Annotated in this window: 91 protein-coding genes, 2 tRNA genes and 1 rRNA gene; 57 read left to right on the forward strand and 37 right to left on the reverse strand. The window is 35.1% G+C overall.

Annotation, left to right across the window (positions count from 1 at the left end):
* Positions 1–102 precede the first annotated feature (102 nt).
* From rrf to EZ428_RS23045, 3 genes are all read left to right on the forward strand, one after another.
* Positions 103–214, forward strand: a 5S ribosomal RNA gene (gene rrf, locus EZ428_RS23035).
* Between the two features lie 636 nt (positions 215–850).
* On the forward strand, positions 851–1,258 hold the full coding sequence (locus tag EZ428_RS23040) for a hypothetical protein (RefSeq protein WP_131555705.1): 408 nt from the start codon (positions 851–853) through the stop codon (positions 1,256–1,258).
* Positions 1,259–1,282: 24 nt separating this feature from the next.
* Positions 1,283–2,815 (forward strand): LruC domain-containing protein, encoded by a 1,533-nt coding sequence (locus tag EZ428_RS23045; RefSeq protein ID WP_131555706.1) that lies wholly within the window; start codon positions 1,283–1,285, stop codon positions 2,813–2,815.
* Positions 2,816–3,000: 185 nt separating this feature from the next.
* Here the strand turns inward: EZ428_RS23045 and EZ428_RS23050 are convergent, their stop codons facing one another.
* Both EZ428_RS23050 and EZ428_RS23060 read right to left on the reverse strand, forming a co-directional pair.
* Positions 3,001–4,293, reverse strand: a complete 1,293-nt coding sequence (locus EZ428_RS23050; RefSeq protein ID WP_131555707.1) for a sensor histidine kinase — start codon at positions 4,291–4,293, stop codon at positions 3,001–3,003.
* A 461-nt stretch (positions 4,294–4,754) separates the two neighbouring features.
* Positions 4,755–4,828 (reverse strand) — tRNA-Met (locus tag EZ428_RS23060).
* Positions 4,829–4,979: 151 nt separating this feature from the next.
* Here EZ428_RS23060 and EZ428_RS23065 point away from each other — a divergent pair.
* From EZ428_RS23065 to EZ428_RS23075, 3 genes are all read left to right on the forward strand, one after another.
* Entirely contained in the window at positions 4,980–5,360 is a 381-nt protein-coding gene (locus EZ428_RS23065; RefSeq protein ID WP_131555708.1) for an START-like domain-containing protein, read from the forward strand.
* Positions 5,361–5,390: 30 nt separating this feature from the next.
* Entirely contained in the window at positions 5,391–6,833 is a 1,443-nt protein-coding gene (locus EZ428_RS23070; RefSeq protein WP_131555709.1) for an LptF/LptG family permease, read from the forward strand.
* Between the two features lie 470 nt (positions 6,834–7,303).
* Positions 7,304–8,512, forward strand: coding sequence for a bifunctional 3,4-dihydroxy-2-butanone-4-phosphate synthase/GTP cyclohydrolase II (locus EZ428_RS23075; RefSeq protein WP_131555710.1), 1,209 nt, complete (start codon positions 7,304–7,306; stop codon positions 8,510–8,512).
* 245 nt (positions 8,513–8,757) lie between these two features.
* On the opposite strand, the gene EZ428_RS23080 is transcribed toward EZ428_RS23075, so the two are convergent.
* Positions 8,758–13,107: a translocation/assembly module TamB domain-containing protein gene (locus EZ428_RS23080; protein WP_225871147.1), complete on the reverse strand. Its 4,350-nt coding sequence runs from the start codon at positions 13,105–13,107 to the stop codon at positions 8,758–8,760.
* 128 nt (positions 13,108–13,235) lie between these two features.
* Here EZ428_RS23080 and tsaD point away from each other — a divergent pair, with 128 nt between their 5' ends.
* Together tsaD and EZ428_RS23090 are read left to right on the forward strand one after the other, a co-directional pair.
* Positions 13,236–14,237 carry a tRNA (adenosine(37)-N6)-threonylcarbamoyltransferase complex transferase subunit TsaD gene (tsaD, locus tag EZ428_RS23085; protein ID WP_131555711.1) on the forward strand — a complete coding sequence of 334 codons (1,002 nt, stop codon included), beginning with the start codon at positions 13,236–13,238 and terminating at the stop codon, positions 14,235–14,237.
* An 11-nt stretch (positions 14,238–14,248) separates the two neighbouring features.
* Positions 14,249–14,464, forward strand: coding sequence for a hypothetical protein (locus tag EZ428_RS23090; RefSeq protein ID WP_131555712.1), 216 nt, complete (start codon positions 14,249–14,251; stop codon positions 14,462–14,464).
* A gap of 80 nt (positions 14,465–14,544) precedes the next feature.
* Here the strand turns inward: EZ428_RS23090 and recA are convergent, their stop codons facing one another.
* The 3 genes from recA to EZ428_RS23105 all read right to left on the reverse strand — a co-directional run bounded on the left by recA (position 14,545) and on the right by EZ428_RS23105 (position 17,387).
* Positions 14,545–15,558 carry a recombinase RecA gene (gene recA / locus EZ428_RS23095; RefSeq protein ID WP_131555713.1) on the reverse strand — a complete coding sequence of 338 codons (1,014 nt, stop codon included), beginning with the start codon at positions 15,556–15,558 and terminating at the stop codon, positions 14,545–14,547.
* Positions 15,559–15,669: 111 nt separating this feature from the next.
* A complete protein-coding gene (nth, locus tag EZ428_RS23100) occupies positions 15,670–16,350 on the reverse strand; it encodes an endonuclease III (RefSeq protein ID WP_131555714.1) in 681 nt (226 codons plus the stop codon).
* Between the two features lie 77 nt (positions 16,351–16,427).
* The gene (locus EZ428_RS23105; RefSeq protein ID WP_131555715.1) at positions 16,428–17,387 is read right to left on the reverse strand and encodes a helix-turn-helix domain-containing protein; all 960 of its coding nucleotides are present in this window, start codon (positions 17,385–17,387) and stop codon (positions 16,428–16,430) included.
* A 206-nt stretch (positions 17,388–17,593) separates the two neighbouring features.
* Here EZ428_RS23105 and EZ428_RS23110 point away from each other — a divergent pair, with 206 nt between their 5' ends.
* The 5 genes from EZ428_RS23110 to EZ428_RS23130 all read left to right on the forward strand — a co-directional run bounded on the left by EZ428_RS23110 (position 17,594) and on the right by EZ428_RS23130 (position 20,525).
* Positions 17,594–18,172, forward strand: a complete 579-nt coding sequence (locus tag EZ428_RS23110; RefSeq protein ID WP_131555716.1) for a hypothetical protein — start codon at positions 17,594–17,596, stop codon at positions 18,170–18,172.
* 30 nt (positions 18,173–18,202) lie between these two features.
* Positions 18,203–18,808 (forward strand): hypothetical protein, encoded by a 606-nt coding sequence (locus EZ428_RS23115; RefSeq protein ID WP_131555717.1) that lies wholly within the window; start codon positions 18,203–18,205, stop codon positions 18,806–18,808.
* 166 nt (positions 18,809–18,974) lie between these two features.
* Positions 18,975–19,472 (forward strand): hypothetical protein, encoded by a 498-nt coding sequence (locus tag EZ428_RS23120; protein ID WP_131555718.1) that lies wholly within the window; start codon positions 18,975–18,977, stop codon positions 19,470–19,472.
* Between the two features lie 30 nt (positions 19,473–19,502).
* A complete protein-coding gene (locus EZ428_RS23125; protein ID WP_131555719.1) occupies positions 19,503–19,976 on the forward strand; it encodes a hypothetical protein in 474 nt (157 codons plus the stop codon).
* 6 nt (positions 19,977–19,982) lie between these two features.
* On the forward strand, positions 19,983–20,525 hold the full coding sequence (locus EZ428_RS23130) for a hypothetical protein (protein WP_131555720.1): 543 nt from the start codon (positions 19,983–19,985) through the stop codon (positions 20,523–20,525).
* Between the two features lie 8 nt (positions 20,526–20,533).
* On the opposite strand, the gene EZ428_RS23135 is transcribed toward EZ428_RS23130, so the two are convergent.
* Positions 20,534–21,715, reverse strand: a complete 1,182-nt coding sequence (locus tag EZ428_RS23135; RefSeq protein ID WP_131555721.1) for an MFS transporter — start codon at positions 21,713–21,715, stop codon at positions 20,534–20,536.
* Between the two features lie 270 nt (positions 21,716–21,985).
* Here EZ428_RS23135 and EZ428_RS23140 point away from each other — a divergent pair, with 270 nt between their 5' ends.
* The gene (locus EZ428_RS23140; RefSeq protein WP_131555722.1) at positions 21,986–22,492 is read left to right on the forward strand and encodes a DUF6252 family protein; all 507 of its coding nucleotides are present in this window, start codon (positions 21,986–21,988) and stop codon (positions 22,490–22,492) included.
* A gap of 24 nt (positions 22,493–22,516) precedes the next feature.
* On the forward strand, positions 22,517–25,831 hold the full coding sequence (locus EZ428_RS23145) for a T9SS type A sorting domain-containing protein (protein ID WP_131555723.1): 3,315 nt from the start codon (positions 22,517–22,519) through the stop codon (positions 25,829–25,831).
* A gap of 54 nt (positions 25,832–25,885) precedes the next feature.
* Here the strand turns inward: EZ428_RS23145 and EZ428_RS23150 are convergent, their stop codons facing one another.
* Together EZ428_RS23150 and EZ428_RS23155 are read right to left on the reverse strand one after the other, a co-directional pair.
* Complete coding sequence (locus tag EZ428_RS23150; protein ID WP_131555724.1) at positions 25,886–26,077, reverse strand: hypothetical protein; 192 nt, start codon at positions 26,075–26,077, stop codon at positions 25,886–25,888.
* A gap of 367 nt (positions 26,078–26,444) precedes the next feature.
* Entirely contained in the window at positions 26,445–27,032 is a 588-nt protein-coding gene (locus EZ428_RS23155; protein ID WP_131555725.1) for an RNA polymerase sigma factor, read from the reverse strand.
* A gap of 263 nt (positions 27,033–27,295) precedes the next feature.
* On the opposite strand from EZ428_RS23155, the gene uvrA reads away from it, so the two are divergent.
* The 5 genes from uvrA to EZ428_RS23180 all read left to right on the forward strand — a co-directional run bounded on the left by uvrA (position 27,296) and on the right by EZ428_RS23180 (position 34,227).
* On the forward strand, positions 27,296–30,097 hold the full coding sequence (gene uvrA / locus EZ428_RS23160; protein ID WP_131555726.1) for an excinuclease ABC subunit UvrA: 2,802 nt from the start codon (positions 27,296–27,298) through the stop codon (positions 30,095–30,097).
* A 14-nt stretch (positions 30,098–30,111) separates the two neighbouring features.
* Entirely contained in the window at positions 30,112–30,777 is a 666-nt protein-coding gene (locus EZ428_RS23165) for a LysE family transporter (RefSeq protein ID WP_131555727.1), read from the forward strand.
* Between the two features lie 394 nt (positions 30,778–31,171).
* Positions 31,172–32,791, forward strand: coding sequence for a sensor histidine kinase (locus EZ428_RS23170; RefSeq protein WP_225871149.1), 1,620 nt, complete (start codon positions 31,172–31,174; stop codon positions 32,789–32,791).
* Entirely contained in the window at positions 32,792–33,535 is a 744-nt protein-coding gene (locus EZ428_RS23175; RefSeq protein ID WP_131555728.1) for a LytR/AlgR family response regulator transcription factor, read from the forward strand.
* Positions 33,536–33,660: 125 nt separating this feature from the next.
* Positions 33,661–34,227, forward strand: coding sequence for a LytR/AlgR family response regulator transcription factor (locus tag EZ428_RS23180; protein WP_131555729.1), 567 nt, complete (start codon positions 33,661–33,663; stop codon positions 34,225–34,227).
* A gap of 103 nt (positions 34,228–34,330) precedes the next feature.
* On the opposite strand, the gene EZ428_RS23185 is transcribed toward EZ428_RS23180, so the two are convergent.
* Entirely contained in the window at positions 34,331–34,936 is a 606-nt protein-coding gene (locus EZ428_RS23185) for a YdeI/OmpD-associated family protein (RefSeq protein WP_131555730.1), read from the reverse strand.
* Between the two features lie 688 nt (positions 34,937–35,624).
* On the opposite strand from EZ428_RS23185, the gene EZ428_RS23190 reads away from it, so the two are divergent.
* Complete coding sequence (locus EZ428_RS23190; protein WP_131555731.1) at positions 35,625–36,059, forward strand: hypothetical protein; 435 nt, start codon at positions 35,625–35,627, stop codon at positions 36,057–36,059.
* Positions 36,060–36,278: 219 nt separating this feature from the next.
* Here the strand turns inward: EZ428_RS23190 and EZ428_RS23195 are convergent, their stop codons facing one another.
* The 8 genes from EZ428_RS23195 to EZ428_RS23230 are packed head-to-tail and all read right to left on the reverse strand — an operon-like array spanning position 36,279 to position 43,478.
* On the reverse strand, positions 36,279–38,492 hold the full coding sequence (locus EZ428_RS23195) for a cation:proton antiporter domain-containing protein (RefSeq protein ID WP_131555732.1): 2,214 nt from the start codon (positions 38,490–38,492) through the stop codon (positions 36,279–36,281).
* Positions 38,493–38,540: 48 nt separating this feature from the next.
* Entirely contained in the window at positions 38,541–38,879 is a 339-nt protein-coding gene (locus EZ428_RS23200) for a hypothetical protein (protein WP_131555733.1), read from the reverse strand.
* Positions 38,880–38,932: 53 nt separating this feature from the next.
* Positions 38,933–39,925 (reverse strand): bifunctional riboflavin kinase/FAD synthetase, encoded by a 993-nt coding sequence (locus tag EZ428_RS23205; RefSeq protein WP_131555734.1) that lies wholly within the window; start codon positions 39,923–39,925, stop codon positions 38,933–38,935.
* Between the two features lie 10 nt (positions 39,926–39,935).
* Positions 39,936–40,796, reverse strand: coding sequence for a YitT family protein (locus tag EZ428_RS23210; RefSeq protein WP_131555735.1), 861 nt, complete (start codon positions 40,794–40,796; stop codon positions 39,936–39,938).
* A 9-nt stretch (positions 40,797–40,805) separates the two neighbouring features.
* Positions 40,806–41,543 (reverse strand): tRNA pseudouridine(55) synthase TruB, encoded by a 738-nt coding sequence (gene truB / locus EZ428_RS23215; protein ID WP_394343160.1) that lies wholly within the window; start codon positions 41,541–41,543, stop codon positions 40,806–40,808.
* Between the two features lie 31 nt (positions 41,544–41,574).
* Complete coding sequence (locus EZ428_RS23220; protein WP_131555737.1) at positions 41,575–42,369, reverse strand: undecaprenyl-diphosphate phosphatase; 795 nt, start codon at positions 42,367–42,369, stop codon at positions 41,575–41,577.
* 3 nt (positions 42,370–42,372) lie between these two features.
* Positions 42,373–42,600, reverse strand: a complete 228-nt coding sequence (locus tag EZ428_RS23225) for a DUF3098 domain-containing protein (protein ID WP_131555738.1) — start codon at positions 42,598–42,600, stop codon at positions 42,373–42,375.
* Entirely contained in the window at positions 42,600–43,478 is an 879-nt protein-coding gene (locus EZ428_RS23230; RefSeq protein ID WP_131555789.1) for a cell division protein FtsX, read from the reverse strand. The genes EZ428_RS23225 and EZ428_RS23230 overlap by 1 nt, the downstream gene beginning before the upstream one ends.
* A 218-nt stretch (positions 43,479–43,696) precedes the next feature.
* On the opposite strand from EZ428_RS23230, the gene EZ428_RS23235 reads away from it, so the two are divergent.
* From EZ428_RS23235 to EZ428_RS23265, 7 genes are all read left to right on the forward strand, one after another.
* Entirely contained in the window at positions 43,697–44,110 is a 414-nt protein-coding gene (locus EZ428_RS23235; RefSeq protein WP_131555739.1) for a hypothetical protein, read from the forward strand.
* 130 nt (positions 44,111–44,240) lie between these two features.
* Positions 44,241–47,222 carry a leucine--tRNA ligase gene (locus tag EZ428_RS23240; RefSeq protein WP_131555740.1) on the forward strand — a complete coding sequence of 994 codons (2,982 nt, stop codon included), beginning with the start codon at positions 44,241–44,243 and terminating at the stop codon, positions 47,220–47,222.
* Between the two features lie 234 nt (positions 47,223–47,456).
* A complete protein-coding gene (locus EZ428_RS23245) occupies positions 47,457–47,972 on the forward strand; it encodes an RNA polymerase sigma factor (RefSeq protein ID WP_131555741.1) in 516 nt (171 codons plus the stop codon).
* Positions 47,973–47,976: 4 nt separating this feature from the next.
* Positions 47,977–48,624 carry a hypothetical protein gene (locus EZ428_RS23250; protein ID WP_131555742.1) on the forward strand — a complete coding sequence of 216 codons (648 nt, stop codon included), beginning with the start codon at positions 47,977–47,979 and terminating at the stop codon, positions 48,622–48,624.
* A 234-nt stretch (positions 48,625–48,858) separates the two neighbouring features.
* Positions 48,859–51,270, forward strand: coding sequence for a TonB-dependent receptor domain-containing protein (locus EZ428_RS23255; protein ID WP_131555743.1), 2,412 nt, complete (start codon positions 48,859–48,861; stop codon positions 51,268–51,270).
* A 440-nt stretch (positions 51,271–51,710) separates the two neighbouring features.
* Positions 51,711–52,322 carry a hypothetical protein gene (locus tag EZ428_RS23260; RefSeq protein ID WP_131555744.1) on the forward strand — a complete coding sequence of 204 codons (612 nt, stop codon included), beginning with the start codon at positions 51,711–51,713 and terminating at the stop codon, positions 52,320–52,322.
* Positions 52,315–52,560, forward strand: a complete 246-nt coding sequence (locus EZ428_RS23265; protein ID WP_131555745.1) for a redox-active disulfide protein 2 — start codon at positions 52,315–52,317, stop codon at positions 52,558–52,560. Before EZ428_RS23260 ends, EZ428_RS23265 begins: the two co-directional genes overlap by 8 nt.
* A 265-nt stretch (positions 52,561–52,825) precedes the next feature.
* Here the strand turns inward: EZ428_RS23265 and EZ428_RS23270 are convergent, their stop codons facing one another.
* Positions 52,826–54,457: an ABC transporter substrate-binding protein gene (locus tag EZ428_RS23270; RefSeq protein WP_131555746.1), complete on the reverse strand. Its 1,632-nt coding sequence runs from the start codon at positions 54,455–54,457 to the stop codon at positions 52,826–52,828.
* Between the two features lie 45 nt (positions 54,458–54,502).
* On the opposite strand from EZ428_RS23270, the gene EZ428_RS23275 reads away from it, so the two are divergent.
* Complete coding sequence (locus EZ428_RS23275) at positions 54,503–54,958, forward strand: hypothetical protein (RefSeq protein WP_131555747.1); 456 nt, start codon at positions 54,503–54,505, stop codon at positions 54,956–54,958.
* 68 nt (positions 54,959–55,026) lie between these two features.
* On the opposite strand, the gene EZ428_RS23280 is transcribed toward EZ428_RS23275, so the two are convergent.
* A complete protein-coding gene (locus tag EZ428_RS23280; RefSeq protein WP_131555748.1) occupies positions 55,027–55,548 on the reverse strand; it encodes an NADPH-dependent FMN reductase in 522 nt (173 codons plus the stop codon).
* A 179-nt stretch (positions 55,549–55,727) separates the two neighbouring features.
* On the opposite strand from EZ428_RS23280, the gene EZ428_RS23285 reads away from it, so the two are divergent.
* The 6 genes from EZ428_RS23285 (at position 55,728) to EZ428_RS23310 (ending at position 62,151) form a co-directional block, all read left to right on the forward strand.
* The gene (locus EZ428_RS23285; RefSeq protein ID WP_131555749.1) at positions 55,728–56,531 is read left to right on the forward strand and encodes a ParA family protein; all 804 of its coding nucleotides are present in this window, start codon (positions 55,728–55,730) and stop codon (positions 56,529–56,531) included.
* Between the two features lie 9 nt (positions 56,532–56,540).
* Entirely contained in the window at positions 56,541–57,440 is a 900-nt protein-coding gene (locus EZ428_RS23290; RefSeq protein ID WP_131555750.1) for a ParB/RepB/Spo0J family partition protein, read from the forward strand.
* Positions 57,440–58,111 carry a DUF5683 domain-containing protein gene (locus tag EZ428_RS23295; protein WP_131555751.1) on the forward strand — a complete coding sequence of 224 codons (672 nt, stop codon included), beginning with the start codon at positions 57,440–57,442 and terminating at the stop codon, positions 58,109–58,111. The genes EZ428_RS23290 and EZ428_RS23295 overlap by 1 nt, the downstream gene beginning before the upstream one ends.
* Complete coding sequence (dapB, locus tag EZ428_RS23300; RefSeq protein ID WP_131555752.1) at positions 58,108–58,848, forward strand: 4-hydroxy-tetrahydrodipicolinate reductase; 741 nt, start codon at positions 58,108–58,110, stop codon at positions 58,846–58,848. The genes EZ428_RS23295 and dapB overlap by 4 nt, the downstream gene beginning before the upstream one ends.
* Positions 58,849–58,913: 65 nt before the next feature.
* Positions 58,914–60,113, forward strand: coding sequence for a signal peptidase I (lepB, locus tag EZ428_RS23305; protein WP_131555753.1), 1,200 nt, complete (start codon positions 58,914–58,916; stop codon positions 60,111–60,113).
* Positions 60,114–60,291: 178 nt separating this feature from the next.
* Positions 60,292–62,151, forward strand: a complete 1,860-nt coding sequence (locus EZ428_RS23310; RefSeq protein ID WP_165501856.1) for a mucoidy inhibitor MuiA family protein — start codon at positions 60,292–60,294, stop codon at positions 62,149–62,151.
* An 87-nt stretch (positions 62,152–62,238) separates the two neighbouring features.
* Here EZ428_RS23310 and EZ428_RS23315 read toward each other — a convergent pair whose 3' ends face one another.
* The 8 genes from EZ428_RS23315 to EZ428_RS23350 all read right to left on the reverse strand — a co-directional run bounded on the left by EZ428_RS23315 (position 62,239) and on the right by EZ428_RS23350 (position 68,684).
* On the reverse strand, positions 62,239–63,327 hold the full coding sequence (locus tag EZ428_RS23315; RefSeq protein ID WP_131555755.1) for an Ldh family oxidoreductase: 1,089 nt from the start codon (positions 63,325–63,327) through the stop codon (positions 62,239–62,241).
* Positions 63,328–63,405: 78 nt separating this feature from the next.
* Positions 63,406–64,992 carry a bacillithiol biosynthesis cysteine-adding enzyme BshC gene (bshC, locus tag EZ428_RS23320; protein WP_131555756.1) on the reverse strand — a complete coding sequence of 529 codons (1,587 nt, stop codon included), beginning with the start codon at positions 64,990–64,992 and terminating at the stop codon, positions 63,406–63,408.
* A 47-nt stretch (positions 64,993–65,039) separates the two neighbouring features.
* Complete coding sequence (gene rimO, locus EZ428_RS23325; protein WP_205945803.1) at positions 65,040–66,371, reverse strand: 30S ribosomal protein S12 methylthiotransferase RimO; 1,332 nt, start codon at positions 66,369–66,371, stop codon at positions 65,040–65,042.
* A 1-nt stretch (position 66,372) separates the two neighbouring features.
* Positions 66,373–67,335 (reverse strand): signal recognition particle-docking protein FtsY, encoded by a 963-nt coding sequence (ftsY, locus tag EZ428_RS23330; protein ID WP_131555757.1) that lies wholly within the window; start codon positions 67,333–67,335, stop codon positions 66,373–66,375.
* A 72-nt stretch (positions 67,336–67,407) separates the two neighbouring features.
* Positions 67,408–67,569 (reverse strand): DUF4295 domain-containing protein, encoded by a 162-nt coding sequence (locus tag EZ428_RS23335; RefSeq protein ID WP_131555758.1) that lies wholly within the window; start codon positions 67,567–67,569, stop codon positions 67,408–67,410.
* 69 nt (positions 67,570–67,638) lie between these two features.
* Positions 67,639–67,821: a 50S ribosomal protein L33 gene (gene rpmG, locus EZ428_RS23340; RefSeq protein ID WP_008242799.1), complete on the reverse strand. Its 183-nt coding sequence runs from the start codon at positions 67,819–67,821 to the stop codon at positions 67,639–67,641.
* A 40-nt stretch (positions 67,822–67,861) separates the two neighbouring features.
* On the reverse strand, positions 67,862–68,095 hold the full coding sequence (gene rpmB / locus EZ428_RS23345; protein ID WP_131555759.1) for a 50S ribosomal protein L28: 234 nt from the start codon (positions 68,093–68,095) through the stop codon (positions 67,862–67,864).
* 91 nt (positions 68,096–68,186) lie between these two features.
* Positions 68,187–68,684: a hypothetical protein gene (locus tag EZ428_RS23350; protein ID WP_131555760.1), complete on the reverse strand. Its 498-nt coding sequence runs from the start codon at positions 68,682–68,684 to the stop codon at positions 68,187–68,189.
* 171 nt (positions 68,685–68,855) lie between these two features.
* Between EZ428_RS23350 and acs the strand changes: the two genes are divergently transcribed.
* On the forward strand, positions 68,856–70,754 hold the full coding sequence (gene acs / locus EZ428_RS23355; protein ID WP_131555761.1) for an acetate--CoA ligase: 1,899 nt from the start codon (positions 68,856–68,858) through the stop codon (positions 70,752–70,754).
* 178 nt (positions 70,755–70,932) lie between these two features.
* Here acs and EZ428_RS23360 read toward each other — a convergent pair whose 3' ends face one another.
* Positions 70,933–71,595: a hypothetical protein gene (locus EZ428_RS23360; RefSeq protein WP_131555762.1), complete on the reverse strand. Its 663-nt coding sequence runs from the start codon at positions 71,593–71,595 to the stop codon at positions 70,933–70,935.
* Positions 71,596–71,716: 121 nt separating this feature from the next.
* Here EZ428_RS23360 and EZ428_RS23365 point away from each other — a divergent pair, with 121 nt between their 5' ends.
* Both EZ428_RS23365 and EZ428_RS23370 read left to right on the forward strand, forming a co-directional pair.
* Positions 71,717–71,902, forward strand: coding sequence for a CsbD family protein (locus EZ428_RS23365; RefSeq protein ID WP_131555763.1), 186 nt, complete (start codon positions 71,717–71,719; stop codon positions 71,900–71,902).
* A gap of 61 nt (positions 71,903–71,963) precedes the next feature.
* Positions 71,964–73,016, forward strand: coding sequence for a glycoside hydrolase family 130 protein (locus EZ428_RS23370; RefSeq protein ID WP_131555764.1), 1,053 nt, complete (start codon positions 71,964–71,966; stop codon positions 73,014–73,016).
* Here EZ428_RS23370 and EZ428_RS23375 read toward each other — a convergent pair.
* The 4 genes from EZ428_RS23375 to EZ428_RS23390 form a co-directional block, all read right to left on the reverse strand.
* Positions 73,013–73,303 (reverse strand): hypothetical protein, encoded by a 291-nt coding sequence (locus tag EZ428_RS23375; RefSeq protein ID WP_165501857.1) that lies wholly within the window; start codon positions 73,301–73,303, stop codon positions 73,013–73,015. The genes EZ428_RS23370 and EZ428_RS23375 overlap by 4 nt on opposite strands.
* Positions 73,278–75,395, reverse strand: a complete 2,118-nt coding sequence (locus EZ428_RS23380) for a hypothetical protein (protein ID WP_131555766.1) — start codon at positions 75,393–75,395, stop codon at positions 73,278–73,280. Before EZ428_RS23380 ends, EZ428_RS23375 begins: the two co-directional genes overlap by 26 nt.
* A gap of 29 nt (positions 75,396–75,424) precedes the next feature.
* A complete protein-coding gene (locus EZ428_RS23385) occupies positions 75,425–77,818 on the reverse strand; it encodes a hypothetical protein (protein WP_131555767.1) in 2,394 nt (797 codons plus the stop codon).
* A 281-nt stretch (positions 77,819–78,099) separates the two neighbouring features.
* The gene (locus EZ428_RS23390; protein WP_131555768.1) at positions 78,100–81,033 is read right to left on the reverse strand and encodes a M16 family metallopeptidase; all 2,934 of its coding nucleotides are present in this window, start codon (positions 81,031–81,033) and stop codon (positions 78,100–78,102) included.
* Positions 81,034–81,353: 320 nt separating this feature from the next.
* On the opposite strand from EZ428_RS23390, the gene surE reads away from it, so the two are divergent.
* From surE to EZ428_RS23455, 14 genes are all read left to right on the forward strand, one after another.
* The gene (gene surE, locus EZ428_RS23395) at positions 81,354–82,193 is read left to right on the forward strand and encodes a 5'/3'-nucleotidase SurE (RefSeq protein ID WP_131555769.1); all 840 of its coding nucleotides are present in this window, start codon (positions 81,354–81,356) and stop codon (positions 82,191–82,193) included.
* Between the two features lie 5 nt (positions 82,194–82,198).
* Positions 82,199–82,468: a stationary phase survival protein SurE gene (locus tag EZ428_RS23400; protein ID WP_225871151.1), complete on the forward strand. Its 270-nt coding sequence runs from the start codon at positions 82,199–82,201 to the stop codon at positions 82,466–82,468.
* A gap of 107 nt (positions 82,469–82,575) precedes the next feature.
* On the forward strand, positions 82,576–83,694 hold the full coding sequence (gene lpxB / locus EZ428_RS23405; RefSeq protein ID WP_131555771.1) for a lipid-A-disaccharide synthase: 1,119 nt from the start codon (positions 82,576–82,578) through the stop codon (positions 83,692–83,694).
* A 6-nt stretch (positions 83,695–83,700) separates the two neighbouring features.
* Positions 83,701–84,705 (forward strand): LacI family DNA-binding transcriptional regulator, encoded by a 1,005-nt coding sequence (locus EZ428_RS23410; protein WP_131555772.1) that lies wholly within the window; start codon positions 83,701–83,703, stop codon positions 84,703–84,705.
* Between the two features lie 23 nt (positions 84,706–84,728).
* Positions 84,729–85,823 (forward strand): formylglycine-generating enzyme family protein, encoded by a 1,095-nt coding sequence (locus EZ428_RS23415; protein WP_131555773.1) that lies wholly within the window; start codon positions 84,729–84,731, stop codon positions 85,821–85,823.
* Positions 85,824–86,258: 435 nt separating this feature from the next.
* Complete coding sequence (locus tag EZ428_RS24300; RefSeq protein ID WP_262711807.1) at positions 86,259–86,390, forward strand: hypothetical protein; 132 nt, start codon at positions 86,259–86,261, stop codon at positions 86,388–86,390.
* Between the two features lie 10 nt (positions 86,391–86,400).
* On the forward strand, positions 86,401–86,961 hold the full coding sequence (locus EZ428_RS23420) for a discoidin domain-containing protein (RefSeq protein WP_131555774.1): 561 nt from the start codon (positions 86,401–86,403) through the stop codon (positions 86,959–86,961).
* Between the two features lie 88 nt (positions 86,962–87,049).
* Entirely contained in the window at positions 87,050–90,253 is a 3,204-nt protein-coding gene (locus tag EZ428_RS23425; RefSeq protein ID WP_131555775.1) for a SusC/RagA family TonB-linked outer membrane protein, read from the forward strand.
* A gap of 10 nt (positions 90,254–90,263) precedes the next feature.
* Complete coding sequence (locus tag EZ428_RS23430) at positions 90,264–92,096, forward strand: RagB/SusD family nutrient uptake outer membrane protein (protein WP_131555776.1); 1,833 nt, start codon at positions 90,264–90,266, stop codon at positions 92,094–92,096.
* 67 nt (positions 92,097–92,163) lie between these two features.
* Entirely contained in the window at positions 92,164–93,138 is a 975-nt protein-coding gene (locus tag EZ428_RS23435) for a hypothetical protein (protein WP_131555777.1), read from the forward strand.
* Positions 93,139–93,193: 55 nt separating this feature from the next.
* Positions 93,194–94,192: a basic secretory protein-like protein gene (locus EZ428_RS23440; RefSeq protein ID WP_131555778.1), complete on the forward strand. Its 999-nt coding sequence runs from the start codon at positions 93,194–93,196 to the stop codon at positions 94,190–94,192.
* Between the two features lie 113 nt (positions 94,193–94,305).
* A complete protein-coding gene (locus tag EZ428_RS23445; RefSeq protein ID WP_205945804.1) occupies positions 94,306–95,262 on the forward strand; it encodes an ROK family protein in 957 nt (318 codons plus the stop codon).
* Positions 95,263–95,279: 17 nt separating this feature from the next.
* The gene (locus EZ428_RS23450; RefSeq protein ID WP_131555779.1) at positions 95,280–95,948 is read left to right on the forward strand and encodes a basic secretory protein-like protein; all 669 of its coding nucleotides are present in this window, start codon (positions 95,280–95,282) and stop codon (positions 95,946–95,948) included.
* A 73-nt stretch (positions 95,949–96,021) separates the two neighbouring features.
* On the forward strand, positions 96,022–98,316 hold the full coding sequence (locus EZ428_RS23455; RefSeq protein WP_205945806.1) for a GH92 family glycosyl hydrolase: 2,295 nt from the start codon (positions 96,022–96,024) through the stop codon (positions 98,314–98,316).
* A 48-nt stretch (positions 98,317–98,364) separates the two neighbouring features.
* Here EZ428_RS23455 and EZ428_RS23460 read toward each other — a convergent pair whose 3' ends face one another.
* From EZ428_RS23460 to EZ428_RS23470, 3 genes are all read right to left on the reverse strand, one after another.
* Positions 98,365–98,751 (reverse strand): response regulator, encoded by a 387-nt coding sequence (locus EZ428_RS23460; protein ID WP_131555780.1) that lies wholly within the window; start codon positions 98,749–98,751, stop codon positions 98,365–98,367.
* Between the two features lie 137 nt (positions 98,752–98,888).
* Positions 98,889–99,530, reverse strand: coding sequence for a response regulator (locus tag EZ428_RS23465; RefSeq protein WP_131555781.1), 642 nt, complete (start codon positions 99,528–99,530; stop codon positions 98,889–98,891).
* Entirely contained in the window at positions 99,527–101,782 is a 2,256-nt protein-coding gene (locus tag EZ428_RS23470; RefSeq protein ID WP_131555782.1) for a tetratricopeptide repeat-containing sensor histidine kinase, read from the reverse strand. Before EZ428_RS23470 ends, EZ428_RS23465 begins: the two co-directional genes overlap by 4 nt.
* 152 nt (positions 101,783–101,934) lie before the next feature.
* Between EZ428_RS23470 and EZ428_RS23475 the strand changes: the two genes are divergently transcribed.
* Positions 101,935–102,008, forward strand: a tRNA-Ala gene (locus tag EZ428_RS23475).
* Between the two features lie 95 nt (positions 102,009–102,103).
* Positions 102,104–103,300, forward strand: coding sequence for a tyrosine-type recombinase/integrase (locus EZ428_RS23480; protein WP_131555783.1), 1,197 nt, complete (start codon positions 102,104–102,106; stop codon positions 103,298–103,300).
* A gap of 3 nt (positions 103,301–103,303) precedes the next feature.
* Here EZ428_RS23480 and EZ428_RS23485 read toward each other — a convergent pair whose 3' ends face one another.
* Positions 103,304–103,624: a hypothetical protein gene (locus tag EZ428_RS23485; protein WP_131555784.1), complete on the reverse strand. Its 321-nt coding sequence runs from the start codon at positions 103,622–103,624 to the stop codon at positions 103,304–103,306.
* Between the two features lie 519 nt (positions 103,625–104,143).
* Between EZ428_RS23485 and EZ428_RS23490 the strand changes: the two genes are divergently transcribed.
* The 3 genes from EZ428_RS23490 to EZ428_RS23500 form a co-directional block, all read left to right on the forward strand.
* On the forward strand, positions 104,144–104,683 hold the full coding sequence (locus EZ428_RS23490) for a BfmA/BtgA family mobilization protein (RefSeq protein WP_131555785.1): 540 nt from the start codon (positions 104,144–104,146) through the stop codon (positions 104,681–104,683).
* Between the two features lie 3 nt (positions 104,684–104,686).
* Entirely contained in the window at positions 104,687–105,622 is a 936-nt protein-coding gene (locus EZ428_RS23495) for a DUF5712 family protein (RefSeq protein WP_131555786.1), read from the forward strand.
* Between the two features lie 20 nt (positions 105,623–105,642).
* Positions 105,643–106,484, forward strand: an 842-nt coding sequence (locus EZ428_RS23500) for a YWFCY domain-containing protein (RefSeq protein ID WP_205945808.1), incomplete at its 3' end; no start/stop codon positions are given.

The following is a 106,484-nucleotide window of genomic DNA, read 5'->3' on the forward strand; positions in this document are numbered from 1 at the left end:
ACCCGAGGCTTTCAAGAGCAACACGTTGTTTGCTCTTCAAAATTGACTTCTTTCAATAATATGTCATTCTGGGAATGGACCATGTCCGCCCATTAAAGATATTCAGGTGCCTATATCGGCGGTGTCCACCTCTTCCCATTCCGAACAGAGAAGTTAAGCCCGCCAGAGCCGATGGTACTGCAGTAACATGTGGGAGAGTAGGTCGGTGCCAGATCCTAAAGATTGCCCCGTCACGAAAGTGGCGGGGCATTTCTGTTTTATGGGCATCTTTCCTTTTGCACCCTGCCTATGCTGGACAGGTCATATGTTTTTAGATAGCTGTACAATGTTGCCACCTAGACAAGGTGGGGGCCGACACCCGGCGTGGCCAGTGAACAGGTAACAGGACTGGCTTGCATAGCTTATTCAATAAGTGTATTATCCATCGGATCAAACCTTGGTCAAGCAAAAAAGTATTTACGCTGCTGTTGGGTTGTAGAAAACAAAGGCAGTGCAAAACATGAAATTTGCAAACCGCGACCTTAATTTTTATTAATTCCTTGATGTTTTTAGGCCTCTCAGAGCTTATCGATCTATCAAGCATTAAACCATAAACTATTGATTTACTTCAACATAAAGTAAATTAAAAAGGCTTTATTCAGTTAATTTAATCTATCTTTGCAACATTCCACTTAACAAATACACCTTTGGTTATTCCTCGATCAAATTTTGAGAGTTAACTCCACCATTGTATTCTTGGCTAACACTAATTTATTAAAAAATACATGGCTCCTTTGCCTATGTGGCAAGAATTACTGTGACTTCTTTACTAATACACTTATTTCTCACCCTTCTTTTTTAGAACAACTACATGGTAAAAAAACTACTTTACATCACTATTGCTGCTACACTAAGCATTGCATCCTGCAAAAAGAATAGTGTAACACCCGTTACAGCTATAAAAAGCACCAATGAAATTACAGCTCCAAAAGGGTTTAGCTGGGAAAATTCCAGAAGTATAAATCTTAATATCAGTATCTCTCAAACAAAATTTCCCGGTAAGCTTTATGTTGTAGCTATCTATACATCAGACCCTAGCACAGGCGGCACCCTCATTTCTAAAGGTTCCCTAAATGCTGTAACTAAGTTTAAAAGCAATCTTTATTTATCAAACCAAGTTAAGGAACTTTACATTGTTTGCATCAGTCCAGACCTTAAAGTAATCCATAAAACAGTTGTAATAGGCATTACAGATCAAGACATTGTTTTCGGTACATAAGTTCATCCTTAACTAAAAAATATCATGAAGTATATAGCTATTTTAGCATTCACTACACTATTGCATTTGGCATCCTTTACAATAACACTTGCCCAAAGCGCACCTTCTTTTGGTGCATCACAAAGCTTTGCGGTATTGGGCGCATCAACCGTAACCTCAACTGGTCCAACGGTAATAACAGGTAATGTTGGCGTTAGTCCAGGTACAGCAGTTACAGGCTTTCCGCCAGCAACCATCAAAGAAGGTGCTATTTTCGGTGGGGCCACTAGTTTAGCTGGGCCTGCACATGACGATGCTGTCGAGATCTTTAAAAATCTATCTAGTCAATCTGTGCCTACAGGAAATGACCTTACAGGTAAAGTACTAGGCAAAACTTCCGGAGCAACTACCCTTAAGCCAGGTGTATACAGTTTTAGTTCTTCTGCACAATTAAATGATACACTTACCCTTGATGATGAGGGAGATCCAAATGCCGTTTTTATTTTCAAAATCGGCTCTACCCTTACCACGGCTAGCTACTCAAAGGTAGTAATGAAAAGTGGGGGCAAGGGGCCAAATGTTTTTTGGCAAATAGGTTCCTCTGCAACAATTGGTACTTACACCACTTTTTTAGGAAATATTATTGCTTCGGCAAGCATTACCATGACTACTGGCGCTACTACTACAGGTAGGTTATTTGCCATTAATGCTGCCGTAACTATGGATAACAATACAGCTTTTGCAAGCTCACTAGAGGCTAAGGATAAAGATAAAGATGGCATCCCCGATCTTTTGGATGATTACCCAGATGATGCCAACAAGGCCTTTAATAATTATTCATCAATAACTGGTGGGTCTACAGTTGCTTTTGAAGACCTATGGCCATCTAAAGGAGATTTTGACATGAACGATTTAGTAATGAGCTACAATTATACCATTGTAACCAACGCTAATAACATAGTAGTACAAGTGTTAGGGAACTTCACATTGAGAGCTGCTGGCGGCACGCTTAGTAATGGATTTGCGGTAGAGTTTCCAATACCCCGAGCTAGTGTTAGAAGCCTAGAAGGAGCCACCTTAGAAGCTGGACAAACAAATGCAGTTGTTGTTTTATTTACAGATATGCAAAAAGAAATGCCTAATGGAAATACAGAACCCGGTAAGCCGCAAAGCAACCCTAAATCTTACAACATTAAATTCGATGTACTAAAAGGCCCATTATTTGAGGACTTTGGTACCGATTACAATCCCTTTATCTTCTATATGTCTGCTACATCCAGACGTGAAGTTCATTTGATGGATAAGCCGCCAAGCCAATTAGCAGATCAAACGTTGTTTGGTCAAAGTAATGATGATACCGACGTAGCTGCTGGAAGATTTTATGTAACAAAAACGGGTTTACCTTACGCAATTAGTATTCCTACATCAAGTTTCCAATATCCGATCGAAAATAAAGATGTCACGCAAACTTATCTTCACTTTGCAGAATGGGCAAACTCAGGCGGGAAATTATTTATAGATTGGTTTAGCAATACCGATAATTCATATAGAAACCCACTACTGATCTATACAAAATAGTAAATAATCAAAAGACATATCCTTATTAGTCATCGCCTATTTGTATAGCATATAGGCGATGATTGATATTGAAGCTCAGCTGTATTGCCAACTCAACTGGCAATCGTAGTGCTTCACTGTTTAGTTCTAATCATATCGCATTAAGATACCCAATCGAGTTGGGTATCTTAATGCGATATGATGCTTTACCCCTTTGGCAACCCCACATAAAAAACCGTCCCTTTACCCTCTACACTTTCAAACCAAATATCCCCATGTTGCAACCCAACATAAGTTTGCGCTAACCTTAAACCCAATCCAACACCCTTTTCATGATTAGTACCATAAGTACCCTTACTTTTAAGCGAAAATATAAACGGTTTCTCGCTCTCCTTAACACCTATTCCATTATCACTAACAATAATCAAACACTGTTCAGGTCTTTCCTCAAACCTAATCGTTATAGCCCCATGCTCGTGCGAAAACTTAATTGCATTATTTAATAAGTTCCGCACTATCAATTGCAACATATCAGGATCCGCAACAACAGCCAAATCTTTATTAACCTCATAATTAAGGCTAATACCCTTTTCGGTAGCTAAATTATTTTGTAAACCAATGGTATGGTTTAGCGTATCATGCAAGTTTATGTTAGCAAGATTAATAAGTACACCATCCATCTGGTCTTTAGACCATAGCAAAATGTTCTCAAGCATTTCAGAAGTCTGCCGAGTAGAAATCAGCAATCCCTTTTTAACCCTGGCCTTTTCATCATCACTAAGCTCCAGTTCATTAAGCAAAGTGAGGTAATTCTCTATAGAAGCCAATGGTGCCTTTAAATCATGCGCCACAATAGAAAAAAGCTTGTTCTTGGTCTCATTGCTTTCCTGTAAGGCAATCAACCTATCTTCTGCCAGGCCTTTCTCCTTGTTGTAACTATTCTTCATGAAAACAGTAATCACCGTCATCATGAAAATGATTTCGAAAAATGTTTGCGCCAAATCTAATAGTTTATGCCTTTCATTTTCATACAAAGGCTTAACCCACTCCGGGTGCATATATTCTAATGTTAAAAGAACTATTAAAAGTAAAATATTCAATGGTATCCAAACCCAAAACTGTTTCCTGCTGCAAACAATCGTTAGTAAAAAGATAATTAAAATAAAAGTAAATAGATTTACCCCACTAGATCCTGCAGCTTCAAAATAGGTGCCTGCACAAAGTAAATTAAAGGAGAGTGCACAAATGCCTACAGCAAGGGCCAATTTACCTTTATACCTAGATAGGTAATAACACAGAAACAATACCCCAATTAAAGGAAACATCAAAAAACCAAACTCAACCAATCCTAAACAAAAGTTCACAATTGCATTTACCGAAGCAGTAAAAACAGCAAATATGGTTACCGCATTAAAAATTCTACACTCTAAAGAATAGGCTACTTCGCTACCAATAAGGTTTTTCCAGAAAGATGAAAACGTTTCTTTAAATGAATTCAAAATCAGATAGATGTTTTAACAAATATATGAATATATGTGCTTGCAATCTAGAAACGCAGAAAATGAACGAAATTTATTTCAAATAGGAGTAAGATTGTTTTTGGAGTGATTGAGCGGAATGTAAAAGGATTCTATTTATCAATGCTATATTTTATTAGTCAGTTAGTTCCGTTAAATCCAACTTCCATTACTGTTTATGGGGTAAGCTCCAACTTTTATAAAGTAAGCCCCACCGTTCATAAAGTACCCCACTACTTAAGTAGCGGGAACGAGAGTTGAACTCGTGACCTTCCCGATTGCATCGGGACGCCCTAACCAACTGAGCTATCCAACAAAAAAAAACTTCAGGAACTTAACCTTAAAGCTTTTTTTAGTAGTAGTATGAACTCTTGACCTTTCCAATAGCTATTGGGAGCTACCCTTTAAACAAAAAAAGCCCATCTTTCGATGGGCTTTTACCGTAGCGGGAACGAGAGTTGAACTCGTGACCTCAGGGTTATGAATCCTGCGCTCTAACCAACTGAGCTACCCCGCCATTCTTTATTATTATACTTTGCAATAATTATTATATATTACAATAATTATTAGTTTTTTTTAAAGAGTTGCAAATATAGAATAAATTACTTTTCTTTAGAAATAATAAGTAAAAAAAAGTCCATTATTTTTAAGAATATAGGTGTTATAGGATGTCAGAAAAGAAAAAATTTACATTAGAATATGAGTTGAGATCATCTCCCCGTATATTATTCAGTTTTATTAGCGAACCAAACGGCTTGTCTCAATGGTTTGCAGACGATGTGATTTTTAGAGATCAGGTTTACACTTTTACTTGGGACGATGAAGTCCAAAAAGCAAAAATGCTAAGCATTAAAGAAAACAAGTTGGTTAAATTCAAGTGGTTAGACGATGAGCCACATTGCTATTTCGAAATGGAGATAGTACAAGACGAATTAACCAACGATGTAGCCTTGGCCATTACCGATTTTGCCACAGATGAGACACGCACAGAAAAAACACAAATTTGGGATAATCAAATCACTTACCTCCTTAGTGTAATTGGTGCCTAAATTTTCGTCGGCTTTGTCTATCTTTGTATATTGAAAAAGATACATCTATTACTGATAAAGGCATTCATTAGACCATTTTTCGTCACATTTTTTATTGTGATGTTTATTCTATTGATGTTTTTCTTGTTTAAATACATAGACGATTTAATAGGAAAAGGATTTGAATGGTATACCATTGCCGAGGTCATGGTATACGCATCAGCATCAAACGTTTCAATGGCCTTGCCCTTAGCCATACTACTGTCCTCTATCATGACCTTTGGTAGTTTGGGCGAAAACTATGAATTGGTTGCCATTAAGTCTGCCGGCGTGTCCCTGCAAAAGGCAATGCAGCCACTCTTTGTGCTCATTATTTGTATATCCATAGCCTCTTTTTTCTTTTCAGACTACATGTTGCCCAAGGCCAACCTAAAATATGGCTCCCTGCTTTTTGACATGCGGAATAAAAAACTATCCTTTTTAATTAAACCAGGAGTTTTTAACAATAGCATACCAGGCTACGGAATGAGGATAGAACGCAAGGGAGAAGGTGCGGTAGATTCATTATATGGTGTTCTAATTTACGACCATACCGGCGGAAACGGCATATCAAAAATCGTGATGGCCGAAAAAGGCAAGATGTCTAAAACTAAAGACGGCAAGTTTCTGATCCTACAACTCATCAATGGGGTGAGGTACGAAGAGTCTAATGGAAGTAGCAGTAATTCATTTAATCCAAGGCAGGCTTTTACCCGTATGCGCTTTAAGCAAACTGAGGTTAAGTTTGATTTTTCTAGTTTTGGTTCAGGTTTCAATCGTACAGAAGAAAATAGTTTCATGAACAACGCCCAAATGCTAAACCGAAAAGGGCTTACAAAAAGAGAAGATTCCTTAATAAAAAGTTTAGATACCCTAAATAAAGTAACCAAGGTCAATGCAAGTGCTTATTACAAGCAGAATAACTATTTAAAAGGCTACACAAAAGTTAAGGCAAAACCTAAGGTTATTAATGGTTCTGTTTTAACCGTTATAGAAAAAAATAACAGGGTGCAAGCCCTACAAAATGCCTTTGATCAATCCGAAACCATTAAGCAAACACTTAATAACAGGTTGTTAGATCATGATTTTAAGGTAAAGGAAATCATTAAGGCGAAAATAGAATACCAAAGAAAGTACACGCTAGCCGTATCTTGTTTACTGCTTTTCTTTATTGGGGCACCTTTGGGAGCAATTATTAGAAAAGGCGGCTTAGGCTTGCCAGTGGTAATTGCCATCGTGTTCTTTTTAATTTATCACATTATTTCTACCGTAGCAGAAAAATCTGCAAAAGAAGGCTCACTAGACCCAACCTTCGGCATGTGGACGGCCATTGTTATCCTCACGCCATTAGGTGTCTTTTTAACCTATAAGGCAACAGTAGATTCTGCCTTGTTTGATGTAGACTACTATAAACAGCTAATAGTTGGCCTGTTTAAGCGTAAAAAGAAAGATTAGAAAAAGAAGGGTTCTGCCTTCCATCGCACTTGTAGCCCCGCTTTCGGCTTTAGTCTTTCGCTTTCAGCTCAAGAGCTATCGCCATCAATCGGGTTTAATTAACAAAGGCAATTGGTTCTTTGGGCAATTAGCAACCCGACATATTAGCACAGCTTTTTGCTCTATAGCCCTGATTGAAGCGGCATCCTTTTGTGTTGTCATCCTGACGCGTGCCGATTTTATATCGGTAGCTTGTCTAAGGAAATACAAAAGATTTAGCGGAAAGCAGGAACAAACATTAATCAAAACTTCAAAACTGCGCTCCCAATCGATATAATCTTTCTGCATTAGTCTTTATGCTCTTCTAACAAAAATCAAAACTTTATTCCTTACTTATCAATGATATTTTATGCCAAATTATTGTTGGTAAAGGTTGTAACTTTGTGTCGACTTATAATAAGGAACCTTAAGCCTTATTTACCAAATACAAAATGGAAATTAAATTAAATACAATAGACGAAGCATTAGAAGATATTAAAGCTGGTAAAATAATTATTGTGGTTGATGATGAAGATCGCGAAAATGAAGGCGACTTTATTACTGCAGCAAGAAACGTAACGCCAGAAGTAATTAATTTCATGTCTAAGTATGGCAGAGGTTTAATCTGCGCTCCGCTAATAGAAGACCTATGCATCGATTTAAAGCTCGATTTAATGGTGCAAAATAATACCGTTCTACACCAAACCCCTTTTACCGTTTCAGTAGATTTAATTGGACAAGGTTGTACAACAGGAATTTCTACACATGATAGAGCCAAAACTGTACAGGCATTAATTAATCCAGATACCAAACCAGAAGATTTAGGCAGACCCGGACATATTTTCCCTTTAAAGGCAAAACGTGAAGGTGTATTGCGCAGAACGGGGCATACCGAAGCAACTATAGATATTGCTCGTTTGGCAGGTTTTGAGCCAGCTGGCGTATTGGTAGAGATCATGAACGACGATGGGACAATGGCTCGTTTGCCAGAGTTAATGGTTATTGCGCAACAGCACCAACTTAAGATAATTTCTATTAAAGATTTAATTGCTTACCGTTTAGCGGCAGAGAGTTTAATTAGAGAAGAAGTTGCAGTTAATTTGCCAACGCAATGGGGCGATTTTAAAATGACAGCTTACACTCAATTAAGCAATGGAGCTACACATTTAGCCATTACCAAAGGCGAATGGAAAGAAGGTGAGCCAATATTAGCTAGGATACACAGTTCATGTGTTACTGGAGATATTTTTGGTTCTTGTCGCTGCGATTGTGGGCCACAATTACACAAGGCACTTCAGATGTTAGAGCAAGAAGGAAAAGGCATTGTGGTTTACATGAACCAAGAGGGTAGAGGGATTGGTTTAGTAAATAAACTTCGTTCATATAACTTACAAGACGCTGGTTTTGATACCGTAGAAGCAAATATAGAATTAGGCTTTAAAGGCGATGAACGTGATTACGGTGTTGGTGCTCAGATTTTAAGAGCGCAAGGCGTTACTAAAATGAAGTTAATGTCTAACAATCCCACTAAAAGAGCTGGCTTAATTGGCTATGGACTAGAGATTGTAGAGAACATTCCAATCGAAATAGAAAGCAACAAACATAACGAGTCTTATTTAATTACCAAGCGTGATAAAATGGGACACCAGATCATGAAGTAATACTTTGTTTGGATATGTATTAAAGGACGGTAAGAATTTAGGATTTAAATCTTACCATCCTTTAATCCAGTAAATCCTAATCCAGACTAATTTACATTACCTATTCTACTCAGATAAGATTGAATTATAGATCCGGTCATCCTTTAATCCTGTAAATCCTGATCCAGACTACCTTTATATTACTTATTCTACTCATTTAGGATTGAATTATAGATCCTGTCATCCTTTAATCCTGTAAATCCTGATTACCTTTTGGGATTATTCTTTTTACTCTCATTCAAGATAGCTTCCTTATTCACTTTTTCCTTAGCTTCTGCTTCTTTCTTCTTCTGCTCCCTTCTATATTTTCCTGTTATTTTTTTAATAAACTCACCAAAAGTGTCAAATTGTTGGGTGTAGATTAAACCTAGAGAGGTTACGTTAGCATTTGGACTAACCCCTGGATTTTGGAAAATACTCTGTTGTGTAGGAGGTTTGTTGGCTAACTTACCCACTAATGTTCCATCCTTTTTGATCAAAGCTAAAATCTCTACCTCTCTACCAACATTGTTAGAAAAACCTAAAGAATAATCTGTAGTACTTTTGTTTCTATCTACAATCCCTGCATTAATTACTATCCTATCATTTAGTATTTTAAAGGTTGCACTTCCTTCAGTTGGCGATTGAATATTGATATCTACAAAGTTGAGGTTAAGCGAAGAAAGTACATTGTTAATTTGATTAAAAATTAACTCAGTTGCAGTACTGGTTCCTACAGACCCTAATTGCTGGCCTAAATTTTCTTTACCTGTTCCAGGGGCAAATCGACGCTGTATAATTAAACTTAAAGCTTGCGTATTTAGGTTGTTACCATCGTTAAAGTAAGATTGAAACTCTTCTTTTTTTGCAGGGTTGGCAGGGAAGAAGATATCTAATTTAATATCTGGTTGTAATAGTAAACCTGTTAAGCCCATTTCTACTTCTGTTTGTACCCTTTCGTCTGAGGCTGATGATTGGTCTCTGTTTGCAGCCGTATATAAATCGGCAGTGCTTGCCCTTAATGCGTAAATAGCCTTTAGGTTAATTTGTGCAGTAGTTGGGTTTCCCGTCCATCTAATCGTTCCACCTTGTCTAATCTCCAAACGTTTATTAATTACCTCCTGAGCAGTGAAATCGAAAATCCCAGTCTCAATTATATAATCGCCCTTCATCTCAAAATCGCCGCCACTATTAATGTTTAACTCTAGCTCTGCATTTCCTTTTCCACTTAGTTTTCCTAAAATGGTATAAATATTTGCGGTGCTGTTAGGGTCAACCCTTAGTTTGAAATTCATTTTTAAGCCATCAAAACTGGTCTTCTTTTTAACAACTTGTGCAGTATCCTTACTTACAAAAGTGATAAAATCCCTATCAGATACTGTTTCAGAGCTGTTTAAAGGCAAGTTAAATACAGTTCCTTTTTCTGTTTTGGCATCAATGTTAATGAACATGTTATTGGTAGGGCCTTTAAAAGAGAAATTGCCAGTTGCATAAGCTTTGCCATAATACACAGAGTTGTCCTTTGATGTAGTGTTCAACGCCATAAAGTTAGTAGCGGTTAAGTCAACTTGTATGTTTGGATCATCTATGTTGTTTAAATCTACAGTCCCATTAGCCGTTGCCTTATTCCCATCCACATCCTCAAGCTCTAAATCATCAATGGCTATCACACTATTCTCAACAGTTACTCTATCATTTAAAGTATAAGCAGTCTTTAAGTAGTTAACAGTCAATTCCCCTTTGTTAAAAGAAACTTCTCCATTAATTCCTGGCTTTTCAAACTTCCCTTTCACGGTTAGGTCTGCAGATATATTACCTTTCAAATTGGAAACTAGTTTCTTAACAAATGGCTCTAAAATGGTCAATTTAGTATCATCCATTTTTACATTAAGGTCAATGGACTTTTCTTTTAAATCTAAACCTCCAGTTATTTTGAAGGTCTCTCTACCATCGGCCAATATTTGGGTATAAACATTTGCAACATTCCTAGTTTGATCATAAGACGATGTATCCGTTAAACTACCGATATAGATATTGTTTAAAGTTAAAGAATCGATCCTTAAGCTATCAGATATTTTTGGCGACTGCATTACATCATACAGTCTGGTTTTACCATTTATATTTCCAGAAAGTTTAACGCCCAAAGTTTTAACAAAGGGATTTAATGTTTTGAGGTTAAAGTTTTCAAATCCAACAACCAATAAATCCTTAGGATCATTTGATAAAATTCCATCTACTTTTAATAACTGTTTGTTGTTGCTCAATGAGAAATTATTGATTTCGGTTTTACCATTATTAAAGTTGATACGAACCTTTTCTTGGATGCTCCAATCTTCGCTGTTTATCTTTAAGTTAGAAGGAAGTATACTGATTTTTGCCGTAGTGTCTGATGCAAATTCCACAAGTCCGTTTAAATCCAGCTGATTTGCATCATCAGCATTTGATAATTTAACGTTTAATGAAAGACTGTCATTTCTTAAAACATTGGTTAAGTTGACATTCTTGATGTATAAACTATCATTTAAGTCTACTCTATCTGCCGTAATAATGGCTTGCAACTGTTTGTCTGTTGTGTTTTCATCAATAATGATGTTATTGGCGATGATTCCTTTGTAGGTTAACTTGTTAATAAAGCCATTTAGGGTTGCCTTATTATTCCTCGAATCAAATGACCCAACAAGAATTGCTTGCTCATCTATCTCTAACCCTGGTACTAAAAGTTCTGCTATAGGCTCAAACCTCTTGATTTTTAAGTTGAAATCAAATATCTGCGTTTTGTAATTTACAATCTCTGCTTTTAAGGAAGGGATATAGGTTTTTGCAATTGCCTTATAATAAGACACAATGGTGTTTAAGTCATATTGTCCTTTTATACTAGCGTCAAAAACATCTGATTTTATGGTCAAACTCCTATCAATACCTAATCCATTGGCAGTAAGTTGTACCGAGTCTATATTGTAAACTCCTTTTTTATTGTTAAGTGTTATTTTTTGGATGGAAAGATTTCCTTGGATATTGTCTAGGTTGTCTCCAGAGAAATTAGTGCTAAATTCAGCATCAATCATTAAAGAATCTTTGTACAGTTTTAATTTCTTAAGTTTTGCCTTTTTAATGCTTGCCTTAAAGTTAAATACAGGAAGTGCTGGATTTAGGTTAACGCCCCCATCAAAATCCAGTTGTACATTTTTATCATTGATGCTTAAGTTTCCATCAAAATATTTTTTGTCGAACGTTCCGTTGATTTTAACATTTTGATACCTATATCCATTAAAATCTATATAAGATACATTTCCTTTCAGCTCCTCTGTAAGCGATTTAACCTCAATTCCTTTTCCTTTTACATATAGCTCAGACGTTATTCTTCCTAAGGTTTTTTCGTTTAATAACTCTCCTAACTTAAAGTCATAAGTTTTAACATTCCCAGTATAAGAAGGAATACCCTTCTTATCTATTTTCATGTTCACATCAGACTTGAATCGTCCAAGCTTAGTCTTAAATTCACCATAGGCGATAAAATCATTTTGGAAACCAGAAAACGTTCCATTAAAGTTTACGTTTCCAAATTTATTTACAATTACTGGAATGGATTTTATTTTCTTTCCTGCTATATCGGTTAAGATTTCGTCTAAGTCTTTTTTATTGGTGCCAGCCATCTCAATTTTCATATCCATGAAAGTTTGTTCAAAGTCTGGCAGTCCTTTCAGTGTAAAGTCACCTTTAATATAAGTTGCTTTTCCGGTTTTAATAGAAAGTTTTTTAGCCTTTAAGTCCCTAACATAACCTGTAATTTTGCCATCAATATCGATGTCCAATTTCATCTTTTTTAACGCAGGTGTAAAGTAGGCAATGTCTGATGAAGAAATATGGCTATCCTTAAAATTAGCATTCATTCTAACTTTGTCAACAAAGTTGTTGAAATCCCTAAACCTTTCAAACTTCATTTGGAAATAATCCATTAACCTAGTTCGGTCGGTTACTAATAATAAGTTTTGTAATTCAATGGCATTAGTATCTATTGAAGCTAGTGTGCTAAGATTCTTTAAATTGAAGCCGCTTTTTTCTTTAAAGGTTAAGTTTTTAATATTGGCTTGAATAACGTGTTCCTTAGTATTTAAGCCCTCGAAAATCCCATTCAACTTGGTTAAGCTAATGTCATCAAAATTTATCCCATTGATAGTGGTGTCTTTCTTTAGGTTTTTGTATTTAAAGGCAATGTTGTTTAATATAATTCTATCAAATAGAAACTGGAATTTTTTTCTTTTAGGTCGATTTCTTGGAGCAGGACTATCAAAATAATCTATAATGAAATCTAAATTTGAAGAACCATCTTTATGGTCTTTTAAAAAAAAGGAGCCGTTATTAACTTGTACCGTATTTACATCAAGTATTCTTTCCTTTAAGGATAACTTATTTAAATCGACCAAAAACTTAGGGAAATTAGCAAGTGTATCTTTCTGCTGGTCTAAGACAACTAGGTTTTCTAGTACAACAGATTTAAATGGTTTAACATATAAACCACCAATAGTTATGGTCGTTTTTAATTCTTTAGATAAATAGGCAGCTGCTTTTTTTGCCACATAAGTCTGCACTGGCTTAAATTGTAACGAAAAAGTAAGTATCGCAAGCAACAATATAATTGATGCAACAACCCAAAGCAGTATTTTTAATAGTTTTTTAATAGTTTTGTAGCTTAATAATCATAAACGTGCCTGTCATACTTGCTATCGAATCATCATGCGATGAAACTTCTGTTGCTGTTTGTAACAACGGCAAAATTACTGCCAATGTTATTGCAAACCAAACAATTCATGAAAATTATGGGGGTGTAATACCAGAATTAGCATCAAGGGTTCATCAACAAAATATAGTGCCTGCTGTTCAACAAGCTTTGGCAATTGCTAAAGTTAACAAAAATGAGCTAAACGCAGTTGCATTTACGCGTGGTCCGGGTTTATTAGGTGCGTTATTGGTAGGTGTATCGTTTGCTAAATCCTTTGCGCTTGCTTTAGATTTGCCATTAATTGCTGTTAATCATATGCAGGCTCATATTTTGGCGCATTTTATTGATGAGCCAACACCTAAATTTCCATTTTTATGCCTTACGGTTTCTGGCGGTCATACCCAGATTGTGTTGGTTAAAGACTACTTCGACATGGAAATAGTTGGCGAGACATTAGATGATGCCGCAGGAGAAGCTTTTGATAAGACAGCTAAAATCTTAAGCCTTCCTTACCCTGGTGGTCCTTTGATAGATAAGTATGCGCAACAAGGAAATCCACTGGCATTTAAATTTCCTGAGCCACAAATACAAGGATTGAATTATAGCTTTAGTGGTTTTAAAACTGCAATTTTGTACTTTATAAGAGACAGACAAAAAGAAAACCCACAATTTATTGAGCAAAACCTAGCTGATATTTGTGCGTCAGTTCAATATAGTATTGTGAATATTTTATTAAACAAGCTCAAAAAAGCAGCTAAACAGTATGATATAAAAGAAATTGCAATTGCTGGGGGTGTTTCTGCAAATTCAGGTTTGAGGAATGCACTAACAGAAATGAAAGAAAGTTTAGGTTGGAATGTATATATTCCAGCCTTTCAATATTGTACTGATAATGCTGGTATGATTGCCATTGCAGGTTATCAGAAGTTTTTAGTTGGAGAGTTTGTTGGACAAGATATTTCGCCAATGGCGAGAATGAATTTTTAAATTATAGTATTATGGGAGCGAATAGTTTTATATTTTTTGGGTTATTATTAATTCCTTTAATTGTCTTTTTAGTATGGATGATTAAACAGGATAAAAAAAGAAACTATTTAGGATTAGTTCTTTTAGTGGTCGGGATTATTATTGCAACTTATACCATCATCACATTAGATAAAAAGTTCTTGAAGAACAACGCTGATGCAGCACCAAAATCTTCAAGTTTTAGATAAAAAAAGAACGCTGTTGCTATAATGTTTTAGCAACAGCGTTCTCAATAGTATTTCTTTGTATCTAAATAAAGGATTTTTAGCTATATCTTTTCTTCTAATTTATCTCCTGTTACTTCAGCTCTAATTTTAGCTTCTATTTCTTCAGATAATTCTGGATTATCTAATAATAGTGTTTTAACAGCATCTCTTCCCTGGCCTAGTTTAGTTTCTCCATAAGAGAACCAAGAACCAGCTTTTTTAATGATGTTAAAATCAACACCTAAGTCAATAATTTCTCCAGTTTTAGAAATGCCTTCTCCAAACATGATATCAAATTCAGCAATTCGGAAAGGTGGTGCAACTTTATTTTTAACGATTTTAACTTTAACCCTATTTCCTGATACTTCATCAGAATCTTTAATCTGTGAAGTTCTGCGAATATCTAAACGTACAGATGCATAAAATTTCAATGCATTACCACCAGTGGTAGTTTCTGGGTTGCCGAACATTACACCAATTTTTTCACGTAATTGGTTAATGAAGATACAGCAACAGCCAGTCTTTGAAATTGTTCCTGTTAGTTTACGTAAGGCCTGGCTCATTAAACGAGCATGTAAGCCCATTTTGCTATCACCCATTTCGCCTTCAATCTCCGCCTTTGGTACCAATGCAGCAACCGAGTCAATCACGATTACATCAATAGCCCCAGAACGAATCAAGTTGTCTGCAATTTCTAAAGCTTGTTCTCCATTATCTGGTTGAGCGATAAAAAGGTTATCTACATCTACACCTAACTTTTTAGCATAACCCTTATCAAATGCATGCTCTGCATCAATAAATGCAGCAATACCGCCTTTTTTCTGTGCTTCTGCAATAATGTGAGTGGCCAAGGTTGTTTTACCAGAAGATTCTGGCCCGTATATTTCTATCACACGTCCTTTTGGAACACCGCCAATACCTAAGGCGATATCTAAACTAATTGAACCAGTAGAAATTGAATCGATGGCTTCAATTGGAGCATCGCCTAATTTCATCACGGAACCTTTACCGTATGATTTTTCTAATTTATCTAATGTTAATTGTAGTGCTTTTAATTTTTCTGCGTTTGGGTTCATGTCCTTCATCTTCTAAATAAATAAATGTATGTATCGGCTAATAATCTAATCTTGTAATGCTAATAACTTTAGCAAACATATTAATTTTAATTTGATTAATGCAAATAATATTTAAACTATTTCAATAAAATTATCAACATCACTAATTTCTTTAGTTTTATGAAGCTTTTCAAAGTACTTACACATATAGGTTATTTCACAAATGCTGCATTTCGGACTTCTCGCCACACAAACATACCTGCCATGCAGAATTAACCAATGATGAGCCATGGCAATGGTATGCTCAGGTAAATTTTTAACTAAATCTTTTTCTACTGCTAAAGGTGTTTTTCCAGTGGTTAACCCAATTCTATTGGCAACCCTAAATACGTGAGTGTCTACCGCCATTGCCGGAGCATCATAAATAACAGATGCAATAACATTAGCAGTTTTGCGGCCAACACCTGGCATTTTCTGTAATTGGTCTATGTCTGATGGTACTTGGTTATTAAATTCGTTTACCAGCATATTTGCCATTCCCACTAAATGCTTAGCCTTGTTATTAGGATAACTAACACTTCTTATGTAATCAAAAACGATGTCTGGTGTAACTTCTGCCAACGCAGTAGCATTTGGGAAACGCTTAAAAAGAGCTGGAGTTACTTGGTTGATTCTTTTATCGGTACATTGTGCAGAAAGAATAACCGCTACCAGTAATTGATAGGGATTGTTATAGTGTAATTCAGTTTCGGCATTAGGTTGTTTAGCCGCAAAGTGCTTTACAAAAAGTTGATATCGTTCTTTTTTTAGCATAGACAAATATAGTGTTGAGTATTGAGATTTGCGTATTGAGTAAAACGAACAACGAAAGACGAGCAACGAAAAATGCCCTAAGGTATATTTATCTCCCTTATTAAGTTATCACATTCTGCGAATGAATTGTAAAGAAATTTGTTTCGATGTTTTTCGCCCTGCCCACTAAATGAAACCGACTTTTTAATTAAGCCTTGCATCCAGTGTTTTGTTTGTTCGCAATAAGATTGGTCATCGGTCTTTAAATAATTGAAGGTATTAAATCTATTATAACAAGACATACTTCCTTTGTGGTCTACTAAATAAGATATACTTCCTAACACATCGCAGTTATACCAATTAAAGCTGTGATCTGGGTCGATGGTTTTTTTACTGCTAATGGCATACATATTCATGTCTGTTAAACAATACCTAACCTGTTCTATAATTTGGATGGCTAATCCTTTGTCGATATAACCTGCTTCAAATGCATACCTAATTTGTTCAATTGTGCCATGCACAGTGTCTTTTGCCCATATTTCGGTGCAAGGGATCTCTAGGTAAATTTGATTTAACTCTTTTGAAAGAGATATAATTTGTTCATCAAATGAGCTTGGGTCAAACTTCGTTTCAGAATTCATTGCGCTGTCTGACCAAAAGAACAGCTTAAAACAAGTAAGCTCTGGGTATTTGAAAAAATGAAATAAGGGAATGTCATCGGTTGTAATGGTGATGTGCTTTTTAGTCCCACTTTGAATTTGCTTTAGGTTTTTTAATAAGTCTTGCAAGTACAGCAGCATATTTGGTGTTTCCTGGTCAACGCTTAAATAATCAAATGTTACTGTTGGCAGCTGCTCTGGTTTATAAAGAAAGGGAACGCCGAAGTGGTCAGAAAGCTTTACTATCTGATTGATATTTAATAAACTACTGCCCTTAATTTTTTTATAAGCCTCATTAATGCTAATTGACAACACTTCAGCTATGCTTTGAGCCAGGTTTTGGTATGTTGGCAAAGCTGTTTTAATCTGCTCAAAGTAATTTGCTTGAAAATTAACCATTATTAATATTCCTAAAAATTAAGTAAACGTAAATTAACATCTTTACAAGTTAATTTAGTCTAATATACAATCTTTAGAATTAATAAATGAATAATATTGTTATTTAATTGTTCTTTAAGATTAAGCTATTTGTTTTTTGTGTCTTTAAGGATTAATTCTTCAATTTTCTACTCAATACTTTTGGTTATCAATTTAAATCAAGAGTCATGAAAACTAAAATATTAATCATCAGCGTAATTGCGATACTATTATCTGAATCTTCATTTTCACAGAAGCCGGATTTTTCGGGCTTCAATAATCTTTATTTAGGTTTTGAATTAGGTAAATCAAAAAGCTACGATAATTATGTGAATGTTGGAATTTGGGCGCAATACGACCATAATTATCTAAAAATTGCTATTAGCGATGCCAGAGACAACAGAAGTGAAGAGCAAAAATTGTTGAAGGGAGAAGATGATGAAAGCCATATCACTACACCAGGTTTAACGGACTTTGGATTAATTTATGGTAAAACTTACACGCTATTAAAACGCCACCAATTTCAATTCGGAACAGGTGTTTCAGTTGTTGCTAAAACTATCCCAGATGAAGAGTTTAATCGTGCCAAACAGCCTTATTATTTACCCCGGTTTAATGAAGAAATAGCCATCGGCTTACCTGCTGAATTAAGGTATAGTTTTCAATTTAACAAAGGGATTGGCATAAATGCTTCGTGGAGAGGAAATGCAAACGGAGTTAAAAGCTATGGAAATTTTTCATTTGGGGCTTCAATAGGTATGTTCTAAAAAGAAATCAATTTTTTAAAATATAATGATATGAAAACTAACACAGTAAAATACCAGGCATATTTTGTTTTGATTTTAGCAGTAGCTGTGCTCACAGGTTGTGCCTCATTTTCTAATACGAGAGTTTGGCGAGCTTCAAAGAAGTTAACCGAAAATAATTTGAGTGAACTTACAGGTACTTATTCTTTTTCCCCAGATTATGGTTACGATAAAAAAGGAAACCAAGAAGATGTCATCAATGATAAGAAGAAGGATTATTTCTATCAATACTTAACCAATAAAGCAATTAGCATTGATACTGTGTCTAGATATTTTATTTCACTTACTTACTTAAAAGAAAACAGTATAGCTATCTCAATCAAAAAAGAAAGACTGATGATTGATAGTTTGATTTTGTCAGGAAGGTTGCAATCAAGGGGGTTGCTGAAAGTTGGAAAGACAGAAGTTAAGGTTCATGGAATACCTTACCTACTGGGAGGTACCCAAAGTAAAAAAACTAGAATTGGTGTAGCGAAGGATGGTGGCCTAATATTGAATCACGCAGTTGATAATTCTGGTGCGTTTTTATTATTAATTGGGGCTGGAAGAGGTTTTGATGTTGCCTATCATTTTAAAAGAATCAATCCTAAAAGCTAGAATTAGCACCTAGGTAATTATAAATATGTATCAATATTGCTCACAGATCATTTAAATTATTATGGTTATGTATCAACTCAACTCTCCATGCGTTAAGCACTACCTTCAAAGCATAGTGCTTATAGCTGCACTTCTATTTTCTAGTTGTGTTTCGTTTCAAAAAGGAATGGAAAATCCAAGTCCATTAACAAAAAGTAACGTTGTCTCTTTAAACGGGAAATACAGCATTAATGCATCAAATGAAGAAGAGAAAACCAGAAAGTACTGGATGTACAATAATTTTTTACAGGAATTAGATCGAAAATTATTAGCAGACACCTTCAAAATTGACTCTGCCAAAACTTACGCTGTTAGATTAGAGGTTCTAGCAAATGATAAACTAAAAATTGATTATATCGAAAATGGTGAAACCATAAGAGAAAGAATACTTAATGCAAAACTGAAAAAAGATGGCTATCTCTATCTTAAAAACAAAAATGTAGGGCTTGTGCTGGTGCCATATGTTGCTGGTGCAATAGATATTAAGAAAACACGATTATCTAAAACAGAAGATGGCGAACTCATTTTTGATGTAGCAAATCATCGTTCGGGGGCATTTATGATTATTGCCTTTTTAGATGGTAGAACTTGGAAATACCGCAAGATTTATCCAAAAGTAATTTAATCCGCTTGTCTACTCACCTAAAAATAAATTATGAAAATCATTCTTACAATATTAATGTGCCTGTTTATTAAACATGCTTGCAGTGCGCAATTGAAGCCAAAATATAATATTAAGGTAATCGAAAAAAATAAGCATCGTGTACGCGGTGTCTTTTATGTCATTACTGATCATGAACTTATCTTGTTAAAGCACAACACTGATACCATTAAACTAAGGTTTGCTAATGTAAAAGACATTTACATTAGTAAGCGAGGGGTGGTTTTGCCATTTATATTAATCGGGGCAGGTGCTTTCGTGGTCATTGCAGCAGAATCTACCAATGCTTTAACGCAGGCTGCCAATATTGTAGGAGGTATACCAATTGGAGTGGCTCTAGGTTCTTTAGTCGGACAATTATTTGCTAACAAGCGGTTTTATAGAGGACTGGAAGTGTCTGATTTTCCAAATATTAGGACTGATCTTGAAAAATATACTCAAAAAATTTATCAACCTTTAACTAATTAACTAAAGATGAAATGCATTCTTATAATTACCTTGAGTTTATTAATGGCTAATAACTGCATTGCACAGCAATTTTCCTTAGGATTGGAAGCTGGATTAGGAACTAAATCTGGTATATATGGCCAGTCTTATGTTGCTTTACAAAATGAGGCTTATTATTTTAAAATTAAAAATTCCAGGGTTGGTGAAATTGGACTTTTTGGTGATAGACCAAGCCCAAAACTATTTGATTATGCTTTAATGGTTGGTAAAAATTTTAATGTGGGTAGCGTTCATAATTTTCAGCTTGGTGCAGGACTTGCATTTACGGGTAAGGTAACTCAAGGAAAATACATAAGAAGTGGCGGGCAAGAAAATAGTGGTATTCTTTTGTTTGGATATAGCGTGTATGAAAAGATTCAGAAAAACACAATTGGCTTGCCAATAGAAGCAAAATATAACTTGAAATTGGGCAATATCATAGCGATAAGCTTATCGGCCAATGCAAATTTAAATGCGATACAAAGTTTTGCAGGATTGTCTGTAGGTACTTTTTTAGGGAATGTAAGATAGCCTGGTTTTTAGTTTAAACAAACTTCTGCCTTTGTTTTAATCTTTGCAGGATGATGGCTTTTAATCAGCCAAAACGCAAACATCGCACCAATCAATGCCATTAATGCACCCACTAAAGCTGGCCAGGTATAATCAAACCCATAAACCAAAGGTAGTCCGCCGAAGAAAGCACCCAATGCATTTCCAATATTAAAGCTAGCTTGACTAGCAGAGGCAGCCAACATTTCTGACCCCTTTGCGGAAGTAATCATTAACATTTGTATTGGCGCTGCTAAGGCAAAAGAAACCGCTCCGGTTATAAATGTCATTATTAAGGCTAATACAGGGTTAAATGACACGTAATGGACGATTATTAACGTTATTACCATGGTTAACAATAAAGCGACTGAAGCTTTGGCGGGAGAAAATTTATCTGCTAAATAACCACCAATGAAATTGCCGCAAAGCATACCGAGTCCGGCTAACATGATAATGTAAGTAACACTATTTGCAGAAAAACCAGCAACATCTGTCATTAATGGAGCAATGTAGCTATACCATGTAAATAAACCGCCTGTTCCAATAGAAATCATGATGATGATTAACCAAGCTTCTTGCTTTTTGAAGAAACCAAGCTCAGCCTTTAAATCTCTGTTTTTGTTGGCTGGCAAAGCCGGAAGCCATTGTTTAAGGCTAATCAACGTAATGATGCCAACTATGGCTACAACAGCGAATGAGAACCGCCAAGAAAAATTATGACCGATAAAAGTACCTAACGGAACGCCCAAAACATTTGCAATGGTTAAACCCGCAAACATCATAGATACTGCTTGTGCCGCCTTACCCTTTTCTGCAATGCGACTTGCCACTACAGAACCCACGCCGAAAAATGCACCATGTGGTAAGCCAGATAATAAACGAGCTATGAATAATAAACTAAAGTTAGGTGCAAATGCAGATAGTGCATTAAATACCGTAAACATGATCATTAAAGCAATCAATATCTTTTTGGGTGGAAATTTGCCCGCTGCCATTACTAATAATGGAGCGCCAATGACTACGCCAAGCGCATAAGCAGAGATTAAATAGCCAGCTTGAGGAATGCTTACATTTAAATCTTTTGCAATATCTGGCAACAGACCCATCATTACAAACTCTGTAATACCGATACCTAAACCGCCTAATGTGAGTGGAAGTAAACTCTTTTTCATAACCTCTTAGTGTTAAAATTACACTAAGCAAAAATAAGTGTTTAAATCAAAGGGAAAGTCAGAATGTGGTAATAATGATAATTTATTATTGATTGAGACAGTTAGGTTATAAATATTTTCATCCCGAAAAACTACCGCTTCGACCTGAGAATATACCCTTCCGTATAGAAAACACTAACTATAAATTTAATTAAGTATGTTTAAAGCAGTAGAACGCCTGTTATGACAAAGGCAAAAAAGACAAAAGGGATTTAACAAAATAATAACAGGATGAAAAAGAGACCAATCTTTTTATTGAGCTTGGCCTGTGTTTTTTTGAGCTTTGCAATATTGCCTATTTCTTGTAAAAAGAAAACCATTGGCGCACTAGAACCAGCCTTACCAGCAGAAACCCAGACAGGGGCAAGAACTTTTGGTTGCTTGGTTAATGGAGAAATATGGATACCCACTGGTATATCAATGATTCCAGCAATTACTACGAGTATACAATTTGATATATTAAGTTTGAAAACCAACAAGGGTGTTGAAGCTGTTAATTTTTCGGTCACAAATATGCAAACGGTTGGCAGTTATGATTTAATAACCAATAGTAATTTTGTAAGGTACATATATGATACCAATATATATAAATGCACAGATGGCACTTTAGTAATTACAAAGTACGATAAGATTAATAGAATAATTTCAGGGCACTTTTTTTTTGTTGGAAAGGATAGTGCTACTGGAAAAACAATAAAGATAACAGAAGGTAGATTTGATGTGCCTTTTACTAATTAATTCTTAACTATAACTCTTCTCGAAATGAAAAAACTACTCTTCTTATTGTTGTGCTTACTACTAGGAGCAAAGCTACAGGCACAGGAAACGCCAAATGATTTTTCGGATAGAATTAAAAGTATCTTTCAGCACGTAGACAAAACACCTGTTTACACGGGCATTTTGTTAGATGTCGGCGTTAATTTTAGTAACTTAAATAATTTTACTGGAACCATATTGGTTGATAGTAACTATGTGAGTTTAAAGGAGTGGCGAAGTATTTATGGCTCGTTGCTTTCTTCCCAATTTAGCAATACCGTTAGTTTTACATCTTTTGGTTCTTTTAATACTGCCCTAAACGCACTAACTTATGATTCGCTTGCCACTCCATTTGTTTATTTACATTACAATTATCAGGAGCTGCGTGACGATGCCATTACAGCAGGACTGATGTACGAAACTGGAGACCAGCTGTATGATGTAAACACTCGAACTCAAAGCCCTTATCTTACTAAAACAGCATTTGCAATAGCTCCACAAAAAGAATATTTTAATGCACTTGGGGGTTATGTAAGTTTCACACTACCAAGTACATTAATGTTTGGCAATACCACCAAAACCATTAGTCAGATTAAAATAGATTTAGGCGATGGTAATGGTTTGCAAATAAAATCCATAAACACACCATTTAGTACAAGCTATACTACTACAGGTTACAAAACTATTAATTACGAAGTTACTTTTACCGATAACAGCACTCTGATTTCGCACAGTAGAATTTATGTAGAGGTAACAGCTGAAGAGGAATCACCTGGCGGTGGCTCAATTTCTAAGGCTTACCATGCTAGAACAGGGCATACTATTGAGATCAATACGCCATCTGGATTAAAAAAGGCTTTTTTGCAGATTAGACTGAGTAATAACCATCTTAATGACAACATTATTAAGCCTTTAATTGTGGTGGAGGGTATTGATTTTTGGAAGATTACAACACCCAATACACCTAATGAAGATTTTACTGTTGATAGATTTTTAACAAATAGTCTTGACCAGATATTATACCCAAGTAATACATTTTTGAACAATGATATTGATTTACTTGGCTATGATATTGTTTTTGTGAATTTTGATGATGCCACTGATGCTCTAGAAACAAATTCGGCTCTTGTACAGGCCGCTATACAATGGGTTAATGGTAACAAAACAGGTAGTGCAGATAATGTAATTTTAGGTTTGAGTATGGGTGGTGTAATCGCAAGACATGCCCTTCGTAGCCTAGAAACTAACAGCATTGCCCATCACACCAGTTTATACATTAGCATGGATAGTCCTCATCAAGGAGCTAACTTTCCTTTAGGTTTGCAAGCTTTGGTCAAACATATTAATAAAGCAGAGTTCAGTTTGTTTTGGGGGGCAATCCCATTAATTAAACTGGTAGATATGTATCCAGAGTTAAAAGTTGCTAAAGATATACTTAATGCACCAGCGTCGAAACAGTTACTGTATTATAGAATAGGAGATGCAGCTAATTTAGCAGTAGATAATACCGAACATGATACTTTTTATAGTGCCTACCATTCTTTGGGTATGCCATCGAGTAGAAATATTGCGATTAGCAATGGGTCAGAATGCGGAACCTTACAGCCCTTTGCACCATATACTACATTATTTGAGGTTAAAGAAGAAAAGCGTTTAAAGATACCGTTTTTGGCTAATTTAATAGACTTTTTTACAGCTCCTTACCAAGTGGTAGGTGGATTGTTAACTAACAGACCTCTAATCGGATTTGGTTCCATATTGGGTCCATTGTCTACAAAAACAAGTTTTGTTACAGAAATTAGGGCAAAATCCTTGCCTAACCAAACTAATCAACAGGTTTATAAAGGCTTTGTTGGAATCAAGCGTAAGATATTAGGTTTGTTTAATGTAAACTCAGCTATTACAGATAGATCCGCAAATGCTGGAAGTTATATGCTTCCATTGGACAACGGAGTTGGCGGGGAGGCAAGCTTTAGTAACGGATCTTCTGTAGGTGTGCCTTCTGGCTTGGCAGATGTTGTTTTAGTTCCCAGCTTCAATTATGTCCCCTCGGTAAGTTCACTAGACATTGGTAATGGAGCAACTACTATTTCCACTTCGCAACTTTATACAGGTTACAGCAGAAATATCCCTACAACCAGCCCAAATAATTCGCCATTCGATAATTTTGTTACTTCAGTTGTGGGTAACGAAGATCATGTAACTTTCACATCTCGCAATGGCGATTTTTTATTAAAAGAATTGGCAGGCACAACTACAGGTTTCGTCAGTTGTGGTGTTTTTTGTAATCCAACTAGCTCATTTAATATTACTGGTCCTGTTATTTCAGGGGCTAATACTACTTATTCAATTACAGGCGTGCCCTCTGGAACAACAATTAATTGGGAGGTGGGTGGAGGGTATACAATTGTAGGTTCTTCAAATAGTACAACAGTTGGAATTGCAACTCCTACATATACTAATCAGTTTGCAGTATTGGCAGCGATATTACGTAGTCCTTGTGGTGAATTTGCCGTCAGAAAAACATTAGTGCCACCATTAATTACAATTAGCCAAAATAATAATACGGGTGCTTGTGGCGAGGCTACGGCCGAGATCAATGTCCCTTCTGGCGCAAACTTTCATTGGACAGCAGATGGAGATATAAATATCAATGGTCTTGGTCAGTCTGTTTACACGAGCTCTAACAGTGTGAATATAACTGGATTGGGCGGTACAGTTTATTGTACTTTTATGAGCTATAATAATCAGGTGGTTACATATACAGCACATAATCCTTATCAAGTTTCCATTAGTATAGGTGCAAACCCTATGATAGGAAGCGATCCACTAACAGCAATGATCCAAAGCGTAGGTTATTCGTACAATGCAATAAGATGGTATTTAGATGGTAATTTAATTGCAAGTGGAGTAGAATCTTTTTATGATAGCGGTAATCCTCCATGCGGTAATCATACCATATCAGTAGAAGTTGATTTGCCTTGTGGCGCAACGGTAACAGCTGGTTCAATAGAAGTTGAGCGATATTGCAGTGGTATGCGAAGTATGGTTGTTTATCCAAACCCTGCAGTTGGTAGTAGCTTGTTTGTAGCTCCTGATGAAACCAAAATGGCAAAAATATCTACTGCTGAAAAAAGTAAAATGAAGGAATATGAGGTTTGGCTTTATGATGTAAAGGGTAAGCTAAGGAAGAATACTAAAAGCAGAAACTATAAAGTAGAGCTAGACACAAGAGGTTTACCATCAGACACCTATTTTCTGCACATGAGAATGGATGGAGAAAAAGAGACAATTAAAAAACAGGTAATTATTCGTAATTAATAGAACTAAAAATCCCGCTAGCCAAGGGTTAGCGGGATTTTTGGTTTTGTAATTTTACTTCTTTTTTGAATAAGCTAAAATCTTGTCGATGGTTTCATCTGAGGGATTTTTTACTAACTCATCTAGCTGGGGTTTAATGCTGTTGTAAAACATCAAATCCTGCTGTTCGGCCACATCAATAGTTTTTTCTATTTGCTGTGGGTTGGGGAAGTTTACAATGTGATTTGGAGTAGCCGTTTTTGTCATACGCAATCGAATAATTATTTAGTTTTTTAAAATTAAACGTAATTACATATACTTTATTTCGTTAAAGAAATAATTATTTCATTTTTTCGAAATTTAATTTCCTAAACCCTAATTCTGCCTTTTAAATGAGGTTTTTAGGTAAGTTTCTTTATTCGATTTGCAAGGCAAAAGGAGATGGCAGCATTAGTTGGGGTTCTTTAAGTCCGTTTTGCTCGGCTTAGGGAAAGCCTGCCCGAGGAGAGGCCCCAAAGGAGTGCCTTTGGTACGGGACTGCTTTAGCCAATTGCCAAAACAATGGTTTTTAAAAAATATTGCCACAGATTAACAGATTATTAAATTCTAATCTGTTAATCTGTGGCTAACTTATTTAAGAATTCTTTGTACTTACTTCTTTAACCTTCATCATTTTGCGCAAATTGCTCAACGCATAACGCATTCGGCCTAGGGCTGTATTAATACTTACATCTGTTAAGTCTGCAATTTCTTTAAAACTTAAATCTGCATAATGACGCATGATTAAAACTTCTTTTTGTTCATCTGGTAAAAGATGGATCATGGCTCTTAAATCTATGTGGGTTTGTTCGCGCAACATTCTTTCTTCTGCACTTTCTTCTAATATTTGCAAAAGGTTAAGTACATCGGTGCCGTCCGCACTGGTAATAACCGGGGTCCGTTTTTCCTTACGGAAATAATCGATAACCAAATTGTGCGCAATACGCATTACCCAAGGTAAAAACTTACCTTCCTCGTTATAGCGACCACTGCGCAACGTGTTGATAACTTTGATGAAGGCATCTTGAAAAATGTCTTCGGCCAGGTATTGGTCTTTAACCAATAAATAAATGGAGGTGTATATTTTGGATTTATGTCTTCTCAGTAATTCTTCTAATACAGATTCTTCTCCGCTCAGATATAACTTCACTAAATCCTGATCACTATTCTGTTGTAATTTCATAGGAGTGCGTATAAAAACTATTCTCTTTTTTATTAAATAATAAATAAGTAGCTGTTTTAATCGATAGCTTTTCTCCTTGTTTTTAAGATGTTGGTTTCTAACTTGTGTGAGTTATCAATACAAAAGACGTATTTTTTTTTAATAATACAACAATAAATATGTTAAATTTTGTAAAATTTTGCAAAACGCATCTAATATGGGGCTTGGTTAAAACCAATTTCGTAATTTTGGGTAATCAAAAAAGCATAGCTAAGAGGCGGTAAATGAGTAAAGAAATAGAGAAAGATCCACACAAGCACATCATTATAAAAGGAGCAAGGGTACACAATCTTAAAAACATTGATGTAGCCATTCCAAAGAACAAATTGGTCGTAATTACTGGGATGTCTGGCTCTGGTAAGTCGTCTTTAGCATTTGATACTTTATATGCAGAAGGTCAGCGTCGTTACGTAGAAAGCCTCTCTTCTTATGCCCGCCAGTTCATGGGCAGGATGAACAAACCTGATGTAGATTATATCAAAGGTATTGCGCCAGCTATCGCAATTGAGCAAAAGGTAATTACTTCAAATCCACGTTCTACCGTTGGTACAAGTACCGAGATTTACGACTACTTAAAGTTACTTTTCTCTAGAATTGGAATTACTTATTCGCCCATTTCTGGTGCCGTGGTTAAAAAAGATACCGTAACCACAGTAGTCGATTTTATTATTGCTTTAGGAAACGATGCTGTAGTTACTATCTTCTGTCCATTACATCCACATAACAATCGTTCTGTAAAAGAAGAACTAGCGGTGCTTTTGCAAAAAGGATTTTTAAGGGTTTATTTTAAGAATAAAATAGCCAAGATTGAAGATTTATTAGAAGACGAAGCGATTAAGGATATTGAGCTAACGGATACGGAAACCATCAGGATTTTGATTGACCGTATTGTTGTTAACGATGAAGAAGAAACTTTAAGTCGCATTGCGGATTCTGTACAAACTGCATTTTTTGAAGGTAAAGGAGATTGTTTTGTAGAGCATGAAAGCAAGCAAACCTTTTTCTGCGACCGTTTTGAATTAGATGGTGTAAAGTTTGAAGAGCCAACACCGAATTTCTTTAGCTTTAATAACCCTTATGGTGCATGTAAACGCTGCGAAGGTTATGGCAACGTAATTGGCATTGATGAGGATTTGGTTATTCCTGATAAAAGCAAAAGCTTATATGACAATGCCATTGCCCCTTGGCGTGGCGAAAAAATGGGCGAATGGTTAAAGAAGTTTATCAAAAATGCTGATAAATTCGATTTTCCCATTCATCGCTCTTATAGCGAATTAACAGAAGCGCAACAACGCTTAATTTGGACGGGCAATAAATATTTCGCTGGCTTAGATGATTTCTTTAAGGAATTAGAAGAACAAACCTATAAAATTCAATATCGTGTCATGCTTTCGCGTTATCGCGGAAAAACAGTTTGTCCTGATTGTAAGGGAACACGTTTACGTAAAGATGCCTCTTATGTAAAAATTAATGGAAAATCTATTTTAGATATGGTTTTAATGCCATTGTCTACCATACTTCCATTTTTTGAAAAACTAGAATTATCAGAAACTGAAGTTAAAATCTCTAAACGATTATTAGCAGAAGTAACTAGTAGAGTTTTGTATTTAAATAATGTGGGTTTAGGTTATTTAACCCTAAATCGATTATCAAATACCTTATCTGGAGGAGAAAGTCAACGTATTAACCTGGCAACATCTTTAGGCAGTAGTTTAGTTGGGTCTGTATATGTTTTAGACGAGCCAAGTATTGGTTTGCACCCAAGAGACACACATAAGTTAATTGAAGTTTTAACATCACTTAGAAATGTTGGTAATACTGTTTTAGTAGTAGAACACGAAGAAGAAATGATGAAAGCTGCCGACCATATTATTGATATTGGTCCGGAGGCTGGTACACATGGTGGAAACCTAGTTTTCAGTGGTACTTATGATGAAATCATTAAAGACAATAACTCTTTAACTGGTAGGTATTTAGCTGGCAAAGAAGAAATTTCAATTCCTGCAAAAAGAAGAAATTGGAAAGACCACATTTTAATTAAAGGCGCTAGAGAGAACAACCTAAAAAACATCGATGTTAAATTCCCTTTAGGAGTTTTTACTTGTGTAAGTGGTGTTTCTGGCTCTGGAAAAACGAGTTTGGTTAAAAAAATCTTATATCCTGCTTTGCAGAAAGCCATAGGTAATTATGCTGGCGAGCAAACCGGAAGCTACGATGGGATTTATGGTAACATAGATTTGGTTAGCCAAGTAGAAATGGTAGATCAAAACCCTATTGGTCGTTCTTCTCGTTCAAATCCAGTAACTTATGTAAAAGCTTGGGATGATATTAGAGCATTGTTTTCGGCATTGCCAGCGGCAAAAGCAAGTGGATTAAAACCTGCAGCATTTTCATTTAACGTAGAAGGTGGCAGGTGTGATACTTGTCAAGGTGAGGGCGAAGTTAAAATAGAAATGCAGTTCATGGCAGATATCTATCTGCCTTGTGAAACTTGTGCAGGAAGAAGATTTAAGCAGCAGGTTTTAGATGTTACCTATCAGGATAAAAACGTTGCCGATATTTTAGATTTAACGATTGAAGAAGCGGTTGAGTTTTTTGCGAAAGAACCTAAAATCTTACAAAAGTTAAACCCGCTTTTAGATGTTGGTTTAGGCTATGTTCACTTAGGTCAATCGTCAAATACCTTATCGGGAGGCGAAGCCCAACGTATCAAGTTAGCATCTTTCTTAATCAAGGGGAACAATGCACATAAAACAATGTTCATTTTTGATGAACCTACAACAGGATTACACTTTCACGATATTAAAAAGCTATTAAAAGCATTAAATACATTGATAGAGCAAGGCAATACCATTTTGGTTATTGAACATAATATGGACATGATTAAATGTGCAGATTGGGTAATTGATATTGGTCCAGAAGGAGGAGACAAGGGCGGTCATGTTGTTTTTGAAGGCAAGCCAGAAGATTTGCTAAAAGCAAAAGACTCTTATACCGGTCAATTTTTAAAAGCACATCTGAAATAGTATCTTAGCAAAATATGCTCTTTTTAACCTTAATTATAGGCATCCTTTTAAATGCCATGGGTTATATTCCGCCAGGCAATATAAACCTAACTGTGGCACAGCTTACCATTAACAAAGGCATGCGCCAAGCATTGTACTTTATACTTTCATTTTCTATTGTAGAGGTTTTTTTCACTTTCGGGATGATGCGTTTTGCCCGTTGGGTTTCGAGTGATGTAAACCTGAATGAAAATGTAAGCGAAGTAAGGCTGGGCACTTATGTAGATTTATTCATGATCATGCTCTTCATAGTGATGGGTACCATCACTTGGATAAATCGTAAAAAGGTTCCAAAAACAAAGGCAGAAGATAATAGAAGTAAAAAGGGCAGTGTATTTTACGGAATGCTGTTGGGTGTTTTAAACCCTGTACAAATTCCTTTTTGGTTATTTTTTGGTAACTATGTTATTCTCCATGAATGGATTAAAACCGATTACTTATCGCTAGTAATTTTTAGCCTTGGTTCTGGAATGGGTTCTGCATTAGCCTTATACGGTTATGCACACTTTGCAAAATATATTCAAGAGAAATTTGCTTTAAGCAGTCACTTGATTAATAAATCCATCGCTATATTCTTATATGTTTTAGCACTTTACTTAGTTGTTAAACAGATAGGTATTTATTTGCATTGGTGGGGATAAAAAGGTTAAGCCATTAATGTTTTCTTATTTATCAGGCTAAGAGAAATGAAAAACTCTGTCTGGTTTGAAATGTTAGTCAGTAGCTGTTTTGTTAATGCAGCCCCGTGCCAAAGGCACCCCTTTGGGACCATTCCTGTCCGGCAGGCGGGTACTACAATCTTTTTGAGCTGTCACCCTGAGCGAAGTCGAAGGGCAAGCTTGACAAAAAGTATTTCCGTTGCTGTCGGGTTTATGAATAAAGTTGGTGGGTAATGGATTGGTTTTAATATAAAGCTCATAAATTAAATTCTGTGCGGTTCCCAATAAATTCTAATTGATACATTCCATTTACTATTTTGTCATTTATTAATCTGATAAGTAACCGCAAGTTTGAGGAAATCTTAAACTAAAAATGATGAAAAAATACCTTACACTCTTTTTTCTATTAACTATATCTGTTTGTTTTGGGCAAGATAAAGCTACACTGGCAAAAGATAAATTTGGAAATGTAATGCATTATGACATTACTACAACGAGTCAAATTTCTACAGTTTCTTTAACGATTGATGAAACTACTGAATATATCTCTGCATTCAATTATGGCTTAAAAAGTGGGGCCGATAATTTTGTTTTGTTGAAAGGTTCTAAGCAAATAAAATTGTCAGTAACTATTCCAAAAGATAGCTTAAAATATTATAGATATAATTTAATAGAAAATGATACAGTTATCGTTAAAGATAATGAAGCTTTAAGTGAAATTGATTTTGTTTATCCAAAACATAGCGATCTCCCTAGTAAGCTTATAATTAACTTAGGTAACATTAAAATTTATAATAAAAAACTAAGATTAGAGCTATATAAATTACCTAATAGATTTAAAATCACATCAGTAATTATTTACAATAAACCTATTGTACCATTGGAAATATCCTCTGTTAGCCTTCAAGATTATAGCACTAAAAATGGGCGCTTAGATACTCTAAAAAATAATTCTGTAATAGATATTAATGGAGAAAATAATAACAAGAAATTTTTAATTGTTAGCCCAAAATATAATGAACTTAGTTTTTTATATAAAATAAAGGTTTATAAGCCTGATGGAAAAACGGTATATAGTGAGAACCTGATAGATTATTTTCCGAACGATGTTGCAATTCCGGTTTCTTCATTAGAAAGTAAAACAATATCAGATTATGAAATTAGACTTGAATACGATAGATTTTATATAAATTCTAAAAATGCTCCAGGGAAATATTCAACGTTAATTGAGTTTGGACATAATGTATTTCCAATACGAATTTCTCAATTGAAAGAGATTACAATTAAACAAGTAGTTAATTTAATAGCAGTTGTCGTTGGTGTATTAGCAACTATTGCTGCTCTAATTATCATTTACATTAAAAGAAAAAATAAAAGAAAACTGCTGATAGAAAAACAACAAAAAGAAATTGCGAAGACTCAATTGGACAGGGTTCGGTCGCAACTAAATCCACATTTTATGTTCAATGCTTTAGCAGGTATCCAAAGTTTAATGAATGAACAGAAAACAAATGAGGCTAACCAATATCTGAATAAGTTTGCCCGTTTAACCAGAAATGTATTAGATAATAAGGAACTCATCAGCCTTGCTGAAGAAAAGACTTTGTTAGATGATTATTTACAAATGGAGCAATTGCGTTTTGGATTTAACTATCAAATTGATATCCAAACAGATGTGGACCTAAATATAGAAATACCAGCTATGTTATTACAGCCCTTTGTAGAAAATGCAGTAAAACATGGGATAGCTGAAAAAGGTAAATTAGGAGAAATTAACATCAGCATTGCCAAAAAAGATACAGATTTGATTTTGCAAACTACAGATAATGGTAATGGCTTTGATACCACTAAAATCTTCGATGGTTTGGGTTTGCAATTGAGCAAGAACAGAATCGATTTGCTTAACTCCATTTATAAGGAAACAGCTTTGGTTTTAGCAATTCAATCTACAGAGAAGGGCACTGCAATAACAATTACACTTAAACAATGGATATAGATGAGAGCAGTTTTAGTTGATGACGAACAAACCAATTTAAAGAACTTAGAGATTTTGCTAACTGCCCATTGCCCATCTGTAAAGATTGTAGGTACGGCAAAACAAGTTACAGAAGCTGTATCGCTGATTTCCTTGCAACAACCAGATTTATTGTTTTTGGATATTCAAATGGGTAAACAATCTGGCTTCGATTTATTGAATTTGCTGCCAGAAAAAACATTCGAGGTAATATTTGTAACAGCCTATGACCGATATGGTATACAAGCGGTAAAGTTTGCTGCATTAGATTATTTGTTGAAACCAGTTAACATAGAAGAATTAGTGGCTGCAGTTGCCAAGGCAGAGTCGCGGTTGAGATTTAAGACACATAATGAACAATTGAGCTTTTTATTGCAACACATTAAACAACCTCAAGCCGTTCAGGGCAAAATAGCCTTACCTACACAGAACGAAATTAGATATGTAGAGATCAGTGACATTATGCGTTGCGAAGCCTCGAACACTTATACCTTTTTTTATTTAGTAGGTGGAGACAAAATTCTAATATCAAAATCGCTAAAAGAATATGCAGATTTGTTAAAACTAAAGGGTTTTTTACGTACACATCAAACACATTTAATCAATCCAGCCTTCGTAACAAGCTGGCTCAAGGAAGATGGAGGAGTATTGTTAATGAAAAACGGAGATAAGATCCCAGTTTCAAAACCTAACAGGGAAATGATTAAAGAGGCTTTGGGAAAGTAGTATAATTAGGCCTATCAAAATACTCACCCAATGGTTGTAAATACTCATTTAGCATTTTAAATGTCTTTAGTTCAGTATAGTTTTGGTCAAACCATTTTCAATGTCGAACTTGGTAATTTAAATCTATGATGTTACTAGAATTCTTAAACTTGGGTGGTCTTGAACTAGTCATGATCTTCGTTTCGCTATTTTTTCTTATTGGGATACCAATAGCAATTATCTTAATAGTTAATTCGATAAATAAAAAAAAAGACAACTTTAATCAAGGCTTCCCAGTAAACCATTATACAGTTAATGTAAATGGAGCTAATGAACTTGACAAAATGCAGAATGCTACGTCAACATCTGACGTAGCATTTAAATTTAAAGAAAGTTCCAAAATAGCTTTACCCCAACAAAGTGAAATAAGATATGTGGAAATTGCTGAAATCATTAGGTGCGAAGCAGACGATAATTATACGAAGTTCGTGTTAGAAGGGGAAAATATTTTAGTTTCACGATCTTTAAAAGAATATGCCGACCAATTAAAACCAAAAGGATTTTTGCGCACGCATCAAAGCCATTTGGTAAATCCAATTTATGTGAAAAGTTGGCTAAAAGAAGACGGTGGAATGTTGCAGTTAAATAATAATGAGAAAATTCCAGTATCAAAACCAAACAGGGAAATAGTTAAAGAAGCTTTAGGGAAGTAAGGTAGAGATTAAGGAGCAAGGAGTAAAGAATAAAGACTGGTCGTATTAGCATAGTTCTTTTCTAAGCATCCAGGCTTTTAACTTTCAACCTACAACTTTTAACTCATCTCTGATACTTCCAATTCAACGATTTTCCTTCTGTTAACCACTCGATTGTAGTTGTCATCCTTTTTAATCTGGTAGCTTCGGTTTTAGCGGTTGTAATCCATTCTAGGTATTCTCTTTTATGAGAAGGGCTAAAGTTCTCAAAAATTTGTTTCGCTTTTGGATTTTGACTTAATGTATCCGCAAAATCTGTAGGCATAGGTATTTCTGCTTTTGGTGTGGTAACTGCCTTTTTTAGCTTTACACCAGATTCATCAATCCTTAAAGCTTCTAAAATATATTCCGTTAAAATTTTATCAGAAGGTAGGTCTTCTAATTTTTCAATTCTGCCCAATTGTCCCATGGTACTATCTCTTTCTCCAAATAATTGATAGGGGTCTTTCATTAACGAAGCTTTCCAAAACCCAAAAGCACAATGGGCTTTAAAAGATGCCATAGAGCAAATCGTGGCTTTATATTCAAAGTGAGGGAAGCCCCATTTTATATTTTCATTAATTAATGGCGACACTTGATGTGCCAAATTTCTAATGTGATTTAAAATGGGTTGGGCAAAAGGCTCTGCTTTGTTGATATAAGTATCTACACGTTCATCATATTGTGCCATAATCAATTGTTTGAAATTAAAATTAAACAATTTTTAGCACTTGTCATTCCGACTTTGTCTCAAAGGATAGATGAAAACAAAAAATAATTGTCACCCTGAGCGAACCTGTCCCGACTTCTGGGGTAGAACGGCAAATTATTTTTTTTTGACCATCTAAAAGATCTTTGCCTACCTTTCTGCAACAGCCAGGCGCTCAGACAGACAAGTATTGCACTACCTAACTTAATGGCATTGCTCAAAGGGACTACGCTGTAGAAGAACTCTAATCTGACAAACTCACTTAGGGATTCTGCGTTCTTCAGACACTGAGATTGAAAAAAAATCATCCTGACTTCTGAGGATATACGAGTCGAATCCTAAATCTTATGTAATTACCCCCAATCTCAATAGCTATTTTCATTTTGTGGTTCTGATGTTCTTCGATTGTTGGTGGTCATTTGGTCTAGACGTAGTCGCTACTGGTTAGGGTTAAGGTCGTGAATGTATATCTATGTTACAATAGTAAATTTAAAATATCTCTATAGTTAGTCCAAGTTTTATTATAAATAGTTGGACACATATTGGACTCATACTGGACTCATATTGGACTCATTTACTTTCTGATACGATGCAGTAACGATGCAGAAGTGGTCTTGAGACGATTGACAGTTTCAATAGGAAAGGGTTTTGAGTTTACACCAACTCTCTATTGGTAGACTCGCTTTTGTTGATGCCAAGGGTAACCCATGAGGATGACAAGGTACATATCACCATCCCTTCCTTTAAGGTTTCTAAAAACATGAGGTTCCCCGACAACACAGATAAGGTGAGCATTCAAATCCAACCTGTATTCTTTAACCTGGGCAAGGCATTAGGGTTTAGGGCACCAACCCAATATATAGATTTGGAAAAAACTCAAGTAATGACAGCAGCGCAAACATTTAGTTATAATTTCCCTGTTGGCTCCGTTTGCATTTTTGGCTTAAGCCTATTATTCTCCTCCAACCGAACAACGGTAAACGATAAGAAGTTTAACCCTGCAGGGATTTTCGCCGCAAGTTTTAAGGAGGGCATTGCAGATGATACTGTTCCAAAAGGATGGTATAATACGAGCTTTAACATAACTGGTACTAAGGATGATTAGGGCTTAGAGTGGGAGAGGTTTGAAAAACCTCTTTTGTTCCATTAAGAACTACTAGGGAGTAATTCCCCAAATAGGTGCACCATTGCCAGCATAACTTTAATCTTATGCATCAAGCCAAACACTTAACCTAGCAATTGCATTAGGATAGCCATCGGAACAAGTTGGGTATGACGACAATACAAAAATTTGCCACCTGATAATCTATCGGGTGGCAATACCTTATTTCAACAGCTCTGGTATCTTCTTGTTGTTACCCACAATCCAAACAATATCTCCGTTTTCGAATGTCAAATTTGAATCTGGATTTAAGATGCGTTCTCCATTTCTTTCAATTCCTACAACCAAACCTTGGGTTTGTTCTCTAATGCCAGAATCCCTAATGGTTTGTCCAAAAACAGGAGATTTACTGTTAATCACAATTTTTTGTAAGGACATGTCTTCCATTGGTATTGAAACTAATGTCTCATCAACTATTCCCTCAAATAAGGGTTTAATATTTGCTAACTGGTCGTCTGTTCCAATAACTAATAGTTTATCATAAGGATATAATCGTTCATCTCTATTAGGTGTAGAAATATTGATTTTTCCTCTTTCGATCATGGCGATGTTAACGCCATATTGTTCCCTGATTTTTAAATCGACTAATGTTTTTCCTACCAGTTCAGATTCTGGGGCAACAGTAATTTCAGTTAAGTGAGTATCCCAAGGCAAAATATTTGGCGTTCTATTTTCTCTTGCATTTAAGTTCAAAATAAATCTTGTCTCCAATTTATTATAAAATGATTGAAGCTTTCTCGAAAAGATAATCATTACTGATACCACCAATATTAACGCAATTAAAGCGGCTATCCATGTGTCGAAAAATTCATACATTAAAAAGCCTACGAAGAAAATCCCTAAAAGTATTCTAAATACTTCTATGGCTATTAAAGGGCCACGGGTATATCTCTTGTTTAACCAAAGGTGAGAATAAGCTGTTTTTTGTATCCTTCTGATGGATAGTGCCCATAAAAATGGCGACATCAAAATAAAGGATACAATTACACTAATGATGGTTGAATTTGCACCAAAATCTAATTGATTTGCTATAAATGGATTTAAAAACCTAGCTGCCAATAAAATGATGGAGATAATAATTACAGCGTGAATAATTGTATTGAATATATAAGACCTTAATAGGATTCTCCAGTCGCTTAAAGTGGTAATTCCCGCAGTACTTGAACTATATCTTTCAATCGCGTCTAGCCATTTTTCAGGAAGCCTGTTGTTTAGGAACTTATAAAATGGTTCTGATAATTTGATTAAATAAGGTGTCGTAAAAGTGGTAATCGCAGCCGCGGCAACAGCAATAGGGTAAAGGAATTCGCTAGTTACTTTTAAACTAACGCCTAGTGTGGCAATAATGAATGAAAACTCACCAATTTGAGCTAAACTCATACCAGCTTGTACGGCAGTTTTAAGAGGTTGACCAGCCAATAAAGCACCTAAGGTTGTAAATAGAATTTTTCCGAAAATGATAACTAAAGTGATAAACAATATAGGTAATGCATATGCTATTAAAACAGTTGGATTGATTAGCATACCAACCGAAACAAAAAACACGGCTGCAAATAAATCTTTAACAGATTTTGTTAAATGTTCTATGCGTTCTGCTTGTGTAGTCTCGGCCAGTATAGAACCCATGATAAATGCACCCAAAGCAGGAGAAAAACCAGCTTTGTCTGCCAATAATACCATCACCAGGCATAATGCTAATGATACCACCAACATCGTTTCATCATTCATTAGTTTTTTGGTAGCCTTTAAAAAAGTTGGAATTAGAAAAATGCCACCTAAAAACCAGAGCACTAAAAAGAAACTCAATTTAAGGATAGATTTAATCATCTCTGGTCCAGCAGATTGCTGACTAACGGCCATTGTAGAAAATAGCACCAATAATAAAATGGCAACCAAATCTTCTACGATGAGTACCCCAAATACTAAACCGGCAAACTTTTTATGTTTAATACCAAGTTCTTCAAATGCCTTAATGGTGATCATGGTAGATGATATGGAAATGATTCCTCCTAAGAAGATGCTATCCATATCGTTCCATCCCATTGCAAGGCCAATTAAATAACCACCAAGAATGATAAATAGCACTTTAACAATTGCGGTTATAGATGAAGAACCTCCAACCTTTACCAGTTTTTTAAAACTGAATTCTAGTCCGAGGCTAAACAATAAGAAGATAACGCCTATCTCGCCCCAAATGGTAATACTTTTATAATCGCTAACAGTAGGGATAATTTTAATGTGTGGACCAACCAATAATCCAGCAATGATATAGCCTAAGACTAAAGGTTGTTTTATTTTTTTAAATAGGAGTGTAATAACTCCAGCTGCGGCAAGAATAAGGCCTAAATCGGCTATTAATACAGGTAAGTGAATCATAAAGTATATTTTTTGTTGAATAAAAATTAATGTGTTTAGCAAAAATTCTTACCAAAAAGTATGCTTTGGAAATAGGCAGTTAAAAATAAACTGATAACTATAATTAACGGTTCTTTTAAAAACCTTTATAGCTTGAGTTGAAATGGATTTAAATGTTATCGAGCTATCAACAAATGTTGCAATAGATAACACATGGTGATTTATATTTTGCTGTATTCTATCAACTAGTTCAAATAAAGGCTCATTTAAGGAATGAACTTCTTTTTTTGATGAAAAACTAGGTTTTGCACTCGATTTTTTGATTACGGCATTAGTTTTATTTTCAATCGCATTGGCGATGGAAAAGTTTGAACCAAATAGCAATATAAAAGCAATTAAAAACCTCATTGCCTTAAATATAGTGAAAAATAATCTATTCAGTAGGCTTTAAGATGCTTTTCTTAGGCGGGATTTGATGCGAAAAAAGCTAAAGTGTCTCTTTTATCTTGATGTAATTGCTCGGTTAAGGCTTCTAGTCCAGTAAATTTCACATCGTGACGTAAGAACTTTAAGAAGTTCATTTTAATGGTTTGACCATAAATCTCACGGTTAAAATCAAAAATATTCACTTCAATATTTCTTGTCATTCCGTTTATGGTTGGGCGTTGCCCGATGTAGGCCATTCCTTGATAAGTTGTGAGTTGTGAGTTGTGAGTTGTGGGCTTAAACTCCAAGCTCCCATCTCCAGACTCGAAACCCATTTCAACTGTAACGGCATAAATACCATCACTAGGGATGATTTTGTAAGTTTCTTCTACAAAGATGTTTGCTGTTGGGAAACCTATTGTTCTTCCAATTTTATCGCCTTTTATAACTGGTCCGCTAATGGAAAAATGATAACCTAAATATTTTGCTGCTAAAGAAACATCTCCATCTAATAATGCTTTACGGATTTTGGTAGAGCTTACTGCTACGTCATTAATGTCTTGTTCTGGAATTTCTTCAATCTCATATCCATAAACTTTTGAGAACTGCTGTAGCTCATTCATACCACCTTTTCTGTCTTTTCCAAAACGATGGTCATATCCTACAATAATTTGTTTAGTGCCAATTGTGTCTATCAATATGTTTTTGATATAATCTGTAGCATCTAGGTTAGAGAAATCCCTGGTAAAGGGTGTAATGATTAAATGGTCTACACCAAGATTGGCTAATATTTCAGCTTTCTCTTTAATGGTATTGATCATTTTTAAGTCTTGATTTTCTGGGTCGATAATCATACGTGGGTGCGGGAAAAACGTTAGAATTACACTTTCGCCGCCGGTAGATTTTGCCAATTCGCAAAGGCGTTTTATAATTTTTTGGTGACCATAATGAACACCATCAAAAGTGCCGATGGTAACTACAGCATTATTTAACTTTTTAAACTCAGAAAGCTGATTATATATCTTCAAAACGTAAGTATTAATGTAAAGCCTGGCGTTTTACAACACCACCTTTTAAATCTGCAATTTGCTGTTGTACAACAAAGGCATCGGGGTCTATTTGTCTTATTTGAGATTGTAACTTGCTCATTTCCAATTTTGTTACAACTGTATAGATAATGTCTATGTCTTTTTTCTCTAAGTAGCCACCTTCGCCTTTATAAACAGTAACACCTCTTTTCATGTCTGTTATGATAAAATGTTTAATCTCATCATTTTTATCTGAAATTATGGTTACTCCAGTATAGGCTTCTAATCCATTAACAATAAAATCTACAGTATTTGAAGCGGATAAATAGGTAAGGATGGCATAAAGTGCGGTTTCAATATTTAAGAAGTAGGCAGCGAAAGCGAAAATAACGATGTTTAAAATGAGGATAATATTTCCTACCGTTAACATGCTATTTCTACTAATGTATAAGGCTAAAACCTCAGTTCCGTCAATTACACAACCACCACGCATAGCTAAACCAATGCCCCCTCCTAAAAAGAAACCTCCAAAAAATGCAATTAATAACTTGTCATGTGTAATAGGGTTAAAAGGCAGGAAAACAAGTGCTAGGGATAGTAAAGCTATTGCAACTGCTGTTTTGATAGCAAAGCTTCTTCCTATTTGTTTATAACCCATTAAAATGAATGGAATATTGATAATGACAATTAGATAAGATAGATTCCATCCTGTTAAGGCTTTTACCAAAAGAGAAATACCAGTTACGCCGCCATCAATAAAATGACTTGGTAGTAAAAAACTCTTTAGTCCAAAACATGCAGAAACTACACCGCAAATAATTAAAGTTCCCTCTTTTAAGAATCGAGTATTTTTACTTTTGATGTTTTCCATAGGGCCGATTTAATCAGGGTTAGTTTCTAGTTTCTTCTCTTCGCGCTTATTACGAAGATAATGAACCAAATCTGCTACTTCAAATGCATTAGAAAGTAAAAAATTTCCGCTACGTGTTCTGGTTAGTTTAGAAAGATAAGCGGCATTGTTCAGTTGTTTGCCAAAGTCTGAAACTAAAGAGCGAATATAAGTGCCCTTGCTGCAAACTATTCTGAAATCTACCTCTGGTAAATCAATCCTAGTAATTTCAAATTCGCTTACGGTTACAAAGCGTTTTCTCAGCTCTACCTCTTCCCCTAATCGAGCTTTAACGTATAAGCGTTCTCCATTTACCTTTACAGCAGAGTGAGCTGGTGGATATTGTTCTATATCTCCTTTAAAAGGTTCAACTGCTTGGTAAATCTCCTCATCAGTGATTTTGTCAATTGGAAATTGAGCATCAACTTCGGTTTCCATGTCAAATGAAGGTGTGCCAGCTCCCAAAATCATGGTGCCAGTATATTCTTTTTCCTCTGCCTGAAAAGTGTCAATTTTTTTGGTGAGTTTGCCAGTGCAAATGATTAATAAGCCAGTTGCTAAAGGATCTAAGGTTCCTGCGTGACCAACTTTTAACTTTAGCGGTTTAAGTGAATTTCTAATTTTACCAACCACATCAAAAGATGTCCATTTATAAGGTTTGTTGATTAAAAGAAGCTCGCCTTCGGCAAAGTTAAAATCAGGAAATTGAGTTGTATTGTTATCCAAAATGGTAATTTAATTTACCGAGCAAAGCTACGGATTAAATGATAGACAGCTGATGCCCTGATAAAATCAATGCGATTATAACCAAACCAACTATGATTCTATACCACCCAAAGATTCTAAATCCATTTTTATTTAGGTAGCCAATAAAGCTTTTTATTGCCAATAGGGCCACAATAAATGCTATTACATTACCGAAAATCAATATTTGAAATTGGTCATTAGAAATTTGATGACCTTCTTGATAAAAATCGAGTAGTTTTTTGCCGGTAGCCGCAAACATGGTTGGTACTGCTAAAAAGAAAGAAAATTCTGCTGCTGCTTTTCTACTTAATTTTTGACTCATACCACCTACAATGGTTGCTCCAGAACGAGAAACTCCAGGTATCATAGCTAAACATTGTAAAAAACCAATTTTTAAAGCAGTTAGATAATTGATTTCCTCTTCATCATTTATGGTTGGATTATTGAACCATTTATCTACAAATAATAATATGATCCCACCAACTAATAAAGAAATGCCAACTGTTAGTGGGCTTTCTAGCATTGCATCGATTTTATCACTCAATAAAATGCCAAAGACAGCTGCAGGAATAAATGCAATTACTAATTTGATATAGAAATTAACGCTTCTAAAAAACTTCTTAAAGTATAGGACTACTACTGAAAGTATTGCTCCTAATTGAATGCAGATGGTAAATAATTTAACAAATGGATCTGAGGCGATGCCCATTACAGATGATCCAATAATCATATGACCAGTAGACGAAACTGGCAAGAACTCTGTTAATCCTTCAATAATAGCAAGGATTAAAGCTTGTACGTAATTCAAGGCTTAGTCTTTTAAGATGGCATAAATGCCGAAACCAAAACCAAATAACACTACCATTGGCGCAATTAAAGTTCTTCTGGTATCGTAAATATCACCTGTGGTACCAATCATTAAGATAAAGCCAATTAATACTATAGCAATAGCAATTGAGTACAATTGGTAATTTTTTTTGGTAAAAACCATGTCTGTTTTTTCTTCCTGTTTTACAGGAGCTGATTTTTTTTCTGCCATTATCTATAAAGATCGTAAAGTTTTAAACGTAAATATCTGCTCACTGCAAACAGTGTGCTTATTGAAGTGATGAAAATGCCAACTGCTACCATTCCTACTAACACAAAACCAAATTCTGCATAGTTTCTTAGTATCAATATCTCTGGCAATTCTTTTTGGGCATAATACAAAAGGCCTAATAAAATGATGATTGCAATGAAAGAAGCTATTAAACCATGTAAAGCTGCAACCAGAATAAACGGCTTTCTGATGAAATTTTTGGTAGCGCCAACCAGCTGCATGCTTTTAATTAAAAAGCGTTGAGAGAATATGGCTAAACGAATGGTATTGTTAATTAATGCGATGGCAATTACCAATAAAATAATAGCAAAACCCAATACAATTAAACTAATGGTACTGATATTTTTATTCACCATATCTATTAAAGAACTCTGATATACTACTTCTTTAACGATTGGATTTTTTTCAATTTTCTTTTTTAAGGCATCAATGTTTGCATTGTTGGCATAATCGGCCTTCATGTACACATCTATGGTAGAAAGTAAGGGGTTGTAACCTAAAAAGTTAACAAAGTCTTCACCAAGGTCTTTAGTTAAGTTATGTTGTGCAACTTCCTTATTCACATATTGAGTTTGTTTAACAGAAACATTGCTCTCTACGTCCTTTCTAAATGCAAGAATATCAGTTTCCTTTGCGCCTTCATCAAGAATGATGTTTAAAACAATATTCTCTTTTACATAATTGGATAAGTTTTTTGCATGAACCAAGATTAAGCCCAACATACCCAACATCAGTAAAACTAATGCAATACTAAAAATAGTAGAGATGTATATGGTTTTGGTCTTCTTAGAAGCCTCACTTACTTCAAATTCTTCCATGTATCTGTGTTTTTGTTTCTGCGAAAATAAAGAAAGATAAGCAAAAACGTAAATTTTAAGGCTTTTGTTTTGAACAATTACCTTAATAACCTGCAATTTAACAAAACCAAATCTTACCGATTTTAATATTAACATAATTTAACTTTTCGTTAATGAATTATACTGGCATATCATTTGATACGTTTTCAATAATAGATTAAGAATAAAAAACCCCTATAATGAAAAAACAATTAATACTACCTAGCCTTATTTTGCTCTTTGTGACAAGTTTTACAGCTTGTAAAAAAGAAAGTTTTGAAGAAAAGCCACTTAGGTCTAAAATGATTGGTAAGTGGCAAGTAAATAAAATTGATGTGACTACTGGATCTGCCGAAGCAGTTTCTACAACTTATGCTGCTTCAGACTATATAGATTTTAGAGATAATTCAGACGATGATGTTGAACTTGGTTTGGGCACAAATCGTTCAGTAGGAAGATTCAGTTCTAGTATAGATAATTCTTTTTATATTGATTTTTCTTCAAAGGATTTAGATTGCATAGCAACTACAATTACAGAAAACAAATTCACGTTTACAGGAACTGTTGTAGGTTCAAATCCTAAGGTTACAGAGACTTATTATTTGAGTCGTTAAGAGATTCAATCAAGTATTTAATATAAACGCTGTCTTCTAAAAAGAAGATGGCGTTTTTTTATTCTTTCAACGCTTAAAAAACAGGCTTAATTTCCTTATTTTTGCAAACTATTTAAGAACGAGGAAATTAATGGATTATCAATTTGCAGCCATCGAGCAGAAGTGGCAAAAGTTTTGGGCAGAAAATCAAACATTTAAAGCCGATTCAAATTCTACAAAACCAAAATACTATGTGTTAGATATGTTTCCCTATCCATCTGGAGCGGGTTTGCATGTTGGGCATCCACTTGGCTATATCGCTTCTGATATTTTCTCTAGATATAAAAGACTAAAAGGTTTTAATGTTTTGCACCCAATGGGATATGATTCTTTTGGTTTGCCAGCAGAACAGTATGCCATTCAAACTGGTCAACATCCAGCAATTACAACTGAAGCAAATATTGCAACTTATCGTCGCCAGTTAGACCAAATTGGTTTTTCTTTTGATTGGAGTCGGGAAGTTCGTACCAGTGAGCCAGGTTATTACAAATGGACTCAATGGATTTTTATGCAATTGTTTAATTCTTGGTACAACTTAGAAACCGACAAAGCGGAAGACATTACCACATTAATAGAAAAATTTAATGCTAGCGGCAGTGCCGATGTTAAAGCTGTTTGCGATGAAGACATATTAAGTTTTATGCCAAGCGATTGGGCAACATTTACAGCCGAGCAAAAACAAGAAGAATTATTAAAATATCGCCTTACCTATTTAAAGGAAAGTACTGTTAATTGGTGCCCTGCTTTGGGAACTGTTTTGGCAAACGATGAAGTGAAAGATGGTTTTTCTGAGCGTGGAGGATATCCAGTTGAACAGAAAAAAATGATGCAATGGAGTATGCGTATTTCTGCTTATGCAGAGCGATTATTACAAGGCTTAAATACCATCGATTGGCCAGAACCTGTTAAAGAAATGCAGCGCAACTGGATTGGCAAAAGTGTAGGAGCGAGTGTACGCTTTAAAATTAACACAAGCAATCTCAATACGCAATACACTATACTCAATACTGATTTCATCGAAGTTTTCACAACCCGTGTTGATACCATTTTCGGTGTTTCATTCATCGTTTTAGCACCAGAGCACGAATTGGTTCAAGCTTTAACAACTGAGGCTCAAAAAGAATCGATAACTAATTACATTGCTCAAACTAAAAAGAAATCTGAATTAGACCGCATGGCGGATACAAAAACAGTTTCTGGAGCATTTACCGGCAGTTATGTGATTAATCCTGTTAATAATGAATTGGTGCCAATTTGGATTGCTGATTACGTTTTAGCTGGTTATGGAACAGGTGCGGTAATGGGTGTGCCAAGTGGCGATCAACGTGATTGGTTGTTTGCTAAACATTTCGATTTACCGATTATCCAAATATTAGACGGACAAAAGGCTATTGAAGTAGAAGCCGACCCAACTAAGGAAGGGAAATATATCAACTCTGATTTCATTAACAACTTAGGTTACAAAGAAGCAGTTTCTTATTTAAACCATTGGTTAGAAAGAGAAGGAGTTGGAAAAGCAAAAGTAAATTACCGCATGCGTGATGCTATTTTTGGTCGCCAGCGTTATTGGGGAGAGCCAATCCCTGTTTACTTTAAAGATGGTTTGCCTTATTTAATTAAGGAAGAAGAATTGCCTTTAATGTTGCCAGAAATTGATAAATATTTACCAACTGAAAGTGGCGAGCCGCCTTTAGGAAGGGCAACTGATTGGAGCTACGAAAAACAATACGAATACGAACTTTCTACGATGCCAGGTTGGGCAGGTAGTAGCTGGTACTGGTACCGTTACATGGATGCACAAAATGATTGTGAATTTGCATCAAAAGATGCCATCGCTTATTGGAAAGATGTGGATTTGTACATTGGTGGTTCTGAACATGCAACTGGTCACTTGTTATATAGCCGTTTCTGGAACAAGTTTTTGAAAGATTTAGGTTATGTAAACGAGGAAGAACCTTTCAAAAAATTGATTAACCAAGGGATGATACAGGGTAGAAGTAGTATCACTTATAGATTAAAGTTTGATTTGGTTTCTAATATTCAAATAGAAGAAAATGAGATAGAGGCTCTTGAAGTAAAAAAGCAAACCCTACCTCAAGTTTTTATTTCTAGTGAAATGATTAAGGGGCTTCAAGAAGATGTTCAAAAAAGGTTAGATTTAGAAAATAATCTAAATAATATTTACTTGACTGAGGATCTAAATTCAGTTTCCTGTCGATTAAAAATTAGCACAGATATTTACTACAATCTTTTTACTCCGATACACACGGATGTGAATATTGTTAATAATGATATACTAAACGTTGAAGATTTTAAGACATTCTTGAATGGAGAGTTTGAAAAATCAATTTTTATATCAGAAGGCCCTTTCAGATGCGGTTTTGAAATTGAGAAGATGTCAAAACGCTATTACAATGTTGTAAATCCTGAAGTTTTAGCTCAACAGTACGGTGCAGATACTTTGCGTATGTACGAAATGTTCTTGGGGCCATTAGAGCAAAGTAAACCTTGGAACACCAACGGAATTGAAGGTGTATTTAAATTCTTGCGTAAGTTCTGGCGTTTGTTCCACAATGAAGAATGGGTATTCCACGTGGAAGATTCAATTCCTGCAAAAGCAGAATTAAAAGCATTGCATAAAATCATTAAAAAAGTACAAGATGATGTAGAACGTTTTTCATTTAATACATCAGTTTCTAGCTTTATGATTGCAGTTAACGAATTAACTGATTTGAAATGCAAAAACCGTCAAGTTTTGGAAGACTTAGTAATTGTACTTTCTCCTTATGCGCCACATATTTGTGAAGAATTATGGTCTTTATTAGGCAATAAGGATTTATCAAATGCAGCTTACCCAACGTTTAATCCAGCTTATTTAGAGGAAGCGGAGTTTGCTTATCCAATATCTATTAACGGTAAAATGAAGATGAATTTAAGCTTGAGCTTAAGTTTAGATGAAACACAAGCAACTGAAACTGTTTTAGCTAACGAACAAGTTAAAGGTTATTTAGAAGGTAAAGCGCCTAAGAAAATCATCTTTGTTAAAGGAAAGATTGTGAATATTGTAGTCTAGTACATAGTATTTAGTACTTAGATATTAGATAGCCACAAATTTACAGAATGTCATCCTGAGGGTAGTCGAAGGGAAATCTGTAAATCTGTGGCTTACTCATTTAAACCCCATATTCTTTGCGCTCTTTGCGCATACTTCTTTTTTTTGCGTTAAAAGACGAAACAAAATAATTTTCACATTCCTTGTGATATTTCTGACCTTGTTGCGATTAATAGGGAAAGATGATTTAAATTAATGCAGCACCAACAAGAATTCTTAAACATTATTGAAACCAATAAGCGACTCATATTTAAAATATGTAATTCTTATTGCCAAAACGCAGATGACCGTGAAGACCTGGCGCAAGAAATCATATTCCAACTATGGAAATCGTGGGGGAACTTCAGTAACGATTACAAGTTGTCTACCTGGATGTATCGCATTGCTTTGAACGTCGCTATTTCATTTTATAGGAGAGAGAAAAAAACAACAAATACAATTTTAATGGGTGAACACTTAATAGAAATTGTTGATGAAGACTGTTCCAAAGGAATGCCTTGGGCAGAAGAAGGTTTAGAAGAAAACCTAAATGCCTTGCAAAAATTCATCAACGAGTTAAGGCCTTTAGATAAAGCATTGATATTATTGTATCTCGAAGAAAAATCCCATAAGGAAATAGCAGAAATTATAGGTATTACTTCCACCAATGTGGCCACAAAAATTGGAAGAATTAAAGAACAGCTTAAACAAAAATTCTCTACTAAAAATTAATCGCATGGAAAATATAGAAATCATTAACCTTTGGAAACAATATGATGAGAAATTAGAAAAATCACTTTCTCTTAATCAAAAAATTATAGCTGAATTGCAACAACAAAAAGCTAAAAGTGCACTTAGACCCGCCAGAAATTATAAACTCTTTGTCGTTTTTTTCGGCATAGTTTATTCGGCTCTAGTTTCTTATTTTTTATATCATTTAAGCCCTATCGCGTCTGTCTTTCTTAATTTGTCGGTAGGAATTCATTTACTGATCATGATCATTGCGGTTGGTATGTATATTAGGCAACTGGTACTTATTAGTGAAATTGATCGCAGTGAAAACATTTTGCAAATGCAGCAGAAAATGGCAAAATTACAAAGCTCGACCTTAAAGGTAATTGGGATTTGTTTTTTACAATTTCCCGTATTTGCAACTTGGAATATTCGTTTAGAGTTAATTGAGAAAAATCCATTAGCGTTTTGGCTTATTCAAATACCTGTTGTAGCCCTATTAACTTACATAGGTATTTGGTTTTTCAAAAATATAAATATCAAGAATATGGACAAAAGGTGGTTCAGGATGATGTTCTATGGTGTAGAATGGAACTCAATAATTAAATCAGGTAAGTTTTTAAAGGAAATAGAAACGTTCGAGAAAAACTAGTCAGTTCTCGGTTAGCAGTTTTTCACAAAGGGATGCCTTGGCACAGTTAGCGGTTTTCAGTTATATCACATCTTCCATCTTACCTTTGCCATCTTACATCTTATTTATTCGTCGATAAATTTCTACCATTCACCGTCTTTTTAATTCAGGCGGTCTAAAATCTCTATAGGCACTTTGTAACAAAACCTACATTTGCAAGACTAATTACAAACAAAACAAATAATACATAATACAATGAAAAAAATTCTACTACTATGCGCAGGTTTACTGATCATGTTTAACGCTCACGCACAATTCCCTATGGGTGGTGGTGGTGCAGCGCCAAAAGTAACTGGTCGTATTACAGCAACTATTATAGATTCGTTAACCAAGCAACCAGTTGATTACGCAACTATATCTTTAGTAAAAGTTAAAGACAACAAAACCGTTAATGGTGGCGTAACAGACGATAAAGGGAAAATCTCTTTACAAAATGTTGCTGCTGATGAATATAAATTAACTATTGGTTTTATTGGTTATAAATCTAAAACCGTAAGTGTTAAAACCACGCTTCAAAAACCAGATTTTGCTTTAGGAAATATCTTTTTAAGTCCAACTTCTAACACTTTAAATGAAGTAAATGTTGTAGGGCAAAAAGCAGTAGTAGAAAATAAGATAGACCGTTTGGTTTACAATGCGGAGGCTGACGCTACTAATGCTGGAGGTGATGCGACAGACGTAATGCGTAAAGTACCGATGCTTTCTGTAGATATTAATGGTAATGTACAATTACGTGGAAGCTCGGTTAGGGTTCTAATTAATGGAAAACCATCTGGAACAATGGCAAACAGCGTTGCAGATGCATTAAAGATGATTCCGGCAGACCAAATTAAAAGTGTAGAGGTGATTACCAACCCATCTGCTAAATATGATGCTGAAGGTTCTGGTGGTATCATCAATATCATTACCAAAAAAAGTAATGCAGAAGGCGTGAGTGGTAGCGTAAATGCAACAGCAGGAACACGCCAAAACAGTGGTGCTTTTAATTTAACAGCTAAAACTGGTCGCTTAAGTGTAAATACAGCTTTAGGTACTCAATTAGCATATCCTCAAGAATCAAGAGTGGTATTCCGTAATAAAACTACTGCAAATAATGTAACTACAGATATTTTGCAAGATGGTATTTCAGATTGGACAAGAGAAGCATACAATGGTAGTTTAGGTTTAGATTACGATTTTAACGCTTATAATAACATCAGTACAAATGCTAAATACACTCGTTTTTATAACGGTGGTCCAGGTACATCGGGCATTTCAACTAATGGCGTTGCGTCTGGTAAGATTGTTAGTAGTACAGATATGAGTAATGGTAACTTAGATTGGAACATGGATTATAAGTTAACCACTAAAAAACAAGGTGAAGAGTTTTCTATTTCAGGCCAATTAACTGCTGGAAAAAACACTAACGAATTTACCAACGATTATCAAACTTCTGCAGGTACACCAATTAGTTATATAGCAAGTAATAACGTTGGCGAAAACAAAGAATACACTGCTCAAACAGATTATGTTTATCCTTTTAGTAAAACGGTAACTTTCGAAGCAGGTGGTAAAGCAATTTTTAGAAATATCCAAAGTCAATATGGTGCTGGAACTAATCAAGATTTTGATTACGACCAAAATGTAGGTGCTGCTTATAGTACAATCGCTTTTAACTTGACTAAAAAAATCCAATTTAAAGGTGGTGTTAGGGGAGAGTATACAGCTATCAATTTCTCTAATAGTAAAAATGATTATTTCAACGTCTTTCCAAGTGCTATTTTATCTCAAACCATTAACGGAAAAACGACTTTAAAATTAGCCTATAACCGTAGGGTTCAACGCCCAAGTTTAGCTTATTTAAATCCTTTCCGTAATGAAGCTAATCAGTTCAGTGTATTTCAGGGAAATCCAGGCTTAAAGCCAGAGTTAAGTGATAACATGGAGTTTGGTTATTCAACCTATATAAAAGGTTCAATCATTAATGCATCTTTATTCTATCGCAATACTAAAAATATCATCGAAACGGTTAATAAAAACGATGTGTCTGGTAAAATTCTATCAACTTTTGAAAACGTTGGTACAACACAAAGTTTTGGTTTTAACTTATTTGCTTCTTACAATCCGGTTCCAAAATGGACATTGATGAGTAACATTGCCTTAAATACTTATGAAATTAATAGTAGACCAGACTTTAAGGGAATGAACGAGGGAACGTTTTTGAACTATAACTTCTTCATGCGTTCTGCAAATTCATTTAAAGGGGGTTGGAATTTAGAGTTTTTCGGTGTGGTTAACTCACCACGTTATACCTACCAAAGTAAAACAGAACCTATGTTCTTTTATGGTGGTGCTGTTAAAAAAGACATCTTCAAAAAACAAGGTACTATTGGATTAAATGTTTTAAATCCATTTAAACGTGATTTACATATCGAAACTGTAACACAGGGGGATAACAACTATCAAAGCCAAAATATTTATTATCCATTACGTTCATTTGGATTAAACTTTAGCTACAAATTCGGTAAGTTGAAATTTACTGAGAAAAAGAAAATCAAAAACGACGATATCAAACAAGACCAAAACCAACAAGGTGGTCAAGGCGGTGGAATGGGTCAAGGAAAATAATACAACACACACATAGATATTAAGCCTTCCCAATTTATTGGGAAGGCTTTTTTTATAATAGTAAATCATCATTGCGAGGATCTGTTTTTCACAGGCCGAAGCAATCTTATTCATAAGTTTGTTAGAAAAACAAGATCAGCATTTCATCACAAATTGCAGATATGTCCCAAAGGGGCTCCCTTGGAGCCAACGCTGCAATCTTTTTATATCAAACCTATAAGATTTTAGAAACCTTATAGGTTTCAAAAAAGTATTTCCCTCCCTTTCCTGCAGGCAGGCGCTAATGTCAGGTTTAGATAACAAAGTCAGCGTTTCAAAACTGCATAGTTCAAAATATATCATCATTCAAATGCTCAAAGGTTTTACAATTTGAGCATTTGTGCTATATTGGGCTGTCGTAAAAATCTATAATAAGCCTAGCCTAAATCCCATTATTGCAAATGAAATTTTCAGAAGACTTACAAAAACTAATACCTTTTGGCTATCTTTTTTTAGTGGTTATGGGCATATTGAAAGAAAGCGTAATTTTTTATCAATTGGGCATTAATATTTTAAAGTATTCTACCCTAATGGACATTTTAATTAGTCCAATTGCTACACTCACTACTCATCCCATCACATTTATAGCCACTATCTCCATATTTGTAATCTGTTACTATTTGCCATCTATTTTATATAAAAACGACCATAAAAAATGGATAAGAAAAATATTCGAATTAAAGCAGACCAAACTCGATTTACCAGAGGTTGAAATCAAAAAATACTATGCCTTTATTTCAATTAAATTTCTTGCTGTTGGCCTGTTGTCAGTTTATTTGGGTTATGGGACTGCCGAAGGGTTTATGGCAGCAAAAAGGATAAGAGAAGGTAAGTTAAAATATGACTACACGCTAAATTATAGTAATGGTGGAACGGAACAAATAAGCCTTATCAATACAAACACAGTGTATTATTTTTATGTTTCTAAAGGGAGTAAAACCATTAAAATTGCTCCAATTGGAGCAATAAAAAATATCGAATTAACCAATAACAGAATGTTCAAAAATGAGTAAAAAGGGCCTGTCAGAACTAAGCAATGAGGAGTTGCTTAAAAATGAAAAAACATTAAAAACAATAACATCAATGCTTGCTGGCGCTATATTTTTGTTATTCGTTGTAAATATATTCTTAGCTTTTAAAAAAGGATTTAGCGCATTGAGTGCGGTTCCTATTGCGTTACTGCCAATTGTGATTATCAATTTTAATTCTTTAAAAGAAATGAAAAAGGAAATAAAAGCGAGGGGTTTGTAGCAAGAAAAAATAGTCTGTTTTCTTTGCAGTATTATTAATTTTTAGAAAAACAAAGTCAGTATTTCATAGGGGACTGTAGCCCTGTCCCAAAGGGACTCCCTTGGAGCCAACGCTGCAATCTTTTTTGTCCTTCGACAAGCTCAGGATGACAAAAAAGGATTTTCGTTTATGTCAGGTTTAGGGAAAGGTGTGAATATGCTCTTTAGAACGTTATGTTTGCAAGTAGCTGATAAACAATTGAACAATAAGCAATCTAACAATCCCTCTATTTCTTCTTCACTCTTTTCAAAATCATTAAGCTTAACGGGTTTATCGGATACCCACTAATGTTATTTTGCAACATCACTACAGATTGGTCGTACAAAATAGGAACTACAGATGCATTTTCCATGACCATATTATCCATTTTATAATAAAGCTCATAACGTTTTTTGGCGTCGCTTTCAAAGTAGCTTTGTTCAAAGAGCTTGTCAAATTCATCATTAAAATAACCAGTGTAATTTGGCCCGAATGGAACCCTGTTTTTAGAATAGAAAACAGATAGATAATTTTCGCCATCAGGATAATCGGCAATCCATGAACCTCTAAAGAAGTTAACTTCATTTTTAGCCATCATATCGCGTAAACTTGCACTTGGGCTCACATCTACTTTGGCTTTTATGCCTAAATTGCTTAATTCTCCCTGAATAAATTCAATCAAATCTTTATAAGTGGTTGAGGTGCTCAAAGTAACCTCAGGCATTCCTTTCCCATTTGGATAACCAGCTTCGGCCAATAGCTTCGCAGCCATAACAGGGTTATAGTCATAACCTTTAACTCTTGCACTATCAAAACCAGGCATCCCTTTGGGTATAAAACCAGCTGTTGCAGGTACGCCAACGCTATTTCTCAAATATTTAATCAACTTGGGCTTGTCGATCCCGTAATTAATAGCTTGTCTAACTTTTTTAAATCTTAATGGAGAGTTTTGAACAATGGTTTTGGAAGTATCAACCAAAATGCCTACATACTCTGTGCATAAGTAAGGCCCTTTTATCAGTTGAAACTCACCTTTATATTTGCTGGTCATTTTGCCACTTTTGGTTAAAATGTCATCTCTGTAACTGCCATCAACACTGTTGAAAAAGTCTAATTCCTTTTTAATGAAATTCATGAAGGCACTTTGTTTATCTGTTATGAAAGTAACTTTAACGGCGTCTAAATAGGGTAAGCGAACCTGGCCATCTTTTTCCCAATAGTTTTCATTTTTAAGCAGTACTAAAATCTCATCTTCCTTCCAGTATTTAAACTTAAATGGGCCAGTTCCAACTGGGTGATTACGAAAATCTTTACCATAATGTTCTACTACTTCTTTTGGTACAACTGAACAGTATTGGGCGGTTAGCAACTGCATAAAAGCAGGGAAAGGTTTTAATAAAGTAATTTGAAAAGTGCTGTCATTCAAAGCTTTAAAGCCATTAGCATCCTTCACCTTATCACTAAAAATCCATCCTCCAGACGAGGCAACCTTTGGGTCGATTAAACGATAAAAACTATAAGCAAAATCTGCTGCAACAACTTTTCTCCCTTTGCCTGCTTTAAATAAGGGGTCGTCTTGAAAATAAACGTCATCCCTTAAATTGAAGGTGTAGGTTAAGCCGTCATTAGACATTTGCCAGGTTTTAGCAATGCAAGGAATAGGATTTAATGCGTTATCTACCTGTACCAAGCCATTAAAAATTTGATTGATCATCCAAATGGCATTTTGGTTACGAGCAAAAGCTGGGTCTAACGAAGTTACATTTTGGTCTAGGTTAATATTGAATACTTTTTTGCCAGCACTGTCATCTCCTCCTTTGCAGGAAACGATAGTTAGTAGGCAAAGAATCCAAAATATATCGCTTATAATTCTACGCATCAGTTTAGGAATACTATTTTTGTACAAATTAATAAATAAATTCAGATGTCTTTTTTAAATGAGCTTATAAATAGTGAAAATGATGAAATTTTACGCGAAGAATTACACGAGCGTGTAGATATTGTTACGCATAAAATTAAGTTCATGGAGAAAGTGCCTGTAATTTGTTTAAATGCAGCTAACGAAATCCACGCTGGCTTGAACCATTTAATAGAATTGGCTGGTGGAGAATTAGTGCCTGTTGCACTTGATGCTAAGGTTGTTATTTATGCAGAATACCAATCAGGAATTGGAGATTTGTTAGGGAAGGTAGTTGATGCGATTTCGCCTCAATGGCCGGCGGTTACTTACAATCACGTTTATATTTTAGATGACAGCCATGTTATAGCAAAACTTGCTGCCGACCAAGTAACCGATTTAGAAGACATTGCAGAAATGCTACATCCAGGTTTTTTTGTGTTTGGAAACGAAGGAAAGAATTGGATAAACTTCAGTTCTTAAATGTAAGAAGTAAAATGTAAGATGGAAGATGTGGTGTTGCACTTTGTCTCAAATCTCACTTCTCAAATCTAATAAACTGCAAACTTATCCATCTGTTGGTTCACAAATTTCAAAGTATCTTCTTTGGTTAATTGCGCATTTTCATTCAACTCTGTTTTTATGTCAGAAATGTGCAAACGCAAAGGCATTACGTTTAAATGTAAGTAAGCGCAAACGCCATTGAAGTGTTCAATGCCACGAATATTGCCATATTTGCCAGAAGAAATACCCACTAAGCAGGCTTTTTTATCGTAAAAACTTTCTGGAAAAGAACAGGCGTCTATAAATGTTTTAAGCACACCTGGGAAACTACCGTTGTATTCGGGAATTACGAAAAGGAATTTTTCGGTTTTGGTAACCAAATCTTGAATTTTTGAAAAGGCTTCACTTCTTTTGCCATAAAGATCGGTGCCGATTAAAGTTTCAGGCAAGTCTTGTAAGTCTAATAATTCAGTTTTCAATCCCTTTTCTGCCAGTTGGTTCTGATAAAATTTGGCAACTTTTAGTGTGTTGCTATTTGGTCTATTAGTGCCTGCTATTATGGTAATCATGCTAAAAAATGTTGATAAGATGTGCAAAACACTTATGCCTTTAATACTTAAATTAGGTTTTAGTTTGTATCTTAGCTAATTGTTAAATGTGCTTGTTTTGATGCAAAAATAGCATTTTCTGAACATTAATATTGTAAAATAAAGTCACACTTAGTTTTGACGATTTTTTAAAAAGATAGATGAGTAAAATTATTGCTTTAGCAAACCAAAAAGGCGGTGTAGGTAAAACAACTTCGTCGATAAATTTAGCAGCCAGCTTAGCGGTTTTAGAATATAAAACACTTTTAGTGGATGCGGATCCACAAGCAAACTCTACATCGGGTATTGGTTTCGACCCAAGAAATATCAAGAATAGTATTTACGAGTGTATCATCAATGATGTTGATCCGCTAGATGCGATTGTTAAAACCGAGACCCCAAACCTAGACCTATTACCAGCTCATATTGATTTAGTTGGTGCTGAAATTGAAATGATTAACCTGACCAGTCGTGAGTATAAAATGAAGGCTGTTTTGGAGAAAGTCAAAGACCAATATGATTTTATCATTATTGATTGTTCCCCATCCTTAGGTTTAATTACCATTAACTCATTAACAGCCGCGGATTCTGTAATTATCCCAGTTCAGTGCGAATATTTCGCTTTAGAAGGTTTAGGTAAATTGTTAAACACAATTAAAATTGTTCAAAGTCGTTTAAATCCTGAGTTAGAGATTGAAGGTATTTTGTTGACAATGTATGATGTGAGATTGCGTTTATCTAATCAAGTGGTAGAAGAGGTGAAAACACATTTCCAAGATTTGGTTTTCGATACCATCATTCAACGTAACACACGTTTAAGCGAAGCACCAAGTTATGGTGTATCTGTAATTATGCATGATGCAAACTGTAAAGGTGCTATTAACTATTTAAACTTAGCTAGAGAAATTGTTCGTAAAAATGGTTTAGTAACCGAAGAACAAGATGTAACTACTGCAACAATATAAATTTTTTAGATGACATCTTTTCAGCGAAAAACAGGTTTAGGAAAAGGATTAAGTGCGCTTTTGGATGATAATGACTCAGTTCATGCTCCAAAAAATGGTAACGATTCTCTAGAACAAACCGCCCAAATAGGCAGCATAAGTGAAGTTAGTATCAATGATATAGAAACCAATCCTTATCAGCCCCGTACAGAGTTTGATCAAGTTGCTTTAAATGAACTTTCGGAATCTATAAAAGTTCAAGGTTTAATTCAGCCTATCACCGTTAGAAAAAACGGAACTAAATATCAACTTATTTCTGGTGAGCGTAGATTAAGAGCCTCAAAACTTGCGGGTTTAACTCAAATTCCAGCCTATATTCGCACAGCGGATAATCAGCAAATGCTAGAAATGGCGTTGATTGAGAATATTCAACGTGAAAATTTAAATGCTATTGAAGTTGCATTGAGCTTTCAGATGATGATTGATGAATGTAGCCTTAAACCAGAGCAATTGGGTGAGCGTGTTGGTAAAAATCGTACTACTGTAAGCAATTACCTTCGTTTATTAAAATTACCTCCAGTTATTCAGGCATCCATTAGAGATGGAAAAATTTCTATGGGTCACGCTCGTGCTTTAATCAGCGTAGAAGAAGAGGCAAAACAATTGTTTATCCATCAAGAAATCATAGATAAAGGCTTATCTGTTCGTAAGGTAGAGGAATTGGTTCGTAGCATTCACCATGTGCAAGTAAAACCTAAGGCTAATCCTGTGGGCGTTTCATTTGAGTACCAAAAATTACAAAAAGATTTGGCTTCTAAATTTGCCACTAAAGTAAAATTAAAGGTAAACGACAATGGTAAAGGAGCTATTGAAATTCCATTCGTTTCTAACGATGACCTTAATAGAATCCTTGAACTTTTAGATTGGTAATGCGATTCTTATTGCTTTTAGTTACATTTCTTTTAACTTTTGCTACGGTAAAGGCGCAAAATCCTGTAATTAAAAAGCCAGCAGATACAGCCAAAGATAGGGTAGACACCTTAAAATCTCCAGAATACGTAAACCTTGGTCGAATTGCAGGTAAAAAGGCGGTTCGTCGTTCATTAATTTTCCCTGGACTAGGGCAAATGTATAACTACGGTTTAGTAGTTAATGACGTGAAGAGTGGGGCTGTTCAAGGGAAAAGAATTGGTCAAAAAATATACTTAATGGGTAAAATTGGTGCCATTTACGCTGGTGGTACAATGTTAGTCATGTCTTATATTGATAACAGACAGGAATACAAAAGGTTTTTAGGAGAGTTGCAATACAGGAGCTTACATAATAACACTCCAATGCCTGGTGGGAATTTATCTCAGTATACCAATACAGAAGCATTAACAATTGCCAAAAACATTTATAAGCGTAACAGTCAAGTTGTTTTAATATCTTTAGTGGGCTTATATGGGCTAAACGTACTTGACGCCTATGTTACTGCCCGGTTAAAATATTTTAATGTTGATGATACATTGACTTTTAAAATCTCACCATCTACAATTAATAACACTACAATGTATGGCTATTCTCCAGCGCCAGCATTAAAACTCACCATAAAATTATGAAGATAGCATTATTGGGTTATGGCAAAATGGGTCAAATTATAGAGCGTTTTGCTTTAGAAAGAGGCCATGAAGTTGTACTTAAAATAAACATCGATAACGTAGAAGATTTTACCTTAGCAAACTTAAAAAAGGCAGATGTTGCTATAGACTTTAGTGCGCCAGATGCTGCGGTAGATAATATTTATAAATGTTTTGAAGCTAATTTGCCCGTTGTGGTTGGTACAACTGGTTGGTATGGTAAATTGCAAGAAATTAAAAATGATTGTTTAAGCAGTAACAATACTTTACTTTATGGTTCTAACTTTAGCGTTGGCGTTAATTTGTTTTTCCATTTAAATAAAGTATTAGCAAAGCTGATGAATAATTACCCAGCTTATGAAGTGCAGGTGGAGGAAATTCATCATACACAAAAGTTGGATGCGCCAAGTGGAACAGCGATGACAATTGCTGAAGAGATTATAGAGGAACTGGATAGAAAATCTGAGTGGTTAAACGAAGTAGTAGGAACTCCAATTCCAGATGTAATTAAAAATGACCAATTATTAATTGAATCTCACAGAATTGAAAATGTACCAGGTACTCATACAGTGGTATATAGTTCTGAAGTTGATGATATAGAAATAAAACACACTGCGCATAATAGGGCAGGGTTTGCATTAGGAGCGGTTATAGCTGCAGAATGGTTACAAAACAAACAAGGCTTTTATAACATTGCCGATGTTTTTAATTTTAAATAAAGTAGAAGGACTAAAGCTGAAAGCCTAACAATAATATTAAGACAATCAGTTAAACTGAACAAAATATGAACTACAAATTCTGGCAGAAAAATAAAAATGCAGAGCCAAAAAAGAAAAAGAGTAAAACTAGAGAATGGACAGACGCCATTATTTTTGCCGTTGTTGCGGCAACAATTATAAGGGTTTTCTTTATTGAAGCTTATACGATTCCTTCTGGTTCAATGGAAAAGTCGCTATTAGTTGGCGACTTCTTGTTTGTAAGTAAAGTAAATTATGGTGCTCGTATTCCGATGACACCAGTAGCATTTCCTTTTTCGCATCATACTTTGCCCTTTACTGCTACCACAAAAGCTTATTGGGATGGCGTACAATGGAAATACAGAAGGTTACCAGGTTTACAAGACATTAAAAATAATGACGTGGTAGTTTTTAATTTCCCAGAAGGAGATACAGTAATGTTGGAAAACCAAAACCCAAATTATTACGATAATGTAAGGGCATTTGGTTGGCAAAAAACAAATTCAGATTATACAATTACAAGCAGGCCTGTAGATAAACGTGAGAATTACATCAAACGTTGTATTGGTATTGCTGGTGATGTGGTAAGTATGAAGAATGGTATCGTTAATGTAAATGGTAAAGATGAACCTTTAAAAAATACTGGAATGATGCCATACCGCATTCAGTTTACGAAAACAGAGATAGAAACAAAACCGCTAGAAGATTTGGGCTTTGTAACAGGAGAGATGATTAAGGAGACTGAAGATACTTACCTAGGTAATGCATCAGCGGAAATGATAACCGAACTTAAAAAATTGGATTTCGTAAAATCTGCTGTGATGGTGGCTGCGAAAACTGATGAAAAAGAAATGGGTGGAATATTTCCTCATGACCCAAAAAGGCCTTGGAATAGAGATAATTTTGGGCCAATTAAAATCCCAGCTAAAGGATGGACTGTTCAAATTGATAGCATTACAATGCCATTGTATTATAGGGCGATAAGAACTTATGAAGGTAACAAGGTAGAGAAAAAGGGTAATTATTGGTACATCAACGATAAAATTGCCACATCTTATACTTTTAAAATGAATTATTATTGGATGATGGGAGATAATCGTCATAACTCATTAGATTCTCGTTATTGGGGCTTTGTGCCAGAAGATCATATTGTTGGTAAAGCTTTATTTATTTGGATGAGCTTTGACAGCAATGGTTCTTGGTTCAGTAAAATTAGATGGAGTAGACTATTTAAAGGCATAAACTAATTTTATTTATTTGCCATTCTGAGCTTGCGAAGAACCCCAAAGAGCTTAGTGAAGCCAATCTCATAAAAAGAATTAAAAAGCCACGATAATTTATCGTGGCTTTTTTGTTAAAATAATTTCATGCAATTTCTTGTCAGTTGTCATCTACCTATTATAAACCATAATATAAATGACGCTTATGAGAAACCTATTCCTTTTCACCATCTTAATTCTATCTAATTTCTTAGCTACTGCTCAAGAAAATCAAATCTCAGCTATTTCTAAAATCACGAATGTAACCGTATTCATAAGTGGTGCGCAAGTATACAGGCAAACAGAAACGTTCGATGTTCCTCAGGGAGTAAGTCAATTTATTTTTGCTGGACTTTCATCTGCAATAGATGTACAAAGCATACAAGCTAAGGGCGAAGGTAATTTTACCATTCTATCTGTAACCCAACAAAAGAATTTTTTATTAGAGAAGAAAAACTCTGAAGAGAAGGCAAATTACATCAATACTATTGCAGATTTAAATGAAAAAATATTGCTTTTAAGAAATGAGAGTGAGGTTTACAAGGCTGAAGAAGAAATGTTAGTTAAGAACCAGATTGTAATGGGGCCAAATGTAAACTACGATTTGGTGAAGTTAAAACAGGCACTTGACTTTCAGAAACAGAGATTGTCTGAGGCAAAAAACAAACAAATAGAAATTACTAGGGCAATAGCCAAACTTCAAACAGATTTAAATAAATACAACAATCAGTTAAATGAATTGAATGGTAAATCCTTAAAAAATTCAAATGATGTGATTGTAAAAGTCTCATCTAAACTAGTTACAAAGGGAAAATTTTCCTTAACCTATATGGTTAATAATGCTGGCTGGTATCCAACTTATGATATCAGGGCAAAGGATGTTTCTAGCCCGATTGAGTTAGTATACAAGGCAAATGTATCACAGAGCTCTGGTGAAGATTGGAAAAATGTGAGGTTGGCATTGTCATCAGGTAACCCTACAACTAATAGCACAAAACCTAGCTTAGGTACATATAACTTGGGATATATTAGGGATGGTTATTCAACTAACAATATCTCAACATCGAGTGTAAGAATAATCAAAGGTAAAGTTTTTGGTGATGATGGATTGGCTGTTCCAGGGGTTTCAATTCGTGTTAAAAACACTTCTGTGGGTACTTCAACAGATGTAAATGGAAATTATACCATTCAACTTCCTGTGGGTGCAATTACTTTAGTTGCCTCTTATATAGGCTATGTTACTAAAGAAATTCAAGCTAATTCAAATTATCTAAATATCAATTTAGAGCCAGATAGTAAATCATTAGATGAAGTTGTGGTTGTAGGTTATGGTAGTTCAGATAAATCATATATAACAGGTTCAGTATCAAAAGCAAAAAAGGAAACCCATGCCGTAGAAGTTAACGCAGTTGAAAAACAGACAAATGTTGTGTTTGACATCAAAAACCCATATACTATTTTAAGCGATGGAAAACAGTTTGCTGTTGAGATAGGTGATTATGACTTTAAGGCAGATTACGAATATTTTGCAGCACCTAAACTAAGTGAGGAAGCTTTTTTAACGGCTAAAATTAATGGATTTAGCGAAGCTAATTTAATCAGTGGAGAAGCTAACATTTTCTTTGAAGGCACTTATTTAGGCAAGACATTGTTAGATGTTCAGAATTCTTCAGATACGTTAACTTTATCGCTAGGGACAGATAAAAATGTAATCATCAAAAGAGAGAAGCAAAAAGATTTTAATGAAAAACAGTTTATAGGCTCTTCTCAGAAAGATAGCAGAAGTTTTATAATTGATATCAAGAATAGAAAGTCTCAAGCCATTAATTTAATTATTGAAGACCAGTTGCCGATTTCTACTAATAGTGATATTACCGTTGATAGGCAAGAAATTTCAAAAGCTAGGTATGATGAAACCAACGGAAAATTAACTTGGCAAATGGTTTTACAGCCTAATGAGCAAAAGAAGTTAGCTTTAAAATATCAAGTAAAATATCCTAAGAATAGGCCAATTAATTTGGAATAATCGAGAAATTTGTCATTCAGGGCGAAGCGAAGGATCTCAAGAGATTTACATTAGAGATTCCTCGTAAACTCGGAATGACAAAGTTTATTAAGGATTCAATCCCTCAATCCCTAGCTTTTCAGCTAATTCATTTAAGTCTTTAACTACAACATCGATGATTGGGATGCCTGTTATTTTTCTTCCTCGTTCAAAATTATGCTCAGGTTCTCCTGGAATAATGACCTTTTTATCAGGGTCTATTGTTTTGGCACTTTTAAAACGCTCAATCCAATTATCCAAATGATTTTTAAAATCTTCTGCAGGGCGAAAACCATCTACACGCATTGCTCCTAAAAAATGGCCTAATCCTTCGCCTACTGGATTTGCTGATGGCTCCAAAAATGCAACAAAAGGCGGAACCCAAGGGCCATAATTGGCGCCAGAAAGCACGCCTGATAAAATATCCACAGTTGCACTTAATCCATAACCCTTGTGGCTGCCATGCTCTTTGTCGCTACCCAAAGGCAATAGAGAACCACCACTTTTTAATTCATTTGGATTGATGGAATTCTTTCCGTCCTTATCTTGTACCCAGCCATCAGGAATCTCCTTATTAGCTCTTTGTGCTATTTCTAATTTGCCGTTTGCAGCAGCTGCGGTAGCCATATCTACAATAACAGGTGGATATTTCCCCGCAGGGAACGCATAACACATTGGGTTGGTGCCCAATAAACGTTCATTGGCATAAGTAGGGGCAACCAACGGACTAGCATTGGTCATGCTAATGCCAATCATATCTTTTTCTACCGCCATTAATGCGTGGTATCCTGCAATGCCGAAATGATTAGAGTTTTTTACAGAAACCCAACCACTACCATATTTCTCTGCCTTTTCAATGGCAATTTTCATTGCAAAAGGAGCAACAACTAATCCTAAGCCAGCATCACCATCAACAGTTGCCGTTGTAGGTGTTTCATAAACTACTTTAATGTTAGGTGTAGCATTAATCCTTTTCTTTTCCCACAAACGAACATAGCCACTTAAACGAGCCACGCCATGAGAATCAATACCCCTTAAATCAGATTTTATTAAAACATCTGTAGCTAATGCTGCGTGTTCATCAGAACACCCCATTTTTTTAAAAACTGCGTAGGTAAAAGTTCTAAGTTTGTCCTCGGTAAAAGTGATAAAGTTCATTTTATAGTATTGGGAAATGAATATTGCGTATTGAGATAATGTTTTCTAGCTTTCGGTCTCTCGGACTTTTCCGACTTTCTATGGCAACAACAAAGTAAAATCGCCACCCAAAGGTTGAAAGTTTTCTATTAATGAAGAAAGAAAATCTTCGCCATAATTAACATACATTGGCGCAAGGTTTACTACTCTTTCTTGTAATGTTCCACTTGGAAAAAGTCTTGCTTTTACGTTTTCTATTTGTTTAAGAGAAACTCCATGCTTCCTTTTTTCTGCTTTAAAAAGTTTTTTCTCAAGATTACCTAACAAATGGTTGGTTTTAGTTTTAGCAGAATCAGTCGCTTTTTCTAAAGTTTTATCAATCTTAAAAGCATTTAGTTTTATTTGATCAAAGATTCCCTGTACGGCCCTAATTTCATCAGCTAAACTTAAAACAGATTCGCTGTTTTTCTTAATCCATATATTTTTTAGTTCTTCGGTAGGTAAAAAAGCATCTTCTAGTTTAAAGCCTAATTTATTTAAGTTTTGAGCACTTCTTTTATCAACCAGCAATGCTGAATTACGGAGTAAAAGCACAGGGAAATCAACTTTGTAGAAATCGAAATTTGCTTTTAATTGCATCCAATAAGAAACCTCCGCACCACCACCAATGTAGGCGATATTGGGTAAGATCACTTCTTGGTATAAAGGTCTCATGATTACATTCGGACTAAATCTTTCTGGATGAGTTTCAATTTCCTTCAGTAATTCTTCTTTAGTAAAACTGATGTCTGTATGATTTACCGTAAAGAGATTATTTTTTTCAATTATTCTTTCACGGAGATTATCTATCAAGTAAAAGAAATTGATATTTCTTCCGTTTACTTGGGTTTTGTAACCATTTTGCTCTAGAGTTTCGCTAGTTTTTTCAGTTAGATGCGCACTGTTTTGCTCTGTAATATCTTGTTTGATGATGGCACTAAACTGTTTTTTTAATTTAGTGTCATCGGCGTTTATAATTACTAAACCATATCTTTCAAATAAGCTATTTACTAACACCCTAGTGGCATCTGCTAGATTGTCGTTTTCCAAATAGGCCTGTTCAACTAGTTTCGCTAATTTTTTTCCATTTTTACTAATGCCTAGATAAGCTTTATAAGCCATAACAGCTGCTTCAACTGTTTTTGTGCTTAATCTGCCAGTTGCACCGTTAGTTTGCTGTATCCAACTTATGTTTTTTTCATCAACGCTAACATGGTTAATTTCCTCAAAATCATGGTCTTCAGTAGCCATCCAATAAATTGGGATAAAATTCTTTTCAGGATAAGCAATTTTTAACTCAAGTGCTAAATTTATAGTGGTTACAATTTTGTAGATGAAGTATAAAGGACCTGTAAATAAATTAAGCTGGTGCCCAGTTGTAATGGTAAAAGTATTTTCATCTGCCAGCAAATTAATGTTATGATTTACTGACTTATTAGTCTTTACATTTTGATACTGTTGGTTTAATACCTCAACTAACTCAGCCCTATCACCCTTAAAATTTCGTGCATCAACAGCTCTTTTTAAGCCTTCCATATCGGGACGAAAACTGTAAAAAGGTTTTAGGAATTCCTCGTCATTTACATAATCTAAAACAAGTTTAGAGAACGAATGTGTGTCTTGGTAAGAGATGTATTTTGCCTTCATGTTATACGAAATTAACTTAATTTACTAAACATTTTTAGGCGTGAGATTTATTTTACAATTTGTCCATACAGGTCGAAATCTTCTGCACGGTCTATCTTCACATTTACAAAACTTCCATTAGCTGCATAACCAGAATTTGCATCAATCAAAACTTCATTGTCAACCTCAGGAGAATCAAATTCGGTACGTCCAATAAAGAAATCGCCCTCTTTTCTGTCGATTAAAACTTTATAGGTTTTTCCAACTTTCTCTTGATTGATATCGAATGAAATACCTTGTTGTAATTCCATTATAGCATCTACACGAGCTTGTTTAATATCTTCAGGAACATCATCAATTAATTGATGTGCGTGAGTTTTTTCTTCGTGAGAATAAGTAAAGCAGCCTAAACGGTCAAAGCGAGTCTCCTCAACCCAATTGTACATTTCTTCGAAATCTTGCTCTGTTTCTCCAGGGTAACCACAAATTAAAGTGGTACGCATGGCGATGTTTGGAACTTTTGCTCTGATTTCATTTACAATATCTATGGTTTTTTGCTTCGTAATACCACGACGCATAGATTTTAACATGTTATCGGTAATGTGTTGTAAAGGCATATCTAGATACTTGCAAATGTTTTCTCGTTCGTTCATTGCATCTAAAATTTCCATCGGGAAACCAGATGGATAAGCATATTGTAATCTAATCCATTCAATTCCTTTTACATCTGATAAACGGCGTAGTAATTCATCTAAATTACGTTTGCCATATATATCTAAACCATAATAAGTAAGGTCTTGGGCAATTAGAATTAATTCTTTTGTCCCATTAGCTGCTAAAATTTTCGCTTCATTAACCAACTCGTTCATGTCTCTTGAAACGTGTTTACCACGCATTAATGGGATGGCGCAAAATGAACAAGGACGATTACATCCTTCTGCAATTTTAAAATAAGCGAAGTGAGATGGAGTAGTTAATAAACGTTCTCCGATTAATTCATGTTTATAGTTTGCACCTAAACTATGCAATATGTTTTCTAAATCGTTCGTGCCAAAAAAAGCATCAACGTTAGTAATTTCTGATTCAAGCTCTGGTTTATATCGCTCAGATAAGCATCCTGTAACAATTACCTTTCCAATTTTACCATCATCTTTTAATTGACTGTATTGTAGTATGGTATCAATAGATTCTTGTTTGGCATTATCGATAAATCCACAAGTATTAATGACTACAATATCATCTTTTCCCATTTTATTGGATTCATGTTCAACCAATAAATTATTACCACGTAACTGACCCATTAACACTTCAGAATCATAAGTGTTTTTTGAGCAACCTAAAGTTATTACATTGATTTTAGGTTTAGTAACCGGTTTAACAAGCTTATTTTTAGTAATCATATTAATTGAATAAAGAATTGACGAAATCTTTTTTATCGAACAATTGCAAATCGTCCACTTTTTCGCCAACACCAATATATTTTACGGGAATTTTAAATTGATCAGAAATACCAATTACAACACCACCTTTAGCGGTACCATCTAATTTTGTAATGGCAAGTGCGTTCACGTCAGTAGCTTCGGTAAATTGCTTGCACTGCTCAAATGCATTTTGACCAGTTGAGCCATCTAACACTAACAAAATTTCGTGAGGTGCATTTGGAATTACCTTTTGCATTACACTTTTAATCTTCCCTAGTTCATTCATCAGGCCAATTTTATTATGTAAACGACCAGCAGTATCAATAATCACGACATCTTCTTTATTGGCAACTGCAGACTGTAAAGTGTCAAAAGCAACAGATGCTGGGTCTGAACCCATTGCTTGTGCAACAACCCTAACGCCAACACGTTCACCCCAAAGTTTAATTTGCTCTACAGCAGCAGCTCTAAAAGTATCAGCTGCGCCAAGCACAACATTCAAACCTTCTCCTTTAAGTTTATGAGCAAGTTTACCAATGGTAGTTGTTTTTCCCACTCCATTAACCCCAACTACCATGATCACATAAGGTTTATGATCTCCGTATTCGAAGTTTCTAAAATCATTACTATTGTTTTCAGCCAGTAAAAGCTGAATTTCATCACGTAGTAGATGATTTAACTCAGAAGTAGATAAATATTTATCTTTTGCAACACGAGCCTGTATGCGATCTATGATTTTTAACGTAGTGGTAACGCCGACATCAGAAGTTACTAATACTTCTTCAAGGTTATCTAATACATCATCATCAACTGTAGATTTACCAGCAACAGCTTTTGTGATTTTACTTAAAAAACCTTCTTTAGTTTTTTCTAAACCTTTATCTAAAGCTTCTTGAGCTTCAGGAGCAGTTTCTTTTTTCTTAAAAAAATCGAATAAACCCATAGAATGATAATAAAATAAAAAAGCCCTTCCGTTAAATACGGAACGGCTTTTATGCTATACGTGAATTAGCTATTACTTGCTGATACCAGCAATCGCATCTTTAACGTGATCGTTATGTACAATGATTTCTTTAAAAGAATAAGCACCAGTTTTTGGTGATTTATTCATTGTGATAACTTTTGAATATTCTTTTCCTGTACCCGTTTTTAGGGTTGCAACTACTTTCTTAGCCATGTCTTTATAATTTTAAATGATTAGCGATAGATTGATAGAATTAAACTTTCTATCCTTAAATCTTTAACCTTATTTAATTTCTTTATGTACGGTTACTTTTTTCAATACTGGATTGAATTTTTTCAATTCTAAACGCTCAGTAGTGTTTTTACGGTTTTTTGTAGAAATGTATCTAGACATACCTGGCATACCGCTAGTTTTATGTTCTGTACATTCTAGAATAACTTGTACTCTGTTACCTTTTTTTGCCATTTTATTATTTTTTTATGCCGATTAATCGACAAAATGTTATTTACAAATATCCTTTTTTCATGAAGCGGTTAAGAGCCTCAGAAATACCAATTTTATTAATGGTTTTAATAGCTGAAGTTGACACTTTTAGTGTAATCCAAGTATTATCCTCAGGAATATAAAATTTCTGAAGTTGAAGGTTAGGATAAAATTTACGTTTCGTTTTAACGTTCGAGTGAGAAACATTAAATCCCGACATCGCCATTTTTCCGGTTAAATCACAAACTCTTGACATGACTTTATTATTATGTTGATTATTTTGCTACTTAATTTTTTTAAGAGTGTGCAAATATCAGAATTATTTTTGTAAACATCAAGAGTGATTGCTAATTATTTTTTAATTCTATTCCAATATTCCATTCGCCTGCTTCAGTTAACTCTAAATCTATGTGTTCCTTGCCACTATGAAGTTTAAGGCGGAGCGGAAACTCTATATCTGTTAGCTTGAATAAGTTTCTTACATTGGTGTCTTTGCTCATTTTAATATCCGTATATTTTCCTGTTAAAATGTCGATCTTGTCAAAAATGGGTACAGAACCATCTTCTGTATATTTTCTATTACTTTGCAGTATATTTCCTTGTATTCCATTTGAACTTGGAATTGGCGTAGGAAACCCAAATCGGAAATACACAATGTTTTCTTTTGCTTTTTTAGTTTTATTGAAATTTACGCTTTGAATGTTTTCACTTTTTGAAAAAAGAAAATAGTTTTTGCCTTTTTTTAAGGTGTCAGATTGATGATAAGTATGTCTATTAACATTTTTTGCAGTTGACGTTAATGAAAAAGTAAATAAGGCGATAGAAAAAAAAAGGAAAATTCTCATTAGATTCTTTTAATTATTAGAATAAGCAAATATAACGTTTGAAAGATGTTTTAGTATATTATATTAAATATTCTAGAAACAATGAATATTTGATGCAATTTGAAAACCTTAATCAATTATAATTTTTTAAATTAGCCAACTTCTAAATAAAAAATTTATTCAAGCCAAAAAATGCAAATAACATCCTTTGAACAATATCAAGAAGTATACCAACAGAGTGTAAATGAGCCTGAACAATTTTGGGGCAGCATAGCTGAAAATTTTGTATGGAAAAAGAAATGGGACAATGTTCTTTCTTGGAACTTTACTGAACCAAATATTAAATGGTTTGAAGGCGCCAAGTTAAATATAACCGAAAATTGTTTAGATAGGCATTTATTAACTGATGGTGATAAACCAGCAATAATATGGGAGCCAAATAGTCCTGAGGATGATAGCGTAACACTTACCTATAAAATGTTGCATGAGCAAGTTTGTCGCTTTGCGAATGTTTTAAAAAGAAATGGAGCTCAAAAAGGCGATCGTATTTGTATTTATATGCCAATGGTGCCTGAGTTGGCAATAGCGGTTTTAGCTTGTGCAAGAATTGGTGCTGTACATTCAGTTGTTTTTGGTGGCTTTTCTGCAAAATCTATTGCTGATAGAATTAATGATGCTGCTTGTAAGTTGGTAATTACTGCGGATGGTGCTTATCGTGGTAACAAACAAATTCCATTAAAGGATGTAATTGATGATGCTTTAATAGGTTGCTCGACGGTTGAAAAATGTATTGTGTTAACTCATGTGCGCACACCTGTATCTATGCTTAAAGGAAGAGATGTTTGGTGGGAAGACGAAGTGAAGCATGTTAATAATGTTTGTGAAGCTGAGGAAATGGATGCTGAGGATTTATTGTTCATTTTATATACTTCAGGTTCTACTGGAAAGCCAAAAGGCGTGGTGCATACTTGTGGAGGGTACATGGTTTATGCTGGTTATACTTTCTCAAATGTGTTTAACTATCAACCTGGTGAAGTATACTTTTGTACAGCTGATATTGGTTGGATAACTGGACACTCTTATATCGTTTATGGTCCGTTATCTCAAGGAGCAACATCATTAATATTCGAAGGAATTCCAACATTCCCAACTCCATCAAGGTTTTGGGATATTGTAGAAAAACATAAAGTAAATACATTATATACGGCTCCAACTGCTATTCGTTCGTTAATGGGCTTTGGAGATGAGCCCTTAGTAGGAAAAGATTTAAGTTCTATCCGTGTTTTAGGATCTGTGGGCGAGCCTATAAATGAAGAAGCTTGGCATTGGTTTGATGAGAAAATAGGGCATCAAAAAGCGCCAATTGTTGATACATGGTGGCAAACAGAAACTGGTGGCATTATGATTTCGCCAATTGCGACGGTTACACCAACTAAACCAAGTTTTGCAACTTTGCCATTACCTGGGATTCAGCCAATTTTGGTGGATGAAAATGGAAATGAGATTGAAGGAAATGGTGTTAACGGAAATTTATGTATTAAATTCCCTTGGCCCGGTATGCTGCGTACAACCTACGGTGATCATGAGAGGTGCAAACTAACTTATTTTTCAACTTATGAGAACCTTTATTTCACAGGTGACGGTTGCTTGCGTGACGAAGACGGCTATTATAGGATTACTGGCCGTGTAGATGATGTGTTAAATGTTTCTGGACATAGAATTGGCACGGCCGAAGTAGAAAACGCCATTAATATGCATGCGGGCGTAGTAGAAAGTGCAGTTGTAGGCTATCCTCATGATGTAAAAGGACAAGGTATTTATGCCTTTGTAATCTTTCCTGCTATGCATGGCGATGTGGAGTTAACTAAAAAGGATATTTTACAAACCGTTACTCGTGTAATTGGTGCAATTGCAAAGCCAGATAAAGTTTTATTTGTTTCTGGATTGCCAAAAACCAGATCGGGTAAAATTATGCGCCGCATTTTACGCAAAATAGCTGAAGGAGATATCTCTAATTTGGGAGATATTTCGACTTTGCTAGATCCGAATGTAGTACAAGAAATTATTGAACGAGCTTCAGAAAAAAAATAATAGAGAGGCACAAAAAGGTTTCAAAAATAAAAGAGCTTGTTTGCATTAGTAGACAAGCTCTTTTTACTAATAGTTAATTGCAAGTAAATTCAAATTTGGGTAGGATTTATATCTATTGTAATTTAAATAGCTTGTTAAACCTTTAATGCCTTTCGGTTAGTTAAGGAAACGGTTTTTGTTATTTTGTGGAGGATACTGAGAAAGAAAGTTTGCCTTCTGGTTCTTTATTGAAATGCTTGGTGTACCAATCCTTAAGTTCTATAGATTTAAACCTTTGCTCTCTGCTAACCCCTCTAATCAATCGCTTAGCAGATTTGGTACCATCTTCTCCATTTCTAGCTTGAAAAAGCACATAATCTACTAAAATTTTATCAGTGGGCTTTGGTCCTTTGTAGGCTAAAATGGAACCGTCTTTTCCAATAATAAAGGGTGCAGCGCTATTGTTTATTTCCAGTATTTTAAGGAAGCCCAATGAAGCTCCATCATCACCTAATTTATAAGAATTAGCAACCGTATCTGAGCCGATGTACAAATTGGCAAACACCACATCTGGGTATTTGGCAAAGCGTTCTTTTAGTTCTCTATACTCTTTTTGATGCGCATCGGGTCTATTGCCTTTGTTTTCCCATACATATAGGTAAACTGTTTTTCCGCTAAATAATTTGCTAAATGATTGACTGTTGCCTTTTCTTTCTAACATCTGTACGTTAGAAACGTTGGTATTGGTGTAGTCGTTGTAATCTTTTACGACCAGTTTTACTAGGCCTTTAACCATCATTGTGCAAGAACTAGCTATTAAACAAGTAGATAAAATAAGTAGGTAGGAGATTTTTTTTGTCATATTGAATAAGTGTTTTGTTTAAAGACGAACAAGATTTAAAAAAGGTTGCAAGCTTGCAAAACAATAACTTTTGTTAGCTGTTGTTCATACAATCAACCATTGTAAAACAAAAAACATAGCTATGGATAAGTTAGAATTAAAAGGTAAATGGAATGAAATCAAAGGGAAAGTTAAGCAAGCTTATGCAGATTTAACGGACGATGATTTAACACATGAAGAAGGTAAAGATGATGAGTTATTAGGGAAACTTCAGCAGAAAACTGGCAAAGGAAGGGATGAGTTAGTAAAATGGATTAATTCACTTTAATGAAGCATTATAAAAAATGAAGCGACTGCTATTGGCGGTCGCTTTTTTATTTAAACGAGTTATGAATATTGATATCGCTAATCGTTTTGCGCAAAACCCACTACTTTCTCCTTTAGCCTTAAAGCCAAGCAGGGAAGGTTTGGAAATTGCTTGTTTGCTTAATCCTGGTGTATTTACTTTTCAAGATAAAATTTGGCTGTTAATTAGGGTGGCAGAAAGACCGATGCAGAAGCCTGGAATAATTTCCTTCCCTATTTTAAAAGAGGGGGGAATAGAGGTTAGAACAATTGAAATAGACGATCCCGATTTAATAGCAAAAGATCCTAGGATTATTACTTATAAGGGCATTGATTACCTAACCACACTTTCTCATTTAAGATTGGTTTGTAGTGATGATGGCATTAATTTTTATGAGCCAGAAGGATATCCTTTATTACAGGGAGAGGGAGAAGATGAAACTTTTGGAGTTGAAGATTGCCGTATTTCTTTAATTGATGATACTTACTACTTAACTTTCACAGCAGTTTCCAGTCATGGCGTTGGTGTTGGTTTGCGAACAACAAAAGATTGGAAAAGCTTTCAGAAACATGGAATGGTTTTTCCTCCTCACAATAAGGATTGTGCCATTTTTGAAGAAAAAGTTAATGGTAAATTTTATGCACTGCATAGGCCAAGTAGTGTAGATTTAGGTGGTAATTATATTTGGATAGCTCAATCAACTGACGGCATACATTGGGGCAAACATAAATGTATAATTAAAACGCGTCAGCTTAAATGGGATAGTAAAAGAGTCGGCGCAGGTGCAGCACCAATTAAAACCGAAAAGGGTTGGTTAGCAATCTACCACGGCGCCAATGCCAATCATCAATATTGTCTAGGTGCATTTTTGATGGATTTAAATGATCCCAGTTTAGTTATTGCACAAACAGATGAGCCTATTATGCAACCGCAAGAAATGTATGAATTGGAAGGCTTTTTTGGGCAAGTTGTTTTTACAAACGGCCATATTGTTAAAGGTGATGAGCTGACCATTTATTATGGCGCTGCTGATGAATTTGTTTGTGGCGCAAAGTTTTCTATAAGCGAAATTCTTTCCTTGTTAATTTATGTTTAATTTGCTTTTACCTCAAAAAAATGTTCTCCGTAAACTACATCTTTATTGGTAATTCCCTGTACAACAATCCTGAATTTTCCAGTAATATCGCTGGTGTAAAAACTAATTTCTGCTTCTTTTTCTCCATTAAAAACAAGACCGTAATTCCAGTAAATGGTAGAGAAAAATGCAGGCTCTACCGGGTCTTTATAGTCACTTATATAAAATTCTTTTTCGGTATGGATGCTGTTTATGGTATAAAAACCATTTAAATTCTTGTCGTTACAATCTATGTAAGTTTGGGCCATAATTAGTAAAATAGGTTTTGCCAACAATTGGTGCAGTATTTCTTCCATCACCACCATGATTTCTACAATTTAAAATTTTGTTAAAGCATACGTAGTCTCCGCATTTATTGGCATTCCAAGCGTTGGGTTTTTCATTCTTTTTGGTGTTAATTACTACTTCTTTAAGCCGAATAGGTTTTTCTTTTGCATTAAGTACCATTTCACTATTGTTTATTAAAGTTAAGGGCAAAATGGCTTCATTGTTTGGTAAAACCTTAACCAGTGTTTTACTCAATGCTGTATAAGGATCATTTATTTTAATTGTATGTATTAACATCGCTTCAGCAGTTAAAAACGCATACATTTTTTCACCTTCTTCTACAATTATATCAACATTGTTGAGCTTAAATAAGCCTTCTTCATTTGTAGCTACTGATGTTGTTCTCCTATTGCCATAAAGCCCAACAGTAAGTGGTTTTGGGAGTTTTTTATTATCGTTTCTTGTAATAAAGCCACTAATTTTTAAGCTATCCATAGTAAGAGTAGTATCAGTTAACTTTACCGATAGTAAGTCTTGCCAAGTATATCTCCTCCAACCCTTTATTAATAAAATTTGCTCTAGGTAAATCTTGTCTTTATAGATAGACCCAGTTCCGTTTACAGGCAAATCTACTAACTCATTTTTTAGGTAAACATAACTTTCAATGTCATTGGTTTTTTTTAACTCCATCCTGTTAGCCTGCACGCAAGCTATAGAAACCACTGCATTTTCATCAATATCCATAAGCTTTAATTTTATGGATACTTTTTCCCTTTGGCTATAAATGTTTTTATCCGGTTCTATGTCAAGTTTCTCTTTCATGTCATGATGAGCAAAAAACATCCTTTCGGCTAAAGGTCTATTTAAACTATCTAAAATGGTTAAAGTGGTTAAGCCTTTTGGTACATCTGTAAGTGGAATTTTTAAAAGCTTAATTCTGCCTTCCATATCAAATGGGATGTTTAAAAACTCTTCTTTAAAATTATGAATAAGGATGTTTAATTTGCTTATTCCATTGTTTCTAACATAAATATTCAACGTGTCGATAACCAGAGCGTTTTGGATGTTAATTGTTAAACCTTTGTCTATCGCCTTTGGCAATGCATAACTGCTATCTATAAGGTTAGAATGTATTAATTTAACCGAGTAATTTACGCCAGGTTCTGGTATCAGCCTAAACTTACCCATGCCATAAGTAGAGGTTTCTATGGTGTCTATAACTAGGTTGTTTTTATATAAGTAAGCGTTTAAGGCAATCGGCATTTTTTGTTGATCTTTTACCTCCCAGCCAATTATACATGGCAAACCACTTATTAAATTTCCGCCCTCGGGGTAAAATTTCACATCAGCTTTGCTTTTTGGTTGAGGTATGGCCAAACTTATGAAACTGCTATCCTTCTCGTATTTAAGTTTTACATAAACATTAGGGTCGATTAGGTTTCCCTGCAAAGGTAAAGTCATTAAAAATTGACCCGATGCATCTGTTTTGGCTTTTTTTGTTAGGTTGCCATAGCGATAAATAATATTGGTGAGCTTGGGCAAAAAACGATTGTCTTTAGAGGTAACCGAGATCAGTACTCTTTGATTTTTACTTTCGTGCTGGTTCTCGGTAGCAATTTTTATACTCGCTTTAAAAGCAGGATCTATGTTTGTTTTTATGGTAATGGATTGATGAAATACTGCTTCGGGCAAACCATTGATCAGTTTATCGGTATAGACTAGAAAATGGTAGCTTCCAGTTAAAATAGAATCTGGAATATTGATGTTTCCAAAAGAGAAACCGTTTTCCATTAAAAACTTATCTTCTAACACTACGGTACTGTCTATGTTTCTTATCAGTGCAACTGCCATGATACTATGGTTGGCGATGGCAACTTTTGCTTCTTTAATTAAATAGCCTGTAAAATAGGCTGTTTCTTTATTGGCGTATATGTTTTTGTCGAAGTGTACAAATAGGTTGCTTGTTGGTTTCGCTTTAGCTAGCCATTCCATTTTATTAGCAAAATTTTCTTGTGCAGTAATAGATTTAAAGTGTACGCAAAAAAGAAAAAAAATAAGTAAGAAGCGCATCATTAAAGATATTGTTTTTAAGCTTAATTTTCTTATTTATTGGTTTTTACCTCTAGGAAATGTTCGTCGTAAATAACATCTTTATTGGTAACGCCTTGTACAATAATTCTAAATTTTCCAGTAATATCACTTGTGTAAAAACTAAGTTCTGTTTCTTTTTTATTGCTTAATACCATTCCATAATTCCAATAGATGGTAGAGAAAAAAGCAGGCTCTTGCGGGTCTTTATAATCACTAAAGTAAAATTCCTTGGGTTGATGAATGCCATTAAATTTTAGGAAATTTTCATCTACACCTAAACCAGCCCTACATTCTTGGTAAATCATTGAAATGCCATTTGTCATATATGACCTGCCGGCAACTGGCTGGGTATTTTCTGGGTCTCCTGGATGGTTTCGACAGTTTAAAATATTATAGCGACATACATAATCTCCACAAGCATTACTGCCTGATGCACCTCTGTAACCTATTCCATTATCTTTTCTACCCTTTATCACTACTTCTTTTAATCTAATTGCTTTTTCATTCCCTTTTAATACTAGCTCTGCATTATTAACAATTGTAGATGGAAGCACAGGGTTGTCAAAAACTAGCGACCTGCTTAGTTTTTCATCCATTTTTAAAAATTGGTCGTTGATTTGAAACTTATAATCAAACTTATTCTTGTCATTAATAAAAAGAAGGCTTTTTTTGCCTTGCTCTAAAATAAGGTCGTCTACATTAAAATTAAATTTGCCTTTATCAGAGGTGTTTATTAATCTTATCTTATTGTCTCCAAATGCACCAATGGTAACGGGTTTTATAAGCTCTTTTTTAGACTTTGTTATAGAACCCAACATTTGTAAACTATCTTTTTTGTAAATAGTGTCATTTGCTGTTGTGGCTTGTAAATCCTGCCAAGTATATTTCCTCCAGCCTTTTACCAATAAAACTTGTTCTAAATAATTAACATCCTTATAGGGCGTTCCTTTTAAAACAACTGGTAAAGCATTTAATTCACTTGTTAAATAAGTATAACTTTCTATGTCATTAATCTTTTTTGTCTCTAACCTATTATCTTGAATGCAAGCTATAGAAACTATACTTATGGTATCTGAATTTAATTTCAGTTTTAGGTTTACTTTTTCGCGTTGATTATATATTTGCTTGTCTGTACTCGTAATTATTTTTTCCTCATTGCTGTAATGGGCAAAAAACATTCGTTCGGCAAGTGGCCTGTTTAAACTGTCTAGAATAGTAAGTGTCATCAGTCCCTTAGGTACTTCATCAAGTGGTATTTTTATCATCCTTCTATTTGTTTCCATATCAAATGGGATGCTTGAAAAGATTTGTCGAAAGTTGTGTAGGAGGAAATTTAGATTTTTTGTTCCAGTGCTTTTAATAGATAGAGACAAGGTGTCTTTAACGATTGCACTTTTTAAATTAAGCACAAAACCCTTTTCTATCGCCTTTGGCAAATAATAAATACTGTCTGCCAGACCAGAATGAATTAGCTTGATGCTATAAATTGATTCTCTTTTTGGCAGTAATAGAAATTTACCAATGCCATAACTACTTGTTTCGACGGTATCTATCACTTCGTTATTTTCATATAAAAAAGCTTTAACCGCTACTGGCATTTTTTGCTGATCTTTAACTTCCCAACCTATATTTGATGATAAGCCTAATACTAGATTCCCACCTTCTGGATAAAATTTTACAGAAGCCTTATTCTGCTTTAAGGGTAGTGTCAAATTTAGGTAGCTGCTGTCTTTATCATTTTTTAGTTTAACGTATAAGCTTGGGTCAGTTAAATTAGATTGTTCGGGTAAACTAATGAGTAATTGACCAGATGGATCTGTTTTTGTCTTCTTAGATAAATTACCGTATTTATAATTTATTTGAATAGGTTTTGGTAAAAACCGATTGTCTTTAGTGGTTACTGCTAGTAAAACCTGATGATTCTTGCTGATTTCATTTGTGTCATCTAAAACTTTTAATGAGGCTTTAAACGCTGGGTCTATATTAGTTTTAATGGTAATTGGTTGGTTAAAGATGGCGCTTGGTGTGCCATTTATTACTTGGTCGGTGTAGGCAATAAAATGATAATTACCTGTAAGAATAGAGTCTGGCAAAGTAATACTGCCAAAAGACAAACCTTTGCCCATTACAAACTTATCTTGAATTATAATAGTGCTATCTAAATCTCTAATGAGGCACACCGACATCAACTGGTGATTGTTTACCTTCCTCTTTCCTTCTTTTATTAGGTAGCCTGTGAAATAAACAATCTCGTTATTGGTGTAAACATTTTTGTCAAAATGAACAAAAAAATTACTAGCGGATTTTGTTTTTGCTAACCAGTCCATCTTTTGCTCAATAGAATCTTGTGCAAAAACAGGTCTAAAGCCTAAGCAAAGAAGAGATAGGAAGAGGATTAAGCGCATTTGATAAAGTTAATTGTTGAAGTTGAATTATCAAGTCGCTAAGTCTTAATTCTTTAATTTTAGAAATGCTATTGGTTTGGTAGGGGTTTTATGCACAAGCTTAAATTAAATAAACTAATGGTAGTGAGTATGATCCCGATTCTTTATCAGAGAAGTAAAGCAAATAGCAGGACTAAACTGGCCCATTTTGCACCAACATTGCTTTACAAAAAAAGCGGCCTCCGTTTTCGAAAGCCGCTGAATTGACAATTGTCGTTTACCTTTGTTCTTTAATCTTTAACTTAATATCCGAATAATTGCTCTAGAGTTAAAGTTGTTACAGTGCCAAACTTCTGCATATCTTCTTGTTTTACTTTTTTATCTGAAGCTACAATTAGATAAGTATATGGTTTGTTAGCTACTTTTTGAGTGTGAAAATCTTTAATGCTTGCAAAATTAATCGGTTTTAATTCTTTATATAAATCAATTCTAGAATCATAATCGTAACCTAATTTTTTATCTGCAAAATATTGAAAGAAAACACCATCCTTAGTTATACGGGTTGTTTCTATGTTGTTTACAACATTAGATTTCGCATTGTCAAATGACTTATCACTTTGTGGTAAAACATTCAATAGTTCGTTCATTCCATTAACTGCATCTGTCATTTTATCTGCTTGGCTACCCACATAAGCAATCATGCTGTATTGTTTGTCTGCCTTATCTGGAGAAACGTATTGCGCAAATGTAGAATAAGCCAAAGCTTTAGATTCTCTAATGGTTTGGAATACAATTGAACCCATTCCTCCACCAAAATAACTATTGAATACTTCGATGTTTGCAGCATCTGTTTTATTGTATAAGCCAGTATTTCTTAACCATCTAATCTCAGACTGAACCATTTCATAATTTGCAAAATAGACTTGGTTGGCAGTTTGAGTAGTGTAAGTGTAAACTTTTGCTGGTGCTGCTGGAGTAAATTCTTTTGGCATTAAATGTACCTTTTTTAGGTCTGCGCTAAAGCTTGCTAAATCTTTAGGTCCGTAATAAGTAACTACATGCTGGTAGTTGGTTAAGTTATGTATTAGAGAAATTAAATCTGCAGATTTGATATTTTTTACCTCATCATTAGTTAACACATTATTAAATGGATTAACACTTCCATACTGAGCATAAGAAGTTAAGCCATTCATAATTTGTCCTTTATTTAATTTATTGTTCTCACGGCTTTTTAAGATGGTTCCTTTTAAGTTTTCTAATGCTTTTTCATCAGCTTTGGCATTAGCTAAAACATGCTCAACCAAGCTAACTGCTTTATCAAAGTTTTCTTGTAAGCCGCTAATACTGATTGTGGTAACTTCAGCGCCAACACTTACGCTATAACTACAAGCTATGTCGTAAAATGCTTTACTTAATTCTTCTGCACTATATTTATCAGTGCCTAAGAATGTTAAGTATGTTGATGCATATGCTAATAATTTGTAATTGTTTGCGCCAATATTTACCCTATAACTCATTCTGAAAATAGAGTTCTCGTCATTTTTTGTAGTTAATACCTCAGCTAAGCCAACTTTGCCAAAAACGATGTCTTTTTTGTAATCTAAAAATTTAGGGGCAATAGGTTTTACTGGTGCGTCAATAATGCTCTTTACAAATGGAGAAGTTAAATTTCCATTGGCATTAATTGGTGTAATGGCAGGTTTTTCTACCTTAATGGTGTTTTTGTCTACGCCTTTATGTTTAAAACCTATTATATAATTGTCTTTGAAAAATGTATTTGCAAAGGCAACTAATTGAGCTTTGGTAATTTTTGAAGACGCATCAACTTCGCTTAAGTCTTTATCCCATTTTGTTCCTCTATTTAACACGAAACTTGTAGAAAGGCTTTCTGCTCTATTATTATTGCTATCAAAAGCTTGTAAGAAACTTAATTTTCTGTTTGCAACAATTGCTTTTAAAAGACCTTCGTCAAATTCACCCTTTTTCAATAAATCAATTTGCTCTAATAATAATTTCGATGCATCTTCTAAAGTTTGTCCGGTCCTTGGTTGGGTACTTAAGCTAAATACACCATAGTCTTTCATTTGCTGGTAGTTCGCTCCAGCTCTTAGCGTTTTTTGTTGCTTGTTTAGGTTAATATCAATTAAGCCAGCTTTCCCGTTTAATAAAATCTTTTCGATTATATTAAGCATGACACTTTGCGAAGAATTTTCTGGGTATCCACGGTAATAAATTTCTACCATTTCTGCAGCTGGACCATACACATCAACTTGTTGTATTTTAGTCAATGGTTTTTCTGGAGCAGGGTTGTAAAGTGTAACTGGTTTAGCAACCATGTAACTAAATGTTTTTTCAATCTTTTTAATCATTTCATCTGGATTAAAATCTCCAGTGAAAATTGCAGCCATATTATTGGGTACATAATATTTGTTGTAATAATTCCTTATTTCAACCAATGATGGGTTTTTTAAATGTTCAATTGTTCCAATGGTTGTCTGTTGACCATAGTTATGTGTAGGAAATAACAATTCCATCATGGCTTCATCCAATTTATTTGGATCGCTATCTAAACCACGATTCTTCTCTTCGTAAACTGCTTCTAGTTCTGTATGGAAAATACGGAAAATAGGTTTCCGGAAACGCTCTCCTTGTAATGCTAAAAATTTATCAACTGAGTTAGATGGAAAATCTTCGTTGTAAACAGTTTCTTCATACCAAGTGTGGGCATTAGACGAATTACCACCAATTCCGGCAATCATTTTATCATACTCATTAGCAATTGAGAAATTTGATGCTTCGCCAGAAGTTTTATCTATTTCTTTATAAATTTCTTTACGCTGAGCTGGATCGGTAGTTTTATTGTACTTTTCATAAAGCGCATCTATTTTATCTAAAAGTGGTTTTTCTTTTGCCCAATTTGCTGTTCCAAATTTATCGGTTCCCTTAAATAAAAGATGTTCTAAATAATGTGCTAAACCAGTGGCATTTTTTGGATCAGTATTACTGCCTGCTCTTACGCTCATGCGAAACTGGATGTTTGGTTCTTTCGTATTCGGAGAAAGAATAACTGTTAATCCATTTTTTAAAGTGTAAAAACGTGTTTTTGATGGATCGTTTGTTACATATTTATAGGTGTAACCTCCAGCAGTTGCAGTTTTCCACTGGTATGCGGATTGCGCCATTAAGTTGGTGCCTGTTATAAATAAACAGACAAATAGTAAAAGTTTTAGTTTCATTGATTCTATATGTTTTAGATTGACGAGGCTATCGAGCGATATATTTGCTTAAGATAGTTTTTTAATAATAAGTTATCTCAAATATAAGTGGATAGCGAACAGTTTCCTAAAAAATGAGCGAAAATATCTTTGAAATAGCCATCAAGACACAAAAGCGCAAAGTTGATGGATTTGTAAGCCATTTAATTTTGATTTTAGTATTAGGGGCCGTTTTTCAAATATTTAATTTTTTTTCATTTTTTAATGTTTGAGGTCTATATTGATATTTCTTCTTTGCGCTCTTTGCTTCTTTTGCGGTTAATTCTTATTATTTTTACCAAATGAATAAGGATGCCAAAAAACCAACAATTTTAGTTGTTAATGATGATGGAATAACTGCACTAGGAATTAAGAATTTAATTGAAGTAATGCAAGAAATAGGAAGGGTAGTGGTTGTTGCTCCTGATGGGCCACAATCTGGAATGGGACACGCCATCACCATTGGTAAACCTTTGCGTTTTGATAAAGTTGAATTATACCCAGGTGTGGAGATGTACAAATGCTCTGGTACACCAGTGGATTGTGTTAAATTGGCTGTTAACAAAGTTTTTAAAGGTAAAAAACCAGATTTATGCGTATCTGGAATTAATCATGGTTTAAATAACTCTATCAATGTGATTTATTCTGGAACCATGTCTGCAGCAGTAGAAGGTGCCATAGAAAAAATACCTTCAATAGGTTTTTCTTTAGATGATTTTGCCCAAGATGCAGATTTTAGTCATTGTAAAAAGTTCATTAAAATAATTGCATTACAGGTTCTTGCTAATGGTTTGCCAGAGGCGACATTATTGAATGTAAACTTCCCAAAAGGTGCTGATTTAAAAGGAATAAAAATTTGCCGACAAGCAAATGCAAAATGGGCAGAAGAGTTTGATGAACGAATAGACCCTTATAAACGACCTTATTATTGGCTAACAGGAGTTTTTGAAAATTATGATAAAGGTGAAGATACCGATGTTTGGGCCTTAGATCACGGTTACGTTTCGGTTGTTCCGGTTCAGTTCGATTTAACCGCTCATCACGCTATTCCTATTTTAAATGGATGGGATTTTGGCAAGGCTGATAGTTCAAAAACCACCATTCATAAAACTGCTGGGCCTGATGGTAATGGTTTAGGTTAATAATGATGGAAAAAATTAAAGCAATAAAAAACACAGTGTGGAGTGGTGTTGGTATTGGCGCTGTTGTACCACTTTTTCCTGGTGCTTTGGTTTGGTTTTTAATGCAAAAAGTTGTTGTGTTAAAAAAAGCAGATTTATTGTTGATTGGCTGCATTGCCTTAAATGCATTTTTGATGAATTACTTTTTTAAGCAAAATAAAGATAATGTTGCAAGAGGTATTATCAGTATTACCTTTTTGTGGGCATTTGCCTTTTTCTTTTATAAAGTCTTATAAATTATGGAAAATGTAAGATTTAGGGTGGCAAATGTTTGTGAACAAAACATTCAGTTTTTATATTTATACATCTTCCATCTTACCTTTTCCATCTTACATTTATAAATATGAAATACTATCTCGTAGCCGGAGAGGCATCCGGAGACTTGCACGGAGCTAATTTGATGAAAGCTTTAAAGATTGAAGATGCTGATGCAAACTTCAGGTATTTTGGCGGCGATAAAATGAAAGCTGAAGGCGGTGAGTTGGTAAAACATTATGCCGATATGGCTTTTATGGGTTTTACAGAAGTGATTTTAAATCTAAGAACCATATTTAAAAACTTAAAAGCTTGCAAAGCTGATATTTTAGCTCATCAGCCAGATGTTTTAATATTGATAGATTTTCCTGGTTTTAACCTTAAAATCGCTGAATTTGCTAAGCAACACAACATCAAAGTTTGCTATTATATCTCTCCAAAAATTTGGGCATGGAATCAAAAACGTGTTTTAAAAATTAAAAGAGATGTTGACCAAATGTTTTGCATCTTGCCCTTTGAAGTAGATTTCTATAAAAAATGGGGAATGGATGTTCACTATGTGGGTAATCCATTGTTAGATGAAAAAGCGCAGTTTTTGCCAGACTTAGCATTTAAAGAAAGTCAAGGTTTAACCGAGCAAAAAATTATTGCTTTACTACCCGGAAGCAGAAAACAAGAGATTGAGAGGCTACTACCAGATATGTTAAGTGTAACTGAGAGTTTCCTCGATTATCAATTTGTTATTGCTGCGGCGCCAACTTTTACAGCAGATTATTATAACCAGTTTATAGGCAGTAAAAAAGTAAGATTAGTTTTTTCGCAAACTTATAATCTGTTACACAATGCTCACGCTGGATTAGTGGCGTCTGGCACAGCGACACTTGAAACAGCGCTTTTTAAAATCCCTCAAGTTGTATTATATCGTGGTGGTGCAATTTCTGTTGGCATTGCCCGATTGGTTGTCAAAATTAGATTTATCTCATTAGTAAATCTAATAATGGATAGAAAAGTGGTAGATGAATTGATACAGGAAGACTGTAACGCACAGAAAATTATTTCAACCCTAAGCCCTCTTTTACAGGGAGATGTTAGAAATGAAATGCTTGCAGATTATAATGAATTAGGCAATAAAATGGGAATGGCAGGTGCATCTGAGAGAACAGCAAAATTGATAGTTAAATTTTTAACTTTACCATTAACGAATTAACAAAATATGAAAGCGCTTTCCATAAAAGATATTGCACTAAAAGCTAACGTATCCATAACAACAGTTTCTTTTATTATTAACGGCAAAGCGAAAGAGAAATCTATTAGCGATGCAGTTATAAAAAAAGTACAACAAATTATTATAGATAGTGGCTATAAACCTAATCAGATTGCTCGTAGTTTACGTACTGGCAATTCTAATATCATTGGGTTAATTATAGAGGATATTTCCAACTCTTTTTTCTCTCGAATAGCCAGATTAATTGAAGATAAAGCCTATAAAAAAGGATATAAAATCATTTATTCTAGTACCGAAAACAGTGTAGAAAAAGCACAAGAGCTAATTAATCTTTTCAAATCTCGAAAAGTTGATGCCTACATCATCTCCCCAATGAAAGGGATTGAGGAAGACATTCAAATTCTATTGAATGAAAATAAGCCAGTAATTTTTTTCGATAGAAATTTGCCTGAACTTAATACCAATTATGTAGGCGCCAATCACTTTGTGGCCTCATACCAAGCTATAGAAAGTTTTATTAAACAGGGTAAGCAGAAGATTGCTTTAGTTACCACAAACATAGATGTGCAACAAATTATTGAGCGTTTTGAGGGATATAAAAAAGCATTAATAGATTATGCCTTGCCTTTTGACGAAGAGTTGGTGTTAAGAATTCCTTTTAATCAACCTGAGGTGGATACGATTGCAGCAATCAAGCAATTACTTAAAAATAAAGACATCGATGCCATACTTTTCGCTACAAATTATTTGGCCATCAGTGGGCTAAGGGTCTTAAAGCAAACGGGTAAAAAGCTAGATGAGAATTTTGCTGTCATAGGTTACGATGACCACGAAGCCTTTGAATTACATACTCCAAGTATTTCGACCATTCAACAACCACTGGAAGAAATTGCCGAAACGATTATCAAGTTAATTTTGAATCAACTTTCGTCAAAAACAAAACTTCCCGATCAACAGATTATTATTCCTGCGAAATTAATTTTGCGAAATTAACATTAACGTAATAATATTTGCAAATGCCAGTGAATAATCGAATACTCACTTTAATTATATTTATATTTTTCTCTTCATGTACCAACGAAAAGAAAAAGGTGGCTAACACAGACTCGGCTTCTTGCGAAAGCAATTTGCCAAATCGTTTTGGTGTTGGGTTAGATACTACAAAAATTGTAAAAGGAAGAATTAACCATGATAACATGGTATTTATTCCAGCTGGAGAGTTTTTAATGGGTGCTAACGATAAAGAAGGTAGGGAAGATGAATATCCTCAACATTCAGTTAAGTTAAATTCTTTTTGGATAGATATAACTGAAGTTACAAATGTTAGTTTTGCCAAATTTGTAAAAGCAACGGGTTATGTTACAACGGCAGAGCGAAAACCAGATTGGGAAGAAATGAAAAAACAATTGCCAGTTGGTACGCCCAAGCCTCCAGATAGTGTTTTTGTTGCGGCATCCCTGGTTTTTTCTGCACCAAAACAAATAACGAATTTAAATGATGCTTCGCAATGGTGGGTTTGGAAAAAGGGAGCAGATTGGAAACATCCCCATGGACCCAATAGTAATACTGAAGGGAAAGATAATTATCCAGTTGTCCATATCTCATGGGATGACGCAATGGCTTATTGCCAATGGGCAGGAAAGCGACTGCCTACAGAAGCAGAATGGGAATATGCGAGTAGGGGAGGTCTAAAGAATTCATTATACCCTTGGGGAAATGAGGATATTGAAAAAGGAAAAACAAAAGCTAATACCTGGCAAGGAAATTTTCCTTTAAAAAACACAAATTGGGATAAGTTTAATGGGCTTGCTCCAATTAAAAAATTTGCACCAAATGGCTATGGCTTATATGATATGGCAGGGAATGTTTGGGAGTGGTGTAGCGATTGGTACAGACCTGATTATTACACAACAGGAAAGCAAATTAACCCGCAAGGACCTGCTGATAGCTATGATCCAATGGAGCCTACTGTTCCAAAAAGAGTGGTTAGGGGAGGATCTTTTATGTGCAATGCCTCTTATTGCAAGGGTTACCGTGTTACTTCACGAATGAAAACCTCTACAGATACCAGTTTAGAACATACTGGTTTTAGGTGTGTGAGCAGCAATTAATTTTTTGATTGTAAAATGCTTGTCACGATATTGTAAACACACAATATCTTTATTGTAACATTAAAATTACACAATCGTTTGATAATGACATAAAATATTTTAATTAATATTGAATTACTAAAACGTTTTAGTTTTTTGATAATTCCTGGACAAGTGGTTAGGAAGCATCAATTAACAAACTAAGTCAATGTAAATTTTACCGGTAATTATAGCAAGTTCAATTTACTAGGTTTTTTTGATAAATCGTTTTAGTTTAGTTGTATTAATATCCAAAAGACTGTATGAAATTGTCATGGACGATCTAGGGGAAATATCCATTCAATGGTATTTTAGGATTTTTTGAATAGAAACTAGCCTTTATATATAGAAAATTATAACCTCAAATAACAAAAACGTAAACCGAAAACTAAAACAACTATGATTAAAAAATTTACTATGCTCATTAAGTTAAAGCCATTGATAAAGCAGAGTACGATGAAAGTCAGTACCCTGTCTATGGCTAATCGTTCATCAATAAATGCACTTGCTGATGCCAAGAAAATAAGCTTAAACAACCAATCTATATAAACTATTAATTATGACTTTTTTAAAAATTGCAAAAGGAGCTGTTGGGCTGTGCGCCTCGATAGTTTTACTTAGTGGATGTCTCAAAGAAGATTACCCACACACTGAACTGTTTACCTGGAAAGCTAAAGTTGATGTGACCGACAAAGCTGCCCTTACAGTTAACCTAGAAAACTCAGCTGGTCCCTCTGGTGGAGAAGGGTCTGCTAAGGTAGTAGACAACAATTTTACTACCAAATTTCTCATCAATCCATACCAAAACACTTTGTACATGCAATTGGCTTTTCCTCAACCTCAGCAAGTTGCTTCATATACGTTAACATCTGGTGATGATGCTCCGGGAAGAGATCCAAAAGACTGGAAACTTAGTGGCTCTGTTGATGGCGCTACTTGGGTTGATTTAGACATTAAGACTGGAGAGGTTTTTTCGGGACGTAGATTAACAAGAACATTTAGTTTCAAAAACAAGGTCGCCTATAAGTTTTATCGCCTCAGCGTTACTGCTAATAACAACGATGCTTTATTTCAATTGACAGAATGGAGAGTTATAGAAGTGCCGGAAGAATTACAGTAGTATACTATTTATACTGTTTGATAAATGTGATTCCCATTCATCAATCTTATTAACTAACCAAAAACCATATTTTTTAAATAAACTAATTATGACAAAAAAAGATACATATTTAACCAAGCATACGCTCAGGTTTAAAAATGGTGGATTTATTGCAATGGCTTTAACGCTTGCTTTATGTGCCAGTTTTTATTCTTCTGCTATCGCTAGTCCTGTTAAACTGAACAGGGTTAATTCAATTAAAAATCTAAAATTTGATATTGTAATACGAGGCATTGTTAAAGATTCTACTGGTGCCGCGTTACCTGGTGCGGGTATTAAAGTTAAAGGACTTTCTACAAGTGTTGCAGCAGATGTTAATGGTGCATTTACAATTGCTGTTCCCGACCAAAATGCTGTATTGATAATAAAGTATGTTGGTTACGATACCCAAGAAGTTACTGTAGGTACTAAAACAAACATTGAAATTGTAATGAAAGAAACAGTTGGCTCAGATCTAAAAGAGGTAGCAATTGTTGGTTTCGGTACACAAAAGAAAGAAAGTTTAGTTGGTGCCCAGTCATCTGTAAATGCCGCAGAGCTTAGGCAACCAGTTTCTAGCATGAGCCAATTACTAGCTGGACGTATTCCAGGTGTAGTGAATGTGACAAGAAACGGAGAACCTGGAGCAACTGGATCTGATATCTTTATCCGTGGTATATCTTCATTAACCGCAGGTGATAGAGGTCCGCTTGTGATTATTGACGGTGTGCCAAACCGTAACCTAAATGACATTAGTGTTTATGATGTTGAAAATTTCACTGTTTTAAAAGATGCCGCCGCAACTGCTGTTTACGGTATTAGAGGTGCGAATGGTGTGATTTTAATTAATACAAAACAAGGTAAAATAGGTACGCCAAGGATTAATGTTGATTATTATGAAGGTGTGACTAGATTTACCAAAAGACCAGAATTAATAGATGGTGTTGACTATATGAATTTAGCTAATGAGGCTAAATACTCAGATTATATTCGTGGTGGAGCTGCTGGCGCTTTTACACCTGCTTATACAATTGATGCGATACAAAAAACCGCAGCAGGCACAGATCCAATTCTATACCCAAATGTAAATTGGTTCGATGCTATATATAAGGATTTTGGCAGAAATAGATCGGCTACGGCAAATTTATCTGGCGGTGTAAGTAATGCGAAGTACTATGTATCATTAGGTTATTACGGAGAAGATGGTTTGTTTAAAACTGATGAGGCGGTGAACTCTGCTGTAAAGCAAAACTTTAGTCGTTATAATATCAGTACCAATTTAAATTGGGATATAACAGGTACAACAAAGTTGGATTTAGGCATCAAGGGAATCTTATCCCAGTCAAACTACCCAAGTAATTTAGGTGCACAGGATATTTTTAACCAAGCATTTTTAATTAACCCTACCTCTTTCCCTATTCTATATCCAAACGGTAGCTTGCCGGGTATAAGTCCTCAGGCAGATCAGCGTAACCCTTATGGCGATATCACTAGAAATGGATATAGAATTGGTTACAATAATCAATTATATTCAAATCTTCGCTTAACACAAGATTTAAAAGAATTAACCCCAGGTTTGTCGGTTACTACCATGTTCTCTTTTGATATCAATAACAATAATGCGATTGCGAGAACCAAGAGAGAGACCTTATACAGAATAAATCCAACCGATCCATACATTGTTCCTGGTAATCCTGCATCTGGCTATAAATATGGCTTAATTTTGCAAGGTCAAGATTTCTTGAATTATGCAATTGGTAATGGTGGCGATAAGAAAATGTATTTTGAGGCAGCCATTAACTATAATCGTGTATTTGGTAAACATGCAGTGACTGGATTATTATTATATAATCAAAATGATAACACAACACCTTTTGCGGGGAATTTGACACTATCTCTTCCATACAGGTTGCAAGGTGTTGCCAGTCGCGCTACTTATGCGTATGATAACAAGTATTTCTTTGAATTAAACGTTGGTTATAATGGGTCGGAGAATTTTGCGCCGGATAAACGTTATGGATTTTTCCCTGCTATAGGTATTGGCTGGTTACTTTCTAACGAGAAGTTTTTTGAAAAGTTGAAGAATACTTTCCAAATGGTTAAATTCCGTTACTCTGATGGTATTGTAGGTAGTGGTGGTAGTGGTGGTGGTTATGCCGGTGCAGAAGGAGATCGTTTTTACTATCTAACTAAGGTTGGCTCTGCAAGCGGATATACATTTGGGCAAAATGGCAATATTTCTCCAGGCGGTTTAGGTGTAACGGCTTATGGTGTAGATGTTACTTGGGCTGAAACTCGCAAACAAGATCTAGGCTTCGAATTAAAAACATTGAATAACAATTTATCTTTAATTGTAGATTTCTTTAAAGAAAGAAGAGAAAATCAATTTATTAGCAGGGGAACAGTGCCAAATTATATCGGATTGGCTAACACGCCTATCGGTAATTTAGGTATTGTAGAAAATAGAGGTATTGATGGTACCATAACCTATGACGCCAAATTAGGAGGTGATTGGTCAATCAATTTGAGAGCCAATGCTACATTTAATAAAGACAAAGTAATAGAGAATGATCAGGCTCCAAAAGCTTTCCCTTGGTTAGAGCAAAGAGGAACCAATATTTTAGCATCTACACGTTTTGGTTATGTTGCCGAAAAATTATTCGAAAGTCAACAAGAAATTAACAGTAGCCCTACGCAGTTTGGTACATTAATGCCTGGAGATATCAAATACAAAGATTTAAATGGCGATGGTAGAATTGATTCATTTGATCAGCAAATTATTGGTAGGGGTGATATTCCTAGTACTACTTACGGTGCAGGTTTCTCGCTAACTTTTAAAAACTTCGATTTTGGTTTATTCTTCCAAGGACAACACAATGCAGACATCATTTTAGGAATTCCATCTTTCGCTAACTCTGGAGGTTTAGGTAACATGTTGGCAGTGGCTACCGACCGTTGGACTCCAGCCAATCCACGTCAAGATGCTGTTTACCCTCGTTTATCTTATGGTGGTACAAACAATAACAATTACCAGGCAAGTACTTGGTGGTTAAGAGATGTTAATTTTTTAAGGTTAAAAAATGCAGACTTCGGTTATACACTTAAAAATGGTATCAAATCATTAGGCGTTAAACGTTTAAGGATATATGCTATGGGTTATAACTTGCTTACGTTTAGCAAGTTCAAACTTTGGGACCCAGAATTATTAACAAATAATGGAACTAGATACCCCTTAACCAGTAACTACTCTTTAGGTTTAACCGCTAATTTTTAAAATTTAAAAGATGAAAAAAATATCAATATATACAGTTGCGATTTTGCTAATGGTTAGCAATTACAGCTGTAAGAAATTCCTAGATCAAGTACCTGATGACAGACTTACATTTGAACAAATGTATCAAAGAAAAAGTACGGTTGATCAAGCTCTAGCAAACGTCTATTCAACTTTGCCAGATCAAAACCAAGATCGTTCTGCTAGTGCATCTGGTAATATAGGCCCATGGACAGCAGCTTCTGATGAAGCAGATTATACCTTGCCAAATTTTACTGAAAATGTTAATTCAGGTTCTTGGGACGCTACAAGCGGGCAGGTGAATTATCATTGGCAAAATTATTACAGAGGTATACAGGCAGCCAGTACCTTTATGGCTAATGTGTCTAGGTGTACAGATTGTAATATTGGTGGCATTGACCTTGTAAGCCGTTACTTGAACGAAGCAAGGGCATTAAGAGCAATCTATTATTATTATTTGGTAAGACAGTATGGCCCAGTTGTGTTGTTAGGTAATGATCCTATCGCATCTGATGCGCCACTTGAAGCCATCAGTAAGCCACGTAACTCAATGGACGAGTGTATTGACTATATTGTAGCTGAGTTGGATGCAACAATACCACGTTTACCAGCTACCCCACAGGCAAATGAAGATTATGGACATGTGACAGCTTCGGTTGCGGAAGCTTATAAAATAAGAGCGTTATTAACTGCTGCTCGCCCGTTGTTCAATGGAAATACTGATTATGCGGCCTTGAAAAATAAAGATGGCAAACAATTGATTAGTCAGACAGCTAACGCTTCAAAATGGGCAAAAGTTGCTGCCGCTGCTAAAGCTTTTTTAACCAATCCAAGTTATTCAAGTTATGCTTTATATAGTGTGGCGGCAACTCCATCGGGTTTGCCGAACACTGCATTCAATAGGGCTTTTATAGCTACAAGAGATGTGATGTTAAATGGTTGGAACAGTGAAATCATTTTTGGAAGAGGTGGAGATGTAACATTTTATCAGTATTCCCTAGCCCCTAATCATTTAGGCGCTTCGGGGGGCGATAAAGGAGGCTCATTCTTATCTCCATCGCAACAATTGGTTGATGCGTTTTTTACTGCAAATGGCTTACCTATTCAGGATGACCCTTCTTACTCAAATTCGGGAACGTCTGCTTATCAAGCACCAGATCCAAATGATCAGGGAGTTGCAAGAACCATCAATAATATGTACGTAAATCGTGAACCTCGATTTTACTCAAATATCACATATACTGGTCGTAAATGGATCAATCCACAATCTAACATTGTTACTGATTTTACAAATAACGGTAACGCTGGTAAGGGTAATATTGCAAATAACGATTATACTAAAACTGGTTATACATCTAGAAAACATTTAACTGTTGCTGGTTGGACTACAGGTAGACCAGTATTTTCGATTATCAGGTTGGCAGAAATCTATTTAAATTATATAGAAGCACTACAAGAATCGAACCCTTCTGATCCTGATATTTTGATTTACTTAAATAGAATTAGGAGTAGAGCTGGTATTCCAACTTATGGTTCTGGCGCTGGTGCAATTGCATTGCCAACTAATATGAGAGAAGCTATACGTGCCGAAAGAAGGGTTGAGCTGGCTTTCGAATTAGACAGGTACTTTTACACAAGAGAATGGAAAATTGCAGAAACCACTGATACCCAAATTAGAGGTTTAAATATTACTCAAAATGCTCCTGGATTTTTTACGCCTGTAGTTACCGAGAACAGGGTTTTTCAGAAGAAACATTATTTGTGGCCTATACCAAATGCTGAGGTGCAAAAAGTACCTTTAATTGTGCAAAATACTGGTTGGTAAATTTATAAATATAGCACCGTGTGATAATTATACACGGTGCTATCCCTTATCTTATAATGTAAAATCTATGAAAAATATTTTTTTATCATCTGGATTGGCTTTGGCCGCTTTAATCATTTCTTGTAATGCCAAAAAACAAAACTTGAATGTTGTTAAACCTATTCCGCCAGTAGTAGAAGTAGTTGACCCACCTGGCGCACCACCTAAACAATGGAAAGAACATTGGTTTGAACATGTTCAATTACTTAACCGGGTTTTTTACAACGGAAGTGTAGTTGTTTATTATGATGATGCTGTAAGTAGATCTATTACTTGGCCAAATACTTATATGGCCGAGGCTTGGGAGTATACTAAAAAAACCTATGGACAATTTGGACCAGATCCTAAACTATATGTAATCTATCATACTGGTAAATATGGAGGTGGGCACCCATCTACTTATATGGATGCGGGTCATGATTATCGAAACGTTACCGATTGTGGCAAAAACGAAACCAATGCCTGGTCTTCTGGCACTGGAAATGACATCGATTTGTCAACTCACGAAATTGGACATATAGTGGAAGGAGCATCCAAAGGTGTACATGGTTCTCCGGCCTTTGATATTTGGCATGATAGTAAATGGATGGAAATTTACCAATACGATGTTTATTTAGGCTTAAATCGGACTGATGATGCAACTCGTTGGTTTGCCATGATGAATACTGGAACAGATTCTTATCCAAGAGCTAACACACATTGGTTTAAAGATTGGTTTTATCCTATTTATAATGGATATGGAAAATCAGCCGTGCTGAATAAGTTTTTTACATTGTTGGCGGAACACTTCCCTAAAACAAACTTTAACAATGGCATTACCACTTATCCAGAATATAGCAGGAAAATGAATTTTGGTGAGTTTGTACATTTCTGGAGTGGCGCAGCAGGGGCAGATTTAAAAACACTTGCATTAAATGCCTTTGGAGACAAAGATGAAAAAGGTAATGATTGGACAGTTCAATTAGCAACTGCAAAATCTACTTTTTCTGGTATCACCTATTAATAAAAACTTAAGATGAAGGTTAACATCTTTATACTAACAACTAAAATACACACAAATGTTTAAAAAAATTAGCACCATCATTTTACTTTCGGTATTTGTCCAATTTTCTTTTGCACAGAGAAATCAAGGTTTTAAGCTAACTATATTAGATACTCAAAACAAAGTTGATGATAAGCAAAAGACAAAAATAACTGAGGCATTTAACGTTGTTTATCCCGAGTTTGCAAGGGCAGATGGTTACAGAACAAAAAGAGATGTAACATTAGAGATTTCTGATGTACTACCAGAAAGTATGACAGCCCAAGCAGGTAAGATTGTTGTAAACAGCAATTGGTTGTTAAAGAATAGCTCGAAATTTGAAAAAGAATTAAGAGTTAAGTTCGCTAAGAATTGGGTTTCTTCAGATACCATCAAAAAGAAAGGCTATCAATTGGTATTCATCAGCAAAGATCCAAATTTAGATCAAAACGTTAAAAAGAACCTGATTGATACTTATTTTAAAGTATACCCGAAATTGGTAAAAACTTACAATAAGAACTCTACTAAAGAAGTACTGTTTGTAGTAGATACCGCTTATAAAGCTGTAGCAGAAGCCAGTGGAGGACGTATATTGTTTAGTGCAGGATACATGAAAGCCCACCCAACAGATATTGATGTGGTAACACATGAAACAATGCACATTGTACAAGGTTACGGCTATAGTGCTGGGCCTGTTTGGCTAACAGAAGGCATAGCTGATTATGTAAGATATAAATTTGGGGTTGACAATATTGGTTCTAAATGGAGTTTGCCTAACTATAACGAAAAGCAAAATTATACAAACAGTTATCGCATCACAGCTCGTTTTTTTGTTTGGTTAGAGAAGAACATCAAGCCAGGTCTTATCTCTACGTTAGATGCCCAATTGAGAGCACATCAATATAACGAGCAATCATGGATAACACTAACGGACAAAACATTGCCTGAGCTTTGGGCAGCGTATGGAAAAAATCCAGCTGTTGATTTAACCTATAGCGGCAAGGAAATAAAAAATGATAACAAGGCGAAATTGTAATTAATAACAAATTGTTGTTACTTATTAAGTTAAATGAGATTGTAAAAATGATAATGGAATCAATAAATAATGTTCCTTTTTTTATGAGGTAAATCGATTTAACAATACCTTTATTGAAAATACAACCATTTAGAATGAGTGCTGCTCGGGATTTAATGAAAGAAGATAATAGTACGATGAAGTTTACACCATTAATATTAGGGGTAGACATAGGAGGGTCACATATAACTACAGGTATAGTAGATATAGAGAAGAAAGGGTTGATTCCTAAATCAATCAAAAGAAAGCATATAGACTCAAGTGGGTCAGCAGAAAGCATTTTAAAAGGCTGGACGGAAATAATTAATGAATCTTTTGAGTGTTGCGAAGGCGAAATAAAAAGAATTGGAATTGCAATGCCGGGCCCATTTGATTATGAAAATGGAATTTCGCTGATAAAAGACCAAGATAAATTCAAGTCTTTATACCAGTTAAATATCAAACAAGAATTGGCTCAACGTTTAAACGTCCAGTTATCTGATATTAAATTTATTAATGATGCTGCTGCTTTTATGCAAGGTGAGGTTTTTTGTGGTGCAGCTAAAGGATACCCCAGGGCATTAGGATTAACGTTGGGTACTGGCCTGGGTTCTGCTGTGGTTGTAGATGGGCAATCAAAAGATGCTGAACTGTGGAGCTCAAAATTCTTAAATGGTATAGCCGAAGATTATTTTTCTACAAAATGGTTTGTAAATAAGTACAAAAGCTTAACTGGTATAGAGTTAGATGGTGTAAAGGAGTTGGCCGATGTGGTAAAAACTGATTTATATGCCATGCAAGTATTTAACGAATTTGGCCGCGGATTGGGATATTTCTTAGCTGATATTATTAAAGAAACAAAATCGGAAGTTGTGATTTTGGGGGGTAATATTTCTCAGGCATTCAATCTATTTGCTCCTCATTTAATAGAGAACTTGAAAGCCCTTCATCTTGATACTGAAATTAAAATTACAGAACTAAACGAGCATGCTGCTTTAATTGGTGCAGCAAGTTCATGGGATTTAACAGTTAACAAAACCGAAAAAATATAAATAAAACTAAACAACCAATGAACAAAATTCTTTCCATTATTTTAGCATTTACTTTTGGTCTCAGCTTTGCTAAAGCTCAAGAAACCGAAACTTTTAAAGAAAAAGGATATACGTTAATCTTTAAAAATAATTATGCAAACCTCGATTCTGAATTAAAGAAGAGAATGGTTAAAACTTTCTTTAAAGTTTACCCACAACTTGCTAATGATTTTAATAAAAATACCGCAAAGGAGGTTGTATTTCATGTAGATACGGCCTATACTGCAGTTGCTGCGACAGGCGGAGGTAGGATAGTTTACAACCCATGGTGGTTTGTGAAAAACCCAGGGGATATTGATGTGGTAACACATGAGGTAATGCATGTAGTTCAGAGCTACGGCGGAGGAAGCGGGCCAGGCTGGTTAACAGAAGGTATTGCAGATTATGTTCGTTTTAAATATGGAGTAGATAATCCAGGTGCAAAATGGACTTTGCCAGCTTTTAAGCCAGAGCATAGCTATAAAAATGCTTATCGTGTTACTGCCCGTTTTTTAAACTGGTTAGAAATAAATGGTAATAAAGGTATTGTAGTTAAATTAGATAATGCAATGCGAAGCCATACTTATAAAGACACTATATGGAAAGACCTTACAGGTAAAACCGTTGATGAACTTTGGGCTGCTTATGCTGCAAACCCTGGGGTGTAGCATATTAGTTATTAAGCAATAGAACAATTTAACAATAAAACTGAACCAACAATCTTTAATCTCTATAAAAATAATGATTAGGAAACTATTAACAACCGCTTTAATGTTCGCTGGGCTTGGTGTTTCGGCGCAAACTGTAGGTAAAATTACAGATCCGGTAGAATGGATTAATCCCCTAATGGGAACACAGTCTAAACCAGATCTCTCTAACGGAAATACTTATCCAGCTATTGCCGTGCCTTGGGGAATGAATTTTTGGACACCGCAAACAGGAAAAATGGGTAACGGTTGGGCATACCAATACGACCAAGACAAAATTCGAGGTTTTAAACAAACGCACCAGCCATCTCCGTGGATGAATGATTACGGGCAATTTGCCATTATGCCAGTTACTGGTAAATTGAAGTTTAATGAAGATGACCGGGCTAGTTGGTTTACGCATAAAGCTGAAATTGCTAAACCCTATTATTATAGCGTTTATCTAGCAGATGCTAACGTAACAACTGAGATTACACCAACGGAAAGAGCAGCGCAATTTCGTTTTACTTATCCTAAAAGCGACAGTTCCTTTGTAGTAATTGATGCATTAAATAAAGGATCATACATTAAAATTATACCAGAAGAACGTAAAATAATTGGCTATACTTCTAAATACGCTCGTGGACCATTACCTGCTAATTTCAAAAACTACTTTGTAATTTATTTTGATAAAGCTTTTACAATTGCAAAAACTTGGTCTGGTAATAAATTAAATAATACAGATCTGGAATTAACAAGCGATCATACCGGTGCGGTTGTAGGCTTTAAAACTATCAATGGCGAAAAGGTTAACGTAAAAGTTGCTTCCTCATTCATTAGTTTTGAACAAGCTGAAATCAGTCTAAAAAGAGAATTGGCTAATGATAGTTTTGATGTAACTAAAGCAAAAGCAAAGGCAATTTGGAACAAAACTTTAAGCAGAATTGCAGTAGAAGGTGGTACGGTTGATCAAACTCGTACTTTTTACTCATCATTTTATAGAACCCTATTCTTCCCAAATAAATTGTATGAAATTGATGCCAACAATAAAATTGTTCACTGGAGCCCGTATAACGGAAAAGTTTTACCAGGTTATATGTTTGCGGGTACGGGTTTCTGGGATACGTTTAGGGCTCTTTATCCTTTCCTGAATTTGGTTTATCCTTCAATAAACAAAGAAATGCAAGAAGGATTAATTAATGATTATAAAGAAGGTGGATGGTTACCAGAATGGAGTAGTCCGGGTTATGCCAACATTATGATTGGTAATAATTCAGCCTCTGTAGTTGCAGATGCTTATATAAAAGGTTTGCGTGGTTATGATACAGAAATTTTGTGGGAAGCATTAAAGCATGGTGCAAATAATGAAGGCCCTATGACAGCTGTTGGGCGGGCAGGTGTTAAATATTACAATGAGTTGGGCTATGTGCCAAATGACACAAGATTGAATGAAAGCGCGGCCAGAACTTTAGAGTATGCCTATGATGATTTTGCTATTTACCAATTTGGTAAAGCCTTGGGTAAGCCTGCAAGTGAGATAGATATTTACGCAAAGAGAAGCATGAACTATAAAAACTTATTCGATCCAGCCTATGGATTAATGAGAGGTAAAAAAACGGATGGTACATTTTCGGTTCCTTTTAGTCCATTTAAATGGGGAGGTGATTTTACTGAAGGGAACAGTTGGCACTACACTTGGTCTGTGTTTCAGGATGTAGCAGGTTTAGCAAATTTGATGGGTGGTAATGCAAAATTTGTAACCAAGCTAGATTCAGTTTTCTCGATGCCTCCAGTTTTTGATGAGAGTGCCTATGGAGGTGTTATCCATGAAATTCGTGAAATGCAAATTGCAAACATGGGTCAGTATGCTCATGGTAACCAACCAATACAACACATGATTTATTTATATAACTATGGGGGTGCACCTTGGAAAACCCAATATTGGGTAAGAGAGACAATGAACAGAATGTATGCAGCTACGCCAGATGGTTATTGTGGAGATGAAGATAATGGACAAACCTCTGCTTGGTATGTATTCTCTGCGATGGGATTTTATCCTGTTACGCCAGCCACCGACCAATATGTAATTGGTGCACCTTTGTTTAAAAAGGTGACATTAAGTTTAGAGAATGGAAAAACTGTTGTGATCAATGCACCAGCAAATAGCGAAAGCAATAGATATATTCAAACTTTAAAAGTAAATGGAGCTAGTTACGATAAAAACTGGTTAAGCCACTCGGCTTTACAAAAAGGAGGTGTTTTAGATTTTGGCATGTCGGCAACGCCAAACAAAACCAGGGGAATAAGTGAAAGTGCTTTTCCTTACTCTTTCTCTACTGAAAAGAAATAACAAAAATAGTTAAACAAAAAAGGCTGAATTTAATTCAGCCTTTTTTGTTTATTTTCTAGATGCAATCTCTTCTAGTTTTTCTCGTAGTTCGTCTTGATTAAATGGTTTGGAAATAAAATCATTAATGCCAGCTTCAGCTATTTTGTTTCTTACATCTAAGGCTACGGATGCAGTTAAAGCAATAACTGGAACTTGCGCTTTGTCTTTATCTTCATCGGCCCTAATTATGGCAGTAGCTTCATATCCATCCATTATTGGCATATATATGTCCATTAAAATTAGATCGTAGCCTTTAGCTTTGGCAGCATCTACTGCTTCTGCACCATTAGCCGCAAAATCAGGTTTGATATCCCATTTGGCTAATAACTTTTTCATGAGAAGGGTGTTCATAGGGTTGTCTTCGGCGACTAGGATCTTCAAATTGCTAATATCCATATTTGATTGTGCGAAAATTTAGTGTTCAATAGTGATTATGTAAATATAAGTTAAACTACTTTATCTTTAAAGTTAAAACGGTTTGTTCATTTCAATCATCAAATATTAAGCCATTACTTTACAATTATAGGCCTTTTTTAACTTATCAAATTTGCTTTTATGGCAAATTCATAAAGCGCAACAGTAGAGTCTGATAACTCTAGTTTACGCATGATATTTTTTCTATGTGTATGAACGGTAAACTCAGAGAGGTATAATCGCTCGGCAATATCCTTTGTTCTTAAGTTTTGGCAAACCAATCTTATAATTTCTACCTCTCTTTTTGTAAGCCTGTATTTTTTTAGAAAATCATCAAAGTAAGAAAAGGTAGCATCTGGAATTTCTTTTTCATCAAATCTTGGGAAAACTTCCTTGCCAGCCATTACGTTTAAGATGGTGTTGGCTAAGTTTTGTAACTCATCAGACTTGACAATATAAGCGCTGGCGCCACGTAATTTACAATCTTTAACCAGTTCAAAAGAATGATAGTTGGTTAACACTATGATTTTAGCCTTTATTCGTTTTTCTATAAGCGCTGTTATTGCTTTTAAACCATCAAGACCTGGCATATTCAAGTCTAGCAAAATAATATCTGCCTTATCTAGGGCCATTGAATTGAGTAACTCCAACCCATTGTTTACCATTGCAATAACTTGAAAGCGCTGGTCTTGACTCAAATGAGCGTTTATACCCTTTAAAACAACAGGATGGTCGTCGGCTAATATCATTTGAATTTTCATGCTTCCGTTGGTTTTGGTATTGGTAATTCTATTAGTGCAAATGTTCCTTCGTTTGGTTTTTCGTTTATTTCCAGTTTTCCAGACAAGTAATCAACATTGGTCTTTAAGAGTTTCATCCCTGCTCCCTCTTCATTTAGTTTGTTGGCTTCAATTCCCTTTCCATTATCTTCAATATAAATGGTAATGGTGTTGTCTAGTTCTACTAATTGCACAAATAAATGTGTTGCTTCAGCATGTTTAATGGCATTGTTTAATACTTCTTGAATAATCCTGTAAGTGCTAAGCATAAAGTTTTGTGGCCATCTTTCGGTTTTTTCTAAACCTTCAATCAAATATTCGACATTTATGCTGTTGGCTGTTTTTATGGAGGTAAGTAAATCTAACAATGCTTTTTTAAAGCCATATTTTTCTAAGGCAATTGGCATTAAATTATGACTGATGTTTCTAACGGTTGTGCTAATGTCATTCATTAAATTTTTGGTAACCTGCAGTTTATCGGTTGCATTGCTATCTGCAGCAAAAACATTTTCCTCTAACGTGTTAATGTTAAGTTTGGCAATTGATAGCATGGCACCAACTTCATCATGCAGGCGTTCGGCAATTTTCCTTTTTTCTTGTTCTTGAGCATCCGTTAAGGTATTCATGATGTCAATTCTATGTTGGTTTTTTAAATCATTTAGTGTGGCGTTATGAAGAATGGTTGCTTGTTTTTTGCGTTGGTTTATTAAATAAGCTATTGTTGCAAAAATAAAGATGCCAATTGCTGCAGTTATAGTAACAAACCAGTTCTTTTGCTTTTGCTGTTTAATTTCTAGCGTTTGAAGCTGCTGTGCCTTTTTGGCTAATTCTAATTCTTTTTGTTTTTCAGTAACTCTATATTTCGTTTCAAGTTCGCCGGTAATTTTTGATAAACGCAGCTGATGCAATGTATCTCTTAAATGCATTTCCTGCTCAAGATTTTTTATGAGTGTGTCTTGACCAATAGGCTTATACTGACTAAATTTTTTGATGGCGTTGGCATAAATAAGTCTTGCTGCGGGAGGTAAGTTATATTTTTTTAATAAGCTTTCTGCCTTTTTAAAATAGAACGATGCAGAATCTACTTTACGTTCACGAGCATAAACATTTGCAAGGCCAGCTAAAATTTCGAGATCTAGGGTAGGGGCGAGTTGTTGGCCCATTGTTAATCTTAAAGCTTTAAGGTAATTGTTTTTGGCTAGTTTAAGATTCTCCCTCGCATCGAAGTACCTACTTTCTGCTAGAAAATATTGTTTTTTGGAGTATAAGTTGTTTTGATCCATTCCATATTTCTTATGCTCAGAATAGTAAGTGTCAAAATTGCCGTAGTTTTTTAGAAGGAATGAAAGTAAAATCATCCTATTGATGTTGTTCCCTTTTTGTTGAACAGTTGCATTGGGTAAATTAAACGTTTTTTCTGAGTAGATAAAAGCATTCTTGTAATCTCCACTTTTTTCATAGTTTCTAGATAGTATCTCTAAAAACTGCCCTGTTTTATCACTTAATGTATTTTCTAAATCTGGTATTAGTTCTTTTAAAATGGAAAAGGCCTCATCCTCCTTACGAACATTTAACAAGCTACTTGCATAAGCAAATCGTGTATCCCTTAATAGGGCCTGATTGTTGCTTTCTTTGGCTAATCTAATTGCAAGTTCATAGTTTGATTTTACTTTATCATAGTTGCCGGTCCTAACGTCTAAGTTTGTCCTATTCCTGAAGTTTATTACCCTTAGAAAAATAAGGTGTGGTTTATCTTTGGTAAGGTCTTCGACTTTGTCAAAGTAAAAGATCGCTTTTTCGGTATTCCCTATCCTGTTATGAATCCTTGCTAAATCGCCATATAGGCTTGCCGCCTGGGCATCTTTTAATTTATGTGCATAAGTTTCGGCTTGTTTGATGTAGGTTATCGCTGCATCTTGATTGCCCAAGCCTAGTTCTATTGATGCTTTTGTAGAGATTAGCCCTACAATTAACTCATCGTTTTTAAGTTCTTGAGCTGTTTGAAGTGCTTCTTCAATTAAGCGCTTTACTTCGTCATTGTAGACAATTCTTGGGTTGCGGGCATAGCGGATAAGTTGAACAATTTTATCTACAGATGCGGGCATCTGTTTAATCTCTGAAATATCCTTTGGTGCAGGAGCTGGGCCCATATTTTGTGCATTGACAAAATTACTCGCCAAAAAAAGCAATATTAAAACTGCGTATTTTGCAATATAGGATGATTTTGAGCGCATATAGGACCTCTAAAATAGTAATTATTAGTTATTTACAATAGCCTATTAATTAATAGTTAAAAATCAATCTGATAATTTCTAATAGCTGTTAAAATATAATAGTTATTAAAATTTGTCAAAGTTCAACTTTTAATTACTTTTGTTGCCGAACTGGGGGATTAGCTCATTTGGCTAGAGCGCTTCGCTGGCAGTGAAGAGGTGATCGGTTCGAATCCGATATTCTCCACAAAACCCCGTAACACCTCTGATAATCAACATTTTAGTAGATTATCAGAGGTTAACTCAGCCAAAAGTCAGCCACGTTTCTTATCTTTGGATTATATGGCAGCTCCAGAAATACCTTTTACTATTCCAAAATTAGTTAAGGGAAAACGGGTCACAACCGTTCCAAAGGGCAGCACATGGGCTAAAGAAGAGGCCAAACAACATTGGTATGTAGAATTTTTTTTCCACAATCCAGAAACCGACAAGATGGTCAGGTTCAGGCCAACCAAAAACCTCAATAGGATAAAGGATCCCAAAGAAAAACTCAAGCACTTCACCAATATGTGCAAGGCCTACCATGATGCACTTGAGGGAGGATGGAGTCCACTGGACGATAAAGCCAATGCTAAACTTAAAAGGGAGATTACCTCTCTGACTCTGGAAAAGGCTAAATCTATGTTCGAAGAATATCACATTGCAAAGGGAACAAGGAAGAAGTCACGCCAGTCGTATCTTTCTAAGATTAACCAATTTGTCGAATATTATGGAGCCGATAAAAGAGTAACCGAGATCAGCGACTATGAAATTACCGAGTTCCTAAACTTTATGGAAAAGGAAAAGACGTGGAGCGGTGTCACCTATAATAGCTCTAGGATCATATTGAATAACTATTTTCGGTATCTGAAAGTTAACAAATATGTAGCGGTAAATCCAGTTACCGATATCGAGACCAGAACGAAAATAAAGACAGAATCTCATCAGATTTTTTCCGAAAAGGATTTCAAAACCATTATGAAGTACCTTGGCGAGCATGATGAATATTGCCTGTTTTTTGTGAAGATGATATATTATACTTGTATCAGACCCAAGGAGCTGCGCTATCTGCAACTCAAGCATATCGACCTTTCGCAGAAAGTTATCACCGTACCCGCGTCTATTTCAAAAAACAAGAAGTCGTTGCCAGTTAATATTGATGCTAGCCTCTTAAAGGAACTAAAGCTGTTAAAGATTGCTTCATATCCGGAAAATTACCACTTGCTGGGATCAACCGATACCATCATCAGTGAAAAGAGAGTTGGTGAGAACACACCATATTATAGGTTCCAAAAATGCCTAAGGGCCACCAAACTGGATAAAAAGAACTATACATTATATTCTTTCAAGCATTTTTCTAACGTCAAGAAATTCAGGGCAGGCTGGACATTGGCTGAAATCTGTTCTGCGAACCGCCATGGCAGCTTGGTGGAGACCGAAACTTACTTGAAAGAACTACTAAAATTTGTACCAAGCGACAAAGTGATACCAAAAATTTGATTTCTATGTTTTTCTTTTTTTGGGGATTCCAAGGATAATTTCTGCAAGATATTTTTCCCTGAGCGTTTTATCTGTCTGAAAATGCTCTTTGGGAAAATGCAGGATATGTATTTCATTGATCTTTTTGTTGATATCGGAAAGGTGAAGAATTTTTTGACCAAGGTTGTCGATCTTATTGTTCATTTCAATAACCATTTCGAGTAATCTGCAAATAAACAATTCATTTGGGATATCACCTTTTTCGATGGTATCCAACAGATTTGAAATGCTTTGTTCTCCCTTTCCCTGGGAGGAACTTAACGGTTTTATTTTTGCCCTATCCATTGAGTATGTTGTATTTGAAACAATGATAAAATTTGCAATTTATTCTTTAAGGGTTATCTAGCGATATGCCTAGATGATTTTCTACAATGTTTATTGCATTTCACTTGGATTATATTGTAGATACTACGGTTTACAATATTAGAACCCGCCAAAAAAACTGCAACTTATCTCGAAGCAATTTTATATCGAAAATAAATCTCTCTGGTATATACCACACTGAACCATTATAGCTGATATCTACTATCCAAATTTGCTGTACGTAAAATCTGGTTATGAAAAGTACAGCTCCATTATCTACAATACCATTGTTTAGCCGCACTGCTTCGGGCTCCTTGCAGTGTCCTTTTCTCCTTCAAGAAAAGGAGCAAGCGGAAGTTAGGCAGAGCCTTACTTTTAGCCCCTACGCTACTGCTACAGGGTTTCAAGAATTCTCCAAGAATTCTTTGGCCTTTTGGAAAGGCATCAAACAGCAAAAAAAGAATTCCCTTCTGAATGTTGGCAATAAATAAATTATCAGACATGGAAAAGGATAATGTAAACACAGTGAAGTATCCCGCATTGCTCGATATAAAGTTCGCAAAAGTAGCCTCGTCCCTTGGAATAACTAAACGTGAACTGTTCGTTAAAATGGTTGAATACTTCTACAGAACCAAAAAAGACCCTTCCGATATCAATGACGATTTATTAAAAAGTTCATTTGCTAAGAGCCATAAGGTCTACACCAGTTTCATCAAGACACAAGAACAATTGCTTCTCATTCCAATGAAGGAGGCTATGGACAAGATGATTTCTAATCAAAAGGATATCGTTAAATACTTCAACGAACAGGTGGTGAATGCGAATAAAAGCATCCTCAAAAACCAACAGGAACACATTTCCAAACTTCAGGAAACAGAAAACCTGCTTGTCAAAGCGATAGAGGGAAAGGAAAAACTAAAGACAAATTTCCTGCTGATACTGAATGGTTATATTAGAAATCGTGAAGAACTCGGTTCTTTTAAAGCAAGAGAAAGGGAAGATCTGATTGAAAACGTGAGAAAACAGATAGCTAGCCTTTAAGTAATGTATATCAATATTAGCGATAGCGAAAAAGGAGATAACAAAGCTAGTAGTGGAGCTTTGGTGCATTATCTGGATAAGGAGAACAGATTATATAAGCCAGAAGAACCGATGTTATGGTTCAATGGCAAAGGTAGTACCGTCCAATCCTACGAGGTCAAAAATAAACTGGATAACAACATTGCAAAATTAGGTAAGGAAGATTCGAAGTTCTTTCTCATTAATATCAGTCCAAGCCAAAAAGAAATCAGCCACCTTAAGGAATTGTATGGCGAAGATGGCGCTAGGGAGAAATTAAAAGAATACGCGATCAAGGTGATGGATGAATATGCAAAGAATTTCAAGCGTACTGACATCAATTCCAATGCAGACCTTTTATGGTTCGGCAAACTGGAAAACCACCGTTACTATTCCCATAAAGATAAAGAGGTAAAGAAGGGACAGGTCAAACGGGGAACTGCAAAGCCAGGGGAACAGATGCACGTTCAGGTCATCGTTAGCCGTAAGGATATTACCAACAAGATCAAACTGAGCCCTATGAACAAATCAAGGGGCAGAAATACGGAACACTCTAAAAAATTAGGCCAGTTTGACCGTGTGGCATTCAAAAATTCGGGTGAAAAACTGTTCGACCAACAATTCAGTTTTGATAGGCCAATTTCAGAAACTTTTAAATATGCCAACGCAAATGTAAAAGGAAGCCTAAAAGAGAAAATGGATCTTCATGCGGCGAACAACCAAGTAAAACCTGTCCAAAAAGAGAAGAGTAATGAACTCCAAAGGGAATCGACCACTTATCTCAAGCTACCAGAACCGACCGATTATCTAGGTCTATTACTGGAAAAGCAAAACAATGAACCACTCGGAACTGGACTTAAAAAGAAGCGTAAACGCAGAAAACACAAATCACAGGATAACGAACAAGGACTAAGTATGTAAACCAATTAAAATATTTTATCATGAATACAGGAGAAGACATCCAAGGGCTAAGGAAGATCGTTGATTTTACCAGACTGATCAGCATTTTCATTTTAGCCATTCATTTTTATCTGTGCTGCTATATTGCTTTCAAGCAATGGGGCTGGACGGCAGAAATTACCGATCGTTTGATAGCAAACATCTCAAAGACAGGACTGTTCAAAGGAGTGCTCATGCCAAAGCTGTTCGCTCTGCTTTTACTGGCTGTTTCGCTGGTTGCAGTCAAGGGGAAGAAAGATGAAAAAATACAAAAGAATTCGATCATTGCATACCTGTTAACAGGGCTATTGCTTTATTTTATCAGTTCGCTTTGTTTCTACCTTTATGCACCACCAAAACTGATTGGCGTTTTGTATATGGGCATTACGGCTATTGGTTACATGCTGATCCTGACTGGCGGAGGTCTTTTGAGCAGGCTGATCAAAAACGGTTTAAGTAAGGATGTTTTCAATTCCGAGAATGAAACTTTTCCGCAGGAAGAACGCCTGTTGGAAAACGAGTATTCTATTAACCTACCTGCAAAGTATAGGCTTAAAAATAAGGTGAGGGACAGTTGGATCAATATTGTTAATCCTTTTAGGGGAATTTTAGTTGCTGGAACACCGGGCGCAGGAAAGACCTATTTTGTGATCAGGCATATCATCGACCAGCACATCAAAAAGGGTTTTTCAATGTTCATCTATGATTTTAAGTTTGACGATCTCTCTAAAATTGCCTACAATAAACTGCTGAAATACCATCAGAACTATAAGGTAAAGCCTAAATTTTATGCCATTGATCTAGAAAACCCCAAGCACAGATGTAATCCGCTATCGCCGGAAGG

This window comes from Pedobacter frigiditerrae (assembly GCF_004331645.1).
GTDB lineage: Bacteria > Bacteroidota > Bacteroidia > Sphingobacteriales > Sphingobacteriaceae > Pedobacter > Pedobacter frigiditerrae.

Coding starts and splice junctions, on each gene's coding strand:
- EZ428_RS23455 (WP_205945806.1), top strand. CDS start 96,022: ATGATTAGGAAACTATTAACAACCGCTTTAATGTTCGCTGGGCTTGGT.
- EZ428_RS23230 (WP_131555789.1), bottom strand. CDS start 43,478: ATGGAAGAATTTGAAGTAAGTGAGGCTTCTAAGAAGACCAAAACCATA.
- nth (WP_131555714.1), bottom strand. CDS start 16,350: ATGCTAAAAAAAGAACGATATCAACTTTTTGTAAAGCACTTTGCGGCT.
- EZ428_RS23240 (WP_131555740.1), top strand. CDS start 44,241: ATGGATTATCAATTTGCAGCCATCGAGCAGAAGTGGCAAAAGTTTTGG.
- EZ428_RS23130 (WP_131555720.1), top strand. CDS start 19,983: ATGAAATGCATTCTTATAATTACCTTGAGTTTATTAATGGCTAATAAC.
- EZ428_RS23140 (WP_131555722.1), top strand. CDS start 21,986: ATGAAAAAGAGACCAATCTTTTTATTGAGCTTGGCCTGTGTTTTTTTG.
- EZ428_RS24300 (WP_262711807.1), top strand. CDS start 86,259: ATGCTCATTAAGTTAAAGCCATTGATAAAGCAGAGTACGATGAAAGTC.
- EZ428_RS23040 (WP_131555705.1), top strand. CDS start 851: ATGGTAAAAAAACTACTTTACATCACTATTGCTGCTACACTAAGCATT.
- EZ428_RS23375 (WP_165501857.1), bottom strand. CDS start 73,303: ATGGCCCAAACTTACATAGATTGTAACGACAAGAATTTAAATGGTTTT.
- EZ428_RS23310 (WP_165501856.1), top strand. CDS start 60,292: ATGAGAAACCTATTCCTTTTCACCATCTTAATTCTATCTAATTTCTTA.
- EZ428_RS23490 (WP_131555785.1), top strand. CDS start 104,144: ATGGAAAAGGATAATGTAAACACAGTGAAGTATCCCGCATTGCTCGAT.
- lpxB (WP_131555771.1), top strand. CDS start 82,576: ATGAAATACTATCTCGTAGCCGGAGAGGCATCCGGAGACTTGCACGGA.
- EZ428_RS23465 (WP_131555781.1), bottom strand. CDS start 99,530: ATGAAAATTCAAATGATATTAGCCGACGACCATCCTGTTGTTTTAAAG.
- EZ428_RS23250 (WP_131555742.1), top strand. CDS start 47,977: ATGGAAAATATAGAAATCATTAACCTTTGGAAACAATATGATGAGAAA.
- EZ428_RS23380 (WP_131555766.1), bottom strand. CDS start 75,395: ATGATGCGCTTCTTACTTATTTTTTTTCTTTTTTGCGTACACTTTAAA.
- EZ428_RS23155 (WP_131555725.1), bottom strand. CDS start 27,032: ATGAAATTACAACAGAATAGTGATCAGGATTTAGTGAAGTTATATCTG.
- EZ428_RS23360 (WP_131555762.1), bottom strand. CDS start 71,595: ATGACAAAAAAAATCTCCTACCTACTTATTTTATCTACTTGTTTAATA.
- EZ428_RS23460 (WP_131555780.1), bottom strand. CDS start 98,751: ATGGATATTAGCAATTTGAAGATCCTAGTCGCCGAAGACAACCCTATG.
- EZ428_RS23440 (WP_131555778.1), top strand. CDS start 93,194: ATGTTTAAAAAAATTAGCACCATCATTTTACTTTCGGTATTTGTCCAA.
- EZ428_RS23400 (WP_225871151.1), top strand. CDS start 82,199: ATGGAAAAAATTAAAGCAATAAAAAACACAGTGTGGAGTGGTGTTGGT.
- EZ428_RS23265 (WP_131555745.1), top strand. CDS start 52,315: ATGAGTAAAAAGGGCCTGTCAGAACTAAGCAATGAGGAGTTGCTTAAA.
- EZ428_RS23260 (WP_131555744.1), top strand. CDS start 51,711: ATGAAATTTTCAGAAGACTTACAAAAACTAATACCTTTTGGCTATCTT.
- EZ428_RS23105 (WP_131555715.1), bottom strand. CDS start 17,387: ATGGTTAATTTTCAAGCAAATTACTTTGAGCAGATTAAAACAGCTTTG.
- uvrA (WP_131555726.1), top strand. CDS start 27,296: ATGAGTAAAGAAATAGAGAAAGATCCACACAAGCACATCATTATAAAA.
- EZ428_RS23450 (WP_131555779.1), top strand. CDS start 95,280: ATGAACAAAATTCTTTCCATTATTTTAGCATTTACTTTTGGTCTCAGC.
- EZ428_RS23485 (WP_131555784.1), bottom strand. CDS start 103,624: ATGGATAGGGCAAAAATAAAACCGTTAAGTTCCTCCCAGGGAAAGGGA.
- EZ428_RS23365 (WP_131555763.1), top strand. CDS start 71,717: ATGGATAAGTTAGAATTAAAAGGTAAATGGAATGAAATCAAAGGGAAA.
- EZ428_RS23120 (WP_131555718.1), top strand. CDS start 18,975: ATGGAAAATCCAAGTCCATTAACAAAAAGTAACGTTGTCTCTTTAAAC.
- EZ428_RS23195 (WP_131555732.1), bottom strand. CDS start 38,492: ATGATTCACTTACCTGTATTAATAGCCGATTTAGGCCTTATTCTTGCC.
- EZ428_RS23180 (WP_131555729.1), top strand. CDS start 33,661: ATGATGTTACTAGAATTCTTAAACTTGGGTGGTCTTGAACTAGTCATG.
- recA (WP_131555713.1), bottom strand. CDS start 15,558: ATGAACCCAAACGCAGAAAAATTAAAAGCACTACAATTAACATTAGAT.
- surE (WP_131555769.1), top strand. CDS start 81,354: ATGAATAAGGATGCCAAAAAACCAACAATTTTAGTTGTTAATGATGAT.
- EZ428_RS23200 (WP_131555733.1), bottom strand. CDS start 38,879: ATGAGGTTTTTAATTGCTTTTATATTGCTATTTGGTTCAAACTTTTCC.
- EZ428_RS23315 (WP_131555755.1), bottom strand. CDS start 63,327: ATGAACTTTATCACTTTTACCGAGGACAAACTTAGAACTTTTACCTAC.
- EZ428_RS23255 (WP_131555743.1), top strand. CDS start 48,859: ATGAAAAAAATTCTACTACTATGCGCAGGTTTACTGATCATGTTTAAC.
- EZ428_RS23150 (WP_131555724.1), bottom strand. CDS start 26,077: ATGACAAAAACGGCTACTCCAAATCACATTGTAAACTTCCCCAACCCA.
- EZ428_RS23125 (WP_131555719.1), top strand. CDS start 19,503: ATGAAAATCATTCTTACAATATTAATGTGCCTGTTTATTAAACATGCT.
- EZ428_RS23075 (WP_131555710.1), top strand. CDS start 7,304: ATGGAAATTAAATTAAATACAATAGACGAAGCATTAGAAGATATTAAA.
- lepB (WP_131555753.1), top strand. CDS start 58,914: ATGAACTACAAATTCTGGCAGAAAAATAAAAATGCAGAGCCAAAAAAG.
- EZ428_RS23065 (WP_131555708.1), top strand. CDS start 4,980: ATGTCAGAAAAGAAAAAATTTACATTAGAATATGAGTTGAGATCATCT.
- EZ428_RS23435 (WP_131555777.1), top strand. CDS start 92,164: ATGAAAAATATTTTTTTATCATCTGGATTGGCTTTGGCCGCTTTAATC.
- rpmB (WP_131555759.1), bottom strand. CDS start 68,095: ATGTCAAGAGTTTGTGATTTAACCGGAAAAATGGCGATGTCGGGATTT.
- EZ428_RS23370 (WP_131555764.1), top strand. CDS start 71,964: ATGAATATTGATATCGCTAATCGTTTTGCGCAAAACCCACTACTTTCT.
- EZ428_RS23275 (WP_131555747.1), top strand. CDS start 54,503: ATGTCTTTTTTAAATGAGCTTATAAATAGTGAAAATGATGAAATTTTA.
- EZ428_RS23295 (WP_131555751.1), top strand. CDS start 57,440: ATGCGATTCTTATTGCTTTTAGTTACATTTCTTTTAACTTTTGCTACG.
- EZ428_RS23115 (WP_131555717.1), top strand. CDS start 18,203: ATGAAAACTAACACAGTAAAATACCAGGCATATTTTGTTTTGATTTTA.
- ftsY (WP_131555757.1), bottom strand. CDS start 67,335: ATGGGTTTATTCGATTTTTTTAAGAAAAAAGAAACTGCTCCTGAAGCT.
- EZ428_RS23390 (WP_131555768.1), bottom strand. CDS start 81,033: ATGAAACTAAAACTTTTACTATTTGTCTGTTTATTTATAACAGGCACC.
- EZ428_RS23135 (WP_131555721.1), bottom strand. CDS start 21,715: ATGAAAAAGAGTTTACTTCCACTCACATTAGGCGGTTTAGGTATCGGT.
- EZ428_RS23170 (WP_225871149.1), top strand. CDS start 31,172: ATGAAAAAATACCTTACACTCTTTTTTCTATTAACTATATCTGTTTGT.
- EZ428_RS23280 (WP_131555748.1), bottom strand. CDS start 55,548: ATGATTACCATAATAGCAGGCACTAATAGACCAAATAGCAACACACTA.
- EZ428_RS23480 (WP_131555783.1), top strand. CDS start 102,104: ATGGCAGCTCCAGAAATACCTTTTACTATTCCAAAATTAGTTAAGGGA.
- EZ428_RS23385 (WP_131555767.1), bottom strand. CDS start 77,818: ATGCGCTTAATCCTCTTCCTATCTCTTCTTTGCTTAGGCTTTAGACCT.
- EZ428_RS23145 (WP_131555723.1), top strand. CDS start 22,517: ATGAAAAAACTACTCTTCTTATTGTTGTGCTTACTACTAGGAGCAAAG.
- EZ428_RS23410 (WP_131555772.1), top strand. CDS start 83,701: ATGAAAGCGCTTTCCATAAAAGATATTGCACTAAAAGCTAACGTATCC.
- EZ428_RS23350 (WP_131555760.1), bottom strand. CDS start 68,684: ATGAGAATTTTCCTTTTTTTTTCTATCGCCTTATTTACTTTTTCATTA.
- EZ428_RS23175 (WP_131555728.1), top strand. CDS start 32,792: ATGAGAGCAGTTTTAGTTGATGACGAACAAACCAATTTAAAGAACTTA.
- EZ428_RS23415 (WP_131555773.1), top strand. CDS start 84,729: ATGCCAGTGAATAATCGAATACTCACTTTAATTATATTTATATTTTTC.
- EZ428_RS23495 (WP_131555786.1), top strand. CDS start 104,687: ATGTATATCAATATTAGCGATAGCGAAAAAGGAGATAACAAAGCTAGT.
- EZ428_RS23420 (WP_131555774.1), top strand. CDS start 86,401: ATGACTTTTTTAAAAATTGCAAAAGGAGCTGTTGGGCTGTGCGCCTCG.
- EZ428_RS23165 (WP_131555727.1), top strand. CDS start 30,112: ATGCTCTTTTTAACCTTAATTATAGGCATCCTTTTAAATGCCATGGGT.
- EZ428_RS23235 (WP_131555739.1), top strand. CDS start 43,697: ATGAAAAAACAATTAATACTACCTAGCCTTATTTTGCTCTTTGTGACA.
- EZ428_RS23185 (WP_131555730.1), bottom strand. CDS start 34,936: ATGGCACAATATGATGAACGTGTAGATACTTATATCAACAAAGCAGAG.
- EZ428_RS23090 (WP_131555712.1), top strand. CDS start 14,249: ATGGGAGCGAATAGTTTTATATTTTTTGGGTTATTATTAATTCCTTTA.
- rpmG (WP_008242799.1), bottom strand. CDS start 67,821: ATGGCAAAAAAAGGTAACAGAGTACAAGTTATTCTAGAATGTACAGAA.
- bshC (WP_131555756.1), bottom strand. CDS start 64,992: ATGAAGGCAAAATACATCTCTTACCAAGACACACATTCGTTCTCTAAA.
- EZ428_RS23045 (WP_131555706.1), top strand. CDS start 1,283: ATGAAGTATATAGCTATTTTAGCATTCACTACACTATTGCATTTGGCA.
- EZ428_RS23425 (WP_131555775.1), top strand. CDS start 87,050: ATGACAAAAAAAGATACATATTTAACCAAGCATACGCTCAGGTTTAAA.
- rimO (WP_205945803.1), bottom strand. CDS start 66,371: ATGATTACTAAAAATAAGCTTGTTAAACCGGTTACTAAACCTAAAATC.
- EZ428_RS23290 (WP_131555750.1), top strand. CDS start 56,541: ATGACATCTTTTCAGCGAAAAACAGGTTTAGGAAAAGGATTAAGTGCG.
- EZ428_RS23270 (WP_131555746.1), bottom strand. CDS start 54,457: ATGCGTAGAATTATAAGCGATATATTTTGGATTCTTTGCCTACTAACT.
- acs (WP_131555761.1), top strand. CDS start 68,856: ATGCAAATAACATCCTTTGAACAATATCAAGAAGTATACCAACAGAGT.
- EZ428_RS23225 (WP_131555738.1), bottom strand. CDS start 42,600: ATGGCAGAAAAAAAATCAGCTCCTGTAAAACAGGAAGAAAAAACAGAC.
- EZ428_RS23245 (WP_131555741.1), top strand. CDS start 47,457: ATGCAGCACCAACAAGAATTCTTAAACATTATTGAAACCAATAAGCGA.
- EZ428_RS23430 (WP_131555776.1), top strand. CDS start 90,264: ATGAAAAAAATATCAATATATACAGTTGCGATTTTGCTAATGGTTAGC.
- EZ428_RS23110 (WP_131555716.1), top strand. CDS start 17,594: ATGAAAACTAAAATATTAATCATCAGCGTAATTGCGATACTATTATCT.
- EZ428_RS23335 (WP_131555758.1), bottom strand. CDS start 67,569: ATGGCTAAGAAAGTAGTTGCAACCCTAAAAACGGGTACAGGAAAAGAA.
- EZ428_RS23210 (WP_131555735.1), bottom strand. CDS start 40,796: ATGGAAAACATCAAAAGTAAAAATACTCGATTCTTAAAAGAGGGAACT.
- EZ428_RS23285 (WP_131555749.1), top strand. CDS start 55,728: ATGAGTAAAATTATTGCTTTAGCAAACCAAAAAGGCGGTGTAGGTAAA.
- dapB (WP_131555752.1), top strand. CDS start 58,108: ATGAAGATAGCATTATTGGGTTATGGCAAAATGGGTCAAATTATAGAG.
- EZ428_RS23470 (WP_131555782.1), bottom strand. CDS start 101,782: ATGCGCTCAAAATCATCCTATATTGCAAAATACGCAGTTTTAATATTG.